This window comes from Luteimonas viscosa (assembly GCF_008244685.1).
GTDB classification, from domain to species: Bacteria; Pseudomonadota; Gammaproteobacteria; order Xanthomonadales; family Xanthomonadaceae; genus Luteimonas; species Luteimonas viscosa.
Map to the genome: position 1 here is coordinate 1,423,032 of NZ_VTFT01000001.1, position 115,343 is coordinate 1,538,374.

Sequence of the window (115,343 nt, forward strand, 5' to 3'; positions counted from 1 at the left end):
TGCAGGCGGTAGCGGAAGCGGTGCTCGCGCCCTGCCGCGAGCGGCGCCCGCGGCCGCCAGAAGGCGACGATGTTGTCGGCGAATTCGTTGCCGGTCGGCAGTTCGACCAGGTGCACCTCGCCCGCACCCCAGTCGCCCAGTGGTTCGACCCAGGCGTCCGGCCGGCGCTCGTACGAGCCTTCCGCGTCCTGGAACTGCTCGAAATCGCGCTTGCGCTGCATCAGGCCGAAGCCGCGCGGATGCTCGTCCTGGAAACCGCTGTGCGAAACCCCCGGCGGATTGCGCAGTGGCCGCCAGGCCTGTTCACCGGCGCCGTTGAACAGCGCCAGGCCATCGGAGTCGTGCACCGCGGGGCGGAAGTCGTCGACCCCGACCCGGTCGCCGGGGTCGAACTCGAACATGCTCGTCAGCGGCGCGATCCCGGCATTGCGCAGTTCCACCCGCGGATAGAGCCGCGCGTCCACGTCGATCAGGGTTTCCTCGCCCGCTGGGCGGATCGCGAAGCGGTAGGCACCGGCCACGCTCGGGCTGTCGAGCAGCGCGTGCACGACCATGCTGTCGGCGCCCACCGCAGGCACTTCCAGCCAGAACGCGCGGAACAGCGGGAACTCCTCCGGTCCCGGGTCGCCGCTGCCCAGCGCCAGCCCGCGCGCGGACAGGCCATACACCAGGCCGCGCGCCACCGCGCGGAAATAGCTGGCGCCGAGGAACACGCACAGCTCGTCGAAGTACTCGTCGCTGTTGACGGGCGCATGCAGGCGGAAGCCGGCATGGCCGAGCGCGGGATCGTCGGGCGGCTGCACCTGCGGCCCGAAGTCGAAGCGGTCGCGGCGATACGGAAGCGGGGTCGCGCGGCCATCCCCGACCAGATGCAGGTCGACCCGGTCCTTGAACAGGAACCCGCGATGGAACAGCTGCGCCTGGAACGGCGCGCCGGTGTCGCGCCACAGCGCGCGTTCGGGCCGGAAGCGGTAGTCGCGGAACTGGTCGTAGTCGATCGTGTCCAGCGGCGGCGGCAGCGTGCGCACGGGCGGCGCGTAGGCCCGCGCGGCCGATGCGCGTGCCAGCGAGGGCACGGTGTCGTCGTCGAAAAGGCCGCCGCCCGCGGCGCCGCGCGCGGCGGCGGACAGGCCAGGCAGGGCCAGCAGCAGCGGCATCGATGCACCGGCCGCGATCAGTTGTCGGCGTCGCAAGGCAACCTCTTGGGGGGCGATAACCCGCCATCATTAGACGGGCCGACGCTTAACGGAACGTCAAGGCGACGTCAGCATACCCTCAGCCGGCCATTCCGGAATGCCGCAGCAGGGCATCGATCCGCGGCGCGCGTCCGCGGAACGCATGGAAGTTCTCGGCGGCGCTGCGCACGCCGCCGCGCGCGAGCACTTCGTGGCGGAAGCGCGCGCCGGTTTCGGCGATCCTGTCGGGCGCTTCCTCGAACGCGGCGTAGGCGTCCGCACTCAGCACCTCGGCCCACTTGTAGCTGTAGTAGCCGGCGGCGTAGCCGCCGGAGAAGACATGACCGAACTGGTGCTGGAACCGGTTCCACGCCGGCGGCACGTTGACCGCCACCTCGCGGCGCACCGCGTCGACCAGTTGCTGCACCGAATCGCGCGCCGGATCGAAGCCTTCGTGCAGCGCCATGTCGAACAGCGCGAATTCCAGCTGGCGCACGGTGGCCATGCCGCTCTGGAAGTTCTTCGCCGCCACCATGCGGTCGAACAGCGCGCGTGGCAGCGGCTCGCCGGTCTCGACGTGCGCGGTCATCGCCTCGACGCGCTCCCACTCCCAGCAGAAGTTCTCCATGAACTGGCTGGGCAGCTCCACCGCGTCCCATTCCACGCCGTTGATGCCGGCCACGCCCAGCTCGCCCACGCGGGTGAGCAGCTGGTGCATGCCATGGCCCATCTCGTGGAACAGCGTGGTCACGTCGGCATGACTGAAGGTCGCGGGCCTGCCGTCGGCGCCGCGGCCGAAGTTGCAGACCAGGTGCACGATCGGCGTCTGCACGGCAACTGCCTGCGCCTGCGTGCCGCGGTCGCGCCGGTTGCGGCAGTCGTCCATCCAGGCGCCACCGCGCTTGCCCTCGCGCGCGTACAGGTCGAGGTAGAACTGGCCGACGAGCGCGCCGTCGGCATCGACCAGCCGGTAGAAGCGCACGTCCTCGTGCCAGACCGGCGCGCTGTCCGGCTCCACGCGCAAGCCGTAGAGGTCGTGGACCAGACCGAACAGGCCGTCCAGCACCTTCGGCTCGGTGAAGTACTGCTTCACCTCCTGCGCGGAGAAGCTGTAGCGCGACTGCTTGAGCTTCTCGCTGGCGTACGCGAGGTCCCAGGCCTCGAGCGAGCCGAGATCCAGCTCCGCCTTCGCGAACGCTTCCAGTTCGGCGCGGTCGCGCTGCGCATGGGGCCTGGCGCGCGCGGCGAGATCGCGCAGGAAGCCCAGCACCTCGCCCGGCGTGTCGGCCATCTTGGTGGCGAGCGAGTACCCGGCATAGCTGCCGAAGCCCAGCAGTGCGGCAAGTTCGGCGCGCAGCGCTAGGATCTGGTCGATCAGGGCGCTGTTGTCGAGCGCGGGATCGTCGCCGAGCTCCGAGGCGCGCACCGCATTGGCGCGGTACAGGGTGGCGCGCAGCTCGCGATCGTCGGCGTAGGCCAGCACCGGCAGGTAGACCGGCATCTGCAGCCCCAGCTTCCAGCCCGGCTTGCCGTCCTTCTCCGCCGCCGCGCGGCAGGTGGCGACCACGTCGGCCGGGAGGCCGGACAGGCGCGATGCGTCCTCGATGTACAGCGCCCAGGCGTCGGTGGCATCGAGCACGTTCTGCGAGAACTTCGCCGATGCCGCCGACAGCGCTTCGCGGATCTCGCCGTAGCGCGCCTTCTGCGCATCGGGCAGCTCCGCGCCGCCGAGGCGGAAGTCGCGCAGCGCGTTCTCCACCACCTTGCGCCGCGCCTCGTCGCAGCCTGCGAATCCAGGCGCGTCGGCCAGCCTGCGGTACTGCGCGAACAACGCGAGGTTCTGGCCCAGCGAGCTCCAGAAGCGCGTGACCGCCGGCAGTGTCTCGTTGTAGACCGCGCGCAGTTCCGGCGTGTTGACCACCGCCTCGAGGTGTCCCACCTGGCCCCAGGCCCGGGCCAAGCGCTCGGTGGCGTCGTCCAGCGGCACCACGAAGCTGTCCCAGGTGACCGGCGAGACAGTCTCGGCCTCGCGCACGGCAGTCTCCGCACGGGACAGCAGCTCCGCGATCGCGGGCGCGACGTGTTCGGGACGGATCGCGTCGAAGCGCGGCGGGCCGGAGAAGTCGAGCAGCGGGTTCGGCGACATGGAATGGGGTCCGGGTTCGGCAGGGGTGGAAGGGAAGTGGGTGCCCGCGCGGTTCGGATCAAGCATGCCATGCGTTGCAGCCGCGCCGCGTCGCGGGCCGCGCATGCCACCGCGGCCGGGACGCGCATCGACCGCCGGTCGTCTTCCCGCGTCTGCGCCCCCGCGGGTGCGTCCGCGCGGGTGCGCTGCGGTACCGTAGCGCCACCGCCCGCACCGGAGCACAGGCATGGCCCGACTCACCGCGAAGGATTTCCATCCCGAGCTGCTGGAGCTGTACGACTTCTACGTGCACGGCCGTATCTCGCGCCGGGATTTCCTCGACCGCGCGACGAAGTTCGCCGTGGGCGGCCTGACCGCGGCCACGATCCTGGCCTCGCTCAGCCCCGACTACGCGCTGGCGCAGCAGGTGCAGTTCACGGATCCGGACATCCTGGCCGAATACATCCGCTATCCCTCGCCCAACGGCCACGGCGAGGTACGCGGCTACCTGGTGCGCCCGGCCAAGGCCGAAGGCAAGCTGCCGGGCGTGGTGGTGGTGCACGAGAACCGCGGCCTCAACCCCTACATCGAGGACGTGGCGCGGCGGGTGGCCAAGGCCGGGTTCCTGGCGCTGGCGCCGGACGGGCTCAGTTCGGTCGGCGGTTACCCGGGCAACGACGTTCGGGGGCGCGAGCTGCAGCAGCAGGTCGATCCGGAAAAGCTGATGAACGATTTCTTCGCCGCGATCGAGTTCCTGATGCAGGACGAACGCGGCACCGGCAAGGTCGGCATCACCGGCTTCTGCTATGGCGGCGGCGTCTCGCATGCGGCGGCGGTCGCCTATCCCGAGCTGGCGGCGGCGGTGCCGTTCTACGGTCGCCAGGCGAAGCCCGAGGACGTACCGAAGATCAAGGCGCCCTTGCTGATCCACTTCGCCGAGACCGACGACAACGTCAACGCCACCTGGCCCGCGTACCAGGCGGCGCTCGAGGCCGCGGGTACGCGTTACGAGGCCCACTTCTATCCCGGCACCTATCACGGCTTCCACAACGATTCGACGCCGCGCTACGACGAAGCGGCGGCGGCGCTGGCCTGGGAACGGACGCTCGACTGGTTCCGGCGCCACCTCGTCGAAGCGTGATCCCGCGCGGTTGAGCCGCCGGGAGCGCCACGGGCGGCACTATTCCTCCGCCTGCGGTACGAACAGCAGATCGTGGTAGTCGTAGCTGAAGTCGGCCAGCGGCGAGACCGCCTTCATCGTGATCCGCGACACCCCGCCTTCCGCATCCAGCGCGAAGCTGACGTAGGCCGGTTCGATGGAGCTGTCGTCCCAGCGGGTGCGGAAGGTGTCGTACTGCCAGTGCTCCAGGGTGCCGGCCATGCCCGGCGTCTGCAGGAAGTCGATGCGCAACCTGCGGGCGTCCCCGGTGATCGCGATCGGGCCGTACCAGGCATCGACGTAGCGGCCGGCATATCCGGCCAGGGGCAACGAGGGCCTCGAGGCCTTGCGCGCCTGCGCGCCGGTGGACGCCAGCGCGGCAAGCCCGCCTTCAAGGCGCGCCTGGTTCCACTGCCCGAACGCCGCCACCCAGTCGCGCGGCTCGAAGCCCAGGTAATGGTCGAGCAGTTCCTGCCCCAGGCCGCGCAGCACGTCCACGTCCTCGGCATTGATCTGCAGGGCGATGCCGAGGTTGCGCTCGGGCACCAGCACCACGAAGGCGAGCACGCCGAACACGGCACCGCCGTGCTGCAGCACCTTCACGCCGCGATAGTCCTGTACGTTCCAGCCCAGCGCGTAGCCGGAGAACTGCGGCGTGATGGCGGCGATCGGCTCTGGATAAGGACGGATCGGCACGTGCACCTGCGGCGTCCACATCTCGCGCGCGGCGGCTTCGCTCCACAGGCGTCCGTCGCCGTCCGGGCGCGCGCCGAGCGCGAGCTGCACCTGCAGCCAGCGCGCGAAATCGTTCGCGCTCCACGACAGCCCGCCGGCCGGCGCGCCCACCTGCCCCAGCCCTTCGCGTTCCGGCAACAGCTGCTGTTCGCCCAGGCCACGCAGGCGCGGGTCGAGGCGTGCATGCGGCTGCGCGCGGTTGCGCGTCGCGAAGCGGTCGGCCTCGTCGCTGACGGCGGTGGCCATGCCCAGCGGCCGGAAGATGCGGTCGCGTACGAAACTCTCCCAGCTCTGCCCGCTCACCGCGGCCACCACCTCGCCGGCGACGATGTAGAGGATGTTGTCGTAGGCGTAGCCGCTGCGGAAACTCGTCGCCGGTTCGATGTGGCGCAGCGCGCGGACGATGTCGGCGCGGCTGCGCGAACTGCGCGGGATGAACAGCAGGTCGCCCGCGCCCAGGCCCAGGCCGCTGCGATGCACCAGCAGGTCGCGCACCGTCATTTCGCGCGTCACCCACGGATCGTGCATGCGGAACTCCGGCAGGTGGTCGATGACCCTGTCGTCCCAGCCCAGCCTGCCCTCGTCGGCCAGGATCGCCAGTGCCGCCGCGGTCACCGCCTTGCCGGTGGAGCCGGTGGGAAAGAGGGTGTCGGCGTCCACCGGCTCGGACGCGCCGAGCTGGCGCACGCCGTAGCCCTTCGCGTGCACGATCTGCCCATCCTCGACGATCGCGATCGCCATCCCGGGCACGTCGCGCGCGCGCATGGCCGCCTCGACCCGCGCATCGAAGCCGGCGGGCGGCGCGGCGACCGCGGGAGCGACGATGCACGCCAGCACCAGCAGGAGAGTGTGGAACAGGGTCACGCGCATGCTTGCGTCTCCTCGGAAGTGGTTCATGCCCGCGCGCCCGGTTGCGCGCGCATCCGCCACAGGTGCCAGCTGCCGAGCGTCAGCAGCGGCAGTACGTACACGAACAGGAACAGCCAGGCCAGCGCGCGGTAGCCGTGCGCGATCAGCGCGACCAGGCCGTAGCGCTCGGCGATGAAGATCGAGCCGACCAGCAGCACCGCCGCGATGCCGAGACGCGCGCCACGCGGGAAGTCGCCGCGCGCCCGCTTCCGCCACGCCCCCGCGATGCGCTCGTTGACCGCATGCACGGCGCCGACGCCGCTTTCGAGCAGGGCCAGGAAGATCATCGCCTGGAAGCCGATGTGCAGCAGTGGCTGCTGCATGCGCCGCAGCATGTAGTCGGACGGCAGCGCTTCGCCGGCGATCTGCGGCATCCACGCCAGCATGCAGGCGAAGAACGCGATCGCCGGCGCGATCGCCAGCGGGCCGGCCAGCAACCCGGCGGCCACCGCATCGCGGCGCCGGGTGAAATGCCGCAGCATCGGCAGGATCGCGACCGCGCCGACGATGTTGTAGCAGGCGTAGGTCAGACCGCCCTGCGCCCAGCCGTCGAGGGGCTGCGGCGTGGACAGGCCCTGCAGGATGCGGTCGCCGAAGCTGGTGAACGCGAACGCGACGAACAGCACGTACATCGCGTACAGGAACACCGACGCCCAGCCGAACAGGCGCTCGACCGCGCGATTGCCGAAGGCCACGACCGCGCCGATGGCCGCCATCAACACCAGCGTGCCCGCCAGCGGCGGCCAGCCGGTCAGCGCGGCGACCACCGCGCCCGCGGCCGCGCCGAACACCGCCAGGATCAGCACCATGAACACGATGTAGGCCAGTTCGAATACCACCCAGCCCGGCCCGACGAGACGGCCGAAGAAACTGCGGTAGTCGTAGCTGCCGGTGGCGAAGGCGAACAAGAAGGTCAGCGCGCAGACCACGCTCCACACCATCATCGCCAGCGTCAGACCCAGCAGGCCGCCCTGCGCGCCGCCGGGCAGGAAGTATTCGGCCAGTTCACGGCCCGTGGCGTAGCCGCCGCCGATCACGAAGCCCTTGAACGCGAGGCCGGGCAGGATGAAGCGCTGGAACCGCGTCGGCACGGGGTTCATCGCCGCGTGCCCGTCAGCTCATGCCAGGCAGGCATCGACCAGCCGGTCGAACGCGGGCCCACCGCGCATCGGATCGGCGACCGGCAGGCCCAGGCGCGCAGCGGTGGCCTCGATCGCCCGCTGGGCGGTCGCGGCGTCCAGCGCGCCGGTGTTGAGGCTCACGCCGGCGCAACGGATCGCGGGATTGGTGCGCGCGCCGAGCCGCAGCGCGAGATCGATCGTGTCTTCCACCGACGGCAACGCGAAGTGCGGATGGCCGAGCATGCGCTCGCGGCCGTGCTCGTGGCAAACGACGATGACGTCGGGCTGGCTGCCGTGCAGCAGCGCCAGCGAGACCCCGGCGTAGGCCGGATGCGACAGCGAGCCCTGGCCCTCGATCACGTCCCAGTGCCCGGCATCGGCGTCGGGCGACAGCGTCTCCGCCGCGCCCGCGGCGAAATCCGCCACCACTGCGTCCATCGGCACACCGCCGCCCGCGATCAGGATCCCGGTCTGCCCGCTGGCGCGGAAATCCGCATCGATACCGCGCGATGCGAAGGCACGCGACAGCGACAGCGCGGTGTACTTCTTGCCCAGCGCGCAGTCGGTGCCGACCGTGAGCAGGCGCCGGCCCGAGCGCTTGCGACCGCTCGCGACCGGCAGGCCCACAGGCGGTTCGCGCACGTCGATCAGCCGCCTGCCATGCACCACCGCGGCATTGCGCAGCGGCTCGATCTCGGCCAGCCGCGCATGCATGCCGCCGATCAGGTCCAGGCCGGCGTGCAGCGCATCCAGCAGCAGCGGGATCCAGTTCGCGGGGATCCGCCCGCCGGGATTGGCGACGCCGATCACCATCGACCGCGCCCCGAGCATGCGCGCCTGCGGCGGCGACAGGAACGGCAGGCCGGTGGTGACCGTCGCCCCCTTGCAGGCGTACTCGCCGACGCAGCGCTCGCCGGCCCAGTCGCGCAGCCCGAACGCGGTCTTGGCGTAGCCCGGTTCGGTGACGTCGCCGAGGAACAGCAGGTACGGTTGCGGCAGCGGCTCGGCCTCGCGCAACGCGGGAACGGCATTGGGCATGCGGACTCGTCCGTGGCCTTGCGGTGGAGGCATGCCGTCCCGGCGGCGGGGCGGCACGCGGATCAGAAGCGGAAGTCGAGTTCGACGCCGAAGGTGCGTGGCTGCAACGGCACGGCAGACAGGTGCGAGCGGGCGCCGGTCAGCGCCCCGTCCATCGGCGCCATCGTCAGGTACGCCTCCTCGCCGGTGGCGTTGTTGACGTAGGCGCGCAGCTCCCAGTTGCCCTTGCCGATGCCTGCGTACAGGTCGAGCGAGCGGTAGCTGTCGAGTTCCAGCGGCGCGGTGACGGTTTCCTGCAGCACCGTGGAGGGATCGCCCGGGGCGGTCACGCGTTGCCGTTCGGTGGTGTCGTTGAGGCGGTCGCCGTTCCAGCGCAACACGCCGCCGACCTGGCCGTTGAAGCCGGTCGCGGTGGAGAACGCGTACTCGGCGGTCGCGGTCCACGACAGCTTCGGCGAATAGGGCATGCGGTCGCCGGCCAGGCCGGTCCACAGGATCACGTCGAAGTCGCCCTGCGGGATCACGGTCGGGTCGAAGTCGTTCTCGATGCTCGCGTCGGTGTACGCGGCATTGAACCCGAGCTGGAGCGCATCGGTGGCGCGGAACAGCGCCGACAGTTCGAGGCCTTCGCTGGTCGCCTCGCCCCCGTTCACCAGGCCGCCGACGCCGTTGAACGAGGACGCGACCTGGATGTCCTCCCAGTCGATGCGGAACGCGGACAGGTCGAGGGTCACGCGACGGTCCGCGAACTGCGACTTCAGGCCGATCTCGTAGCTGTCGAGCATCGACGAATCGACCTGCGGCGGCATTCCGGCCAGCGCCACGTTGGGACCGCCCGGCTGGTAGCCGGTGGCGAGGCGCGCATAGAGCATGACGTCTTCGGCGAGCTTGAACTGCGGGCTCAGGCTCCAGGTGAACACATCCTCGGTCGATTCGCCGGGCGACTCGCCGATCGGCGCGAGGATGCCTTCGGGCACGTTCTGGCTGAACCACTGGTCGTTGCGCGCCTGGCGCAGCCCCGCGTCGAGCTTGAAGCGCTCGCCGAAGCGCCACGAGGCGTTGGCGAACAGCGCCACCTCCTCGTAGGTGCTGGGCAGGTTGATGATCGCGAGCGTGCCGAATGCCGCGTCCAGGGGCGCCGGCAGCGGCGAGCCGTCGCGCAGTCCCAGCCATGCCACCTGGCTCTGCAGCGCGTCTTCCTTCGTGTAGAAGGCGCCGACCATCCACTCGAACGTGCCGCCGGTCTTTGACGTCAGGCGGAACTCCTGGGTCACCTTGTCCATGTCGTAGTCGTAGCGTACGAACGAACTGCCGGGCTCCGGCAGGCCCAGCAACTGGTCGGCCACTTCACCGAACTGGATGGTCGAGTCGATCTGGTCCATCGTCGAGGTCTCGGACCAGCCGGTCGCGGACACGACGTTGCCCCAGCCCAGGTCCCAGTCGAGGCTGAGCGAGAACAGCGTGAGGTCCTTCGCGAACGGCCGCGGCTGCCACGTCAGGTCGTCGTCCTCGCCGTACAGCGGCGCCTGCGTGTCGGGATCGAGTGCGACCCCGGCGCGATCGTCGCTGCGGATGCGCTGGTGCAGCATCGACAGGTCGGCGTCGAAGGCATCGCCGTCCCACGACAGCGCGGTGCGCGCGCCGACCTGTTCCCCGCCATTGATGTCCTCGCGCCCGTCGACGGCGTTGTCGGTGAAGCCCGGAAGGCCGTTGCGCGCGAAGCTCACTCGAAGCCCGAGTCGCTCCTCCTGCAACGGCAGGCTGGCGCCGAAACGCGCGTTCCAGTCCCGTTCGCCGCCACTGACCGAGCGCAGGCCGAAGCCGAGGCGGGTCTCCCCGACCAGCGTGTCCGGCGCGCGGGTGACGTACTTGAGCAGCCCACCGATGGCACCGGCACCGTACAGCGTGCCCTGCGGCCCGCGCAGCACTTCGATCCGGCTGATGTCGTAGGGCAGCAGGTCGAGCATCAGCGTGCTCGCGCCCTGGTAGATGCCGCTGGAACCGACCGGCACTTCGTCGATGTAGGTCGCCACCGTCGCGCCGGAAGACAGGGCGGCGATGCCGCGCAGAGACACCCGGGTCAGGCCGGGGCTGCCGTCGTTCTGCACCTGCAGGCCGGGGATGAAGGCGGCGTAGTCCGACAGCGACACCGCGCCGATGTTCTCCAGCTGCCGCTCGCCGATCACGCTGATCGAGGCGCCGACCTCGCGCACGTTCTCGACGCGCTTGTTGGCGGTGACCACCACCGTGTCCAGGTCGGTCGCGCTGCGGGCGGTCCCGGCCACCGGCGCGGGGTCGGCATCGCCGTCCTGGGCCAGCACCGGGGTCGCGGCGATGCACGCCAGCGTGCTGGCGATGGCCAGCGACAACGGGGAGCGGTACCAGGGGCGTACGGGCGGGAACGCGTTCATGACTGGTCTCCGGGGCGACGGATCGCCGGCATCGGTGTTGGAATTCATCCGGGCAGCCGGCCGAGACGTGGCGGCAGCCGAAAGTCCTGATCAGGGATCATGATCCTAATCAGAAAATTGTCAACACGTTCGGAGAATCAATCTCCTCCGGAGCCGCCGGTGTCGGCCGCCGTTTCCCGCGCCGCACCGGCCCATCCGGGCCCGCGCACCACCCTGCCGGGCTTCGCGCCGGTATGCTCGCCGCCGCGCAGCACCTGCACGCCGTTGACGAAGACCTCGTCGACGCCGCTCGCGTACTGCTGCGGCTTGTCGTAGCTGGCGTGGTCTTCGATCGCGGCGGCATCGAAGACCACGATATCGGCGAAACAGCCGGGACGCAGGCAACCGCGATCCTGCAGCTTCCAGTTCGCTGCCGGCAGGCCGGTCAGGCGGTGGATGCCCTCCTCCAGCGGCATCAGCCTGCGCTCGCGCACGTAGTGGCCGAGGAATCGCGCGACGTTGCCGTACGCGCGCGGATGCGTGCTCGACCTGAGGAACACCCCTTCGGGCGCCGACGATTCCGCGTCCGAGCCGAGGCTCACCCACGGCTGCTTCAGGCCCAGCTCGACGTTCTCCTCGCTCATCAGGAAATACGCCGCGCCGACGCGCGAATCGTCCTCGACGATCAGGTCGAGCACGGTCTCCTCCCCGGTCGTGCCGCGCTCGCGCGCCACCTCGGCCAGGGTGCGGCCGGTGAGCGGCTTGAGCGCGGGATTGCGGAAGTCGATCAGGATCAGGCGTTCGTCGGATCCCGCCAGCAGCCGCAGGTTCTCCCACTCGACATCCGGATCGCGCATTTCGGCCAGCACGCGCGTGCGGATCGCCGGATCACGCAACCGCGCCACCATCGCCTCGTGGCCGCCGGCCTGCACCCAGGGCGGCAGGGCGGCGGTGAGCCCGGTCGCGCCGGCGGTGTAGGCGTACATGTTGGCGCTCACCTGCAGGCCCTGCGCGCGCGCCGCCTCGATCCTCGCGATCGCCTGCGCCATCTTCGGCCAGTTCTTCTCGCCCGCCGCCTTCAGGTGGTAGGCCTCGGCGCGCTGGCCGGTGGCGCGCGCGATGGCGATGGTCTCGTCGAGCGCCTCGAGGAAGCGGTCGGCCTCGCTGCGCATGTGCGCGACGTAGCCGCCGCCGCTCTCGGCCGCCGCCTGCGCCAGCGCGACCAGCTCGTCGGTCCCGGCGAAGGCCGCCGGCGGATAGATCAGGGAACTGCCGACGCCGAGCGCGCCCTCGCGCATCGCCTGGCGCACGAGCTCCTGCATGCCGGCCAGCTGCACGGCATCCGGCTGCACGTCGTCCTCGCCCAGCACGTGGATGCGGACCGTGGTCGCGCCGACGAAGGAGGCGACGTTCGGGGTCACGCCGCGTCGTTCCAGGAATTCGAGGTAGTCGCCGAGCGAGGTCCATTCGATGTCGTAGCGGATGTCGCCCTGCCGCTCGAGCGCATCGGCCCGCATGCGGGCGTTGACCGGGCCCATCGACCAGCCCTCGCCGAAAATCTCGAGCGTCACGCCCTGCCTGGTGTCGCTGACGCCGCGGCCGTCCTCGATCAGCGATTCGGTCGCCCAGCTCAGCACGTTGATGAAGCCCGGGGCCACGGCCCGGCCCTGGGCATCGAGCACGGTATCGGCCTGCGCATCGCTGCCCGCGGGCAGCAGCGCGGCGATGCGGTCGTCGCGCACGGCCACGTCGACACGCCGTGGCGCGGCGCCGCTGCCGTCGTAGACCACGCCGTTGCGGACCAGCAGGTCGTATCGCTGCTTGGAGGCGCCGGTGGCCGGGGTGCCGGCACATGCGGCGAGCAGGGGCAGCAGCGAGGCCGCCAACAGACGAATGACCGGTCGATGCATCAGGGTGCTCCTGTCGCGGGTGGAGGGTGGAGGGTCGTGGCGACGCCTTCGCGCCGCCGCATGCGTGCCGGATCCGGGGGATCCCGGGCGACCGGGATCGCTGGCGGGGCGCGGCCACCGGCCACTCACGGAGCCACAACCTCGTAGACGCCGATCCCGACGAAGTTGCCGAGCACGTAGCCCAGTACCCCGGTGGCGACCGCGGCCACGGCCAGCCTCCGCCAGCCGAACAGCACCGCGAACGCGATCGCGATCGGCGGCCCGCCGATGCACGCGGTGGATGCGATGACGATTTCGGCATGGTTGAGCCGGCAGATCCGCGCACCGACCAGGAGGAAGACGATGTGGACCGCAAAGATCACCAGCACGTAGACGAACAGCGCCGGGGCCGCGCCCCACATCGCACCCAGGTCGGCGCCCGCGCCCAGCATCGCGAAGAACAGGTACATGAACAGCGTGGCCGCGAGTTCCGGCCCGGCGATCGACTTCAGCCAGCGACTCCCCAGCGTCGCGATCGCGACCATCGCCAGGGTGATGTACAGGATCGCGTACGCGGGCTGGCCCAGACGCGCCGCCAGCTCGATGCCTGCGGCGCAGGCGAGCGTGGCCAGGCCCAGCGCCAGCGCCAGGTCGATGACGGTCGGCACGCGCGCTGCGTCGTCGGCATCGCCGACGGCGCCTGTCAGCAGTTCGGCCCGCCAGGCGAACCGGCTGCGGAACACCGACCAGGTCGCGGCTGCGCCCGCCAGCAGCAGGTAGCCGAGCCCGAGCACGTTGTCGATCGCCACGCCGGTGGCCAGTGCCGTGGGGTCGCGGAAGCCGACCGCCTCGGCGACCGCCGCGAAGTTCAGCGAACCGCCCACGTAGGTGGCGCTGAACACGGCCGCGTATTCGGCTTCGAACGGCCCCAGGTCGAGCAGTCTTGCGCCGAGCCACGCGCCGGCGACGACGCCGACGGCACCGAACAGGAAGGCCACCAGCGTGCGCCCGCCGTCGACCACGATGCTCACCAGGTCCGCACGCAGCAGGAACAGGGCGATCGCCAGCGGCACCAGGTACGTCCAGATGACGTCGTAGACCGGCGCCGAGGAAGGGATGATGTCGAACTGCGCCAGCGCGATCGCGATCGCGATCACCAGCATCACGCCGGAGACGCGCTTGCCGATCCCGGTCTTCTCCAGGGCGGCGCCGACCGCCGTCAGCAGGAACAACACCGCCAGCAATGCGAAGGCATTGTCGGCGGGAACCAGCGAAGTGGCGGACGTCGGCGTCATCCAGGGGCCCGGGCGCCCCAGACCGCCGCCGGGCAATCGATGTGGCCGTCGCGGTAGAGCACGCCGGGCGTACGGTCCTGGCGGAGGAAGCTGGGTCCGTCGAGGTCGACGACATCGCACAGCTGCCCCAGCACGAATGCGGGCGCGGCCGCGAGGCTGGTCCCGCACATGTTGCCGACCATCACCCGCTTGCCGAGTTCGCGCGCACGCCGGGCCATCATCAGCCCTTCGGTCAGGCCGCCGCACTTGTCGAGCTTGATGTTGATCACGTCGAACCGGTGGTGACGCGCTTCGAGTTCGGCGAGGTCGAGGATGCTCTCGTCCGCGGCGAACGGCAGCACGCGCTCGATGCCGTCGAGTTCGTGCTCGCGTCCGCGCACGCAGGGTTGCTCCAGCAGCGCCACGCGCACTTCCAGCAGGGCCGGCAGCAGCGACGGCAGCGTGTCGCCGTCGTAACCCTGGTTGGCATCCACGCCGATCCACGACCCGGGGCAGCGTGCACGCACTGCGCGCAGCCGCGCGACGTCGAGGTCCGGTTCGCCGGTCAGCTTCAGCTTCAGCGCGCGCGCCTGCATCGTGCCCTGCACGTAGGCGGCCGCGCGCTCGGCCATGACCGCGGGATCGTCCGCCCCGACGGTGAACGTGGTCAGCAACGGACGCGCGGCATCGAGCCCGGCGAGCATCCATACCGGCATGCCGGCACGCTGCGATTCGAGTTCCCACAGGCCGCAATCGAGCGCGTTGCGCGCACCGCCGGCCGGCAGCAGGGCACGCAGCGTTTCGCGGTCGAGGCCGGCCTCGATCCGCGGCCGCAGCGCCTCCAGCGTGGCCAGCATCGCCTCGGGATGGTCGTTGTTGTAGTAGACCCCGGCCGCCTCGCCGCGGCCGAGGTGGACGCCGTCGCGCAGCGTCACCACGGTCGCGGGCATCGCTTCGAACACGTGCCCGGCGATGCGGAACGGTGCGGCCAGCGGCAGCGGTTCGTTGTGCAGTTCGAGTGCGAGCGGCACGGTGCGGGCGCTCCCGGGAAGCGTGGGGTCGATACGCCGGCGGCGCGCGGCCGCCGGCGAGGCGATCTTCAGTAGTTGGCGCCGAAGCCGATCAGGTGCTGGGCGATGCCGATCCACAGCACGAACACGCAGGCCAGCGCCAGCAGCACGGCCCACAGCTTCGCCAGCCACCGCCGACGGCCACGCAGCACGTGCCAGGCATTCCACAGCGCCACCGCGGCGCCCAGCGGCAGGACGAGGGTCGCGAACAGGCGCAGCACGATGATGATGCCGTCGGTGTCCGGGCTGGTGAGCTCCAGCCTGCTCAGCATGGCCACCACCAGCCCCAGCGCGCCGCCCATCGCCAGCAGCACCAGCAGCGCCGCGATCCTGACCAGCCGGTGCGCGCGCGCATCCAGCCCGGTGAGCTTGTAAGGCGCACGGTAGTAGCGGCGCACCAGCGCCGACACCGGCCATGCCAGCACCGTCAGCAGCAGCACTACCAGGCTCGCCATCAGCAGCGGCATCGCCAGCGACTGCCAGCCCGACAGGCGCTGGAACACCATGATCGGCGCGTAGGGTTCCATGCTGAAGCGCGTGACTTCGCCGTCGACCACGTCGGCCGCGAGCCGGTCGGTGCTCGCCGTGTCCTGCCACACGTACGGCGCCACTTCGCGCCACTTCTTCGGTGCGCCGCCCGGGCCGAGCGCCAGGGTCACGCTGATCGTGCCGTCCTCGTTGGCCACCACCTTCACCGGGCCCAGCAGGTTGGCCAGCGACAGGAAGTTGCTGTCCGGGCGGCGGCTGCTGGTGTAGGTGCCGGCGATCTGCTGCGCGTGCAGCTGCGCGTCGGCTTCGGACACGCCCGCCAGCGGTTGCGGGTCGCCCGGGAGGTAGCGGTCGGCGAAGCCGCGCGAGAGCGCGTAGCGGATGTGGCCGGTGGCGCCATCGCGGCCGGAACTGTTCATCGACACGAACAGGCCGATGCCGTCGTCCGGGAACAGCTGCAGGTCGCTGTGGAACCACTGCGTGTCGCCGCCGTGCGAGATCGCGCGATGGCCGTTCACCGAGGTCTCGTAGAAGCCGAGCATCATCCGGTTGAGCGGCCCTACCGAGGCCTGGCCGGTGGTGTGCATCGTGCGCACGGTGTCGGCTTCGAGGATGCGCGCATCGCCGTAGGCGCCACCTTCCAGGTGCGCGATCATGAAGCGCGCCATGTCGCTGCCGGTCGCGGCGAGGCTGCCGGCGGGCGCGAGGCTGATGAACTCGTAGTCCTGCGGCTTGCCGTCGGACGCCCGCGAATACCCCTTCGACATCTGCGCCAGCAGCGCCGGCGGCAACGGCTGCCGGAAGCTGGAGTGCGCCATGCCCAGCGGCTGGAAGATGTGGCGGTCGAGGTAATCGTCGAAGCTTTCGCCCGACACCCGCTCGACGATGTAGCCGGCCAGGGCCGTGGCGTAGTTGGAGTACGCCGGCGTGGTGCCGGGCGCGTGGATGCGTTCGGGCACCCAGTGCTTGAGCGCCTCGCCGAGCGGGGTGATCTCGTCCTCGCTCGCGGTGATCAGTGCGCGGATCTGTTCCTCGAACCCGGTGGTGTGGGTCATGATCTGGCGCAGCGTCACCGGCGTGCCGTCATGCGCGGGCAGCTCGAAGTCCAGGTACTGGTTGACGTCGGCGTCGAGGTCGAGCCTGCCCTGCTCCACCAGCTGCATCACCGCCGTCCAGGTGAACAGCTTGGACACCGAGCCGGGCCGGAACAGGGTGGCCTCCGGGTCGACCGGTGCGCGGGTCGCCAGGTCCGAATGGCCGTAGCCCTTCTGCACCAGCACCTGGCCGTCCTTGACCACCACGACCACCGCGCCGGCGATGTCGCCCGCGGCCAGTGCGTAGGGCATGAACCCGTCCAGCCAGGCCTCGACGTCGCCGCGTTCCAGGACCGGCGTGCCGTCCACCGGGGCTGGGACCGGCACTGCCGGAGCGTCGGCCGGCCCCGGCAGCGCCGGCGACGGCACCGCATCGGGCGTCACCGCCGCTTCCTGCGCAGTCGCGGTGGCCATGCCGGCGGCAAGCAGCCAGGCGCCCAGGATCGTGGGAATCGTGCGCATCGAACAGTCTCCGGTCGGGGACGGGGTCTTGCGTGGTGGAGGCAGTGTGGACGCGCGCCGCCAGGCGACGGCGGCGGCCGGATCATCCTGATTCGGCGATAATGATCCCAATCAGAGAATTGTCAACCAGTGCCGGAAGTCCTCCGGACTCCTGTCTCCACCGCCGGCTCGACGCCCGCCCTTTCCACCGATCGCCTGCGAAGGCGATGATGATCCTCCTCAGGACACACCGGCCTGTCGCGGACGCACCCCCAGGAGATCCTCCAAGGATGACTGCGCAACACCCCACCATCGGCGGACTGCTGCGCTCGCTGCGCGCGCGCAAGGGCTGGACGCTCAAGCAGATGAGCGAGCATTCCGGCATCCCGCTCTCGACCCTGTCCAAGGTCGAGCACGACCGCCTGACCCTGACCTACGACAAGCTGCTGCAACTCAGCCAGCGGCTCAACCTGCGCATGTCCGAACTGTTCGCCGAGCAGGCCGAGGCGCCGGAGCAGCCGGTGACGGCGCGCCGCAGCATCGGCCGCATCGAGGACGCGATCCGGGTCAACACGCCGAACTACGACTACTACTACCTGTGCCCGGAGCTGCGCCGCAAGCGCATGATCCCGGTCCTCACCCGGGTGCGCGCCAAGACCATCGAGGAGTTCGGCGAACTGGTGCGTCACTCGGGCGAGGAATACATCCACGTGCTCGAGGGCCGCATGGAGGTGCATACCGAGTTCTACGACCCGATGGTGCTGGAAACCGGCGAGTCGGTGTACATCGACTCCAACATGGGCCACGCCTACATCGCCGCGGAAGGTTGCGACGAAGTGCTGCTGCTCGGCGTGTGCTCGAGCGCCGACGAGCAGCTGATGGAATCGCTGCTCACCCTGCACGGGGAGGAAGGCGCGGCGCGAGAGGCCGGAGTCAAGCGGCCGCGGCCTGCGCCCGCGAACGCCGTCGCCAGGGAACGGTCCCCACCCCGCAAGCGGACCGCAGCGAAGTAGGAAGGCCAACCACGTCGCGTCAGAATGGCCTGCCGATCTCGAGGAAGATCAGGCCCTCGCCGCCCTGGCGCCACCCGTAGCCGGCCGTCATCGGCCCCAGCCACGAGTCGAAGCCGGCGTACAGGCTGGCGTTGAGGATGCCATCGCCGACGCGCATGTCCTCGCGGCGTTCCCATGCATTGCCGTATTCGAGGGTGGCGCCGATCAGCGCCGAACGACTGAAGAACTCGGCCAGCTGGTAGCTGTATCCCACGTAGGCGAGCGCATAGTGCTGGCCGGTCAGTTCGTTGATCCGGAACCCCGCCAGACGGCTGCGCCCGCCCAGGCGGTAGCGCGCCTGGATCGGTGCCTGCCCCGAGGTCGTCGCGTGGTATCGCACACCGGACTGCAGCGTATGTCTGCCGAGGCTGCCAGCCATCAATGCGTCGAGATCGAGCTGGTCGAACGCGCTGTCGCTGCCCAGCCAGTCGCGCGAGACCGTGTAGCCCAGCGATGCGTAGTAGCCGGAGCGCGGGAAGAACAGGCTGTCCAGGCGGTCGATGTTGAGGAACGCGAACAGACTGCCCTGCTGGAAGTCGAAGGCGGCCAGGCCCGGGTCGCCGACCTCCACCTCGGCCCGGCCCTTCCGGAACTGCGTGCCGACCGCGGCAGCGCCGTGGTTGCCGAACTCGCGGGTCGCCTGCAACCGCAGGCCGAACATGCGCACGTCGTAGGTCGCGATGTTGTTCCCTGAGGCGTCGAACGCATGGATGTTCGGATTGTCGTAGGCGGCGCGCGCGTAGAGCAGGTTGCGGTTGGCGACATCCAGCGGGTGGAAGTACTCGCCGGCCAGGCCCGGCTCGCTGCCGATCGCCAGGGTGACTCGGCCCTCGGCGCCGTAGGCCGACAGCGGTGAGAACAGAATCGCCGCACGCAGCGTGCTCTCGAACGCACCCTCGAAGTCCGAGCTGTGTACCAGTCCCAGTTGCAGGTAGTTGGGACCCTGCGGCTTCGGCCGCGCGCGGACCAGCACGCCATTTCGGCCGTCCTCGCGCAGCATCTCGTAGCTGATGCTGGCGATCGTGCCCAGGCTGTAGGCGCGCAGCATCCTGTCCTCCACCGCATCGGGATCGAGTGGTTCGCCGACCGGGATGCGCAGCTGCGTCAGCAACAACTCGTCGGCGTAGTCCGTCCGGTTGTCGATACGCACGAACTCGACCACCGGCGCGGACGTCGCGGCGACGTCGCGCACGCGCGCAGGCTCGGATGCTGGCGTCGCCGTGCGCAGCGCCGCCAGCGCGTCGTGCGCCGCGGCGGCGGCTTCCTCGCCGATCCGCAACGCCTCCCGCGCCTTCTCGAAGTCAGCGGTGGCGACCGTTTCGCCCAGCCGCGGTGCCACGAGCACGTCGCGGCTGGTGAGGGTCGCCAACTGCCGCCGGGTATTGCCGGTCGTCATCATGCCGCTGATCTGGGAAACGACCGCGAGCACACTGGCGTTGCGATCCAGCGTCGAAAGCGGCGTGCCCACGTCGACTGCGATCACTACGTCGGCGCCCATGCCACGCACGACGTCCACCGGTACCTGGTTGGCCAGCCCGCCGTCCAGCAGCACGCGTCCATCGATCTCCACGGGCTGGAACACGCCTGGCAGCGACATGCTCGCGCGCATCGCCATGGACAGGCTGCCCCGGTCCAGGACCACCGCCTCGCCGGTGTTGAGGTCGGTGGCGACCGCGCGGAACGGAATCGGCAGCGCGTCGAAACGCTCGATCGCACTCACGCCGAGCGTTGCGCGTTCGAACATAGAGAGGATGCGTTCGCCCTGGAGCACCCCGGGAGACAGACGGAGGCCGTCGCGGCCAACCCCGACGCCCACCGTGGTCAGGGCGTCGCGGTCGTCCTGCTTGCGGCGATACGATCGTTCCGACCTTGGCAGCGTGTCGTCGAACAGGCGCTTCCAGTCGGTGGACACGACCAGTCGTTCCATCTCGTCGACCGGCATGCCCGATGCGTAAAGCCCGCCGACCAGCGCCCCCATGCTCGTGCCGGCGACGCAGTCGACGGTGATCCCCAACTGCTCGATCCTGCGCAACACGCTGACATGCGCGATGCCGCGCGCGCCTCCGCCACCGAGCGCCAGGCCGATGCGCGGACGCGTATCGTCGGGGCCGCGCACGCCGCAGGCGGAGATCGCAGGCGCGTCTGGTGCGGGTCCGGGCTGGGCCATGGCATTGGCGGCGGCCAACATGCAACCGACCAGCAGCATCGCCGGGCGCATCGACGACGCCGGGTCCGGCCAGTGCCGGCGTGCTCCAGGATGTCTGGCGAACAGGCGCCCCCCTGCTGCGCATCGCACGGGCGCCTCGTGCGACGGTCCGCTGGAAGTGCAGCTGCAACAGGGCTCCGGTGGCGTCCGGCCCGTCGTCGACTCCGGCATGCTTGCTGTCCGCGTGAACTTGCTGGGGCTCTCGCCCCTGCACCAGGGGACCCGTCCGCACCGGCTTCCCGGGCCGCCGCGCGCCTTCCGGCCAGCGCGTCCGTGCCCCAGGTCCGATCCGAACGGGAAAGATCAATGTCCGTCGTTGTCCTCGAGGGGCGCGACCAGCCGACTCATTCCAGCACCACTCTCGCCCCGACTGGCTGCAGCGGGCGGTTGTTGGGCTGGCCGATCGCCTCGCCCACCTTGCGCAACTGCTCGCCGGAAGCCCTGGCAGGCTGCTTGAGTACCAGCCAACGCACGCCTTCCGAACACGGTGGAGTGGTCAGGGAGCCCTCGTAGCGGTAGTAGTCGCGGTCGGCGGGCAGCAGATCGTCTGCCGAGGCCCCGGGCTCGAGTGGTGCCCTGCCGTCGACCGCCAGCGGGACCTGGGGCCAGACCCTGTCGAGCAGGGGATTGCCGGCGCCCTCCTCGAACATCAGCGCCACGACGGCCAGGTTGCCCTTGTCATCGACATGCACGAAGTGCGCTTCCATCGGGTACGACCTGCCTGCGATGGTGTTCTCGCTCGGCGAATGGAAGTGGAACTGCTTCAGTTCGAACACCGTGTCGTCCACGGTGATCGAGCTTCCGGTCCTGTGGTCGACCTGGACGGCGTGGCCGTTGTTGACGACCTGGTAGCCGCCACCCGGCCTGTAGTCGAACCTGATCGGGGCAAGCTCGGCCTGGATGAAGTTGGCCAGGTCGATCGGCGACTGGTTCCTGCCGCTGCTGCATGTGCCGAAGTCGGATTCGAACTCCGACCAGTGCTCCGGGCCCACTTCGCCCGCATAGCCCCAGTGGGGCGGGTGCGCCCCTTCCTGCGCCACGGCTGGCGGCACGGGGACGGCGACGAGCAGACTGACAACAAGCGATCGCATTTTCATGGCGGGTTCCTCGCTGTGACGGATGGATCGGCCGCCTGGACGGCGGCCGTTTGCAGCCTTCGCTGCAGGTCGGCCAGCGGCTGCTGGTCCACGGTGATGAGCCCCCCCTGTGGCCGGTTAAGGTCGACGATGAGGGTGACGAGCAGGGCGAAAGTGAGTGCGATCGGGACGATGCCAACCAGCCTGCGCTTGCCCGTCAACCCGACCTGCAGCCCCAGGGTGCCCATCGTGAGTGCGGCGATCGCCGCCAGGCCGAGCCAGATGCCGTGCGGGATCCGCGCACGCACGCCGTCCGCGAAGCGTCGCTCATGAATCGCGATCAGCTCGATCACCGATTCCACCATGCGGCCCGCGCCCTGGCCCGGGCTGTCGCGGGCCGACGACGACGCCTGCGCCCACAGCTGGGCGTGGATCTGCAGCGAACGTTCCAGCCCCGCCTGCAGATCGCCGCCGGGCCGTACCGCATCCAGGCGGACATCCACATACTCGCGCAGGAGACGTTTGATCTCGCGGCCGCGTTCGTCGCCGAGGAGGTCGGCGCGCAGGTGTGTCGCGCCTATGCGGGTCGCTTCGGTCAGTACATCCTGCTTTCGTGCCCCATGGTGCGTGGAGGCCATCGAGAACGTGAAGGCCAGCAGGAACGCGAGCATACCGAGCAATCCTCCAACGACAGGCCCGACCGACGTCTGGGCACCTTCGTCCTGGCGGATGCGCAGGTGGTGCCGACCGAACAGGATGCCGGTCTCGCATGCCGCAAGAATGAGCAGCACGATGCAGACGTACACACCCGCGATCGGCATCGCTTCGAGCAGATAGCGGGTCATCCCGTCCCCTGCACTACTTCCGGGGGAAACGGCAGGATGACGGTGAAGCGCGGACCCGAACCGGGCGAGGTGCCGGGCGCCGTCGCGTAGCCGCGCAGCCCGTCCCGGCAACCCGCCAGTCGCGTGCCGATGCCACGCTCGCGGTCATCGTCGGTGCCGGCACCATGGGCATCGCTGAATCGCATCGGCACGCCTGCAAGGCCGACGATGGGCATGGAAGGCGGCTCGGCGAGATCGTCCGCATCCTGCGCCCGCGCCGGCAGGGCCGCGCCCACCGGCAACACGCGCAGGCGGGAGATGGAACCGCAGGTCGGAGGCATGGATGGTTCCTCGCCAGATCGGATGCCGGCTAGCGGATGATGTAACCGCGGCCCTGCATGCAGGCGCCATAGGCGCGGTAGTAGGTGTCGAGCCCCTGCTGCTTCTGTGCCTGCGCCTGTTGCGCCTGTCCGGCCTGGTGCAGGCGTGCGCGGCGCCCACCTGCCAGCGCACCGAGCGCGGCGCCTTCGCCGGGCTTGTCGTCGACGATTTCGCCGACGATCGCGCCACGCGCGGCGCCGCGCAGCCGCTCCCCCTGCGGCTGTGGCGGCGGCGTTGCCGTCGCCGGGACCGCGGCGGGATCGATGCCGGTGTCCTGCCTGGCCCAGGCGAGGCATTGCGCGTCGTCCTCGGTCTTCTGCTCCGCGCTCTGGCCCTTGGCCGGATAGACGCTGGGCTTCTGCGCCCACGCCGGTGCCGACAGGGCGAATGCGAGAAGGATGATGGTGGCTGGTGTCGGTTGGCGCATTGCGATGCTCCTGTGCCGGGAACCCGGATCGAAACGAAGCTCAGAACCTGAAGCCGTAGCCGACGGTCAACCCGCTCAGGATCAACTCGGCGCGGGTATCGCGAGGCTCCAGCGCGATGTCCATGTGGCGGTAGCCGAACGCCCATTGGCCGTGCCTGGTGCGATAGAGCGCTGTCGCGGCAGCGTTCCAGGTGCCGTCGGTACCGCCGAACGAGCCATCGCCGCGCACGGTCAAGGCCCAGCGCTCGCCGAGTTGCCAGGTGTAGCGGGCGCCGATCATGAAATCCGAGTAGGACTTGCTCGCGTCGATCTTCGCTGTATTGAACGACGGGTTGACCGGATCCACTTCGATGGTCAGGTCGACATCGATGTAGCGCAGCCCCATGAACAGGTCGACGCCGTTGAAGCGGTCTTCGCCGGGGCTCCAGAGCAAGGCGGCCTCGAACAACCGCGCATCCAGGTCGCTCTCGGTGCGATAGCGCGGATGGTCCTTGTCGTCGCCCAGCCCGAGGTACACGATATCGCCGAACACACCGAAGGCGTCACCCTGCCCCTCGGCGTGGAGGAGGAACGCGCCTTCGATCTTGTCGATGATGTCGGAGAAGTCGGTGTCCGTCCCGGTTGGCGGCACCGCCGTGTTCACGTCGGCGCTGATGCCGGGCGCCCAGACGTACGGCGCGACGACCCAGTCCCAGCCCTCTCCCTCGGCGGCACCGGCCTCGGGCGAACAGCACGCAATCGCGGCGACGGAAGAAGCAGCGATGGGAAGGAACCGCTTGCAGAGGGTCATTGCGAATCTCCTGTTCTAACGGAAGGAAAGAACGTCGCTCGCGGGGTTCACAGCACCATCCCCACCACGCGCCGCAGCAGTTCGGCCAGCGGAATCTCGGTCAGCACCAGCGGCAGGAAGGGGGCCGCGGAGATGGCCACCAGTTGCAGCAGCACCCGCAGGTCGAACGGGACGGGACGCATCGCACGCACGACATCGTGGCTGCTGGCCAGGTCGGACAACGAGGACACATCCGCATTGCCGAGAAGCCGATCTCCCGCCGGCGCAGGGGCTCTGATCCACTTGCTTTCGAACTCGCGGCCGTGTGCGGCGGCCAGTGCTCCATATCTGCGCAGGCCTTCCCGTCTCGCGGCCACCAGGCGCGGTACGAAGAACAGCATCGGGACGAGCACCTGCGCAACCAGCAACACGACAAGCATTGCGATCTCGCCCCGGAACTCGGCGGCCGTGCGTGCCCCGATCAACACGCGGCTGGCAACGAGGCCGGAGACCACCGCTGCCTGCGCGAACAGCAGCGGCATGAAGCCGTACACGCCCTCGCCCAGGAACCCCAGGCCGCCCGAGCGATCCGGATGCACGGCCCGGACTTCCAGCGGAAGGCGCGACACCTGCCACAGGAACCGCCACCAGATCGCCAACCGGAACCACCAGCGCAGCAGCAGGAACTGGAAAACCGGGACGCTCACGTGGACCAGCCACCAGCCTGCCCGGGTCAGCTGGATGCGGCCACCGTCGACGCTCGCATACCACGTGTCGGCATACAGCGTCATGTGTCGCCACATCCACGGGGCGAGCACGAAGACGGAAGCGATCAGGGCGACCTCCACGGAAATCGAGTTGCGCCATCTCGTCGCCGATTCGACCGCCGCCTGAAGTCCTGGCGTCGAACGGTGTGGCACGACTCCCCGTTCGTCGAACTGGTGGACGATGTCGCGCGTCCACGAGTGCACGACCGGCTCGGCGAGGATCAGCAGCGGCATCGCGACGAGGAACCTCGCGTAGGCCTCGATGTCGTGCAGGAATGGAAGTCCGCTGCCGGCCAGTGCATTGCCTTCGAGCGTCGCCAACGCGAGCAGCGGCAACCAGGCCAGCGCCGGGATGAACAGCATCCGCCGATGCAGCAATTGCAGGGGAGGTCTGATGAGCCGCGTTCTGATGAACAGCTGGTACAGCGGACCGCCCAGCACCAGCGAGAAGTCCTCGTCGGCGCGCGAGGCGGGAGCGGGGTTCGTGACGACCCGGCGCCGGCTCATCTGCCCGTCCCACCGGCATATTCGCTGGTACAACGCACACCGTGGCGACATGCCGCACGCGGACGGGTACCAGCGATCCGCCCCGGCCTGGCCGGATCCGGAACAGAGGCAGCGGCGCGCTTGCGGACACCTTCATGCACTTCGACGGTGCCCGAGCCGAAGGCGCGCGCCCAGGTGCTCACGTCCGCCCTTTTCTCCCGACCGCGCCCGCGTGGGAGCGGCCGGGGAAACGCCCCGACCGCTCCCATGCAACTTCCGGACGTCGACCTGGCGGAACCGGCTAGACATATTTGACATGCACCTGCTCGATGCTGCCGTTGAACCTGAAGGGCGCCTTGTCGTAGTAGTCGAGCGACACCGGCGATCCGAGCGCGATGCCGATATCGAGACAATCGTTGGCGGTGAAAAGCAACGGCGCGCTGACCGGCACCGTGCCTTGCGCCCAGACGTCCCCGTTGACCTTGAGCGTCACCGTCAGCGGACCCGCCGGACGGGGCTCGGCGTAGGCCGTTTCCACTTCGATCCTCACCTTGCCGGTTGGCAACGTCTCCGTGGCGCGGATCTTGGTGCGCTGGATGATGAACAGGTTGTACTCGTAGCAGAGGATTCCGTCCTCGACGAAGCAGGTGAGGCCGCCGGAATTCGACCCGAGCTTGTAGAGCACGCCGTTGGCATCGGCAGGGATGTCGGCATCGATGGTGACGATGTTCGGCTTGTTGCCGAGCGCTGGCGCGCAGAACTCCGGCATGCGCGTCATGTGCCCGGAGAACGTCCACTCCTTGTAGGGAGGTGCGATGCGCATCTCCGGATGCAGCGCTACGACCCACAGCCCGCCGCCGACCGGCAGCACCTGGTTGCGCGTGGCCTCGACCAGGAAGATTTCCTTCAGCTGGGCGAGCTTTTCAGGATGCTCCTCCGCGAGATCGTTGGCCTGGGTCCAGTCCTCGGCGAGGTTGTAGAGCTCCCATGTATCGTGGTCCGGCGTCCACTCGTGGATGCCCGGCGGCAGGCCCGGCAGCCAAGGCGTGCGCGGGCCGAAGGCGGAAGCCATCCAGCCGTCGTGGTAGATCGAACGGCTGCCCATGATCTCGAAGTACTGCGTGCGCAACCTGCCCTCGGCCGCCGGATCATTGAACGAGTACGCGAAGCTCGTTCCATCGATCGGATCCTGGGGGATCCCGTTCACCACCCGTGGCGGCGTGATGCCGACGACCTCGTAGATGGTCGGGACCAGGTCATTGCAGTGATGGAACTGGGTGCGGGGCGCCGGGTCGGGCTTGATCTTCGCCGGCCAGCGCACGGCCATCGGGTTGCGCGTGCCGCCGAAGTGCGACGCCAGCAGCTTGGTGCCCTTGTACGGCGTGCTCCCCGCCCAGGCCCATGCTGCGTGGTACTGGTTGTCGGTCTTCGGCGATCCGAGCGCATCGAGCCCCCCGATCTCCTCCAGCGCGGCGATGTGCTGGTCCACCTCCGTGGGGATGCCGTTCTGCGCCAACAGCTCGCTGATGGTTCCGTTCTGGCCCTCCGCGGACGAGCCGTTGTCGCCCCAGATGTAGAACACCAGGGTGTTGTCGGCATAGCCGAGCCTGTCGATCTCGTCCAGCAGACGACCGATCTGCACATCCACGTGCTCGGCGTATCCGGCGGCCACTTCCATCAGTCGCCGCTGGAACGGTCGCTGGTGCTCGGGAATGCTGTCCCACGCGGCCATCGTGGGATGGCGCGGGGTCAACTGTGCGTTTTCCGGAATCCAGCCCTTCTCCTTCGCGCGCTTGAAAACGCGTTCGCGGTAGGCGTCCCAACCATCGTCGAACTTGCCCTTGTAGCGATCCGCCCATTCCTTCATGACATGGTGCGGCCCGTGGATCGCGCCGCTGGCCCAGTACATGTAGAACGGCTTGTCGGGCTGCATCGCCCGGTGCTTCTGCAACCAGTCGATCGCGTCGTCGGCGAGGTCCTCGCTGAGGTGGTAGCCTTCCTCGGGCGTCCTGGGCGGAAGCACCACGGTGGTGTTGCGCACGAGATTGGGCTCGTACTGCGAGGCCTCGCCCGCCAGGAATCCGTAGAAGTACTCGAAGCCCAAGCCCGTCGGCCAGCTGTCGAACGGGCCGGCGACAGTGGTTTCCTCGGCTGGTGTGTTGTGCCACTTGCCCCAGGCAGCGGTCGAATACCCGTAGTGCCGCAGGACCTCGGCTGCCAGCGCGCTGCTCCTGGGGATGTGGCCGGAGTAGCCGTCCCAGTCGTTGGCCAGTTCCGCTATCTGGCCGTTGCCGACCCTGTGGTGGTTGCGACCGGACAGCAGGGAGGCGCGCGTCGGCGAGCACATCGCCGTGGTGTGGAACCGGTTGTAGGCGATGCCCTCGTCGACGATGCGGTCGAGCGACCTGGTGGTGACTTCACCGCCGAAGGTCGACGGCAGTCCGGGTCCGGCGTCGTCGACCAGGATGATCAGGATGTTCGGCGCATCCTCCGGAAGGTGCCGCTCGGCGGGGGACGGTTTGTAGACGGACTCCTGCATGGTGCGGCCCGGGGTGCTGCCCGATGTCTTTCGCGGGAACGGCAGCGAATCCTGCGCGGCGAGTTTTGTCTTCATGGCGATCTCCGTGGGTTTCGGCGGCGGGTGCAAAGGTTTGCGAGCGGCTCACCGGTGGCGCGAGGTGGCGATGCGGGTGACCAGTCCGCGCACGACCAGGTACGGCACGATCGCCAGCAGGAACGCGACGACGATCGCCTCGCCCGGGTAGACGAAGCGCAGCACGACAACCTGGTAGATGACGTCGAGGACGATGGCCAGAACGAACACCTTGCCGACGCTCTTCCATCCGTCACGGATCATGTCCTTGCGGTGCGCGGGATCGGTGAGCAACGACCAGAAATACGGCGGCCTGCGGGTCCTGGCGTCGTTGAGTCCGGATGCCACTGCGAAAGCCACCGCCATGGCCGGCTGCAGCAGCAACCGGAATTTCATCGGGCCCGTGACCCGGTCGGTCAGGTGCTCGGCGAAGCGTAGCCAGACTTCTTCCATCCGATACCTCGCTCAGGATGAATACGCGTGCGAGCGCGGCTATTGCAGGAACAACCAGGCGGCTGTGAATCCGCCCGCCGCCAACAGCAGTACCGTCAGGGCGATCACCGCCCGGTGCAGCGGCCTGAAGCGCGCCTGCTCGATGTCCCGGTTGACATGCCAGTAGCGATAGACAGACCACGCAGTCAGGGCCAGCCCGATGACGACCATGCCCGCGCCCGCGTGCTCCGAGCTGCGAAGCATCGGCCCGGTCTGGTCGACCGCAAGCCTCCCCTTCTCCTGCAGGAACACGCTGAAGCGGTTGATGGTGATGCCGAAGCCGATCAGCGAGATCGCGGTACGCAGGTAGGCCAGGTGCGTGCGCTCGTTGGCCAGGTGCGAGCGCAGGTCGGCAAGTCCGGTGCGCTTGATCGACAGCTGGGTGCGGTGCGTCGACAACAGGGTCGACGTCGTGCCGCTGTCCTTGCCGGCGATCGACCGGGCGAGTTCCTCTGGCAGCCCGGGATCAGAGGGGGGCGGGTTGTTCATGGGTGTCCCTCGCCTGCTCGGCGGCATCGAGGTCGCGCTCGAGGAAGTAATTGAGGAAGGTGCGGATCAGGGCCGTCGCCGCGAGCTGGCCCAGTTCTTCCCAGGTGGGATCGATCACCGTGCGGACGATGTCGGCGGCGAGCATGAATTCCAGCGCCAGCACCAGCCAGCGCGCCAGGCCCAGCCAGGCAGCCCGGCGCAGGCCATGCGTCACCTTCCGACGCAGAAGCGGCAGCGCCAGGCGTAAAAACGCCTCCACGCCGCCAATCAGGATGACCAGGATGGAGACCGCCTCCAGCGAGAGCGCGACCTGCATGGCGATGCCCTGGAAAAGGTCTTCCATTCGCTATGCTCCGGACCGGCGACCGCGGACCACGCAGCGGAACCCAAGGTGCGACGTGGACGTGTCCACCGGCTGTGACATGCGGGCGGAGGGGCGATAGCGCCGGCAATAGTTCGGCGCACACAGGTGCGAGCCGCCCTTCATCACCTTGCGCGGGATAAGGAGATGGGGCTGAGCGGGGTCGAAGCTGGCATCGCGCGCGGCCCCGCGCGGGTTGCCGGGTATGCAGCAGGCCTTCGTCGCCGGCTCGGCCTGGCGCGTGCCGTACCAGTCCTGGGTCCACTCCCAGACATTGCCGATCATGTCGACCAGGCCGAAGGCGTTCGCCGGATACGTACCGACGGGCGACGTGCCGACGTGTCCGTCCTCGGCAAGGTTCTGCCACGGGAACTCGCCCTGCCACGTATTGGCCTGATGCCGCCCACCCGGCACGAGCTCGTCTCCCCAGGCGTACTCGCCGTCGCGGTTGCCCCCGCGCGCAGCCCATTCCCACTCGGCCTCGGTCGGCAACTGTTTACCCGCCCATCGGGCGTAGGCTTCGACATCGGCGTAAGCAACGTGCACGACAGGATGGTCCTCGAGTCCGTCGATGGAACTGGCCGGGCCCTGCGGGTGCCGCCAGTCGGCGCCCGCCATCAGCGTCCACCACTGGTGGATGTCGCGCAGGTCGACCGCCCGCGCCGGTGGCGCGAATACAACCGAAGCCGCTACCAGCAGCGCCGGGGCGGCGTCGGGATAGTCGTTCGCGCTGGGTGCGCTCTCGCAGAAGGTGACGTACTTCGTTTCGTCCACGAAGCGCGCGAACTGTGCGTTGGTCACCGGCGTGGCGTCGATCCAGAAGCCGTCCACCTTCACGGCATGAGCAGGCGCTTCCTCGGGATAATGGCCGTCGGAGCCCATGCGGAACGTCGCGCCGGGGATCCACGCCATCCCTGGAAACGGGGCCGTACCCGGCGCTGTCGTGTCGGTGGCAGGAGCTTCACTGACGGCGCTCATGCTGGTTCCTGATGCTGTGGGCGGGTGTGAGCCGTCACGCGCCGTGGCGCTAGCGGATGAAGGGGACCTGCGCCGCCTGTTCGAACCGCACGATGGCGCGCAGCTTGCTCTCCACCTGCAGGTACTGCACCGCCTTGGCCACCGGCACCGCCCTCCTGAGCTTGTGGAAGGTATGCTCCATCTGCCTGGCTTCGTCCCTCTCGAGATCCAGTGCTTCCTCGGCGATCGCGGTGGCGGTCGCGTCATCCAGCGCATCGGCGTTGTAGGCGCGGGCGTACTTCATGATGTTGTCGAGCCGGCGCTGGTTGAATGCCAGCAACGCTTCCTGGTGCGCGTCGTAGATCGGCCAGAACCTGGCGTCTTCCTGCAAGGTCAGACCCAGTTGTTCCTCGATGAATGCGCGTTTGTCTGCGCCGATCTCCGCTTCCAGTGCATGCATTTCCGCGACACTCGCCGCTTCGTCCGGGCTGTAACCCGGATCCCTGGCTTCCTTCGACCAGGCGGGAGCTGCGAGGAGCGTTGCGACGATGGCCAGGCGTGCGAGTGCGGACATGGATGACTCCTGAGATGAATGGACGGGTGCCGGGCAGGTTCTGCTCAGCCTCCGGCCCGGAACGGATACTTGGCGAACACCTCGGTCACCGCCGAGCGGAGCGCCGCCTGGCGATCTTGCGAGGTCTTGTTGCCGACGCGGCCCACGGCGACGCCCTCCCACACCAGCTGTTTGCGCCGTGCATCGACGATGTCGATGTTGAGCGTGCCTTCCACGTACTGGTCGACGCGGGTTTCGTACGCGTAGCCTCCCCACCCACCGTAGATGCCGCGCCGGTAGCCGTAGTACGGCAGCGCCGCCGGTGTCTGGCTGACGTCGGTCCGTCGCGCGAGACGCCCGTTGAAATTGACCAGCAGGTCGGCACCGGCCTCGGCATAGGTATAGCCGCGCGATTCCATTTGCTGACGCACGGCGTCCTTCAGCGTTTGCGTAACCAGTGATTCGTAACCGGCCTGGTCGGTCCCCAGCCGCTCGGGGAACCCGAAACTGCGGTACGAGGTGAAATCTGCGCTCCGATCGTAGTCGGCCGTGATCCTGGGCCCGCTGGCGCACGCCGCGGCCAAGAACAGCAAGCAAGCCGTCGGCAAGCCGAATTTCGATACTTTCATGGCCTCCTCCGCAACCCACGCATCGATACGCCCGTCTTCATCGACCTTTCCGCGCCGTGCAACATGGATATCCGACTCAGTCCAGCGCCTTGTTCCGGTAGTACCTGGTGCCTTTGACGGTGAGCTCTGCGGCGACACCGTCGTCCGTCAGCTGGTAGATCCAGACACCGGGCGCGACCGAAACCGCCCCGGTCACGTCGGCGCCGGCTCCGCCCGCTCTTGCGGACAGCGCGGCCTGGCCTCCAAACTGGTAGCCACTGTCGACGAAGCTGTCAAAGGCGTCTTTCGTCTGGAACACCCAGACCAGGCGGAACTTCTTGACGCCGAAACCCAGGCCCGCCTGGAGTTCTGCCATGCGCATGAACACTTCGCGCCGCGTGGCGTGTTCGACCGCGAGGCCCTCGCCAGTACCGCCGCCCGCGACCAGGATCTTCATTCCGAAGTTGCTGAAGACCGCGTATCCGGTCGCACCTTCCACTACGCTGCGCGCCTGCGGTCGGCGGGCATAGAGATCCCGCAAGGCGGCGTTCGCCATGTCGCGCACTTCGTCGCGCGCTTCTTCCCGCCCGGCCGACCCGTCTCCGGCCGGCGCTTGACCGCGGATGTTGCCGGCGCACCCGCCAAGCAGGATCAACCAGAACGCGACAAGTGCCGCATCGCGGAACTGCAGTCGATTCATCGTTCGCACCCCTGGTCTCCGGATCGCGGAGGCGGCGCATGCGCAACCTTCGTCAACAGGCTATTCGGGGCACGCCTTTCAGGTAATTGGACCTTGATCCCATATCGCCTGCTCGCCATCCACCGGCAGGCAGAAGCTGAGCGTTGCGCCGCGCCCGTCATTGTTGGTCGCCCACAATTCACCGCGGTGCGCGGTGATGATGGTGCGGCACACCGCGAGGCCCAACCCGAGCCCGTCGCGCTTGGTGGAAACGAACGGAGCGAAAATACGCTCCAGATCCTGCTCCGGAATGCCATGTCCGGCGTCGCAGACCGACACCAGAACCTGATGCTGCGAGGATCGGCCGGTCCGCAGGGTGATCTCACGGGGGACGACACCGGCCATTGCGTCGCTGGCATTGACGATCAGGTTGAGTAGTACCTGCTGCAGCTGCACCACGTCGCCGCAGACCGTGGGCAGGTCGTCTTCCAGTTCCAGCACCGTCTCGATGTTGCGGTTGAGAAGATCGCTGCGGACGATCTTGAGCACGCCCCGGACCACGTCGTTGACGTCGGTCCGCCTGAACTCGGCGCGATCCTTGCGCAGCAGCGCGCGCAGCCTGCGGATGACCTCACCGGCGCGCTTGTCGCTTTCCACGATACCCGCGAGGCTGTCGCGCACCTCCTCGAGGTCCGGTGGATCGCGCGACAGGAAGCGCAACGCGGCCTGGGCATTCGAAAGGATCGCCGTCAGCGGCTGGTTCAACTCGTGCGCCAGCGAGCCCGAGAGCTCGGCGAGGAGCGCCACGCGCGAGAGGTGCGCCAGTTCGTCGCGCTGGACCGCCAGTTCGTGTTCGAAGCGCCGCATCTCGCTCAGGTCGGTGATCGCCGCCAGGGTAAACAGGATCGACTCCATCGGGACCGGGTTGAGCACCATCTGGATCGGGAACCCGGAGCCGTCCTTGCGCCGGCCGGACAGCTCGTGACCGCTGCCCATCGCCGTGTCCACGGACCCAAGGCCTGGGGACTGCCCCGGCTGCAGCCCGCGCTCGACGGTTGATGAATCCGGGAGGATCTGCCGCATGCGCATGCCCACCAGTTCCAGCGACGTGAATCCGAACAAGACCTCGGCCCGGCTGTTCGCCAGCACGATGGTACCGTCGGGGTCGAACATGAGCATCGCCGTGGGCGCGGTCTGCACGACCACGCGGAAGCGGTCCTCCGCCTCCTTGCGCGGCGTGATGTCGACGATGGCGCCGTCCACGCGCAGCAGCGAACCGTCGGCGCCGAACTCGACCTGCCCGCGCGCCGAGATCCAGCGTGGCTTGCCGTGGGAGTGGGCGATCCGGAACTCGCCTCCGAAGGCACCGCCACGGTCGCGCGCATCCTCCAGCACCGCGTCGAACTGCTTGCGATCCGCCGACAGGATCCGGGCCCGGAAGCCGGTCATGTCCATGGCCTCGCCCGACCGGTAGCCAAGAATCGGTGCACAGGCATCGGAGAACCATGCCTCGCCGGCAAGGACGTTCCAGTTCCACAGGCCGACACCGGCTGCCCGGACCGCCATGTCGACCTGTCGCTGGGTGTCGGCCAGACGGACCTGCGCGGCGGACAGGCCGCGGGCGAGTTGCCCTGCCCGCAGCAGGTCGGTGCCCAGCTCGTGGCCCATGAAAACCAGGACGACCAGAAAGGCCGGGCTGAACATCAACGGGCCCTGCAGCTTGCCGTTGATCACCGCCCAGTTCCATCCGCCAGCGAACAGGATGAAGAAGATGATCGCGGCGCAGACCAGCAAACCGCGGCGCCTGCCCGGCGCAGGACCCGTGCTGCGGATGTCCCGCATTGCGCTGGCGACGAACGCCATCAGCAGCAACACGTTCACGGTGCCCAGGTGCATCCAGGGGTTGACCACGACGTCGCCCGGTATCGAAACCCCTTGCCCGCCCTCAAGCACGAAGCGGGACAGTCTGCCGACCTCATTGAAGTTCAGGCTGCTGCCGGTGGTGAAGTTGGCAACCAGACAGGCAAGGCGCGTACCCGCTGCCGCTGCCGCGAGCCAGAGGCTGCCCGCGCGGAACTGGAGCAGTACGAAAGCGATGATGCCGAGCACGATCGCGGCGATCGACACATGCGACCAGCGCAGGATGTCCTCGTAGCGCGCGGGATCCTGGGCACGCATCAGTGCGAGCTCGAATCCCGACAACGCCGCCACGCTGGCCGCGGTCAGCGCAAACGCGAGGTTGGCATGCTGGTCCTTCTGCTTGAACCAGATCACCAGGTGAATCGCCGCCAGGGTGGCGCATGCCGCGCCGAACATCGGCCACGCCCAGTCGATCCAGTTCATGTCGGGAACGAACCCGAAGCGCCGGAGCCGCTTATTCCGGAGCGGGCGGCGAGGTGACCCAGCTGATCGCGTCGAGCAGCGCCTGGTCGTCGACAGGCTTGCGCAGGAACATCCGCGCACCGAGGCTTCGCGCCCACCGCCGCGTGTCCTCGTCGTCGCGCGCGGACACCGTGATCACCGGCAAGCTGATACAGCGCCGCCTGAGTTCCGCCTGCACCTGTAGCCCCGTCATCCGCGGCATGGTGATATCCAGGAGAATACAGGCACCCGGCAGGTTGGCGACGTCGGCAAGAAAATCCACGGTGCAGCCGTATGGCCGCGGCTGGAGCCCGGCGGACTGGAGCAGCTTCGACAGGCCGCTCCGCACCGCGTCGTCGTCGTCCACGATATAGACGATTGCGGCACGCGGGGGCACATTCTTGTTGGCCACCGTTGACGGTTCCTGGTCGATTGGTCGGACCCGGCCCGCGGCGGGCGCGCAGCGTGGCCGCCGATCCGAGACACTCGTGCTGCCGTTGCGTCGGACCATAGCCCGGCGCGGCCCGCACGAGAATGGGACCTTGATCCCATGACATCGCGACCCGCCTGCGGCGCACGCTGCGCCGGCGCTCAGTGCCGCGCGGACGCGGCAAGCTCGTCGCACAGGTGCACGAGTTGCGCGACCGAACGCACTTCCATCTTGGCCATCACGCGGCCACGGTGGACCTTCACCGTCTTCTCGGCGATGCCGAGGTCGCTGGCGATCTGCTTGTTCAACCGGCCCGCGACGACATGGTCCATCACCTCCCGTTCCCGCGGAGACAGTCTGGCCAAGCGCCCGCGAATCCCGTCGAGGCGGGCAGCGGACGTCAGGCGGTCGGCATCCCGGGTGATGGCGAGTTCCACCACACGCAGCAGTTCGACTTCGTCGAACGGCTTCTCCAGCAGATCAAGTGCCCCGGCCTTCATCGCGCGCACACCCGTCGACAACGTGCAGTTGCCGGTCAGGTAGACCACCGGGTAGGCGATTCCCCGCTCGAGGATGCGCTCATGGAGTTCGGGACCGGACATGCCGGGCAGGTTGACGTCCAGCAGGACGCAGCCCCGTCCTCCACGCGGCGGGCCGTCAAGGAACTCGCCAGCCGACGCATAGGCCTTGACCTGCCAGCCGGACGCGCGCAGCAGCCGGTCGAGCGCAACGCGGACGTCGGGATCGTCGTCGACCACGAACACCGTCGCCGCTCCAGGATCTGCAGTCATCATCAGGCACCCCTCCCCGAGGCCCGTTCCCCTGCCCGCGGGAGTAGGCACCGAAACGAGCGCTCTTGCAAGCCGGGTCGGCGAGCCCGCCCTGGCCGCAATGCCAAGCGACCGCCATGCCGACATCGGACGTCTGGTGGTCGCTTCCGCGCAATATGCGTGCCAGATGGTTGCAGATCGTGCGCGTTGCCTGCGCCTGCAACGAGCGTTCGAGCGCCGAAACCCTGTTGATCGTCGGCGGCAAGGATCACCAGACCGGCCGGAGCGACGCCCGGAGGCGCACGCGCGTCGGCTGGCGTGGACGCACGAGCGCTGGTTGCAACTGCCCCGCCGCAAGTTCCTGCCCGCGGCGACGACCGTGAGCGATCAAGGGGCATACCCGCAAGACGGCGGCGCGGTCCCGCGCCACGGAGTGCGCGTCGCGGGGGAACCGCATGGACACGGCAGCATGCACTCGATTTCGTCAATCTGCCGAACTGACCGGTCATGGACTTCGCGGTTCGCTTGAGCGCAAGTCTCGGGCTGCACGACTGTTCTCCGTTCGCCCTGGGGCGCAGCGGCGAGACCACTCCGAACAGCCATGCGTTCAGGGATGGCAGGTCGGCCGCGACCCCGATATATACGCGGCCGGCGCGGACCGGCGCGCTGCCATTCATTCCCATGAACCGGGCTCACGGCGCCGTGATCGGCGCTGCGTCAGTCTCTGACACCCCCGCCTGCAGCGAGCGTGCCATGAAGGCATTGACCTACCAGGGATCGAAGGACGTCCGCGTCGAAACGGTGCCCGATCCCATCCTCGTCGAGTCGGACGACATCATCCTGCGCGTCACCGCCACCGCGATCTGCGGCTCGGACCTGCACATCTACCGCGGCAAGATCCCCGGCATGGAGGATGGCGACATCCTCGGCCACGAGTTCATGGGCATCGTCGAGGAGGCGGGCCGGGACGTGAGCAAGGTCAAGGTGGGCGATCGGGTGGTGATCCCGTTCGTGATCGCCTGCGGGCGCTGCTTCCATTGCCTGCTCGACGAGTACGCCGCCTGCGAGTCCACCAACACCGGCCCGGGCGCGTCGCTCAACAAGAAGTCGATCAGGCCGCCGGCAGCGCTGTTCGGCTACAGCGCGCTGTACGGCGGCGTGCCCGGCGGGCAGGCGGAACTGGTGCGGGTGCCGAAGGCGAACGTCGGGCCGTTGCCGGTGCCCGATGCCCTGGGCGACGAGCAGGTGCTGTTCCTCTCGGACATCCTGCCGACGGGCTACCAGGCCGCGGTCAACGCCGGCGTCGAGCCGGGTTCGAGCGTCGCGATCTTCGGCGCCGGGCCGGTCGGCTACATGTCGGCGGCGTGCGCGCGCATGCTCGGCGCGGAAACCATCTTCATGGTCGACCACAACCCCTACCGCCTGGAATTCGCGCGCGAGGCCTACGGCGTGATCCCGATCAACTTCGACGAGGACGACGATCCGGCCGACACCATCCTCCAGGCGACCGCGGGCCGTGGCGTCGATGCCACGATCGAGGCGGTCGGCTTCGAAGCCAAGGGCAGCGCCACCGAGACCGTGCTCACCACGCTGAAACTGGAAGGCTCCAGCGGCAAGGCGCTGCGCCAGTGCATCGCCGCCACCCGCCGCGGCGGCACGGTCAGCGTACCCGGCGTGTACACCGGCTTCATCCACGGCTTCCTGTTCGGCGATGCGTTCGACAAGGGGCTGACCTTCAAGATGGGGCAAACCCACGTGCAGGGGCTGATGCCGGAGCTGCTCGAGGCGATCGGCGAAGGCAGGCTCGCGCCGGAGATCATCATCTCCCACCGCATGTCGCTCGCCGACGCGGCGAAGGGCTACCAGGTCTTCAACGATCGCGAGGACGAATGCCGCAAGGTCGTGCTGACGCCGTGAGCGCGGGGCGCGGATCGCCACGCGCGATCGCGCGTGCGCGTCGACGCCGGATCGCGATGCCGGGCCCGCATGCGGGAGCCGGTTTCGCGTCCGGGCCGGGCCGGTAACCCGGACGACATCGCGTGCGCCGGGTGCGGGTGGGCTGCGCGGGCTGGTCGATTCCGGGCCGTCATCGCGCGCTGTTCGGCGAGGGGGACAGCATGCTCGCGCGCTATGCCACGCGCTTCGACGTGGTCGAAATCAATTCCTCGTTCTACCGACCGCATCGTCGGGAGACGTACGAGCGCTGGGCTGCGTCGGTACCGCGCGGCTTCCGCTTCTCGGTCAAGCTGCCACGCACCATCTCCCACGAACTGCGGCTGCGTGGCGCGGGACCGGCGCTGGACCGGTTCCTCGGCGAGGTCGAAGGCCTCGGCGGCAAGCTCGGCGGGTTGCTGCTGCAACTGCCGCCGAGCTTCGCCGCCGACCTGCGCGATGCGTCGAACTTCCTGCGCATGCTCCGCCGCCGCAGCGATGTTCCGCTGGCCTGCGAGCCGCGGCACCCGAGCTGGTTCGATGCACGGGTCGACGCGCTGTTCCAGCGCCACGCGGTGAGCCGCGTCGCCGCCGATCCGGCGCGCCTTCCCGCCGCCGCGCGGCCCGGCGAAGGCGCGGGCTGGCCGTACTGGCGCTGGCACGGCGCGCCACGCACGTACTACAGCGCCTACACCGACGATGCGCTGGCGCAGCTGGCTGCGGGCGTCGCCGCCGTGCGCGGCACGCAGGCGCCGTGGGTGATCTTCGACAACACCGCGCATGGTCATGCCGTCGACGACGCCGCGCGGTTCCAGTCCCTTGTCGAGAGCGGGCGTCCGGCGCGCGGCAGGGAACGTCCGCGTGCCTGAAGGTCCGTCCATCGTCATCCTCCGAGAGGAAGCTGCGAAGTTCCGCCGCCAGACCGTGCGCAAGGTGTCGGGCAACAGCTCGATCGACCTGGAGCGCATGCAGGGCCGGCGCGTGGTCTCGCTGCGCAGCTGGGGCAAGCACTTCCTGGTCGAGTTCAGCGGCTTCAGCCTGCGCGTGCACCTGCTGATGTTCGGCACGTACCACATCGACGAACCGAAACCGAAACCACCGCGGCTGGCGCTGGAGTTCGACAACGGCACGCTGTACTTCTACACCGCCTCGCTGAAGTACGTCGAAGGCCCGCTCGACGACAGCTACGACTGGCGCGCCGACGTGATGTCGCCAGACTGGGATCCCGCGCTGGCGCGGCGGAAGCTGCGCAGGCAGCCGGACACCCTCGCCTGCGACGCGCTGCTCGACCAGGACGTGTTCGCAGGGGTCGGCAACATCATCAAGAACGAAGTGCTGTTCCGCATCGGCGTGCACCCGGAATCCCCCATCGGCGCGCTGCCGCCGCGAACGCTGACGCGGCTCGTCGCGCAGGCGCGCGAGTACAGCTTCGACTTCCTCGAATGGAAGAAGCGCTACGTACTGCGCCAGCACTGGCTGGTACACCGAAAGCGCGATTGCCCGACCTGCGGGGCGAAGCTCGCCAAGGCGAAGCTGGGCATGCGCGAGCGATGGGCGTACTTCTGCGTGCGATGCCAGCAACTGTACTGACGTGCGCTTCGGGGGCGTGGCTTCGCGGCTGGCCTCCGGCCCCGATCAGCGTCCACGCCCACGCCCACGCCGTGACACGGCGTGGACGTGCGGATCACTACCCTCGCTCCGGCACCTGGGATGACGGTCCTCGCGACCAGCGAACGCACACCGGCCACGCACCCTGCTCCGGTGCACCACAGCCTCGGATCGGCGCTGGCGTCACCGTGAATGCAGCCCGATCACCGGCATGAACAACCGCCCACCCTGTCGAGCATGGAGATCCCGATGTCCGAGCAGAACAAGACCACCCTGCAGACCGCGAACGCGGCGATCCGCCGAGGCGACAACGAGGGCTTCCTGGCGTTCTGCACCGAGGATATCCAGTGGACGACGGTGGGCGGCGAAACGCTCGATGGAAAGCAGGCCGTCCGCCAATGGATGCGCGCGAACTACACGAAGCCGCCGCGGTTCACCGTCACCGACCTCGTCGCCGAAGGCGAGCTGGTCGTCGCGATCGGGGAGATCACCATGGGCGACGAGGCCGGAAATGAAGTCACCAGTGCGTACTCCGACATCTGGCGCTTCCGCGACGGCCGGATGGCGGAACTGCGGGCATTCGTCATCGAGCGATAGCCGTTTTCCCAGGCATGCTTGCGGCGTGCCACGGGCATGACCGCGAGCACGCCGTGTGCGGTGCGGTACCGGAACCACAGTCCGCGGCGCCGGCACCTTCCTTCGGGGAATCCACGAACGCCCGGGCCGCCTGCGGGTGCCGGCGGTCGCGGCCGTAGAGACAGGGACCCGTCGAACACCTGCCACCAGAGCTCCGGTAGCAGGCGCAGGTCGCCCTCATCGAGGAGCGCTTGGTGGGCCCACCAGGACTCGAACCTGGAACCAAGGGATTATGAGTCCCCTGCTCTGACCATTGAGCTATAGGCCCGCACGCCGGCCATTATCACCGCAGCGCCGCGGATGCGCATTCGGGCAGCTTTGCCTGGCGAAGGGCCAGCCGGGGCGCGCGGCGCCCGCTACGCCGCATGTCGCCGCCAGGACGGTTCCCGATCCCGCGTCGACGACGCTTTGCGCACCGTCCCCACCGGGCGTAGAGTCCCGTGACCGCCCGCGGGGTGCAGTGGCGTTTGCTTGCGCATGTCCAGCGAAATCACCCGGTTGCTGCAGGAGCACCATCGCGGCGACCGCGAGGCGTTCGACCGGGTGGTGCCGCTGGTATTCGAGCGCCTTCGCGCGATCGCGCGCGGCCAGCTGGCGCGCGGCGGCGGCCGCGGCGCCACCATGGACACCGGCGTGCTGGTGCAGGAAACCTACCTGCAGCTGGCCGACGAACAGGGCGTGGACTGGAACGACCGCGGGCACTTCTTCGCGATCTGCGCGCGGGCGATGCGTCGCATCCTGGTGGACCACGCGCGCATGCGGCATGCGGCCAAGCGCGGCGGCGGGCTGCAGGCGGTCACGCTCACCGCGGACATCGCCGCGGTCGACGACCGGCTCGAACTCGTGGCCGGCGTGGACCGCGCGCTGGACGAGCTGGCGGCGTTCAACCCGCGCCTGGCGCAGGTGGTGGAATGCCGCTTCTTCGCCGGCATGAGCGAGGAGGAAACCGCGATCGCGCTCGACAGTTCGCTGCGCACGGTGCAACGCGACTGGATGCGCGCACGGGCGTGGCTGCTCAAGGCGCTGGGATGAACGCCGGCGGCGATCCGCGCGCCGAACTCGACCGCTTGTTCGACGAGGCGCTGCAGCGCGAGGGCGTCGAGCGCGCCGCATTCCTCGACGCGGCCACCGCAGGAAGGCCGCAACTGCGCGCCGAGCTGGAAGAACTGCTGGCGCTGTGCGGATCGCAGGCGCCCGCGCTCGAACCCGGCGCGCTGCACGACGAGGGCCTGTGGCGCTCGCTCACCGACGATGACGAAACCGGCGCGAACGCCACCACCGACGCGCAGGCCGGGCGCCGCATCGGCACCTGGACCCTGCGCCATGAACTCGGCCACGGCGGCATGGGCACGGTGTTTCTCGCCGAACGCAGCGGCGACGGGTTCGCGCAGCTCGGCGCGCTCAAGCTGATCCGCGCGGGCGTGGATACCTCTGCGTTCCTGGCGCGCTTCTCGCAGGAGCGCCGGATCCTCGCCGGCTTCAACCATCCCGGCATCGCCCGGCTGCTCGATGGCGGGCAGGATGCGGACGGTCGGCCGTGGCTGGTGATGGAATACATCGAGGGCGAACCACTCGACCGCTACTGCGACCGGCATCGCCTCGACGTGGCGCAGCGCATGGCGCTGTTCCTGCAGGTCGCGCGCGCGGTGGCGCACGCGCACCGGCACCTGGTGGTGCATCGCGACCTCAAGCCCTCGAACATCCTGGTCGACGCCGATGGCCAGGCCAAGCTGCTGGATTTCGGGATCGCCAAGATCCTCGCGCCGGAGGGCGTCGACCCGCCCGACCCGCCGGACGCGCAGACCGCCGTCGCCACCCGCATCTTCACCCCGGAATACGCGGCCCCCGAACAGGTCCTGGGCCGGTCGGCGACCACCGCGGTCGACGTCTACCAGCTCGGGCTGCTGTTGTACGAACTGCTTGCCGGGCGGCGCGCCTTCGATCGCGCCGACGACGCCGTACGCCGCGCGCACGAGGGCATCGAGCCGCCGGCGCCCGGCAGCCTGGCGTTCGACGCCGCGGCCTGCGAAACGCGGCGGACCACGCCGCGCGCGCTGCGTCGCGCCTTGCGCGGCGACCTCGACACCATCGTGCTCAAGGCGTTGCGTGCATCGCCCGAACGCCGCTATGCGACCGCCCAGGCGCTGGCCGACGACATCGTGCGCTGGCAGGAGGGCCTTCCGATCCAGGCGCGGCCCGAGAGCGTGCGCTACCGCGCGACGAAATTCGTGCGCCGCCACCCGGTCGGCGTGGCGGGCGCGGTGGCTTCGTTGCTGCTGCTGGTGGCGTACGCCGCCACGGTGACGATGCAGGCCGAAACCATCGCCCGCGAACGCGACCGCGCCCGCGCCGAGGCGGCCAAGGCCCAGCAGGTGAAGGCGCTGGTGCTGCGGCTGTTCGAGAACGCGGACCCGCAGTCGGGCAGCGCGCAACTGAGCGCACGCGAGCTGCTCGATCGCGGCTGGGCCGGCATCGAGGCCGAACTGGGCGATCAGCCCGAGGTCCGGATCGAGCTGCTCGACACCGTGGCCGAAGCCTACCGCCAGCTCGGCCTCTACGATCATGCGCAGCCGCTGCTCGATGCGGCGGTGGAAGCGGCCACGACGCAGGCCGCCGCGCACCCGGCGCTGCTGCCGCGCGCGTTGCGCAGCAAGGGCCGCCTGCGCAGCGACCAGGGCGACTACGCAGAAGCGGGCGTATTGTTCGACCAGGCGCTCCAGGGCTACCGCGCGCTGCATGCCGGCGCCCATGCCGACATCGCCGATACGCTCGGCGACCTCGGCCTGCTCGCGTTGCGCGAGGGCCAGTGGCCGGACGCCGAAGGGCGTTACCGCGAGTCGCTGGCGATGCGCCGGCAGCTGTTCGGCGACGAACATGTCGACGTTGCCGACAGCCTCGACCAGCTCGGCGTGGTGATCCGCCACCAGGGCGACTATGCCGGCGCCGAACCGCTGCTGGCCGAAGCGCTGGCGCTGCGCCGGAGGCTGTTGCCGCCGCACCACCCGATGCTCGCGCGCAGCCTGTCCAACCTGGCGCTGGCGCACAACGACCTCGGCCGCTACGACGAAGCCGAAGCGCTGTACCGCGAGGCGATCGTGGTGATGGCGCACAGCCACGACGACCGCCACCACCGCGTCGCCGCGATCAAGAACAACCTGGCACGCGTGCTGCAGGTGCGGCGCGACTATCCCGCCGCCATCGCCCTGTTGCGCGAAACGCTCGATATCCGCCGCGAGGCCTTCGGCGAACGGCATCCGAACGTCGCCCTCAACCTCAACGACCTGGGACGGCTGCTGGCCGAATCCGGCGATGCGGACGCCGCCGCGATCCATTACCGCCAGGCGCTGGACGCCTATCCGGCCGACCATCCCTGGCGCTCGGCCACGGTGTTCAACCTCGGCCTGCTGGCGGAGGAACAGGGGGATCTCGCCGCCGCCGAGCGGCACTACCGCGAGGCGCTCGAGACCCAGCGGCGCGACTACGGCGAGGACCACGACCGCGTCGGCACCGACCTCAACCGGCTGGGCGTGGTGTTGCAGCGGCAGGGTCGCCTCGACGAGGCCGAAACCAGCCTGCGCCAGGCGCTGGCGATCTACCGCAAGCGCCTGCCAGAAGCGCACCCGCGGCTCGCCGCGGTGCTGCTGCCGCTGGGCGAGCTGTTGCTGGAACGCGGACGGCGCGCGGAGGCCGAACCGCTGCTGCGCGAAGCGCTGGGTGCCCTGCAGGGTGCGTTCGGCGACGAGGATCCGCGCACGCTCGAAGCCGCGCAGGCGCTGGCACGCGCCGAACGCGGCTGAGATCGGGATCGGCGCGACCGGGAGCCCCTGGCGCCCCGGCCGCGTCGATGCCGGGTCCGCTCAGCCGCAGTTGCCTTCCACCGTCACGCGCACGCGCCGCAGGTTGTTGGCCTCGTCGCTCTCGGCGACGTTGCCGGGCGCATCGGCATGCACGTAGAGCATCCAGGTTCCCGGCGCGAGCGAGAGATGGCCGTCGGAGAGGCCGGCCTCACCCGCCGCCAGCGCCGGCAGCGCCTTGGTCGCGAGCACCTCGCCGTCCTGGGTGTCGCGCATGATCCGGTTCGCGGTCGCGCCCGAGGCCAGCTGGCCGTCGTTGCGGGTGCGATAGAGATAGCGGAAGCCGCAGCGGCCGAGCCTGCGGAACGCTGCCGACGCCGCCGACACCGTCGCTTCGGTGCCCCAGGGAATCGACTGGTCGCCGAGGCGGAAGTTCGCGACCAGGGCCAGATCGGCCGGACCCACGGCTGCCTTCAGCTGGATCGGGCCGCCCTGGTCGCGGTCGGCCTGCGGGTTCGGCTTCAACCCGACCTGCCCGGGCAGGCATCCCAGTACCGGGTTCACGCCAGGCGACACCGGCTTCCAGCCACTGGGGCAACCGGCGGGCGGCGCGGCACTGCCGGGACGCGGCGTGAGCACCAGGTTGGCGGGCACGCAGCGCAGCGCCGGGTTCAGGCCCTGCGGCGCGGGCTTCCAGCCCGAGGGGCAGCCCGGCTGCGGCCCGGCCGCGCGGCGGGTGGGCGCCGCGAGGTTCGAGGGCTGGCAGCGCAGGATCGGGTTCACTCCGGGGGCCACCGGCTGCCAGCCGGTGGGGCAGCCCGGTGGCGGCGCCTCGATGCCGGGGCCCAGGGTGGCGGTGTAGTTGTCGGGAAGGCAGCGCAGTGCCGAGTTGAGGTTCTGCGGCACCGGGCGCCAGCCTTCCGGGCAACCGGGCGGCGGCGCGGCACGTTGCGGCGCGGCGGTGCGGGTCTGCGCGTTCGCCCCCAGGGTGGCGAGCGAGAGCGCGAGGGCGAGGGTCGCCAGCGCGGCTCGCGGCGGCAGGACCGGACGCAGTGTCGGGGCGATCTGGCGGGAAATCGTGGTCATGACAAGCTCCTGTGGAAGGGGTGACGGTGTGGAACCGGTTCGAATCCGCGCCGGCCATGACCGGGGGTTCGGTCTGTCAGTCGTACCGGGCGGGGAAAACCCGCCACCTCTCATCGCCAGGCGCCCTGCCGCGGTTCATGGCGCGGTCGGCGGTTCGGCCTTTCCCCCGGGAAAACGCGGGTGCGCAGCGGAACAGGCCGCCCCGTGGTGCGCCGCCAACCCGCGGTGGCGGGTTCTTGCGGAAGACCGCGACTAGGGAACTGCGGACCGCGACGCGCCGCGTCCAGCAGCGGCCGCAGCCACCCATCACCGGAGCACGACCATGAACCGCACGTTCCTCCCTCTCACCGGCCTGTGCCTGGGCGCCTGCGTACTGCTGGCGCCGGGCCACGCCCGCGCAGAAGACGACGCCCCCGCAACGGCCACGGCCAACCTCGCCATCGCGCCGATGGAAAAGACCGCCGGCCTCTACCGGATCCCCTACGCCGACGGCACCGCGGTCCGGATCGGCCGCGACCACAACACGCATACGCCCAAGGGCCGCTACGACATGAACGGCAGCGGCGGCGGCACCTACCGGATCGTGGCCGCGGCCGACGGCCGCATCACCCACATCGAGGACCGCTACAGCGCGCGCCTGTCCTGCAAGGGCCTGCCGGACAGCGAGAAGAAGAACAACTACGTCTGGATCCGGCACGCCAACGGCGAATCGACCAAGTACAGCCACATGACCAAGGGCTCGAGCAGCGGCAAGGCGAAGCTCAAGGTCGGCCAGTTCGTCAGCGCCGGCACCTACCTCGGCGACCAGGGCGAGGTCGGCTGCGCCGGCGGCCCGCACCTGCACCTGGAAGCCGCGGTGCTGCGCGCCACCGACCCGATCACCGAAGTCGGCGGATTCGTGCGCGACAACGCCGGCAGCAAGCGCAACCGCGTGATGCGCGTGTGCGGCGCGCCGGGAGGCGTGTTCGCCGCCGGCCAGACGCTCACCGCGCGCAAGGTGCCCGGCGCGATCAAGCCCGGCGCCGCCGAAGTCGCGCGCCACGGGGTGCCGGCAGGCGACTACCAGTGCCTGTTCGACCAGGCGGTGGCCTCGGGTTACATGCCCGAGTGGATCGACGGCTTCGAGGTCGGCGGCAAGGCCTACTACAACGTGGTGTTCCGGCCGAAGGCCGGCACATGGGCGGCGTTCCACGGGCTGACCGGCAGCCAGTACCAGCAGCGGTTCGACCAGTACAGGCGCCAGGGCTATCGCCCGCACCAGGTCGAGAGCTACCCGGCCGGCCGCGGCGTGCGCTACGCGGTGATCTTCCGCAAGCAGGCGGGTCCGCAATACTCGGCCTATCACGGGCTGACCGCGGCCCAGCACCAGCAGCGCCTGGACACGCTCACCGGCGACGGCTACCGGCCGCGCAACGTCTCGGTCGTCTCCAGCGGCGGCCAGCGCCGCTACACCGCGCTGTACGACAAGTCCGACCTCGGCAGCTGGCAGTCGAAATCGCAGCTCAGCGCGGCCGAGTACCAGCAGGCGTTCAACGACAACGCGAAGCAGAAGCGCCAGCTGGTCTACCTCAACGGCTACACCCACGGCGGCCAGCCGTACTTCAGCGCGATCTGGAGTTCCAGACCCACCGGCGCCCAGCGCGCGCGCCACGGCCTGACCTCGGCGCAATACCAGGCGGAATGGCAGGGCGCGACCGGCAGCGGCCTGCGCACGCGCGCCGTCACCGGCTACGGCGTCGGCAACACGGCCCGCTACGCAGCGTACTGGAGCAGGTGAGCGCTCGCGAACGGGTCGCCTGAAAGCAGGAACCCGCCGATCGGCGGGTTCCTGTCGTCACGCATCACCGCACCGGCGGCATCAATCGATGTCGAGGAAGCTGCGCAACTGCTCCGAGCGCGAGGGGTGGCGCAGCTTGCGCAGCGCCTTGGCCTCGATCTGGCGGATCCGCTCGCGGGTGACGTCGAACTGCTTGCCGACTTCCTCGAGGGTGTGGTCGGTGTTCATGTCGATGCCGAAGCGCATGCGCAGCACCTTGGCCTCGCGCGGGGTCAGGCCGGCGAGCACGTCGCGCACGGTTTCCGACAAGTTGATGTTGGTCGTGGCTTCGATCGGGGAATCGACGTTGGTGTCCTCGATGAAATCGCCCAGGTGCGAGTCCTCGTCGTCGCCGATCGGGGTCTCCATCGAGATCGGCTCCTTGGCGATCTTCATGACCTTGCGGATCTTGTCCTCGGGCATGTCCATTTCCTTGGCCAGCTCCTCGGGCGTGGCCTCGCGGCCGTACTGCTGGAGCATCTGCCTGGAAATGCGGTTGAGCTTGTTGATCGTCTCGATCATGTGCACCGGGATGCGGATGGTGCGCGCCTGGTCGGCGATCGAGCGGGTGATCGCCTGGCGGATCCACCAGGTGGCATAGGTCGAGAACTTGTAGCCGCGGCGGTATTCGAACTTGTCCACGGCCTTCATCAGGCCGATGTTGCCTTCCTGGATCAGGTCGAGGAACTGCAGGCCACGGTTGGTGTACTTCTTGGCGATCGAGATCACCAGGCGCAGGTTGGCCTCGACCATTTCCTTCTTGGCCTTGCGCGCCTTGGCTTCGCCATAGGCCATCGCCCGGTTGATCTCCTTGAGATCGCCGAGCGTGACCATCATCGCCTTCTCGACCGAGAGCGTGGCTTCCTGCTCGGCCACGATCTGGTCCTTGACCTCGCGCATGCCCGACGACCACTTCTGCTTGCGCTTGAGCACGTCGTCCACCCAGCCCAGGTTGGTCTGGTTGCCTTCCCAGGCGCGGATGAAGTCCTTGCGCGGCATCTTCGCCACGCGGGTCGACAGGTCGAGGATGCGGCGCTCGTGGTCCTTGATCTCGCCGACCACGTCGCGCAGCTTGCGCACCAGCACGTCGGTCAGCGGCAGCGGCAGCTTCAGGGTGACGAAGATCTCGGCCATCTCCTCGCGCAGCTTGAGCACCGGCTTGGCTTCGGCGCCATTCTTGGCGTAGGACTTCTGGAACTTCGCGTAGAGCGCGGCCAGCGCCTCCATGCGGCGCGCGACCTCGGCCGGATCCGGGCCGGTGGGACCGGCGTCCTCGGAATCGCTGTCGTCGGAATCGTCGTCGTCGCTGTCGGAATCGTCCGTGGTGGCGGCGTCGTCGGCGACGGCGGCGACCGGGACCTCCTCGGGCTCCTCGAGGTCGTTGAAGCCGACCACGATCTCGGCCAGGCGCTTCTTGCCGGCCTTGTGCAGTTCGTAGTCCTCCAGCAGCAGCTGCACCGACCACGGGAAGCTGGCCAGCGAGGACAGCATCTGGTTGAGGCCTTCCTCGATGCGCTTGGCGATCGCGATCTCGCCCTCGCGGGTGAGCAGCTCGACCGTGCCCATCTCGCGCATGTACATGCGCACCGGGTCGGTGGTGCGGCCGCCTTCGCTGTCGAGCGCGGTCAGGGTGGCGGCGGCTTCCTCGGCGGCGGTGTCGTCGACGTCGCGGTTGCCGGTGGAGTCGCCGGTGAGCAGCAGCGATTCGACGTCGGGCGCGATCTCGTGCACCTCGATGCCCATGCCGTTGATCATGCCGATGATGTCCTCGATCTGCTCCGGATCGACCAGGTCGTCGGGCAGGTGGTCGTTGACTTCGGCATAGGTCAGGTAGCCCTGCTCGAGCCCCTTGGAGATCAGGAGCTTGATGTCGGACTGTTCGGCTGGACGTTCGTTCGCCATGAGGCGCGCACCGTGGAGAAAAGTGAACCCGTAATTATACCATCGCCCCCGGCCGGATCCTGCCCGGAGGCCTGCAACCCGGGCGCTCATCGGCCGGGCTGACGATCATATGGGGATCCGGGCTGGCGGTTTCCAGCCGGGCCTCGTCGCGAAGCCCGGCCGGCCTGCGATCGGGCGCTCACGCCCGCAGGAGGAAGGTCACCGGGCCGTCGTTGAGCAGGCGCACGGCCATGTGGGCGCCGAAACGGCCGGTCCCGACCGGGGCCGGATGCCGCGCGCGGCATTCAGCCAGCAGTCGGGCGAACACGGCCTCCGCCTCGGCCGGCGCGGCCGCCGTGCTGAATCCCGGGCGCATGCCCGAGCGGGTATCGGCCGCCAGGGTGAACTGGCTGACCAGCAGCAACCCGCCGCCGGTGTCGGCCAGCGACCGGTTCATGCGCCCCTCGTCGTCGGCGAACACCCGGTAGCCGAGCAGGCGGGTCGCCATCCGCGCCACCTGCGGCTCGCCGTCGCCGGGTTCCACCCCGACCAGGGCCAGCAGGCCGGGGCCGATGCAGCCGACGACCTCGTCCTCGACGCTCACGCTGGCTTCGGTCACGCGCTGGATCAGGGCGAGCATCGGGAATGGGGAATGGGGAATGGGGAATGAGGCAGAGGATGCCAGAGCGGAAGCCTAGGGCTTTGTGGAGGTGGCGGGTTTGAACCCTTCTCCCTGCGGGAGAAGGTGGCGCGAAGCGCCGGATGAGGGAGCGGCGGAGCGGTACAGGTTCAATCACCGCGCAAGGCGCTAGGCGATGGCTCGCGCTGCAGCGCCCATCCCCGTCGCTACACTGGCGCGATGACGGATCTCGTCGCCCGCCTGCTGTATGCCCTCGCCGCCGCGATCGGACGCCTGCCGTGGCCGGTGGTGCGCCGGCTGGGCGATGCGCTGGCCTGGGTGTGGCTGCGCACCGGCGCGCGCGAGAGCACGGTGGCGCTGCGCAACCTCGAACTGGCCTATCCGGAGCTGCTGCCGTCCCAGCGCGAGGCGCGGCGGCGCGAAATCCTGCGCAGCACCGGCCTGCAGACGCTGGAAACCGTGCGCCTGTGGACCCGTCCGCACGCACGCAACCTGCAACTGATCCGCGAAACCCATGGCGAGGCGCTGTTCGACGCGGCGTTGGCCGCGGGCCGCGGACTGATCGTCGCCGCGCCGCACTTCGGCAACTGGGAACTGCTCAACCAGTGGCTGGCGGCGAAGACCCCGCTGGCGATCCTCTACAAGCCGCCGGAGTCCGCCATCGGAGAAGCCTTCCTGCGGCGCGTCCGCGCCGATGCCGACGCCGGACGCGTGACCCAGGTGCGCGCCGAAGGCGCCGGCGTGCGCCAGCTGTACAAGCGGCTGCAGGGTGGCGGCGTGGTCGGCATCCTGCCCGACCAGCAGCCCAAGGGCGGCGACGGCGAGTTCGCGCCGTTCTTCGGCGTGCAGGCCTCGACCATGACCCTGCTCGGCCGGCTGGCGGGGCGCAGCGGCGCGACCGTACTGTTCGCCTGGTGCGAGCGCATCGGCCACGGACCGGCTTACGCCTTGCGGATCGAAGCGGCCTCGCCGGGCATCGCCGATCCGGACCCGGCGGTGGCCACCGCCGCGCTCAACGCCGATGTCGAGCGCATCGCCCGCCGCGATCCGGCGCAATACCAGTGGACCTACAAGCGCTTCAAGGCGCGGCCGCCCGGCAGCGGCGAGACCCACCCCTACGCCGACCTGGAGCGTCGATGACCGTGTCCGAAGCCCCCGAAACCGGAAGAGACGCCGCGAGACCCGCCGCATCGCCGGACGGCTGGCAGCCGATGCCACGCGCCGCACGACGCCTGTTCGTGCTCGGCAACCTGCTCGGTTTCGGACTGCTGGCGCTGGCGCTGCTGGTGCCGATCGGGCTGCTGCTGCGCGACACGCCGCTGGCGCTGCCGCTGGCACTGGCGGTGCTGGTCGTGCTGCCGGCCTGGGGCGTGTGGCTGGCGTACCGGCAGTACGCATGCACGCGCTGGCGGCTGGACGCACATGGCTACACGCTGCGCCGCGGCCGGCTCTGGCAACGCGAGACCTTCGTGCCGAGGAGCCGGGTGCAGCACCTCGACCTGCAACGCGGCCCGATCGAACGCCGCTTCGGCCTGTCGACCTTGGTCCTCCACACCGCCGGCACGCGCCACAACGCCGTGGCCACCGCCGGCCTGGCGGCGGACGATGCGGAATGGCTGCGCGACCAGCTCGCGCGCTGGATCGAAGCCGATGACGACGACGCCTGATCCTCCGCCGCTCGCGGCGGAACGCGAACGGCGGCTGCACCCGTGGTCCTGGCTGTTCGTGCTGATCGGCTCGGTGCGCCAGTTCCTGGTGCCGCTGGCGGTGCTGGTGATCTTCGGCGGCCGCCGCGAGGAAGGTGTGCAACTGCTGGTGGCGGGCGCCGTCGTGCTGGTGCTGGCACTGGTGTCGGTGTGGCGCTACTTCACCTACCGCTACCGCATCGACGGCGACAGCCTGATCGTGCGCAGCGGCCTGCTCGAGCGCAGCCTGCGCCAGGTGCCGTTCTCGCGCATCCACAACGTGGAACTGCGCCAGACCCTGCTGCACCGGCTGTTCGGGGTGGCCGAGGTGAAGCTCGAATCGGCCGGCGGTACCAGGCCGGAGGCGCAGATGCGGGTGCTCAAGCTCGACGACGCGCTGGCGCTGGAGCGGTTGATCCGGCACCGCGGGCGCGATGTCGCCGGCCCGGCGCAGGGCGAGGCGGGTGGCGCGGCGGAAGGCGACACCCTGCTGGCGCTGTCCAGCGCCGAGATCGTGCGCCTGGGACTGATCTCCAACCGCGGCATGATCGTCGTCGGCGCCGCACTGGCGCTGAGCTGGCAGGTATTGCCGGAGAACATGGTCAAGCGCGCGTTCGACCTGGTCTGGCGGGAGGCGTTCGGCTATGTCGAGCATCTCGATGGGGGCTCGTGGGCGACCGCGCTGGCGATCGCCGGCGTGGTGGCGCTGGCGCTGGTGCTGGTGCGGCTGTTCTCGGTGCTGCTGGCGCTGGTGCGCTACCACGGTTTCCGTCTGCAGGCGCACGGGCGCCGGCTCACGGTCGAGCGCGGCCTGCTGGCGCGGGTGCGCAGCAGCGTGTCGCGGCGGCGGATCCAGGCCTGGACCCTGCGCGAGGGCGTGCTGCACCGGTGGTTCAGCCGCCGCTCGCTGGGGATCGACACCGCGGGCGCGCAGGCGGAGGGCAGCGAGGCGCAGTCGCGCGATCCGCCGGAGCTCGCGCCCATCGCCACGCCCGAAGCCTGCGACGGCCTGCTGCGCGAACTGCTCGGCGACGCTGCCTGGCCCCCGGAGGGCTGGCAGCCGCTGCATCCGCGCGCATGGCAGCGCCTGCTGGTCGGCGATGCGGTGTTCGCCGCGCTGCTCGTCGCCGGCCTGTGCTGGTACCTCGGTCCCTGGGGCCTGCTCGGCCTGCTGTGGCTGCCGTGGGGCTGGCTGCTGGCGACCCGGCACGCGCGCTTCGCCGGCTACCACGCCGACGCGCGCCTGGTGGCGGTACGCGAAGGCTGGTGGTCGCGGCACTGGCGCTTCGCCGAGATCGACAAGCTGCAGGCGCTGCAGTTGCGGCAATCGCCGCTCGACCGCCGCTTCGGCATGGCGTCGCTGTGGCTCGACACCGCCGGCGCCGGCGCGGCCTCGCAACCGCTGCGGATGCGTTACCTGCCCGAGGCGCAGGCGCGGGAACTGTATGCCGGACTCGGGCGCGACGTCGCGCGCAGGCAATTGCGCTGGTAGGCCGACGCTTCGACCCGGCTCGATTGACCATCACCCTGCGATCGTGCACCCGCGCGCGGGCTCAGCCCGGCACGAACCTGCGGTAGAACGCCTCGAGCTCCCGCGCCTTGTCCTCGACCCGCAATCGCTCCAGCGGATAAACCTGCCGCTGCGGACGGGTCCGGGCTGCTTCGGCCAGCGCCTGCGCCAGCGCATCGACGTCGCCGGGCGCGACCAGCGGCGTGCCGAACAGCGGCGCAAGATGCCGCCCGCCGCCGGTGGCGGTCGCGATCACGGGCAGCCCCGCCTGCATCGCCTCCAGCAGCACCAGGCCGAACGGTTCCTCACGCGACGGGCTGACGAAGCAGTCGAATGCCGCCAGCCAGTCCTCCGGCGCCTCGACGAATCCCGGCAGCGCCACGTCCGGGCCGGCGCGTGCGCGCAGCGATTCGAGCTCGCGACCGCCACCTGCCATCGCCAGCCGCGCGCCGGCAGGTGCTGCACGGCGAAACGCGTCCAGCAGCACGTCCATGCCCTTGCTTGGTTCCATCCGGCCCAGTGCGCCGAACAGGAATTCGTCCGGGCCGACGCCCATCGCGGCGCGGATCCGTTCGCGTGCGCCCTCGCCCGGCGCGCGCGGCAGGACCCAGTTGTCGATCTGCGTCGAATGGGCACGCAGCAGCTCCGGGATGCGGGGCAGTTGCCACGGCGCGATCGCGACCAGTCCGTCCAGGTGCGCGTGCTGATCGGGGACGTAGTCGATATGCAGTGTCGCCAGCCGCGGGAAGCCCGCGACGCCACGCAACGCGCGCGAGGCCGATCCGAGGTGGGCGTGGGCGATATCCGGCCGCAGTCCGCGCACCAGCGCCCGTGCATGCTGGACCGCAGGCCAGCGGGCCAGGAAATCGTGCACCAGCAGCACCTGCACGCCCGGGTCGACCCGGTGCGCGATGGCGTCGGCGCGGGCCCTCGCCGCTTTCCGCCGCAGGATCAGCGTGACCCGGTGCCCCATCGCCGCCTGCATCGCGGTCAGTTCCAGCACATGCCGCTCGGTGCCGGCGAAACGTTTTGTCAGCAGCAGGTGGACGATGTGCATGCGGCGGCGGCGCGCGGAGGGGCGCCCATTCTCCCGCATCATCGTGCCGCGGTCCGCGTGAAGCCCGACGCGCGTTCAACCGCCGCTGGGGTACGCTGGCGCCCCACCGGACGCGATTCCGATGTCGCATTCCCGCCGCTGCCCCCAACCGGACTCGAAGACCCGTACATGACCGCCCGACCCCTGATCGTCCGCTGCGGCGCGTTCGGCGACATGGTGATGCTGACCACGCTGATGCGGGTGGTGTCGGCGCGCTACGGCAGCCCGGTCGACGTGGTGAGTTCCGGCGGCTGGACGCCGCCGCTGCTGATGCGCGAGCCCACGCTCGGCCACCTGCAGATGGTGACCAGCCGCAAGACGCCGTACCTGCTGTGTCCGAGCCAGTGGGCGCTGGTGCGCTGGCTGCGCGGGCGTGGACGCGGGCCGGTCTACCTCGGCGACATCGACCCCGAGATGCGCGCCCTGCTCGAGCGCGGCGGTGTGCATCCCGACGACATCGTCGCGCGCGATCCCGCCGGCGAGGATGCGCCGGTGCTGTGGCCCGACCGCTGGCTCGAACTCGGGCAGCGCGATCCCGTGCGCGGGTACCCGACGGTCGACGTCGACGTGGCGCCGCTGCGCTTTCCCCGGCTCATCGTCACCGACGACGAGCGCGCCGACCTGTCGCGGTGGCTGGCGGACACAGGCCTGCACGGGCCAGTGGTGCTGCTGCAGCCCGGCAACAAGCGCACCCACAAGCGCGGCCGGCTGATGACCGCCGACCATCCCAAGCACTGGGACGCGGCGCACTGGGCGACGGTGGCCCGTGCCGTCCTGGACTCGCTGCCGGAGGCGCATGTGGTGCTGTGCGGCTCACCGCCGGAACATCCGCTGCTCGAGGACATCCGCGCCGCCGCCGGCCAACATCCGCGCGTGTTCAACGGCGCCAATGCGCTGCCGATCCCGCGCCTGCTGGCGCTGATCGAGCGCGCGCACAGCATGGTCTCGGTGGACACCGGCCCGGCGCATGCCGCGGCCGCGCTCGGCTGCCCGCTGGTGGTGCTGTTCGGCGCCGCCCCGCCCGGGAAGTGGCGGCCGATCGGCCCCGGCAGGATCGTGGCGCTGGGCGGCGAACGTGGCGCGGCGAGCCGCGTGTCCGATCTCGCACCCGTGCAGGTCGTCGACGCCTGGCGGCAGCTGCACGCGGGCTAGCTGCCCCGGGCGCGCAATCCCATCTGCAGCCGCAGCGCGCGCAGGTGCCAGCCGCGGGCGCGGCAAGCGGCGAGCGTGGGGGCCATGCCCGATGGAAACAGCTCCGCGATCGCCGGCGCGATCACGGCGTCGGCGATGCCGGAACGCCGCGACAGCCGCGCCGACAGCCGTCCCAGCGTCCTGAGGCAGTAGTAGTCGACGGCGAACGCCGCCTCGTCGTCCAGTTCGCCCAGAGCGGCCATGCCGCGTTTCAGCTCGCGCAGCGAGTCCACCGCTTCGCACAGCCTCGCCTCGCCCGGCGCCGACCACGCGCTGGCCGCATGCCGGCGGTAGCCGACCCAGGGCTGGTCGACGTGCACGAAACTGCGCGTCGCCGCCACCAGCGACGGCATCACCGCCACGTCCTGCATCAGCCGCCGGCCGTGCGGGAACATCGCCTGCCGCCACACCTCGCGGCGCGCGATCTTGCTCCAGGCCTGCAGGCAGCGCATGCGCATCAGTCCGGCGACCAGCCGCGAACGATCGGTGCCGACGATGCGCGCGCCGCCGTCGAAGCTGCAGCGATGGCGCTCGCCGCGCAGGCGGTGCTTGAGCCCGGAGCGCGCGCGCAGCACGCTGAAGTCGCACAGCACCAGGTCGGGGGACGAGCACTCCACCACGCCGCGCAACCCGTCGATCGCGCCCGGCAGCATGATGTCGTCCGCGTCGAGGTGCCAGACGTACTCGCCGGCGGCATGCGCAAGCAGGGAGTTGCGTGCCGCGGACAGGCCGGCGTTCGACGCATGCGACACCAGCCGCACGCGGCCGGGATGGTCGCGGCACAGGCCTGCGGCGATCCCGCCGGAGGCGTCGGGCGACGCATCGTCGAGCAGCACCACCTCGACGCCGTCGTCGCCCTGCCCCAGCACCGAGGCCACGCACTCGAGAAGGTACTTCTCGGCCCGGTAGACCGGAACGAGCACGCTCAGCCAGCGTGCATGGACCGCGTGGGACGAGCCGTCTGACATGGGTCGGGGGGATGCGGCGTCCCCTGCATCCTATGCCCCGCGGCTGAACAGCGCATAGAAGAAGCCGTCCGCGCCCCGCTCTCCCGGCAGGCACTGGCGGCCGTGGCCGGTATCGCGTCCGAACGCGTCGGGCAGGTCCTCGATCGCGGCGCCGGGCGTGCGTGCCACGAAGGCCTGGACCTGGTCCCGGTTCTCCTGCGCCAGGATCGAACAGGTGGCGTAGAGCAGGCGCCCGCCCGGCGCCAGCAGCGGCCACAGGGCGTCGAGCAGGCGCCCCTGCAGCGCGGCGAGCGCGGCGAGGTCCGAAGGCCGCCGATGCAACAGCAGGTCCGGCTGGCGGCGGACGATGCCGGTCGCCGAGCAGGGCGCATCCAGCAGGATCGCCTCGAACGGCTCGCCGTCCCACCACGCCGCGGTGTCGGTCGCGTCGGCGGCCAGCAGGCGCGCGTCCGCGCCGACACCGAGGCGCTCGAAGGTGCCGCGCACCTGGCGCAGGCGGCGCGCATCGACGTCGAGCGCGGTCAGGCGCAGGGCCGGATCGCGCTCGAGCAGGTGCGCCGACTTGCCGCCGGGCGCGGCGCAGGCATCGAGCACGCGCGCGCCGCGCGGCGGCGACAACGCGTCGGCCACGCGCTGCGCGGCCGCGTCCTGCACCGAAACGTCGCCGTCCGCGAATCCGGGCAATGCGGTCGGCGACACCGGCACGTCGATGCGCAGGGCGTCGGGCAGGTCGGCGACGGCCTGCGACTCGAGACCGGCTTCGCGCAGGCGCGCCGCGTAGCGTTCGGCCGTACCGCGCATGCGGTTGACCCGCAGCCAGGTGGGCGCGGGGGATGCGCTCGCGGTGAAGATGGCGTCGGCGTCCGCGGGCCAGTCGGTGCGCACCCGGTCGCGCAGCCAGTCCGGCCACACGGCGTCGGCATGCCCCGCCGGCAGGCCGTCGCGCTGCGCGCGGCGCAGCAGCGCATTGACCAGGCCGGCCTGGTGCGCGTGACCGAGGCTGCGGGCTGCGTCCACGGTCGCGGCGAGGGCGGCATGCGCCGACAGCGCCAGCGGATCGAGCTGCGCGAAACCGGCATGCAGCAGCGCGCGCAATGGCGCATCCCGGCGCGGCAGCGGCCTCGGCATCCACGCGGCGAGCGCGGCGTCGTAGCGTGCGCGGTTGCGCAACGCGGCGAAACAGATGGCCTCGACCAGGGCGCGGTCGCGCGGGTCGGCCACCGACGGCAGGGCGGACGCCAGTTCGGCCTTGAGCGAACGGCCGCGATGCAGCACCGCATCGAGGATCCCGGCCGCGATGACGCGCGCGGTGACGCCGGGGGCTGCCGACGGCTCCGTCGCCACTACAGCCTCCGCGCGGGCGTGCGCGGGCAGCGGAAGGCTGGATTGCGCGCGGGACTGTCGCGGCCGGCCATCAGCCGGCGCCCGCCGGCTGCGCTGCGGACGTGTCGCGCAGCTCGCGCCGCGCGTTGAGATAGTCGGCGGCGGTGATCACCTTGCCGCCCGCACGCTGCAGGGCACGGATCCGCAGCGCGCCCTCGCCGCAGGCGACATCGATCCCGTCCCGTCCGGCGAACAGCAGCGTGCCCGGCGCGGCCGAGTGCGCCAGCGGCAGCGCGATCGCGCCATGGATGCGCAGGCGCTCGCCCGCGACATCGGCCTCGGCGACCGGCCAGGGATCGAACGCACGCACCTTGCGTGCCAGAAGTTCGGCCGGTTGCGTCCAGTCGAGCCGGGCCTCGGTCTTGTCCAGCTTGTGCGCATACGTGACCCCCTGCTCCGGCTGCGGCCGGGGCGCGGGTCGCATGCCCGCCCGCAGCAATGCGAGGCCGTCGCCCAGCACCTGCGCGCCGAGTTCGGCGAGCCGGGCGTGGAGCTGCCCACCGGTTTCGCGCTCGCCGATCGGCGTGGCCAGCGACAGCAGCACCGGGCCGGTGTCGAGCCCCTTCTCCATCTGCATCAGGCACACCCCTGTTTCGGCGTCGCCGGCCTCGATTGCACGCTGGATCGGCGCCGCGCCGCGCCAGCGCGGCAGCAGCGAAGCGTGCACGTTCCAGCAGCCGAAGGCCGGGATGTCGAGGATCCTCGAAGGCAGCAGCAGGCCATAGGCCACGACCACCAGCAGGTCGGGCTGCAGCGCGCGCAGCGCGTCGCGCGCATCGGCGCCGCGCAGTCTGTCGGGCTGCCGCACGGGGAGTCCCAGCCGCATCGCCTCCTGCTTGACCGGCGACGCCGCCAGGCCGCGACCACGGCCTGCGGGCCGGTCGGGCTGGGTGTACACCGCCACCACCTCGCCACGCGCCGCGGCGACGCGCAGCGAGGGCACGGCGAAATCGGGAGTCCCGGCGAAGACGAGGCGCATGGTGGTTGGTGATTCGTGATTGGTGATTGGAAAGAGCAGTGAGCCGCGGCAACGGGTGCCGTCACGAACTACGAATCACCAATCCCCTAATCACGGCCCTTCCGCAACTTCTCGAGCTTCTTGATCGCGCGGTCGCGCTTGAGCACGGAGAGATGGTCGATGAACAGTCTGCCGTCGAGATGGTCGACCTCGTGCTGCACGCAGGTCGCCAGCAGGCCGTCGACGCGCAGTTCGAACGGCTTGCCATGGCGATCCAGCGCCTCGACCACGATGCCGTCGGGGCGGGTCACATCGGCGTACACGCCGGGGAGCGACAGGCAGCCTTCCTGGTGCAGGCGCAGGTCGGCCGACCGTTCGCGGATCACCGGGTTGATGAAGGTCAGCGGCTGCTCGCGCCCCTCGGTGACGTCGATCACCATGAAGCGCTGGTGGGTGTCGACCTGGGTCGCGGCCAGGCCGATGCCGGGCGCCTCGTACATGGTTTCGAACATGTCGTCGAGCAGGCGCTGGAATGCGGGATCGTGCAGCTGGTCGACCTCCACGGGCCGGGCCACGGTGCGCAGCCGGGGGTGGGGGTATTCGAGGATCGGGACTAGGGCCATGGGGAAAAGGGTGGCGGCGGTCACAACCGCGCGGAACGGCCCGCCATTGTAGCGCCCAGCGGCTTGCAACCGGCCGCCGGTTGTACGCTATAGTGCCTTCGCTGCACGGGGAAATCTTCAAGGGGAGCAATTAGATGGCCCGCATGCTTGAGCGCCTTTCTCAGGGGCTTCGTACGACGTGCGTCGTTGCATTGATGACGGTGGCCACCTACGCCACCGCCCAGACCATGCGTGGCGACCATCCCGACACCTATGTCGTCCAGCGTGGGGATACGCTGTGGGACATCGCGGGCAAGTTCCTGGAGCGCCCCTGGCTGTGGCCGGAAATCTGGCAGGCGAATCCCCAGATCAGCAATCCGCACCTGATCTATCCGGGCGACGTCATCAGCCTCGCATACCTCAACCGGGTGACCGCCACGCCGGGTCCGCGCGAGGAAGCGCAGCCGATCAATGCGATCCCGCTGTCGGACATCGAGGCCTTCCTCAAGGACCTGCGCGTGGTCGACGAGTTCGAGCAGCTGCCCTACGTGGTCGGCCTCGAGGAAGACCGCCTGCGCACCACCCAGGGACAGGTCGCCTACATCCGCGGCCTGCCCGGCGCCAGCGCCGGCCAGCGCTACGCCGTGGTCCGACCGACCGTGCGCTACACGCATCTGGATCGCAGCGGCCTGTGCTGCGACCTGTTCCACAAGGACGACCTCGACTTCCGCGGCAAGCGCATCGCCGACTTCCAGCAGTACTGGACCAACGTGGTCACCCCCGACAAGGGCCAGGAACTGCTCGGCTACGAGTTGCAGCGCGTGAACGTCGGCACCATCACCCGCGGCGAGGTCGGCGGCATCCAGGCCAGCACCCTGCTGCTGGACGAGACCGGCCGCGAGGTCCGCGTCGGCGACCGCCTGATCCCGGTCGACGCCCAGCCCTACGACCTGCAGTTCTTCCCGCACCCGCCGGCGCAGGAGCTCGAGTACGGCCGCGCCCGCGTGCTCGCCGTGGCCGACACGCTGGCCTACGGCGGCCCGCGCGACGTGGTGGTGTTGTCGGTCGGCGCCCGCGAGGGCGTGGACAACGGCACCGTGTTCTCGATCTGGCGCGAGGGCACCAACACCATCGACCGCGTCGAGAAGGGCCCCGACCGCGATGCCGACACCGTGTTCTACGAGAACAAGGTGCGCCTGCCCGACGAGTTCGCCGGCCATGTGATGGTGTTCCGCACCTTCGACAAGGTCAGCTACGGCCTGGTGATGAGCAGCGTCAAGCCGACCCGCATCGGCCACCACCTCAAGCATCCCGACGCGCCCTACTGAGGGCGCCGCCCCGGCACGGGGTTTTCCTACAGCAAACGCCAGCGGCGCCTTCGGGCGCCGTTGCCGTTTGCGGGCGATGCTGGCCGGCATGGACGAAGACACCCACGCCCTGCTGCGGCTGCTCGACGCCGGCGGCCCGTCAGCGCCCCGCCGTCGACTGCTCGATCGCTGCGGTACGCCGCCGCTGGCGCTGGCAGCGGGCGAGCGCACCTGGCGCGAGGCCGGACTGGTGGCGGCCCAGATCCACGCGCTGGCGGCCGGCCCGGGCCCGAGCGCATGCGTCCGCGACTGGCTGGCCAGGCCGGGCCACCGCCTGATCGGCTGGCACGACCCCGACTATCCGGAACTGTTGCGTCGCATCCAGAGCCCGCCGCTGGCATTGTTCGCGGCCGGCGATGCCGACCTGCTCTGGCATCCGGCGGTGGCGGTGGTGGGCAGCCGCGCCTCGACCGCCGCCGGCCGCGACCACGCCCGCGAGTTCGCACGCGCCTTCGCCCGGGCCGGGTTGGCCGTATGCAGCGGCCTGGCCGCGGGCATCGACACCATCGCGCACCAGGCCGCGCTCGCCGCCGAGGGCGCCACCATCGCCGTGCTCGGCAGCGGCCCGGACGTGCCCTATCCGCGCGCCAATGCCGGCCTGCTCCGCGACATCGCGGCGCACGGACTGGTGGTCAGCGAACACCCGCCCGGTACCGCCGCGCGGCGCGAGCATTTCCCGGCCCGCAACCGGATCATCGCCGGGCTGGGGCTGGGGACGGTGGTGATCGAGGCGGCGCAGCGCTCCGGCGCGCTGATCACCGCGCGCCTGGCCGCCGACGCCGGGCGCGAGGTGTTCGCCGTGCCGGGATCGATCCGCAACCCGCAGGCCCGCGGCTGCCACCGCCTGATCCGCGACGGCGCGACCCTGGTGGAGGCCGCGGACGAGGTCATTGTCGCGCTCGCGCCGATGGCCCGGTCGCTGGCCGACGCCTTGCGCACCCGCCTCCACGGCCCCATCTGTGCTCCCGAAGACACCTCCGCGGCGCCCGCCGGCGCGAGTGCGCATGACGATCCTGACTACCAGCGCTTGTGGTCGGCCATCGGCCACGACCCAAGCCCTATGGATCAGTTGCTCGAACGCACCGGATTGACGACCGCGGAACTGTCGTCCATGCTGCTGGTCATGGAGCTGGATGGCCGGATCGTGCTCGAGCACGGCCGGTATTACCGCAAGTCCTGACTTCACCGCGCCCCCGGGCGCAGGCCGGGGGAAATGAAAGAGAGCATCCTGGACGTCCTGCTCTATCTGTTCGAACACTATTTCACCGAAGACGCGGACCTGGTCCGCGACCGCGACTCGCTCCAGAACGGCCTGCTCCAGGCCGGATTCAGCCCGGCGGAAATCAGCAAGGCGTTCGACTGGCTCGATGCCCTCGCCGAGCAGCGCCCGGTCGCGGGCGCGACCCGCGTCGACGGGCCGACCCGGGTCTACTTCGGGCCCGAACTGGACAAGCTCGACGTCGAATGCCGCGGCTTCCTGCTGTTCCTGGAGCAGCACGGGATCCTCGACGCCGACCACCGCGAACTGGTGCTCGACCGGGCCATGGCGCTCGACCAGGAGGAACTCGACCTGGACGACCTCAAGTGGGTGGTGCTGATGGTGCTGTTCAACCAGCCCGGCAGCGAGGCCGCCTACGCCTGGATGGAGACCCAGATGTTCGCCGACGAACCCGAGCCGGTGCACTAGCCGCGCCCGCTCCGGTCGCCGTCGCGCTCCCGCGTCGGGCCTCGACCGGTTTCCGGTACTCCCGCCCGAATCCGGGCCTGCCTCTCGACCCACCCGCCCCCGCAACGGACCTGCACGCTTGTCACAGCCCATCCCCGGCGCCGGCCCGCCGCCGCTGCCGTCCAGGCCCTTGCGCCCCGCCCCGCCGCCGCGCAAGGGGCTGCACGGCTGCCTGATCGCCCTGATCGTCGCCGCCTGCCTCGCGATCCCCGTGGTCGCGATCCTCGCCGCGATCGCGATTCCCGCCTACAACGACTACCTCGCGCGCTCGAAAGTGGGCCAGGCCCTGGCCGATATCCACCCGATGAAGGGGGCGGTGGCCGCGTTCGCCACCGGACACCGCCGTTGCCCGGTCAACGGCGATCCCGGGTTCCAGCCGGCCGATGCCTACCGCGGCGACAGCCACGCCTCGGTCGTGTTCGGCGAGAGCGACGAGGGCGTGTGCGCGATCGAGGTGCTGCTGCAGGACGATCGCCACGAGACGGTGGACGGCTATCGCCTGTGGCTCGAATACGATACGCAGAGCGGCGCCTGGCACTGCAGTTCCGAGGCCGAGGACCGTTACCTGCCCGCGCACTGCCGCGGCTGAATCAGCGCCACCGGGGAGCGGCGCGGGAACCTGGAACGAGGGGGAATGACGATGTCCATGTGGTACTACGCCGATGCCGACCACGCGCGGCAGGGCCCGGTCGATGCGGCCGAACTGGTGCGCCTGCGCCTGCAGGGCCGGCTGGCCTGGGAGACGCTGGTCTGGCGCGAGGGCATGACGGACTGGCAGCCGATGCGCGATTTCGCCGCCGAACTGGCCCAGGCCGACGACCGCGGCGCGGCCGCCGAGGCGCCCGCGGTCGCGGCGCCGCAGGACGAGTCCGACATTCCGTGGGCGGCCGCGGACACCCCGGCCTCGCCCTACGCGCCCCCGATCGCCCCGGTCTCGGCCGATCCGTCGGTGGTGGCGGGCGGCGAAGTGGTGCATGCCGGGTTCTGGAAGCGGTTCGCGGCGATGGTGATCGACGGACTGGTCACCGCGGCCGCCTCGTGGGTGATCCAGATCCCGCTGTTCGTGCTCGCCGGCGCAGCCGGTGCGATGGGCGGGGACCTGCTGTCGACGGGCGGCTCGGTGGGCCTGGTCCTGCTGTCCTATGCGATCGGCATCGTGATCCCGCTGTTCTACTTCGCGTGGATGCACTCGTCCGCCAGCCAGGCCTCGCTGGGCAAGCTGGCGGTGGGGATCAAGGTCACGCGCGGTTCCGGCGAGCGGATCAGCTTCTGGCGCGCATTCGGGCGCTACGCCGCCTACTTCCTGACCGTGCTGTTCAGCTTCGGCATCGGCGCCGTGGTGTCCGCCTTCACCACCGCACTGTCGGAGCGCCGGCAGGCCCTGCACGACATGATCTGCGACACCCTGGTGGTCGACAAATGGGCCTTCACCGACCGCCCGGACCTGCAGCGCCGGGAGCTGGGCGTGGTGACCTGGGTGGTCCTGGTGGTGGGCCTGGGCCTGCTGGGCCTGGCCGTGCTGGGAATCGTGGCCGCGATCGCAATTCCGGCCATGACCGGCTGACCGGAGGCCGGCCGCCGGTCGGTTCTTCGCTTGACACGGCCGCACGGGCCGTGATTCCACTATAAATAGCGCCGCCCCGAGCGGCACCGACCGAACGCCCGGGTCCCCCCGGGCGTCGTAGTCTTCCGATTCCCCCGAGCGGCGTGGCCGGAAGCCGCGCCCGGACACCCAATCCCCGATGCCCAAGAACCTGCTCATCGTCGAATCGCCGGCCAAGGCCAAGACGATCAACAAGTACCTCGGCAAGGACTTCCAGGTCCTCGCCTCGTACGGCCACGTCCGCGACCTCGTGCCCAAGGAGGGCGCGGTCGACCCGGACAACGGCTTCGCCATGCGCTACGAACTGATCGAGAAGAACGAGAAGCACGTCGAGGCGATCGCCAAGGCGGCGAAGTCGGCCGAAGGCATCTGGCTGGCGACCGACCCGGACCGCGAGGGCGAGGCGATCAGCTGGCACATCGCCGAGATCCTGCGCGAGCGCGGCCTGCTGCAGGACCGCACCCTGCAGCGGGTAGTGTTCACCGAGATCACCCCGCGGGCGATCCGCGAGGCCATGGCCCGCCCGCGCCAGATCGCCGACGAACTGGTCGACGCTCAGCAGGCGCGGCGCGCGCTGGACTACCTGGTCGGCTTCAACCTCTCGCCGGTGCTGTGGCGCAAGATCAAGGCCGGGCTCTCCGCCGGCCGCGTGCAGTCGCCGGCCTTGCGCATGATCGTCGAGCGCGAGGAGGAGATCGAGGCGTTCAAGGCGCGCGAGTACTGGACGGTCGAGGCCGAGTGCGTGCATCCCTCGCAGCCGTTCACCGCCAAGCTGTTCAAGCTCGACGGAAAGAAGTTCGAGCAGTTCACGATCACCGACGGCGAGACCGCCGAGGACGCGCGCACGCGCATCGCCGCGGCCGCGAACGGCGCGCTGCACGTCACCGACGTCGCCAGCAAGGAGCGCAAGCGGCGTCCGTCGCCGCCGTTCACCACCTCGACCCTGCAGCAGGAGGCCTCGCGCAAGCTGGGCTTCACCACCCGCCGCACGATGCAGGTGGCGCAGAAGCTGTACGAGGGCGTGAACATCGGCGACGAGGGCACGGTCGGCCTGATCAGCTACATGCGTACCGACTCGGTCAGCCTGTCTGCCGAGGCGCTGTCGGAGATCCGCGACGTGATCGCGCGCGATTTCGGCACCGCGTCGGTGCCCGACAAGCCCAACACCTACCAGACCAAGTCCAAGAACGCGCAGGAAGCGCACGAGGCGGTGCGCCCGACCTCGGCGCTGCGCACGCCGGCGCAGGTGGCGCGCTTCCTGAGCGACGACGAGCGCAGGCTGTACGAGCTGGTGTGGAAGCGCGCGGTGGCCTCGCAGATGATCCCGGCCACGCTCAACACCGTCACCGTCGACCTCGCCGCCGGCGCCGACCACGGCTTCCGCGCGTCCGGGACCACGGTCACCGTGGCCGGCTTCCTCGCCGTGTACGAGGAAGGCCGCGACAGCAAGGGCAAGGAAGACGAGGACGAGGGCCGCAAGCTGCCTGCGATGAAACTCGGCGACCGCATCCCGCTCGACCGCATCCATGCCGACCAGCACTTCACCCAGCCGCCGCCGCGCTTCACCGAAGCCTCGCTGGTCAAGGCGCTCGAGGAATACGGCATCGGCCGGCCCTCGACCTACGCCTCGATCATCCAGACCCTGCTCGGCAAGCAGTACACGGTGCTCGACGGCCGCGCGTTCAAGCCGACCGATGTCGGCCGCGCGGTGTCGAAGTTCCTCAGCAACCATTTCGGCAAGTACGTCGACTACGACTTCACCGCCAACCTCGAGGACGAGCTCGACGCCGTCAGCCGCGGCGAGGAAGCGTGGATCCCGCTGATGGAAAAGTTCTGGGGCCCGTTCAAGGAGCAGGTCGACGACAAGAAGGCGACGCTCGACAAGGCCGACGCCGGCAGCGTGCGCGTGCTCGGCGCGGATCCGGAGAGCGGGCGCCAGGTCAGCGCGCGGATCGGCAAGTTCGGGCCGCTGGTGCAGATCGGCACGGTCGAGGACGAGGACAAGCCGAGGTTCGCCTCGCTGCGCCCGGGCCAGAGCATCTACAGCATCTCGCTGGAGGAGGCGCTGGAACTGTTCCTGCTGCCGCGCGTGCTCGGCCAGGACAAGGGCGAGGACGTGAGCGTCGGTATCGGCCGCTTCGGCCCGTTCGCCCGGCGCGGCGACAGCTACGCCTCGCTCAAGAAGGAGGACGATCCGTACAAGATCGACCTCGCGCACGCGGTGGCCCTGATCGAGGAGAAGGAAGAGATCGCGCGCAACCGCGTGATCAAGGAATTCCCCGGCAGCGACATCCAGGTGCTCAACGGCCGCTTCGGCCCCTACATCAGCGACGGCCGCCTCAACGGCAAGATCCCGAAGGACCGGGAACCGGCCTCGCTGACGCAGGAGGAAGTGACGAAGCTGCTCGAGGAGACCGGCAAGCCGGCCCGCCGCGGCTTCGCCGCGAAGAAGGCCGCGGCGAAGAAGGAAGCGGCGGCGAAGAAGGCAGCGAAGAAGACCGCCGCGAAGAAGGCGCCGGCGAAGAAGGCTGCGGGCAAGACCGCCACGAAGAAGTCGGCAGCCAAGACCGCGCGGCCGCTGTCGGCCGACCTGGAGCCGGCGAAGTCGCTGGTGACGGCGGCGAAGTTCGAGCCGGGCAAGAAACGCGTGGTGAAGAAGGCGGACACCGCCCCGTTCTGACCGGCGACCATATCGACGACGCGCGCCCGGCGCCAACGCGGCGAAACGGCGGGAAGCGATCGCGACCGGGCTGAACTGCGCCGCCGATCCGTGCAAGCCGGACACTGCCGGGGACCTGCCCTGCGTCTGCGTACGCCCGCTCATCCGGCCCGCGCGCGCGGTGGCGCTCCCGTTTTCGCTAAGCTGCCGCGATGACGCCTGTTCCCGACCTCGATGCGGCGGTTGCCGCCCTGCGCCGCGGCGGCCTGATCGCCTATCCCACCGAAGGCGTCTGGGGTCTGGGCTGCGATCCGTTCGACGAGGCGGCGGTGCTGCGCCTGCTGGCGCTCAAGCAGCGCCCGGTCGACAAGGGACTGATCCTGGTGGCCGGCGCGCCGGTCCAGCTCGACGACCTCGTCGACTGGTCCTCGCTGCCGCCCGCCCGGCGCGACGAGGTGCAGGCCGCCTGGCCCGGCCCCCATACCTGGGTCGTGCCCGCGTCGGCGGCGGTTCCCCGGTGGATCCGCGGCGACCACGACGGTGTCGCCGTGCGGGTCAGCGCGCACCCGGTGGTGGCGGCGCTGTGCAAGGCGTTCGCGGGCCCACTGGTGTCGACCAGCGCCAACATCGCGGGCGATCCGGCGCCCCGCTCGCGCGCCGACCTCGCCCCCGGCATCCGCGATGGCGTCGAGCTGATCGTTGCCGGCGAAACTTCCGGACTGAGCCAGCCGACCGCCATCCGCGACGCCCGCAACGGTCGCCAACTCCGCTGAAATAGGCGGCTTTTTCCGCGATTCCGGTTTCACCGGCAACCAACTTCGCGCGCGCGTTGCCGCGTCGCACAATTTGTGATCTATTCGGGTTCGTGGATGCGCCGCCGGGTGATGTTCGACCGCGCCCGGCTCCGATTCCCACGCGACCCTCACACCAACGACGACGACGACGATGCGGGCACTCCCGGGTCGGGGGCTCCATGACCCCCGCGATGAACACGACAGCTGCGGATTCGGCCTGATCGCGAAGATCGAGGGCACGCCGGAGCGTGCGATCGTGGATATCGCGCTCGAAGCGCTGGCGCGGATGGCGCATCGTGGCGGCGTCGCCGCCGACGGCCTCTCGGGCGACGGCTGCGGCGTGCTGATCCACGGCGCGGAAGGCTTCGTGCGCACGCTCGCACGCGAGGCCGGCTTCCCCCTGCACGACGGGCCGGTCGCGGCCGGCATGGTCTTCCTGCCACACGACGGCGACGCCGCCGCGCGCTGCCGCGCGCAACTGGCCGCACAGTTGCAACGCGTCGGCGTGCGCGTCGCCGGCTGGCGCGCGGTGCCGCTCGACCTGGCCGCCTGCGGCAAGCTCGCGCGCTCTTCGGTGCCGCGCATCGAGCAGGCGTTCGTGGAAAGCGACGAGGCCGATGCCGATGCGCTCGAGCGCGTGCTGTTCCTCGCCCGCCGCCGCTGCGAGGAAGCGCTGCGCGACGAGGCCGACTTCTACGTCGTCGGCCTGTCGCCGCGCCTGCTCGGCTACAAGGGCATGGTGCTGCCCAGCCACCTGCGGCAGCTGTTCCCCGACCTGTCGCATCCGGAGCTCGCGGCGCGTGCGGTGGTCTTCCACCAGCGCTTCTCCACCAACACCCTGCCACGCTGGCCGCTGGCGCACCCGTTCCGGCGCCTGGCGCACAACGGCGAGATCAACAGCATCGAGGGCAACCGGCGCTGGGCGCAGGCGCGCAAGCAGGTGTGGCGTTCGCCGCTGCTGGACGTGTCCGAATTCGAGTCGACCGTGACCATGCACGGCTCGGATTCGCAGTCGCTCGACAACATGCTCGAATGGCTGCTGCTCGGCGGCATGGACCTGCCCCAGGCGATGCGCATCCTGATCCCGCCGGCGACGCAGTCGCTGGAATACAAGGACACCGACCTCGCGGCGTTCTACGAGTACTACTCGATCAATTCCGAGCCCTGGGACGGACCGGCCGGCGTGGTGATGTGCGACGGCCGCTTCGCCGCCTGCACCCTCGACCGCAACGGCCTGCGCCCGGCGCGCTGGACGCTGTCGAAGGACGGCGTGTTCGTGATCGCCTCCGAGGCCGGCGTATGGGAGCTGCCGCCGGAGGACGTGGTGGCCAAGGGCAAGCTCGGCCCCGGCGAGATGATCGCGGTCGACCTCGAGGCAGGGCGCCTGCTCGACAACGACGCGATCGACGACCTCAACCGCGCGCGCGCGCCGTACAAGCAATGGCTCAAGCGCGGCATGAGCTGGCTGCATACCGAGCTGATCGACCCGGCGCTGACCGACGCGCCGTTCACCCCGGAAACGCTGCTCGCCTTCCAGAAGCTGTTCCAGCTCTCGCGCGAGGAGCAGGAAGCGGTGCTGCGCCCGCTCGCAGAAACCGAGCAGGAAGGCATCGGCTCGATGGGCGACGACGTGCCGATGGCGGCGATCAGCCAGCGCGTGCGTCCGCTCTACGATTGCTTCCGCGAGGCGTTCGCGCAGGTCACCAACCCGCCGATCGACCCGCTGCGCGAGGAGTGCGTGATGACGCTCTCCACCCAGATCGGGCGCGAGGGCAACCTGTTCCTGGACCAGGCCGAGAACGTCCACCACGTGATGCTCAACTCACCGGTGCTGTCGCAGCGCAAGCTGCACCAGCTGCTGGCGCTGCCGCGGTTCGAATCGGCGCACCGCTACATCGACCTGTACTTCGACCAGCGCACCTCGCTGCGCGACGCGCTGCTTCGCATCTGCGCCGAGGCCGAGGCGGCGGTGCGCGAGGGCGTCGAACTGCTGATCCTCAGCGATCGCCGCCCGCGTCGCGGCCACGCCGCCGTGCACGCACTGCTCGCCACCGGCGCGGTGCACCTGCACCTGGTGCGCAAGGGCCTGCGCTGCGACGCCAACCTGATCGTCGAGACCGGCACCGCGCGCGATCCGCACCATTTCGCCTGCCTGATCGGCTTCGGCGCGACCGCGGTCTACCCGTTCCTCGCCTACCAGACCCTGGCCGCGCTCGCGCGCCGCGGCCTGCTGGGCGGCAAGACCAGCAACGAGCCGCTGCAGGTCGGGCGCAGCTATCGTCGCGGGATCAAGAAGGGCCTGCTCAAGATCCTGTCGAAGATGGGCATCGGCAGCATCGCCAGCTACCGCGGCGCGCAGCTGTTCGAGATCGTCGGCCTCGACGAGGACGTGGTCTCGCTGTGCTTCGAGGGCACGCCCTCGCGCATCCGCGGCGCCGGTTTCGCGCGGCTGGAGAACGATGCCTGGGCGCTGGCCGAGCACGGCTGGGACGACAACGCCCTGCCCGAGCCGGGCGGACTCATGCGTTACGTGCACGGCGGCGAGTACCACCAGTACAACCCGGACGTGGTGACCAGCCTGCAGCGCGCGGTGCTCACCGGCGAGCGCGAGGACTGGAAGGTCTATTCCGGGCACGTGGACGGCCGTCCTCCCGCGGCGCTGCGCGACCTGCTGCGGCTCAAGCCGCTCGGCGCGCCGCTGGCGCTCGACGAGGTCGAACCGGTGTCGTCGATCGTCAAGCGCTTCGATTCCGCGGCCATGAGCCTGGGCGCGCTGTCGCCCGAGGCGCACGAGGCGCTCGCCATCGCCATGAACCGCCTCGGCGGCCGCAGCAACTCCGGCGAAGGCGGGGAAGATCCCGCGCGCTACGGCACCGAGAAGCGGAGCAAGATCAAGCAGATCGCGTCGGGCCGCTTCGGCGTCACGCCCGAGTACCTGATCAATGCCGAGGTGCTGCAGATCAAGGTCGCGCAGGGCGCCAAGCCCGGCGAGGGCGGTCAGTTGCCCGGCAGCAAGGTCAACCCGCTGATCGCGCGCCTGCGCTATGCCAAGCCCGGCATCGGCCTGATCTCGCCGCCGCCGCACCACGACATCTATTCCATCGAGGATCTCGCGCAGCTGATCTTCGACCTGCGCCAGGTCAACCCGACGGCGCTGATCTCGGTCAAGCTCGTCGCGCACGCGGGCGTGGGCACGATCGCGGCCGGCGTGGTCAAGGCCGGCGCCGACCTGATCACCATCTCCGGCCACGACGGCGGCACCGGCGCCAGCCCGCTCGGTTCGATCCGCTACGCCGGCGTGCCCTGGGAACTGGGCCTGTCGGAGGCGCGCCAGGCGCTGCAGGCCAACGAGCTGCGCGAACGGGTGCTGCTGCAGACCGACGGCGGTCTCAAGACCGGGCTCGACGTGGTCAAGGCGGCGATGCTCGGCGCCGACAGCTTCGGCTTCGGTACCGCGCCGATGATCGCGCTGGGCTGCAAGTACCTGCGCATCTGCCACCTCAACAACTGCGCCACCGGCGTGGCCACCCAGGACGAGCGCCTGCGCTCGGCGCACTTCACCGGGCTGCCCGAGCGCGTCGAGAACTTCTTCCGCAACATCGCCGAGGACGTGCGCGAACTGCTGGCATCGCTCGGCGCGCGCTCGCTGGAGGAGATCGTCGGCCGCACCGACCTGCTCGAACAGCACCTGCGCCAGACCCGCGAAGAGGTCGACATCGACCTGTCGCGCTTGCTCGCGAGCGATCCCTCGCAGCCCGCGGCGTATTGCGGCGCGCCGGCGCTGCAGACGCCACCCGACGGCCTCGCGGCGAGGCTCGATGCCGAACTGACCGGCGTGATCGAGCGCGGTGAAGGCGGCGAGTACGCGTATGCCGTGCGCAACACCGACCGCAGCATCGGCACCCGCCTGTCGGGGCTGATCGCGCAGCATCACGGCAATACCGGCATGGCCGATCGCCCGCTCACGCTGCGCCTGGCCGGCAGCGCCGGGCAGAGCTTCGGCGCGCTCAACGCCGGCGGCCTTCACCTGCACCTCGAGGGCGAGGCCAACGACTACGTCGGCAAGGGCATGGCCGGCGGCTGCATCGTGCTGTCGCCGCCACGCGCCAGCGTGTTCGAATCGCGGCATGCGCCGATCCTCGGCAACACCTGCCTGTACGGTGCCACCGGCGGCGAACTGTACGCGGCCGGCCGCGCAGGCGAGCGCTTCGCGGTGCGCAACTCCGGCGCGGTCGCGGTGGTGGAAGGCGCCGGCGATCATTGCTGCGAGTACATGACCGGCGGCACCGTGGTCGTGCTCGGTCGCACCGGTCTGAACTTCGGCGCCGGCTTCACCGGCGGCCTGGCCTACGTGCTCGACCTCGACCGCGACTTCGTCGACCGCTACAACCACGAGCTGATCGACATCGTGCGCATCTCGCCCGAAGGCTTCGACAACTACCGCCAGCACCTGACCGACCTGCTGGAAGCGCACGCCTCGCTCACCGGCAGCGCCTGGAGCGCGCGCATCATCGACGAGTTCCGCGACTTCGTCGGCAAGTTCTGGCTGGTCAAACCCAAGGCCGCGAGCCTCGAGGCGCTGGCGAACGAGCTGCGGAGGGCGGCATGAGAGCCGGGATTGGGGATTCGGGATTCGGGATTCGAAAACGCGGATCCAGAATTCCTGCGGTGGCGCACAGGCGTTGCCGCCACGCCGTTCCGAATCCCCAATCCCGAATCCCGAATCCCCTCGCATGAGCAAGAAAAAAGTCTTCCAGTTCCTCGACATCCCGCGCGAGATGCCGCGCAAGGTGCCGTTGCAGCTGCGCACCGAGGGCGACTGGAACGAGCTGTACGGCAAGTTCGGGCAGCCCGAGGCCGCGTACCAGTCCGGGCGCTGCCTGGACTGCGGCAACCCGTACTGCGAGGCCAAGTGCCCGGTGCACAACTACATCCCCAACTGGCTGCAGCTGGTGGAGGAAGGCCGCATCCTCGAGGCGGCGGCGCTGTGCCACGAGACCAATCCGCTGCCGGAGATGTGCGGCCGGGTGTGCCCGCAGGACCGCCTGTGCGAAGGCGCGTGCACCCTCGACGCCGGCTTCGGCGCGGTGACCATCGGCGCGGTCGAGAAGTACATCGTCGACACCGCGTTCGAGCAGGGCTGGCGGCCTGATCTGTCCAAGGTCGTGGCCACCGGCCGCCGCGTCGCCGTGGTCGGCGCCGGCCCCGCGGGGCTCGCCTGCGCCGACCGCCTCGCGCGCGCGGGCATCGCCGCCACGGTGTTCGACCGCTACGAGCAGATCGGCGGCCTGATGCAGTTCGGCATCCCCAGCTTCAAGCTCGACAAGTCGGTGATCGCGACCCGGCGCGACGTGCTGGAGGAAATGGGCGTGCGCTTCAGGCTCGGGGTCGAGATCGGCCGCGACGTGTCGCTGGGCACCCTGCTGTCGGATTACGACGCCGTGTTCCTCGGGCTTGGTGCGTATCGCTATACGGATGGCGGCCTGTCGGGGCAGGACCTCGCCGGCGTGCTGCCGGCGTTGCCGTTCCTGGTGCAGAACGGACGGATCGTCACCGGACGCGAACCGCAGGGCCGGCCGATCGCGGGCTGGGAAGACCGGCTGGTGCTGCCCGACCTGGCCGGCAAGCGCGTGGTGGTGCTCGGCGGCGGCGATACCGGCATGGACTGCGTGCGTTCGGCGATCCGCCTCGGCGCGACCAGCGTCACCTGCGCCTACCGCCGCGACGAGGCCAACATGCCGGGCTCGGCGCGCGAGGTGGCGAACGCGCGCGAGGAAGGCGTGCGCTTCCTGTTCAACCGCCAGCCGCTGGCGATCGAGGCGGCGGACGGCAAGCAGGCCTCCGGCGTGCGCATGGTCGAGACACGGCTGGGCGAGCCGGATGCGAACGGCCGCCGCAGCGCGGTGGCCATCCCGGGCAGCGAATCGGTGATCGACGCGGACGTGGTGATCATCGCCTTCGGCTTCTCGCCCCGGCTCCCCGACTGGCTTGCGAACTCGGGGGTGCAGGCGCGGGAGAACGGCCGCATCATCGCCGGTGGCGGCGACCGCCTGCCCTACCAGACCGCGCACCCGCGCCTGTTCGCCGGCGGCGACTGCGTGCGCGGCGCCGACCTGGTGGTGACCGCGGTGCAGGAAGGCCGCGACGCCGCGGCCGCGATCGCGCGGATGCTGCGCGACACCCAGGGCATGGCTTCGGCGCTCGACGCCGCCTGAGCGTCGACGCAACGTGGCCGACCTGCGCGGGGGATTGAACCGGCCCTGACCGGAGGTCCCCGCGGTTTGCCCCATCGCGCCCGCGGCGGCAAGATGAGGCATGCGTCCGCGTCTTCCCGCCGTCTTGCTGACCTCGCTGCTCGCTGCCGTGAGCGTACGCGCGGCGGAGCCTGTGACCGTTTACCGGTGCACCGACACGCAGGGCCACGTCACCCTGGGCGACGTTCCGTGCCCGCGGGGTTCGTCGGAGCAGGTGATGACGTTGCAGCGGCCGGCCGACAGGCCTACGCCACCTCCGCGTGCCGAAGAGCAGCTTCCTGCCGACGACCCGCCGCCCCGCCCGCAGGTGGTGGTCGTACGTACGCCACAGCCGATGTACGAGTGCACCACGCCCGATGGTGAGCGGTACACCAGCGACGATGGCCACGGCAACCCGCGCTGGGTGCCCCTGTGGACGCTCGGCTACCGCAGTGGCCACGGGCCCGGCCGTCCACCTGAGGCGGAGAGCGGCGCGCTGTCCCGGTACTACGCCGACCGTCCCCTCGGCGGGCGCGTCGGCGCGCCCACGCCGCGCCCGGATCCACCGACGGCCGGCCCCGGTCGGCCCGGTCGGCCCGACCGTCCAGGTTACGGCGGCCTCGGCGGGCCGGGCACCTGGGTCCGCGACACCTGCCATGCCCTGCCGCAGGGCGAGGTCTGCGCGCGCCTGGTCGATCGCCGGGAAGAGATCCGCCGGCGCTTCTTCAACGCGCAGGAGACCGAACGCAACCGCCTGCGCACCGAGGAACGCGGCATCAACGCGCGCCTCGCTGCAGACTGCGGGACAGGCTGATGCGCCCGGGGCGGATGGCGGCCTGCCTCCTGCTGCTCCTCGGCGCGACGCTGGCGTTGGCACAGGACGACGCCGGCACCATCTACCGCTGCACGGCGGCCAGCGGCGAGGTCACGATCCAGAACGGCACGCCCTGTCCCGCCGGCAGCCGGCAGGAGATCCGCAAGGTCGACGCACTGCCCTCTCGACCGCCGCCGGCAGGCATCCCCGGAGGCCTGACGGTGGTCGAGGAACCGGCCTACACGCCGCCGCCGCTGTCGAACTTCATCCAGGTCGCCGGACCGCAGGACGAACCGATCACCGGTCCCGAGCGCCCCGATCTCCCGGAACCGGCGCAACTCGCGGACAGCGAACGCCTGCCGCCGCCACCGATCTACCAGTGTGAAACCTGGGACAACGACAGCTACGTGAGCGAGGACTGGTCGCCCAAGCCGCGTTGCGTGCGCCTGGACACCGCCGGCGTCGGCGCCGCCTGCGAGAACAAGTACGACGTCTGCGCGCGTATCGGCGACCGCGACGCCTGCGACGGCTGGAAACGCCGCCAGCGCGAGATCGAATCCGGCTGGCGGCATGCCCGCGGCGCGGACAAACCCGCGCTGCAGGAAGAGTTCGCGCGGGTGACGAGGATCCTGGTCGATTCCACCTGCGCACTGCCGCCCTGAGGGCGGCTCACGCGTCGAAACGGATGTGCACCGAGTCCGCGCTGCGCTGGGCGGGGCCGTGGAAGACCGCCTCGATGTTGTTGCCGTCGGGATCGAGCACGAACGCGGCGTAATAGCCCGGGTGGTAGGGCCGCTCGCCGGGCGCGCCGTTGTCGCGACCGCCATGGGCGAGCGCGGCGGCATGGAAGGCATCCACCGCCGCCCGGTCGCGGGCCTGCAGGGCGAAATGGTGGCGCCCGGTCAGGTCGCCCTGCGCCGCCTCGCTGTCGGCGGTCGACACGAACAGTTCGTCGGCCCAGAACCAGCCCTCGCCGCTGCCGCCCATCGGGATGTCCAGTGCGCCGAGCACGGCCTCGTAGAAGCGGCGGCTGGCGTCGAGGTCGCGGACCACCAGTTGCAGGTGGTCGATCAGCCGGCCGCGGTGGAGTTCGTTCGTTTCCATGTCCCGGTTCCTGCGGATGAAGTGCCGCCGATGGTAGCCGGCGACCTCCGGCGCGCCAATCGCGGCGCAGGCCGCAGGGCCGGGTGCGCCGCAGCGCTGCGGAACGTCCCTTTGCCCGACCCGGCCGCGGCCATCCCGTCGACGACGCGGCGGCCAGAGGCGGCTTGACCGCGGAACGCGCTGCGAAGCCGCGCGCGAGCCTGGTCAGAAGCCGTAGCGCAGGAACCCGCCATCGACCGCGATGCACTCGCCGGTGATGTAGCCCGCCGCCGGCAGGCACAGGAAGGCGACCGCGGCGGCCACTTCCTCCGGTTCGCCGACGCGGCCCATCGGCGTGCGCAGCAGCACTTCGTCGAGATAGTCGGGATCGGACAGCTTGTCCGAGGTGCGGCGCGTGCGGATGTACCAGGGCGCCACCGAGTTCACCCGCACCCCGTCCTCGGCCCACTCGACGGCGAGGTTGCGCGTCATCTGGTGCATCGCCGCCTTGCTCATGCCGTAAGGCGCGCCGCTGCGCACGTGGGTGAATCCCGACACGCTGCCGACGTTGACGATGCTGGACGCGGCGTGCCTGGTCAGCAGCGGATGCGCGTAGCGTGAAAGCTCGAACGCACTGAAGGTGTTGACCTCGAAGATCTCGCGCCACTCGTCCTCGGCGTAGTCGGTGGCGGCGCGGGTGAGGTTGCCGCCGGCGTTGTTGACCAGGATGTTCAGTCCGTCGCCCTGATCCTCGACCCAGTCCAGCACCTCGCGCCGCTGCTCGTCGTCGGACACGTCGCCGATGAAGGCGCGGATGTCGCCGTCCTGGAACTCCTCGGCAAGTTCGTCGCGCGCGACCTCCAGCGCGTCGCCGTTGCGCGCGACGATCAGCACGGTGGCGCCGAAGCCGAGCAGCTCGCGTGCGATCGCGCGGCCGATGCCGGCGCTGCCACCGGTGACCAGTGCGAGTTGTCCATCCAGGCGCCAGCGATGCGGGTCCATCTTCGCGCGTCCAAAACCGGGTCCGGCCTAGGATAGCGCCCTACCGCCCCGCAGAACCCCACGCACCGGATCGCCAGACCCGCCGCGCTCGCCGCCGCCCTGCTCTGCGCCGCCTGTTCGCCACCGCGGGAGCCGCCGGACCAACAGCCGCCGGAGCCGCAGGCCGCTCAGGGGGTGCGCGACGCCTCGTCGAATACGATGAAGATCACCAGATCCTCGTCGCCGAGCTGGCGCAACGCGTGGCTGTCGCCGTTGCGGGTGAGGATCGCGTCGCCCGGGCCGACCTCGCGCGCGTCGCCGTTGAGGACGAGTTCGCCGCGGCCGGAGATCACGTAGTAGATCTCGTCCTTGTCGTTGACATGGGCGCCGATGGTCGCGCCGGGATGCAGCGCGCGCTTGCGGAACACGAGGTTGAACCCGGTGGCGTCGGAGAAGAACGGATAGGCGGTCGTGGTGCCTTCGCCTGCGTGCGGGCCCGGCTGGATCACCGCGATGTCCCGCTCCTGGACCACGATCGAAGGCGATACCGCCACGGGCGCGGGCGCGGCGATCATGGGGCACGTGCCTGCCGTGACCGGCCTGACGGGCGCGTCCGTATCGGCCGCATGCCAGCCCGCGGCCACAAGGCAGGCGACCACCTGCGCGCCCGCCGCGCTGAAGTGGGTGTCGTCGGCCTGGCGCTGCGCCGGCACGTGCAGGAAATAGGGCTTGGACGCCGCATCGCCCAGCCCGCGCAGCCAGTCCATGCTCAGCGCGTTGAGATCGACCAGGGCCACCCCCTCGCGTCCAGCGAGCTCCCGCATCGCCTGCGGATAGGGGCCGTGGGTGTCGAGCAGCTGGCCGCCGTCGAACTTGCGCCGCGCCACCGGCGTCACCAGCACCGGCGTTGCGCCGCGTTCCCGCGCCAGCGCCACGTAGCGCTGCAGCCAGGCCGGGTAGGCGACGGCAGGATCGGTGTAGCGCGCGGGATCCTCGACCTTGGCGTCGTTGTGCCCGAACTGGACCAGCAGCACGTCGCCGCGGCGCAGGTCCTTCGCGATCGCATCGAGCCAGCCCTGCTCGATGAAGCTGCGCGCGCTGCGGCCGCTCTGCGCGTGGTTGCGCACTTCCCAGCCGTCGGCCAGCAGCGGCTGCAGGCGCATTCCCCAGCCTTCGCGCGGCGCGCGCTCTGCGGGATAGACGCTGGCGGTGGAGTCCCCGGCGATGAAGACGCGCCTGGGCTCCCCGGCGGTTGCCGTCGCGACGGCGAGACACAGGCCCGACGCGAGGGCGATGATCGGTTCAATGATGCTCATCGCGGACCCTCCGCGGGCGATGGCGGCGGCGCCACCCGCGGCAGTCGCCGCGCCCGGCTCGGGCGGCCGGAAGGCGGCGGTCCGCTCGCGGCGACCCGGCTGCCGTGAAAAAAAGGAGCGGGCGGAGAGGATCCCGTCGGGGAGGACACCGACCCTCCCGCCCGTTCCGGAGAGGACCTCAGCGCGCGAGCCAGCCGCCGTCGACCGGGATCACCGCGCCATTGACGTAGTCCGAGGCGCGACTGGCGAGGAACACCGCGGTACCACCGAGGTCGGAAGGCTCGCCCCAGCGCCCCGCCGGGATACGGTCGAGGATCGCCTTGTTGCGGTCGGCATCGGCCCGCAGCTGCGCGGTGTTGTCGGTCGCCATGTATCCCGGCGCGATCGCATTGATGTTGATGCCCCTGCTGCCCCACTCGTTCGCGAGCAGCCGGGTGATGCCGGCGATGCCGCTCTTGGAGGCGGTGTACGAGGGCACGCGGATTCCGCCCTGGAACGACAGCATCGAGGCGATGTTGATGATCTTGCCGCTGCCCTGGGCGATGAAGTGCCTGCCGGCCGCCTGCGACATGAAGAACGCGGACTTGATGTTGACGTTCATCACGTCGTCCCAGTCCTTCTCGCTGAAATCCACCGCGTCGGCGCGGCGGATCAGGCCGGCGTTGTTGACCAGGATGTCCAACCCGCCGAGCCCGTCGACGGTCTCCCTGACCAGCCGTTCGACCGGCTCGATCGAAATCAGGTTGGCGTCGAGGTTGAGGAAGCGGCGCCCCAGCGCGCGCACCCCGTCGCCCGTCTCTGCCGCTTCCACGATGCCCGCCGCGGCGATGTCGGCGCCGGCTTCGGCGAGCGCCAGGGCGATGCCCTGGCCGAGCCCGGTGTTGGCGCCGGTGACCAGCGCGACCTTGCCTTCGAGACTGAAAGGATTGCCTGCCATCGTGTTCGGTTCCTTGCGTGGGTTGCGCGGCGGATGGGGTTACTTGAGCTGGCAGATGTCCAGCACGTGCATGTCGGTGTAGTCGAGGTTCTCGCCGCCCATGGCCCAGATGAAGGCGTAGTTGGACGTCCCCGACCCCATGTGGATCGACCACGGCGGCGAGATCACCGCCTCGTCGGTGGCCACCACGATGTGGCGCTGCGCGTCGGGCTGGCCCATGAAGTGGTAGACGCGGTCGTCGTCGCCGAGGTCGAAATAGAAGTAGACCTCGCTGCGACGGTCGTGCAGGTGCGGCGGCATGGTGTTCCAGACGCTGCCGGGCTTGAGCACGGTCAGGCCCAGCAGCAACTGCGAGGACCGGCAGGTGGCCGGCACGATGAACTGGTAGATCGTGCGTTCGTTGCTTGTTTCCAGCGCCCCGCGCTCGAGCGCCACGGCGTCCTTGATCGAGAGCTGTTTCGTCTCGAAGCGCGCATGCGCAGGTGTGGAAGCCAGGTAGAACTTCGCCGGGTTGGCCGCGTCGTCGGAAGAAAAGGACACGTCCTGGCTGCCCATCGCCACGTACAGGCCGTCCTTGGGACCCAGCGCGTACGCGGTGCCGTCGACGGTCACCTTGCCGGCGCCGCCACCGACGTTGATCACGCCCAGTTCGCGCCGCTCGAGGAAGGGGTGGCCCTTCGCCGATTCTGGCTCGGTCTGTCGCGGCAGCTCGACCGTTTTCGACACCGGCGCGGCGCCGCCGAGCACGAAGCGTTCGTTGTGCGAATAGTTGAGCTGCACCGTGTCCGCGACGAACAGGTCGCCGACCAGGTAGCGGTCGCGCAGCTGGTCGTTGCTGGCGCCGTCCATCATGTCCGGATGGGTGGCGTGGTAGGTCTTGCAGAACATGGGCGGGAACTCCGTGATTCGGAGGCCGGCGCAGCCGGCCGGTGGATCGGACGGAGGCCAGTCTATCGATTCTGGTAACCGGTGTCATACTGCGCTGCGGCAAGCCGAAACAGCGTAGCCCGGGTAAGCGCAGCGCACCCGGGGCCGCGTCGCCCTCGCCGGACTGCCCATCCGCAAACGCCACCCCGGTGCGGCCGTCCCATGATCGTTCGGGTCCACACCGCCGGATACGCACCACGGACACGGCCCGTCCTTGCCGGAACGCGCGGGAGTCGAGGTCCCGGATGCGCTGCGCTTATCCGGGCTACGCGGGGGGCTGGCAGGAGTCGCGGATGACCAGGTGCGGCCGGACGCTCGACAGCGGGCGCGGGGCACCGTCGGTCTGCAGCAGCATCGCCGCGGCCATGCGCCCGGTATCGCGCGTGTCGCGGCGCACCGAGGTGAGCGGCGGCCACAGGCGCGAGGCCAGCGGGCTGTCGTCGTAGCCCACCACCGACAGCTGTTTCGGGATCTGGATGCCGGTGCGCAGCGCCACGCGGTAGACGCCCGCGGCCATTTCGTCGTTGCCGCAGAAGATCGCGGTCGGGCGCTTCTTCGCGCCGAGCAGCTTCTCGGCCGCGGCCACGCCCGACTCGAAGGTATACCCGGCTTCGACCAGGCGCGACGGCGGCAGCTCGATGCCGCGCCGCTGCAGCGCGCCGACGAAACCGTGGGTGCGCTCGATCGCGGAGCGGTAGGCGGCAGGACCGGTGATCATCGCCACCTCGCGGTGGCCCAGCGACTGCAGGTAGTCGGCCACTTCCGCGGCGCCGTCGCGGTCGTGGGTCACGACGATACGGTCGGGCGCATCGAGCGCCACCGCCGCGATACGCGCGTACCGGCAGCCGACGTCGTCCAGCATGTCGGCCAGGGCCTGGTCCTCGGAGACGCGCGGCACCAGCATCACCCCGTGCAGCTTCTGCTGCTGGACGAAGCGCCGCACGCCGTCGACATAGTTCGGACTGCGGCTGTCGCAGGGATGGACCACGAGCTCGAAACCCGAGTCGCGCAGCGCGTCCAGCGCGCCGTACTGGATGTCGACGATGTACTGCGCGGTCGGGTTGTCGTAGATCATGCCGATCAGGAAGGAACGGCGGAACGCGAGGCCACGCGCCATCGGGTCGGGCACGTAGCCCACCTCGCGCATCAGCGTCTCGACCTTGTCGCGCGTGTCCGCACGCACCAGCGGCGAACGGTTGATGATCCGCGACACGGTCTTCTTGGACACCCCGGCGAGCCGGGCGATGTCGTTGATGGTCGCCGCCTTGCCCCGCACGGGCCTGGCGTCGTCTTCCTTGGTTCGCGGCATGTCGTGTCCCGCCGGCTGATACCGGTGTCGGGATCAGTCTAGCGCGCGATACCGGAAATTGCGGAAATGCACCGTGCCGCTGCCGGCCGCATACAGCGACGGCTTCACCGCCAGGAAGCCCCCGGCCACGTTGTGGTGATAGCCGGAGATCTCCATCTGCACCGGGTACTTGGTCCAGCTGCTTCCGTCGCGGCTGGTATGGATGGTCACGATATGGCGGTCGTTGCGGACCCGGATCCACAGCCGGCCGCCGGTGGCGCCGGGCGCCAGCCGCGCCGGCCGTTCCAGGCCGTAGCGGTGCATGACGAACTGTTCGCCGTTGCTGCCCAGGCCCGCGTACAGCCGGTCGCTGTAGAACAGCAATGCGCCTCCCTGCGCCCCCGGCTCGATGTCCATCTCGACCTCGAACTCGTAGGCCAGGTCGCCCGCGATCACGCCCAGCGGGGAACTGTCGCGTGGCGAGTCGCCCTTGCCGCGCAACCCCAGGCCGCGTTCGCCGAAGGCGATCCGCGCATACTCGTCCGGCGCCGGGTCGTAGAACGCCCATTGCTTGCCCAGCCTGCCGCCGGCGAAGCTGTCCGACAGCGCGATGCCGTGCGGCTGCAGCGCCTCGCCTGCGGGCTTGCGTATCGGCTGGCCCAGGTCGCCGCCACGGGCCACGAACCAGCCGTCATCGGTCCACTCCACCGGATCGAGCAGCGCCTGGCGGCCGAGGGTCCAGAAGTCGCGCTCGTAGCCGTGGTAGATCATCCACCACTGGCCGGCCACGTCCTCGACCAGCGTGGCATGGCCGCGCGACCACCAGTATTCGTCGCGACTCCGCGTGCGCACCACCGGGTTGTGGGGGGAGTTCTCCCAGGGCCCATGGATGGAACGCGAGCGGGCCACGATCACCATGTGCCCGGTCGGCGGGCCGGCGGTGCCGCCGACGGCGGTGACCATGTAGTACCAGCCGTCGCGGCGGGTGATCTTCGGGCCTTCCTGCGCGTACGCCTCGACCACCCAGTCCTCGGGGTAGCGCCAGCCATCGTAGACGTGCTTCACCTCGCCGACGGTGGACAGGCCGTCGTCGGCCAGTTGCACGTAGTCGCCGCCGCTGAGGAACAGGTAGCGCCTGCCGTCCTCGCCCACGGCATGGCCCGGATCGATGTGGCCAGGCAGGCCGATGTCGACCGGATCGCTCCACGGTCCGCGGATGTCGTCGGCCCAGACCACGTAGTTGCTGCGCTCGCTGCCCTCGGTGCCGCCATGGCGCGCCGGGAAGTAGATGTAGTAGCGCCCATCGTGCTTCACCAGGTCGGGCGCCCAGACAGAGCCCACGTTGGTGGAGATCGCGTTGCCGACGGGCTGCCAGTTCACCAGGTCCCGCGAGTGCCACAGCGGCAGTCCCGGGTAGGCCGTGAACGAGGACAGGGTGAGGTAGAAATCCTCGCCGTCGCGCAGCACCGAGGGATCGGGATGGTCGCCGGCCAGCACCGGGTTGAGGAAGGTGCCGTCGCCGAGGTCCGGCTGGCGCTGGTGCTCGATCCCGCGCTGCCATTGCGGCAGCGCGTCCTGCGCAGGCGCGGGCGGAGCCAAGGCGATGGACAGGAGGAGCCAGAGCCAGCGCGACGTCTTCGACATGGAATTCCTCATGGGAAACGGGCCGCCATGTACCGGTTCACGCGCGCAGCAGCGCCGGCAACCACAGCGACAGTTGCGGGAACAGCACCACCGCCAGCAGCACGGCCAGGCCCGCAAGCCAGAACGGCCAGATCGAGCGCAGGCTCTCGGCGATCGTGATCTTGCCGATCGCGGTGCCCACGAACAGCACCGAACCCACCGGCGGCGTCACCAGGCCCAGTCCGCCGGTCAGCACCAGCACCATGCCGAAATGCACCGGGTGGATGCCGTACGCCTTGGCCACCGGCAGGAAGATCGGGGTGCAGATCAGGATCAACGGCGCCAGGTCCATGAAGGTCCCCAGCAGCAGCAGGATCAGCACGATCAGCAGCAGCACCGCGTACCTGTTCCCGGCGATCGATTGCAATGCCTCGACCGCCGCCACCGGCACCTGCAGATAGGCCAGCATCCATCCGAAGGCGGCCGCGCAGGCGATCACGAACAGGATCACGCCGGTGGTCCTGGCCGCATGCACGATGGTCTCGAGGAACATCCGCCAGCGCAGTTGCCGGTACAGCACCACGGTCACCAGCAACGCGTATACCACCGCCACCGCCGCGCTCTCGACCGCGGTGAACACGCCGGCGCGGATGCCGATGAAGATCAGCGCCACCAGGCCCAGGCCGGGCAGTGCCGACACCAGCCGCAGCAGCACCGTGCGCAGGCCCGGGAACGGCTCGGTGCCGTAGCCCCGGCGCCGCGCCACCACGTAGCCGGTCAGCATCATCGCCGCCGTCATCAGCAGCGCCGGCAGGATCCCGCCGGCGAACAGGTCGGCGATCGAGATGCCGCCGCCGGCCGCCGCCGAGTACAGGATCAGGTTGTGCGAAGGCGGCACCAGCAGCGCCACCAGCGCGGCGGTGATGCAGACGTTCACGGCGAAATCGCGGTCGTAGCCGCGCTTGACCATCTGCGGGATCATGGTGCCGCCGACCGCGGAGACGTCGGCGATCGCCGAACCCGACACGCCGCCGAAGAACAGCGACGACAGCACCGACACCTGTCCAAGGCCGCCGCGCACGCGCCCCACAAGGCCCGCGGCCAGCGCGATCAGGCGTTCGGAGATGCCCCCGCGCATCATGATTTCGCCGGCGAAGATGAACAGCGGGATCGCGATCAGCGATGCGGTGCCGATGCCCGCGCCGACCTGCTGCGCCAGCACCACCGACGGCAGGTCGAGGTACAGCAGCGTCAGCAGCGAGGCGGCAGCAAGCGCATAGGCGACCGGCACGCCGATCACCAGCAGCACGATGAAGGAGATGAACAGGATGGCGATGCCCATGGCTCAGCCCTCCCCGCCGGCGCGCAGCACGCCGGGCAGGCGCGCCAGCGCGAACACCACCATCAGCGCGCCGCCGAGCGACAACGGCAGGAAGCCGATGCTCTGCGGCATCGGCGCGCCGGCGATGCGCACGTCCAGCGCGTCGAACAGCAGCACCGCGCCCCAGCCCGCCAGCACGGCGCCTATCGCGGCCACGACCAGCACGTTGAGCGCATCGACCACGCGTCGCACGCGAGGCTGCATCGCGTCGGCCAGCAGGCTGAAGCTGAAGTGGCGTTGGGTGTGGACACCCGCCGCCGCGCCGAAGCTCATCGCGGTGCCGAGCAGCAGCAGCGTGACCGGCTCCGTCCAGCTCGGCGAATCGTTCAGCACGTAGCGTGCGACCACCTGCCAGCCCTGCACCAGCACCAGCCCGGCCAGCGCCGTCGCGGCGATGGCGATGGCGATGCCGGCGAGCCGGTCGAGCGCACCCGGCGGTCCTGCGGGGGGCGTCTGGTCCGTACCGGCGTCGGTGCCGGTGTCGAGTGGGGTCTCCGATCGTCCCGTCATCTGGGTCCTCATGCGGTTGCGCGGATCTGCGCGTACAGCGCTTCGATGCGCGGATCGCGGCGATACCCGGCCAGCAGCGGCGCGGCCGCCGCGCGGAAGGCGTCGATGTCGACCTCGTTCGCCTCGATGCCCGCGGCCAGCACCTCCTCGCGCGCCGCGGCTTCGGAGGCGTCCCAGGCCTCGCGCATCACCGCCACCGAGCGCCGCGCGGCGTCGCGCAGCAGTTCGCGGTCTCCGGCATCGAGGGCATCCCAGGTGCGCCGCGACAGCAGCAGCACGTCCGGCGCGTAGGAATGCTCGCTCTGCGACCAGTAGCGGGCCGCCTCGAAATGGCGGCTCGAGTGGAAGCTGCGGATGTTGTTCTCGGCCCCGTCGATCATCCGCGTCTCCATGCCCGAGTACACCTCGCCCAGCGACAGCGGGGTGGCGTTGGCGCCGAACTGGCGCAGCAGGCGGATGAAGATGTCCGAGACCGGCACGCGGATCTTCATCCCGTGCAGGTCGGCGGGCGTGCGAATCGGACGCCGCGCGTTGTAGAAGCACCGAGCGCCGGAGTCGTAGATCGCCAGCCCGACCAGGCCGCGTCCGGAGAAGCCGTCCAGCACCGCCCGGCCGACCTCTCCGTCCATCGACCGGCGCATGTGCGCGACCGAGTCGAACGCGTACGGCAGGCACAACGCCCGGGTCAGCGGGAAGGCGTTGTTGAGCGCGCCGCTGTAGACGCGCGCGAAGTCGATCGCGCCGAAGCGGGCCATGTCGATCGCCTCGGCCTCGCGGCCGAGTTGCCCGGAATGGTAGAGGCGGATGCGCAGCCTGCCGCGTGTCTCGCGCTCCAGCGTCTGGCCGATCCAGCGCATGGCCTCGACCGTGGGATAGTCGCTCACGTGCACGTCGGTGGCGGTCAGCAGGCCGTTGCGGCCCGCGGCCAGCGCCGGCATCGCGCCCGCGCCTGCCGCGCAGGCGACGCCGAGGCCGGCGGCGATGAAGCGGCGCCGCCTCATGCGCTGCTGCCGGCGGCGAACGCGGTGGCGGCGACGACACGCCCGTGGATCGTGCCGTGCGTGCCGAAGCCCACGCGTACGCGCTGGCCCACGCGCACCTCGTGGATGCCGGTGGCGTTGCCGGTCGCGATCAGGTCGCCGGCCCGCAGCGGACGGCCGCGCCGGGCCGAACGCGACAGCGCGAACGCATAGGCGGCCAGCAGCCCGCCGGGCAGGAGCGTGGCGCCGCCCGTGCCGACGCGCTCGTCGTCGATCCAGCACTCCGCGACCAGTTCCGGCTCCGGGATGTCGCGCCAGTGCGGGATTTCCGGGCCCACCACCAGGCCGTTGTTGTTCCCGAAATCCGAGACCACCACCCGCGGCCCGAGCGCGTTGATCGTCGCCAGCGGGCTGCTGGCGATCTCCAGGCCGATCGCCAGCGCAGCCGGCAATGCGGCAGCCTCGGCAGGCGTCCAGTCCAGCTTGCCGGCAGGCGCGTCGGCCTCCAGGCGCAGCACGTACTCGGCCTCGATCGCGCCGAAGCCGCCGACGAACACCGGCAGCACCGCATCGTCCACCCGGGTCGACAGCTGTCGTTGGTAGATCGGGCCGAGCAGGCGGTCGTCGCCCGATCCGTCCCGGCGCTCGGCGCCGATGTAGCCGACCTTCCAGCCGGCCACCCGATCCGGCCAGCGCGCGATCGCGAGGTCCTGCACCCTGTACGCCGCGACCAGGTCTTCGGGAATGACGCCGGGGAAGTCCGGCACGCTGCGACCCTGCAGCCTTGCCTCCACGAACGTGTCGGCGATGGCCACCGCGGCGGCATGCTCGGTCGAGTCCTTCGATGTTTCGGTTTCGCTGCTCAAGCCCCCTCCGGATGATGTTGCGGTGCAGATCGCCGCAGGCCGGATGTCCTTGTAAGGTAAACCGGTGTCATCTTCAATGTGCAGTGCGGCAAACCGGTGGACATCCTCCGCCCGGCCGCCCGATCCGACCCGCGATGGAGCCTTCCGCATGTCCCCGATCCGCCGATCCCCCGCCTGGTACGCCCTGCTCGCCTGCCTGCTCTGCCTTGCGCTTCCCGTGTCGGCCGCCGCCGACCGCGTCCCCGCCTTTCCCGGGGCCCAGGGCTGGGCCGCGCACACGCCGGGCGGCCGCGGCGGGCAGATCCTGCGGGTGACGACGCTGGCCGCCGATGGCCCCGGCTCCCTGCGTGCCGCGGTCGAGACCAGGGGTCCGCGGGTGGTCGTGTTCGAGGTCGGCGGCGTGATCGACCTGGGCATGAAGGAGCTGCGGATCAGCGAGCCCTACCTGACGATTGCCGGCCAGACCGCGCCGCATCCCGGGATCACGATCATCAAGGGCGGCCTGACCATCGCCGCCCACGACGTGGTGGTCCGCCACCTCCGCATCCGCCCCGGGGACGGCCACCGGCCCAAGGGCTCGGGCGACATCGACGCGATCACGACCCTGCGCGGCGCGCGCAACGTGATCGTCGACCACTGTTCGCTCACCTGGGCCACCGACGAGGGGCTGTCGGCCTCCAGCACGCGATTCCTCGGCGAGGACGAGTCGCAGTGGATGCGCAACGCTTCGCACGACATCACTTTCAGCAACAACATCATCGCCGAAGGCCTGGCCCATGCCACCCACCCCAAGGGCGAGCATTCCAAGGGCACGCTGGTGCACGACCACGTCAGTCGCATCCTGATCGTCGGCAACCTGTACGCGCACAACTACGAGCGCAGCCCGCTGTTCAAGGGCGGCGCGCGCGGGCAGGTCGTCAACAACCTGATCTACAACCCCGGCCAGCGCGCGATCCACTACAACCTGATCGCCGAGGAATGGATCGGACACCCCTACTCCCGCGGCGAGATGGTCCTGCGCGGCAACGTGCTGCGGGCGGGGATCTCGACCGAGCCTCTGGCACTGTTCATGGTCGGCGGCTCCGGCGACGTCGACGTGCATGCGGAGGACAACCTGGCGGTCGATCGCCTCGGCAGGCCGGTGATCGAAGCGACCGGTCGCTACACCACCGCGCCGGTCCGGATCAACGAACCTGCAGCCGCGCCCGCGCTGCCGTTCGGCGTACGGCTCCTGCCGTCGGCGCAGGTGCAGGATGCCGTGATCGAAACCGTTGGGGCCACGCCCTGGGACCGCGACCCGGTCGATCGTCGCATCGTCGCCGACGTGATCGAAGGCCGCGGCACGATCATCGACAGCCAGGACGAGGTGGGCGGCTATCCGCAGTACGCGCCCACGCGCAAACCCTTCGTCGAGGCGGACTGGAACCTCGGGACGATGGAGCCGCGTTCGGGCACGTACCCGCGCGGCGAACCACTGCGTTGACCGCGATGCGACCCAGGCGCGCGTTCCTGCAGGTTTCGCTGGCGCTGTGCGGTGGCGCCATGGCGCCCGGCCTGGTGGCCGCCGCTCCCTCGCCCGCGACCAGTCTCGCACGCGTGCGTGGCGGCCGCGTCGCCGGCACCCGCGAGCACGGCGTGCACGTGTTCCGCGGCATCCGCTACGGCGCCGACACCGCGCCGCGCCGCTTCCTGCCTGCATTGCGGGAAGCCTCCTGGCGTGGCGTGCGCGATGCGCTCGCCTACGGCGCGGCGACCGCGCAACGTGGCGGCGAAGGCCCGGGCAGCGAGGACTGCCTGTTCCTCAACGTCTGGACGCCGGGGCTGCGCGACGGCGCGAGGCGACCGGTCCTGGTCTACCTCCATGGCGGCGGTTTCAACAACGGTTCTGGCAGCGATCCGCTCTACGACGGCGCCCGTCTGTGCCTGCGCGGCGACGTCGTCGTGGTCACCCTCAACCATCGGCTCAACGCCTTCGGCTACCTGTATCTCGGGGGCCTGCTCGGCCCGGACTACGCCGGGTCCGGCAACGTCGGCCAGCTCGACCTGGTACAGGCACTGCACTGGGTACGCGAACACGCGGCGGAGTTCGGCGGCGATGCCGGCAACGTCACCCTGTTCGGCCAGTCGGGCGGTGGCGCGAAGATCGCCACGCTGATGGCGATGCCGGCCGCGCGCGGCCTGTTCCATCGCGCGTGGACCATGAGCGGGCAGCAGGTGACGGCGGCCGGGCCGCGCGCGGCGGATGGTCGAGCGCGGATCTATCTCGACGCCCTCGGCCTGTCCCCGGCCGATGCCGGACGCCTGCGCATGCTGCCGGCGGAGACGCTGCTGGCGGCACAGTCGGTGCGCGACCCCTCGCGCATCGAGGACAGTGCACTCTACTTCGGCCCCGTGATGGATGGCGCTGCGCTGCCGCGCCACCCGTTCTGGCCCGATGCGCCGCCGCAGTCGGCGGCGATCCCGATGGTCGTCGGCAACACCCGCGACGAGACGCGCGCCTTCCTCGGCAGCGATCCCGACAACTTCACGCTCGACTGGGAGCAGCTCCCGGCCAGGCTGCGCACGCAGCAGTATCTGGACATCGACCCCGACCTGGTGGTGGCCGGATACCGCAGGCTGTATCCGCACTACACGCCATCGGAGGTGTTCTTCGCGGCGACCACGGCCGGGCGCTCCTGGCGCGGCGCGGTGGAGGAACTCGAAGCGCGCGCACGCGATGGCGGAGGCAATACCTGGGCCTACCAGCTCGACTGGTATCCACGCGACGTGGAAGGCGGCGAGCGCAGGCGCGCCTTCCATACGCTCGACATCCCGCTGGTGTTCGACAACATCGCCCGGGCGGGCTCGCGCACCGGGGTCGCGCCGCAGGCGCAGCGCGTGGCGGATGCGATGAGCGAGGCGCTGCTCGCGTTCGCCCGCTGCGGCGATCCGCGCACCGGCGCGACCGCGGACTGGCGGCCGTACTCGCTGCCGCGGCGCGAGACGATGGTTTTCGATGCCGAACCCCGGATGGCCGACGATCCGCGTGGCGGCGAGCGGCGTCTCTACCGGATCGCACCCTTCGTGCAACGCGGCACCCTGTAGGAACGCGGCATGCGTGTCCGCATCCTGCTGGCGGGCATGCTGGCGTCCATGGCCACGGCGTCGGCGGAGCCGCCCGCGGGCCCGGCGTCCGCCGAGGACGCCGGCGTGGTCCGGATCGAGATCTGGCCCGCCGGCCACGCCCCCGATCATGCAGGCACGCTCCCTCCGCAGCGCATCGTGGACCGCGGCCGGCTTGCCGACGGTTCGCGCGACCGCGTGATCACCGGCGTCCGTCGTCCCTACTTCGTGGTACACCGCCCGCCGCACCCCGATGGCACCGCGCTGCTGGTGGCGCCCGGCGGCGGATACGAGCGCGTCGTGCTCGACAAGGAAGGCACCACGCTCGTCCCGGCCTTCGCGGGATCCGGGATCACCCTGTTCGTCCTGCGGTACCGCCTGCCGGGGGACGGTCATGCGGAAGGTGCCGATGTGGCGCTGGCCGATGCGCAGCGTTCGTTGCGGATGATCCGCGCCTGCGCACCTGCCTGGGGACTCGATCCCGCCCGGGTGGGCATGCTCGGCTTCTCCGCCGGGGGCCACCTCGCCGCCAGCCTGGGCACGCGCTTCGACGAATCGCTGCAGCCGCCGATCGACGCCTACGACGCGACGAGCGCCCGGCCCGACTTCCTGCTCCTGGGCTATCCGGTGATCGACATGGCCGGCCGCGATGCCCACGCGGGATCGCGACGCCGACTGCTCGGCCCCGCGCCGTCGCCCGATTCGTTGCGGCGCTACTCGCCGCAGCACGCGGTCGACGGCCGCACACCGCCGACCTTCCTGCTCCATGCCAGCGACGACACTTCGGTGCCGGTGCGCAACAGCCTGGTCTTCCACGCCGCCCTGCGCGCCGCAGGCGTGCCCGCGGAACTGCATGTGTATGCGGCGGGCGGGCACGGATTCGGCACTCACGCCATCGCCGACAACCGGCTTGCCGGGTGGCCGCGTCTGGCGATCGACTGGATCCACTCGCTGCCACCGCGCGCGGACGCGGTCCCCGCACCCGTCACCGGTTGTCCCCGCATCGCGCCCGAGTCCTGAGGCCGGCAACGTCGCTGCCCTCGCCCAGCGTCGCCCGGGCGCGCACGAAGCGGCTCGCCGCGAAGGCCGACTCCGCGGGGTGTCCGCACCGGTGGCCAAGCCGGACCGTCTTCAAGCCGCGCAGCGCGTGCGCGACAGATCCTCGAAACGGGGAGCCGGCGAATGCCGGCGGCGCCAGTGAGGGGCCCGCCACCGCGATGCGGCCCCGCCGCGCGCAATGAAAGGCCCACCGGGCGCACGACGGCGCCCGGTGGGCCGCGGATGGATCAGAAGCGGTAGCGGAAACCGAGCTTGTACACCCGGCCGGTGTGGTCCCACTCGTAGCGGCGGCGGGCGTCGATGTCGGTCCAGCGATCCTGGTAGTCGTCGGTGAGGTTCAGCGCCTCGAGGGTGATCGAGAAGTTGTCGTTGACCTTGTAGCCCATCGAGGCATCCAGGTTGAACGTGTCGCCGTACCCCTCGAAACGGTTGCCCGTGCCGCTGGTCCCGGTCAGGTAGTCGCTGCGATAGGCGCCGGACAGGCGTGCGTCGAAGCGCTCGTTCTCGTAGAACACGGTGAAGTTGTAGGAGTTCTTCGACAGGCCGAACAGGCGTTCGGTCACCACCTCGCCGCTGATCGTGTAGTCGGCATCCGAATCGACATAGGTGTAGTTGCCGATCAGCCCCATGTTGCGCACCACCGGCATGTCCGGCGCGATCAGCGCCAGCGGCATCTGGAAGGCGAGCTCGAGTCCATGCAGCTTGCCGCCCGGCCCGTTGATGACAGAGTTGATCTCCCACAGGCGGGCTTCCGGATTCTCCGCGGCCGGCGAGGTGGGCACCAGCAGCGACAACGGCAGCCCGGTCGAGGCGTAGGTGCCCTCGCGCTGGCTGGAAATGGGCCGCGAATCGATGTCCTTGTAGAAGAACGCGGCCGACAGGATCGCCTCCGGCGCGAAATACCACTCCAGCGACGTGTCGAAGGCCTTCGCCCGGGTCGGGTCGAGGTAGGGGTTCTGGAAGGTCACGCGGTAGTTGAAGCTGTCCACGCTGCCGCCCGGCGTGAGGCTGCCGATGCCCGGACGGGTCATCACCTTGGCCGCCGACGCGCGCCACACCAGTTCCGGGGTCAGGTCCCAGGCCACGTTGAACGAGGGCAGCACGTCGCTGTAGGCCGGCCGCTCGACAGTGACGAATACTCCCGAGTTGTAGCCGCTTGATTCCTGCTCGGTGCGGACGTAGCGCACGCCGGCATTGAAGCGGAAGTCGCGGTCGGCCAGCAGCGTGGAGCCGTTGAGCTGCACGAACACACCGGTGTCGCGCTCCTCGACCGAGCGCACGTTGCCGGTGTCCTCGCGCATGGGGCGGTTGCGCAGGTCGATCTGGTCCGCCCAGCCCCACAGGTCGGGGATCACCCAGCTCGTGGTCGAGCCGTCGCCGACGCGGTCGCCGAAGTGGTAGACCGTGGACGGACCGTCCGTCGCCGGAACGCCGTACACGCCTTCCGTGCACTCCACCAGGCCCGCGGCGCACGCGGTGGAATCGCGGATCCCGCCCCAGGTCTCGAAGTTGAACTTGCGGTAGCTCACGCCGGCATCCATCCAGTAATCGGCGCTGAAGTTCCAGGTCACGTCCGCCGCGAGGTTGTCGAAGGTGTGCCTGGTGTTGCTCGGCCGGTCGCGGAACTCCGCCATCTGGAAGTTCGCCGGGTCGGTGACGTCCGCGCCGTTGAAGGCGATCAGCGGATACTCATCGTTCGTGTAGTCGTAGACGAAACCGTCGTAGTCGCGGTCGTCGTACATGAAGGTGATCTCGTACGGGAAGTCGAGTTCCGACGAGGCGGTGCCGGCCAGGAGGTGGCCGCTGAAGGCATCGTTGAAGGTGTGTGACAGGTCGAACGTATACTGCTTGAACTCGGTGGTCCAGGCCTTCTCGAACGATTCGTTGCGCACCCATGCGTTGTCGACCTCGAGCCGGTCGATGGTGCCGGTTTCGGCGTCCACCACGTAGTCGGTCACGTCCATGAGGTGTTCGTTGCCGCGGAACAGGACTTCGCCCCAGATCTCCCCGCGCGCGGCATCGAGCTTCGAGTACAGCGCGTCGAGCTTGATCTTCGTGTCCACGCTGGGACGGAACTCCAGGCTGCCGGTGAGCCCGATGCGCTCGCGCTCGACCTTGATCTCGCCGTAGCGCGGGATGCGCGCGCCGAAGTTGTTGACCATGTCCTGGCAGCCCGGGTCGGCCTGGTTGTCGAAGCAGTTCACCCCACGCACCGAGCGGAAGCCGAAGCGCTCCTGCGCCTGGTTGACCGGCGGTCGCTGCCAGCGGACCGTGTTCTGGCCCATCTCGTAGCTGGTGTCGTCGGAGAACGCGGCCGAGAACGACACGCCCCACCTGTCGCCGGGATCCTTGTAGGCGAACAGCGCCGCGCCGCGCGGCGCGAATTCGTCCGAGATGTCGCTGTACTGGCCCTGCCCGGACAGCAGGAGGGTCGTTCCATGCTCGTAGCCGAAGGGGGCGCCGGTGTTGAGGTCGACCAGCGCGCCGAGCGAACCTTCGTCGAACTTGGCCTGCGCGGTCTTCTGGACCACCACCGAGTTGAACAGTTCCGAGGCGAATACGTTGTAGTCGAAATCGCGGCCGCGGTTCGGCCCGCCTTCGCCGCCGGTACTGGCGATCGCCTCCATGCCGTTGATGCGTACCCGGGTGAACTCGCCGGACAGGCCACGCACGGAGATGTTGCGGCCTTCGCCGGACTCGCGGGTGATGGCGATGCCGGGGATGCGCTGCAGCGATTCGGCGATGTTCTGATCGGGGAATTCCGCGATGTCCTCGGCCACGATCGCGTCGACGCTGCCGACGGCATCGCGCTTGAGATCCAGGGCCTTGACCAGGCTTGCGCGGTAGCCGGTCACGGTGATCACGTCGAGTTCGGTGGCGTCTGCCGGCGTGTCCGCGGTGGCTGTCGGCGCGGCAACCGGCGGTTCGGGCACGTCCTGGGCCAGCGCCACCATCGCCTGCGCCTGCAGTGCCAGACCGATGGAAACCGCCAGCAAGGTAACCGGTGTCTTTTTTCTCTGTGCGACAGCTTGCATAATTCCCCTCCCGTGATGTCAGGCGTTGGCCGTTGCGGCAGCTGACAGTTGTAAGTGCTTATGAGATGACGCCCGGCGGGCCGAATGACACCGCTGGCCAAAACCCTAACAAAACCTTGCCCGGCAAGCATGCTGCGGCGCAAAACGCGCTGTCGCCGGCACTCGCCGATGATGCAGGGAACCAGCGGGAGCCCCCATGTCCGGTCGCATCGTCTGTTTTGGTGAACTGCTGCTCCGCCTCGCCGCCCCGGGGCGGGAACTGCTGCTGCAGTCGCCCGCGCTCGAGGTCCGGATCGGCGGGGCCGAAGCCAACGTCGGGGTGTCGCTGGCCCGGTTCGGCCACGATGTGGGCATGCTCGGCACCGTCGCCGACAACGCGCTCGGCCGCGCCGCGCTGGGCGAACTGCGCCGGCACGGCGTGGATACCCGCGCCGTGCGCATGGCCGGCGGCCGCATGGGCCTGTACTTCCTGGCCACCGGCGCCGGGCACCGTCCGAGCGAGGTGCTGTACGACCGCGCCGCCTCGGCTTTCGCATCGGCGCCCGCTTCGGGCTACGACTGGGACGCGCTGCTGCGCGGTGCCGCATGGCTGCATCTGTCGGGGGTGACTCCGGCGCTGGGGGCGGCCACCGCCGCCGCCGCCGCGGACGCGGTGCGGGCCGCGGTCGCCTCCGGGGTCCGGGTCTCGTTCGACGGCAATTTCCGTCCCAAGCTGTGGGCCGCGTGGGATGGCGATCCGGCCACGATCCTGCGGCCGCTGCTGGAAGGCGCGGAAATCGCCTTCGCCGACCACCGCGACATCGACGTGGTGCTCGGCGCGGAGGCCGGCGACCCGCCCGACACCCACGAGCAGCGCTTCGCACGCGCCGCGCGCCGCGCCTTCGAGGCGTTCCCGCGGCTGCAGCGCATCGCCTGCACCACGCGCGTCCAGTCCAGCGTCGAGCACCATGCGCTGGGCGCGCTGATGGCCACACGCGGCGGCGGGCTGCACCGGGTCGAGCCGCGCGAACTGCCCGCGATCGTCGACCGGATCGGCGGGGGCGACGCCTTCGCCGCCGGCGTCCTGCATGGCCTGGTGCTGGGCTGGGACGACGCCGACAGCCTGCGCTTCGGCCATGCCGCCGGCTGCCTGAAGCACGCCGTTCCGGGCGACTTCAACCTGTGCGATGCCGACGACGTGATGGCGCTCGTGCGCGGCGAGCGGCTGGACGTCAAGCGCTGAGTCGGGCGCGAGCCGGCGCGGGAAGGATCCGCGCGCCGCGACACCTCACGCGGGAAGGCGCGTTCCCACGATCAGGCGGCGGGGCGTCCCGGCCGCCATGCCGGCGAATGCGCGTCAGAGTCCGCAGAAGCAATGCGCCAGCGTCTTCACCGGCGCGGCGTCGGCCTTGAGCACCTGCTCGAGCATGCGCAGGTCGCGTTCGGCCTGCGGTGCCGCGCGCGCGAGCAGGCTGCGTGCGAGATCGGAATCCTGCAACCAGGCCCGCGCGAGGCGGCCCTCGACGAACCCGGCGAACCAGCGCTCGAACGGCGTCGCCGCGCGCTCGACGTAGCGCACCCGCCAGGCGTCGGCCTTGCCGAGCCGGGCTCGCTCCGCGGCGTCGGCGATCGCCGCGCGCAGGCCGCCGAACTCGTCGACCAGACCCCGCGCTTTCGCCTGGTCGCCGGTCCAGACGCGGCCTCGCGCCACCTCGTCGATCTGCTCCGGGGTGCGGCCGCGGCCCTGCGCGACCCGGGTGATGAAATCGCGATAGCCCTTGTCGATCAGCGACTGGATCAGCTGCCCGGCCTCCGGCGACAGCGGGCGGCTGAGGTCGAACGCATCCGCCATGCGCGTGGTGGCGACGCCGTCGGTATGCACGCCGATCTTCTCCAGCGCGCGCGGGAAGGTGGGGATCAGCCCGAAGATGCCGATCGAACCGGTGATCGTCGACGGATCGGCATAGATCCGGTCGGCGTCCATGCTGATCCAGTAGCCGCCCGACGCGGCGACATCGCCGAAGGAGACCACCACCGGCTTGTCGGCCTTCTTCAGGCCCAGGACCTCGCGGCGGATGACTTCGGACGCGAACGCCGAGCCACCGCCCGAGTTCACGCGTAGCACCACGGCCTTCACGTCGTCGTCGTCACGCGCCTCGCGCAGCAGCGCGGCGGTGGACTCGCCGCCGATCGTGCCCGGCGGCTGGCGACCCTCGAGGATGTTGCCCTCGGCCACCACCACCGCGACCTGGGGGCGCGGATCCGCCGCCCGCGACGGACCGTCGGCATGGCGCAGGTAATCGAAGAACCCGACCTGGCGGAAGCCGCCTTCCGCGTCCTCGTCGGCCGCGCCGCGCTCGGCGAGCAGCACTTCCACTTCTTCCTGCGTCTTCAGGCCGTCGACCAGCTTCTGCGTCATCGCGTAGCGCGCGGCGTCGCCCTCTACGGCGGCCACGCCTTCGGGCAGGGCGTCGATGCCGGCGGCGAGCGCCTGCGGGGTGGTCTTGCGCAGGCGCGCGATGTCGGCCAGGTAACGCTGCCAGACGTCGTTGCGCCAGAACAGGTCGGCCTGCTTGGCTTCGGGCGAGGCGTCGTCGCGGATGAACGGTTCGGCGGCGGACTTGTATTCGCCCACCTTGAACAGATGCATGTCGATGCCGAGCTTGTCCTCCAGCCCCTCGCGGTAGAACTGGCGGTAGCCGCTCAGGCCCAGCAGCAGGATCTCGCCCTGCGGGTCGAGGTAGACCTCGTCGGCCTGCGCGGCCAGCAGGTACTGGCCCTGGGTGAAGCGCTCGCCGAACGCGACCACCTGCTTGCCCGATTCGCGCAGCGCCTGGATCGCCGCGCCGATCTCGCGGATCGCGGCGAAACCCGAAAAGCCCATGCGATCCACGCGCAGCAGCACGCGTTCGACGTTGGCGTCGTCCTTCGCCGATTCCAGCACCTGCAGCACGTCGCGCAGCTGCACTTCCGCCGGCCCCTGGCCGAAACTGGCCTGGAACGAACGGCTGACCGGGTCGGAGGTGTACTGCTCCACCAGCAGCGCTTCGGGCGCGATCACCAGCGTGGTGCGCGCCTCCAGCGGAGCGACCCCACCCCTGCCGCCGGCGAGCACGACCAGCACCAGCAGCAACAGGAAGAAGAACAGCAGGTTGAAGACCAGCCGCCGGACGAAGTTCATGCCGTCCCAGACGCCGACGATGGCGCGCAGCAGCGGGCCGCGCTGTGGGGTTTGACTCATTTGGGCGAAAGCTCCCTGTTCCGGAGGGCCAGAGTACCCGGCAATCCCCGCGTTTTCATGCGTCGTTGGTCACCTGCACCGGCGGCACGGCCGGCAACGCGGCCGGCCGGCTGCTGCGCGCGAAGCGCAGCGCCATCAGCACCGCCGCGACCGTCAGCCCGGCGATCAGCCCCAGCCACATCCCGCGCGGCCCCCAGCCCAGGCCCAGCCCGAGCCCGGCGCCCAGCGGCATGCCCACGCCCCAGTAGGCGAAGGCGGCGATGAACATCGGCACCCGCGTGTCCTTGAGCCCGCGCAGCGCGCCGGCCGACAGCACCTGGACGCCGTCGGGAAACTGGAACGCCGCCGCCAGCAACAGCAGCGAGCCGGCCAGCGAGGCCACCGCCAGGTCGCGGGTGTAGATGCCGGCGATCGCCTCGTGCCAGCCCAGCAGCACCGTCGCCGACAGCGCCTGGGTGGACAGCACCAGCACCAGGCCGGCGAGCGCGGCGCGACGCACCCCGTGCGAGCCGCGCCCGGCGCCGACCGCGTGCCCGACCCGTACCGTGGTCGCCTCGGCCACCCCGAACGGGATCATGAAGCACAGGCTGGCGACATTGATCGCGATCTGGTGCGCCGCCACTTCGAGCTCGCCAAGCCGGCCGATCAGCAGCGCGGTCGCGATGAACAGCCCGCCCTCCATCGCCACGGTGACCCCGATCGGCAGGCCGGTGCGGAGCAGGGCCGAGATCTCGCGCCAGCGCGGCGGATCGAACCGGTCGAACAGGCGCATCGCCTCGAACCTGCGCGCGCGCGCCAGGTAGGCGAGGAAGCCGAGCACCTGCAGCCACAGCATGATCGAGGACGCCAGGCCCAGCCCGCCGGCCCCGCCTTCCGGCAGCCCGAATGCGCCGAACGTGAGCGCGTAGCCCAGCGGCAGCAGCACCAGCAGGCCGCCGAAGCCGAAGGCCATCGTCGGCAGCGTCCAGTGCAGGCCGTCGCACAGGTAGCGCATGCAGAAGTACAGCGTCATCGCCGGGATGCCCCAGCGGATCCCGAGCAGGAACGCGCTCGCGGCCGGGCGCACCTCGGGCGCGATGCCCATCGGCGCGAGCGCGTGCACCGACAGGCTCAGGAACGCGAACAGCAGCGCGCCCAGCCCCAGAGACAGCCACAACGCCTGCCGGAACAGCGGCCCGACCTCGGCCCGGCGCCCGGCGCCGTCGAGCTGCGAGACCGAGGGCGGCAACGCCATCAGCGTGCCCATGGGCACCATCATCGGCAGCCAGAACATGGCCGTGCCCACCGCCACCCCGGCCAGGGTATTGGTGCCGTGGCGCCCGGCGATCACGTTGTCGACGAAGCCGATCAGCCCGGTGGCGAGGTGCCCGGCGACGAGCGGCGCGGCAAGCACGGCGGTGGTCCGCACTTCCTTGCGGAAGCGCGGCGGCGGAGTGGACGGAGACATGGCGGCGGCTCGGGACGACTGCGGCCGGCAGCGAATCGGATGTCGCGCGCTGGCGCCGGGTCGACGGCGACCGGTATTTTAGGCGATACGATGCGCCGCGACGCGCGCCAGTCCCCGCGCGTGTCGCGATGCGCCAATCCCCGACGCTGCCGGACCGCCGATGACGACCCCGACCGACCTGCCGGCGCCCTCACCGCCCCCACTGCCCGCCGGCGACGCGCCGCGCGGCGACTGCGCCAACTGCGGCACCCCGCTGCTGGGCGAGCACTGCTACGCCTGCGGCCAGCCGGTGAAGGGGCTGGTGCGGCATTTCTCCAGCCTGGTCGGCGACGTGCTCGACAGCGTGTTCGAGTGGGATTCGCGCACGCCGCGCACGCTCTGGCCGCTGTTCGCACGTCCGGGCTACCTCTCGCTGGAGTACTTCGCCGGCCGCCGCATCCGCTACGTCAGCCCGTTCCGGCTGTTCTTCTTCATCGCCATCGTCACCTTCTTCATCGGCAGGCTGGTGGTCAGCTTCGGCGACCAGAACCCGGTGCAGCTCGGCGGCGACAGCGGGATCGAGACCGCCCGCGACATCGCCGAGGTGGAGCAGGCGCGCGACCGGGCGCTGGCCGAGCTTGCCGATGAACGCGCGGAACTGGCGCCGCAGATCGAGGCCGCGGAGGGCCACGCGTCGCCTCCCCGGGTCGGCACCATCACCGGGCTGCGCACCGCGGATGCCGCCCTGCAGGCCGCCGAAACCGCGATCCGCGCCCAGGCCGACGAACGCATCGCCGCGTTCCGCGAGGCGGAGCAGACCGGTGGGCCGCCGCCGGTGCCGCGGCTGAACCGGCTCTCCTTCAATTCCCGGGACTGGGATCCGGTGAGCAACCCGGTCAAGGTGGACTGGCTGCCCGGCTTCGCCAACGACTGGCTCAACCGCCAGGTGGGCCGCGCAGAGAAGAACGTGCAGCGGCTGCAGGAAGATCCGGATCTGCTCAAGGATTCGCTGCTCGGCGCGGTGCCCTCGACGCTGTTCGTGCTGCTGCCGCTGTTCGCGCTGATGCTCAAGTTCGCCTACGTGTTCAAGCGGCGGCTGTACATGGAGCACCTGATCGTGGCGCTGCACAGCCACGCCTTCGTATGCCTGGCGCTGCTGCTGGTGTTCATGGCGATGGCGATGGAACGCTGGCTGGCGCCGCACGGCGGCGGACTGGGCGTCGCGTTCAGGCTGGTCGAAGCGGCGCTGTGGACCTGGATGCCGATCTACCTGCTGCTGATGCAGAAGCGCGTATATCGGCAGGGCTGGATCATGACGCTGGTCAAGTACAGCGTGATCGGACTGCTGTATTCGATATTGCTCAGTCTCGGCGCGGCGTTCACCACCGTCGCCAGCGTGGTGTGGTTGTGATCCACGGAGGTGGCCGATGGTGCTGTACGAAGTGAGCGCGCGGGTCGAACGCGGGATCGCGGGGGACTTTCTCGCATGGCTGCCCGGCCACGTGGAAAGGCTCCTCGCGCTGCCGGGCTTCGAGGCCGCCGAAGTGTTCGAAGTGGTGGAAACGCCGCCGGACGCCGGCCACCTGCTGCTGTGCGCGCACTACCGCCTGCGCGACGCCGCGGCGCTCGATGCGTACCTGCAGGAGCATGCGGCCAGGATGCGCGCCGAGAGCGCCGAACGCTTCGGCGACCGGGTGCGCGCCTCGCGCCGGGTGCTGCGGCCGGTCGGCTGACGCGCGCAGCGGCCTACCGCGCGCCCGCAGCGCCCGGAAAGGGGCCGATCGGGTAGCGGCCATGCTTGCGCGGCGACCTCGCGCGCATGCGCGACGCCAGCAGCGGGAACCGGGTCAGGGCTCGACCCGGCGTCGCAGCCATGCGGCGCGCTGCGACGGCGGCTGCGCCATCAGGTCCGCGCGCAGGCGGTCGCGTTCCTGCGGCGGCGTGCGCTGCGCCAGCACGCCGAGGTCGGCGCGTGCCTGCGCCGGCAATGCGCGCAACGCATCGACCAGCCCATCGCGCTCGCCCGGCGCGACCTGGGCGAACAACGCGTGCAGTTGCGGCCAGTCGGCGCCCACTACCGGGCCCAGCAGCCAGCCGCGGCGGAGACCGGCATCGAGCGCGTCGAAACGCGCCCGCAGCGCCTGCTGCTCCGCGACCGGCAGCGCCTCGTAGGTCTCGCGCGCCGCGCGCATCCGCGCCCGCTCGTCCTCCGGCAGAGCGCGCCAGGCCGTCCAGGCTTCCCGGCGCTCGCGACGCAGCGGCGCCGGCAACGCATCCCAGGCCTCGGCCCGGCGCTGCAGCGCCGCGCGCTGGTCGGGCGTGAGCGCCGCGATGGCGCGTGCGCCCTCGCCGGCGGGTTGCGCGAGGGCGCCGCCGGCCAGCCACAGCGCCAGGCAGGCGCAAGCGACGCGGATGCGCTCACCGCGGCGCATCGGGCGCTCCCGCGGAGTCGTCGGCCGCGACCCCGTCCGCAGGCCGCGCCGTCGCGCCGTCCGCTTCGCCCAGCGCGCCCACCAGCCAGGCTTCGAATGCCGGATCGGCATCGTCGTCGAACGCACCGGTCGCCTGCGCGATCAGCAGCTCGAGGTCGCGATGGCTCTCCAGCGCCGTGGCGGGATCGAAGCGTGCGGCCGGCGTCGCGGCGGGCGGCAGTTCCTCCGTCTGGATGCGCGCGCCGCCAGCGGCAGGCGGGGGCGCGATCCACGGCCCCCACCAGGTGGCCGCCAGCGCCGCGGCGGTGAGCACCAGGACGGCGATCGTGGCCGGCCAGACCCAGCCGGCACGCGTCCCGGCCGGGGTGGAAGGCTTTGCGGGCGGCGGACGGATCCCGTCGCGCAGCATCGCGATCCGCTCCAGGCGCTCCGGCGGCAGGGCGCGCACCGCCTGCTGCGCCGCCGTCGACAGCGCGCGCCACGCGTCCGGATCGGCAACGCCGTCGTCGCGGTGCGGCAAGGCCCGCTGCAGGGCAAGGCGGTAGGTCGGACGGGCGATGCCCAGCACCGCCGCGGCTTCGGATTCGGCCAGTCCCGCGACCAGCCGCAGCAACAGGGCAGCGCGGGGACCGCTCCCGAGCGCGGCGACATGCGCGGGGGCGGCGTCGGGGGCGACGCGCACGGTGGCACGCAGCTGCGGCGCGGCCAGCAGCATCGCCCAGAAGCGGCGCGGCCATTCGGCGAAGGCGATGCCGGCGGCCACCTCGCGGAATCCGCGCAGGGTGGAGGCCAGGGCCATGTCCCCCGCCTCCCCGTTTCCGCCCTGCCACTCCGCGAACACCACCCCCCGGCGCTCGACGCCGCGCAGGAAGGCAGTCAGGGCGGCATGGGCCGCGGCGGGATCGTTCAAGGGGAAGACGCCATCGTTTCCGGGCCCCGGGGCGGCCCGACGCGCGCCATGATACGTGCGTCGCCACGGCCATCGGGGACTTGACGGGCGTCTCACTCGATGATCCAGAAGCGCTTTTGCGGGCAAACGTTGTGCACATGCGTCGCGAAACCGTCATTTCGGGGGGCCGTGAAGCGCTGTTGACCATTGTGAAGGCTTTGTTTCACGCCTAACTGTTTGATTTTTCAGATAAATGGTCGATTGGCGCTTTTTTCGCCAACCCGGGCTTTCACGCACAGGGCGAGGCCAAAAACACGCTGTGGATGCGCTCGTGCACAGGGTTATCCACACAAATTGTGGATAAGGGGAAAATCCTTTGCCGCCATCCACTTGCAGCCGGAACGTCCACCGCAGGACAACTCTGGCGCGCAAGTCCGGCTGCGGCGCGGGCGGGGCGCGACCTGCGGGCGGCAGGCCCTAGACTTCTTCGGTGTCCGATGCCCACGCTCCCGTGTTCCAGGTCGCCCTGCCGCTGCCGCTGCCGCGGCTGTTCGATTACGCCGCGCCCGCGGGCCGGGCGCCGGGCACCGACGACATCGGCCGCCGCGTGCGGGTGCCGTTCGGACCGCGCGAGCTGGTCGGTGTGGTCGCGGCAGTCGGCGCAGCGGCACCCGGTTCGCCCGAGCTGCGCGCCGTCCTCGCCCGGCTCGACGAGCAGCCGCTGCTGCACGGCGAACTGCTCGACTCGCTGCACTGGCTGGCGCGCTATACCCACGCTCCGCTCGGCGAGGTGCTGGCCACCGCCCTGCCTGCGGCGCTGCGCCGGGGCGAACCGCTGCCGGACACCCACGCCTGGGCCTGGCGCCTGACCGAAGCCGGGGCCACCGCGCTGAGCGGGCTGCGCCAGGGCACGCGCCCGCGGCGGCTGGCCGAACTGCTGCACGACGCCGGGCGCGACGAGGACGCGCTCGACGCCGCGCTGGAAGACTGGCGCGGCGCCGCGCGTTCACTGGCCAGACGCGGCTACGCCGAGCGCGTCGCGATGCCCGCTTCGCAGCTCGCGCCGATGCCGGCCCCCGGCCCGACACCCCACCCCGAGCAGCAGGCGGCGATCGAGGCCGTGCGCGATGCCGGCGGGTTCGCACCGCTGCTGCTCGACGGCGTCACCGGCAGCGGCAAGACCGAGGTCTACCTGCACGCGATCGCCGACTGCCTCGCGCGCGGCCGCCAGGCGCTGGTGCTGGTGCCGGAGATCGGGCTTACCCCGCAGTTGCTGGCGCGCTTCCGCGCGCGCCTGGGCGTACCGGTGCACGCCACCCATTCCGGGCTCAACGACGGCGAACGCGCGCGCACCTGGGCCGCGGCCTGGCGCGGCGAGGCGCGGGTGGTGGTCGGCACGCGCTCGGCGGTGTTCACGCCGCTGCCCGACGCCGGCCTGATCGTGGTCGACGAGGAACACGACGGCAGCTACAAGCAGCAGGACGGCATCCGCTACCACGCCCGCGACTTCGCCCTGGTGCGCGGCAAGGCGCTGGGCGTGCCGGTGCTGCTGGGCAGCGCGACGCCCTCGCTGGAAACCCTGCACAACGCCACCACCGGCGGGCGCTACGGCTACCTGCGCCTGTCGCAGCGCGCCGGCGACGCCAAGCCGCCGGCAGTGCGGGTGATGGACGTGCGCAAGCGTCCGCTGGAGGCCGGGCTGTCGGCGCAGATGCTCGAGGCCATCCGCACCGCACTTGCCGACGGAGGCCAGGTGCTGGTGTTCCGCAACCGCCGCGGCTACGCCCCGGTGCTGTTGTGCCACGACTGCGGCTGGAGCGCGCAGTGCCCGCGCTGCGGCACGCCCGAGGTCGGCCGGCCGATGACCGTGCACGCGCACGGCCGGCGCCTGCAATGCCATCACTGCGGCCATCGCAGGGCGGCGCCGCCGGCATGCCCGGACTGCGCCGGCCTCGCGCTGCAGCCGCAGGGCGTGGGCACCGAGCGCATCGAGGAGGTCCTCGCGGCGAAGTTCGAAGGGGTACCGGTGCTGCGCATCGACCGCGGCAGCACCCAGCGCAGGGACGGGCTGGCGACGCTGCTGGGGGGGATCGGCGAGCGGCCCGGCATCCTGATCGGCACCCAGATGCTGGCCAAGGGCCACGACCTGCCGAACCTCACCCTGGTGTGCGTGGTCGGCATCGACGAGGGGCTGTTCTCGGCGGATTTCCGCTCGCACGAGAAGCTGGCGCAGCTGCTGATCCAGGTCGCCGGACGCGCCGGACGCGCGCAGCGCGCGGGACAGGTGCTGCTGCAGACCCACCATCCCGACCACCCCCTGCTGGCGACGCTGATCGACGGCGGCTACCACGCCTTCGCCGCGGAGGAGCTGGCGCAGCGCGAGGCCGCCGGCTTCCCGCCGTTCGCGCACCTGGCGTTGCTGCGCGCCGAGGCCAAGCACGCGGGACCGCCGCTGGCGTTCCTGCAGGCGGCGAAGCAGTGCCTGGCGCCGGCCCGCGCAGGCGAGACCCGCCCGGCCCAGGACGCGCCGGCGCTCAGCGGTCCGATGCCGGCGCCGATGCCGCGCCGCGCCGGCATGCATCGCGCGCAGCTGCTGCTGTCCGCGCCGTCGCGCCGCAGCCTGCATGCCGCACTCGAGGCGGCGTTGCCGCCGATCCATGCCCTGCCCGAGGCGCGCAAGGTGCGCTGGTCGCTGGATGTCGACCCGGTGGACCTGTACTGAGGCGCGCGCAGGTCAGCCGGCGGCCTTGCCCCGCGGCTTGTCGCGCACGAACACCATCTGTCCCTGCCGGCGCACCTCGAACAGGCCGATCGCCTCGACCAGGTCGCTGAGCTTGCGGTAGCCGTAGTTGCGCGGATCGAACGAGGCCTGGTTGCCGATCTGCTGGCCGACCTGGCCCAGGTGCGACCAGCCGTCGTCGTCGGCGGCCGATTCCACCGCGCTGCGCAGCAATTGCAGCAGGCGGCCGTCGCCGCGCAGCTGTTTCAGGGTGCGTGGCTTGCTGGCCGAAGGCGCCGCGTCCGCTGCCACGCCCGGCGCGCCCAGCGCCTCGACGTAGGTGAACTTCGAGCAGGCGTTGACGAAGGGCTTGGGCGTCTTCTGCTCGCCGAAGCCGTAGACCTTCACGCCTTCGGTCAGCAGCCGCATCACCAGCGGGGTGAAATCGGCATCGCTGGAGACGATGGCGAAGGCGTCGAGCTTGCCGGCGTAGAGCAGGTCCATCGCGTCGATCACCATCGCCATGTCCGAGGCGTTCTTGCCGGTCGAGTAGTCGAACTGCTGGATCGGCCGGATCGCGTACTCGTGCAGCACCGCCTCCCAGGCCTTGATGTGCGGGTTCTTCCAGTTGCCGTAGGCGCGGCGCACGTTGGCGACGCCGTGGCGCGCGACCTCGTTGAGGATCGCGTCGATCTTGGCCGCGGGCGCGTTGTCGGCGTCGACCAGCAGCGCGATGCGTCGTTCGATGTCCATCCGTTCGTCCCGTGGTCGATGTCGCACGGATTATCGAGCGCGGCCGGGCGACAATACAAATGCGGCCCGTCGCTACGGCCCTGCTCTCGCGCCCTGGTTTCCCTCGGTCTTCGGTCCCTCTTTTCGTTCCTGTCATCCCGAGTGCAGCGAAGGATCCGCTTCGATGCGCCGGACACCGTATCCCTCGCTGCGCCCGGGATGACAGGAGCCCGTGGGCAGATGATCCAGCCGCCGGAACAGGCCAGAATGCCGCGGTCCCGGCCCCAGTGAGCACCGCATGCAGACCGAACCACGCGCCGCCATGACGCCCGCGCAGCGCCTTCGCAGCATCTTCAGCGGCTCGGTCGGCAACCTCGTCGAGTGGTACGACTGGTACGTCTACGCGGCGTTCTCGCTGTACTTCGCCGAGGTCTTCTTCCCGGACGGCGACCGCACCAGCCAGTTGCTCAGGACCGCGGCGATCTTCGCGGTCGGCTTCCTGATGCGTCCGCTCGGCGCCTGGATGCTCGGGCGCTACGCCGACCGCCACGGCCGCAAGCGGGCGCTGATGCTGTCGGTGGTGATGATGTGCGGCGGCTCCCTGCTCATCGCCTGCACACCCGGCTACGAGACCATCGGCATCGCCGCGCCGGTGCTGCTGGTACTGGCACGGCTGCTGCAGGGCCTGAGCGTGGGTGGCGAATACGGGACCTCCGCGACCTACCTGAGCGAGGTCGCCACGCGCGAACACCGCGGCTTCTGGTCGAGCTTCCAGTACGTGACCCTGGTGATGGGCCACCTGGTCGCGCTGGGCGTGCTGATCTCGCTGCAGCGCGTATTCCTGACCGAAGAGCAATTGCGCGACTGGGGTTGGCGGATCCCGTTCGTGATCGGCGCGGTCGCGGCCGTCGTGGCCCTGTGGCTGCGGCGGACGATGGTCGAAAGCGAATCGTTCCAGCGCGCCGAGGCGCAAGCCTCCAACGCCACCGATGCGCGCCAGGGCACGCTGCGCGAACTCGCGCGACATCCGCGCGCGGTGCTGACCGTCATCGGCCTGACCATGGGCGGCACGCTGGCGTTCTACACGTACACCACCTACGTGCACAAGTTCATGGTCAACAGCGCCGGCATCGCCAACGAGACCGCGAGCCTGATCAACGCCGCGACGCTGTTCGTGTACATGCTGCTGCAGCCGCTGGTCGGCGCGCTGTCGGACCGGATCGGGCGGCGGCCGATCCTGATCGGCTTCGGCGTGCTCGGCGTGCTGTGCACCTGGCCGATCCTGAGCAGCCTGCAGGACGCCAGCCCGCTGCAGGCGTTCTGGCTGATCCTGGCCGCGCTGGTGATCGTCAGCGGCTACACCGCGATCAACGCGGTGGTGAAGGCCGAACTGTTCCCGGTCGAGGTGCGCGCGCTCGGCGTCGGCCTGCCCTACGCGCTGACCGTGGCGCTGTTCGGCGGTACCGCCGAGTACGTGGCGCTGTGGTTCAAGGGCATCGGCATGGAACGCGGCTTCTTCTGGTACGTCACCGCCTGCATCGGCGTGTCGCTGCTGGTCTACCTGCGCATGCCGGACACGCGCGCGGCCTCGCAGATCGACCGCGACGGTACGTGCTGAAACCGTTACGGCAGCGCAACGGCGGATGCGCGACAATACGCGCATCCCTCATCGAACCGACCGCACGCCCACATGCCGACCCAGCTCGAACAGCTCCGCGCCCTGTCCACCGTCGTCGCCGACACCGGCGACATCGAGGCCATCGCCCGTTTCAAGCCGATGGACGCCACCACCAATCCCTCGCTGCTGCTCAAGGCCGCCTCGCTGCCGGCCTATGCCGCGCACCTGGACGCGGCCGTGTCCGGCGCGGGCGGCAGCGGCGAGGCCCGCGTGGCCGACGCCGGCGACCGCCTCTCGGTGGCGATCGGCGGCGAGATCCTCAAGCTGATCCCCGGGCGCGTCTCCACCGAGGTCGACGCACGCCTGAGCTTCGACACCGAAGCCACCATCGCCAAGGCGCACCGGCTGGTCGAGCTCTACAGCCAGGCCGGCATCGGCACCGATCGCCTGCTGATCAAGATCGCCTCGACCTGGGAAGGCATCCGCGCCGCCGAACGGCTCGAGCGCGAGGGCATCCACTGCAACCTCACCCTGCTGTTCTCGTTCGCGCAGGCGGTGGCCTGCGCCGAGGCCGGCGTGTTCCTGATCTCGCCCTTCGTCGGCCGCATCCTCGACTGGCACCTGGCCAACGGCATGGCCAGGCCGGCCACGCCGCAGGACGATCCGGGCGTGGAGTCGGTGACCAGCATCTGGAACTACTACAAGCGCCACGGCTACGACACCGTGGTGATGGGCGCGAGCTTCCGCAACACCGGCGAAGTGCTGGCGCTGGCCGGCTGCGACCGCCTGACGATCTCGCCCGACCTGCTCGGCGCGCTGGAAGAGTCCGACGCGACCGTCGAGCGCGCGCTGGTCGACGCGGGCGAACGTGGCGACAAGCCCGCCGCGCTCGACGAAGCCGCGTTCCGCTGGCAGCACAACGAGGACGCGATGGCGACCGAGAAGCTGGCCCAGGGCATCCGCAATTTCGCCGCCGACCAGCGCAAGCTCGAGGCGCAGCTGGCGGCGAAGCTCGGCTGATCCCGGACCAGTGCACCAGCGCGCGGCAGCTGCAGTGCGCCATCGCCGCCACGCCGCTTCCTTGCGAGTCATGATACGGCGAGGCGTCGACCCACGAAGACCCGCCTGCTCCCTCTCCCGCTTGCGGGAGAGGGTCGGGGTGAGGGCCGGGACGCAGCGCGTTGCCTCCGCGTCTCCGGCACGCCTCCTCCGCCTGCGGCATCCGTCGACCGCAAGCGCTGGAACCGCCAAGCGCAACCCTTCGCCGCAGGAGTGCGAACAGCCCGCGACCGTATCGTGGCACCCGCTCGGCCGGGTCCACAGGATCTTGCGGCGTCCGTGCCTAGAATCGACCGCATGACGCAACCGCTTCCCCACGTGGTCATCGTCGGCGGCGGCTTCGCGGGCCTCTGGGCCGCGCGCGCGCTGCGCACCGCTCCGGTCCGCATCACCCTGCTCGATCGCGGCAACCACCACCTGTTCCAGCCCCTGCTCTACCAGGTGGCGACCGCGGGCCTGTCCGCGCCCGACATCGCCGCGCCGCTGCGCCAGATCCTGCGCCGGCAGGAGAACGTGGAGGTGCGGATGGCGACCGTGTCGCGCATCGATGCGGACGCGCGCCAGGTGGAAATCGAGGATGCCACCGGCGGACAGCGCCTGGATTTCGACTACCTGATGCTCGCCAGCGGCGTCACCCACGATTATTTCGGCAACGAGCAGTGGGCCGCGCACGCGCCGGGCCTGAAGACGCTCGACGACGCGCTCGACCTGCGCCGCAAGCTGCTGCTCGCCTTCGAGCGCGCGGAGGCCGAGACCGATCCCGACGAACGCGACGCCTGGCTGAGTTTCGCCATCATCGGCGGTGGTCCTACCGGGGTCGAACTGGCGGGCACGCTGTCGGAGATCGCGCGGCACACGCTCAGCGGCGAGTTCCGCAACATCGATCCGGCGCGGGCGCGGGTGCGGCTGGTGGAAGCCGGACCGCGCGTGCTGTCCTCGTTCCCGGACGACCTGTCGCGCAAGGCGCGCGCGCAACTCGAGAAGCTCGGCGTCGAGGTCCACACCGGCGTGCCGGTGGAGGAGATCACCGCCGAGGGCTACCGCCGTGGCGAGGAGTTCGTGCGCGCGCGGACCGTGGTCTGGGCCGCCGGCGTCGCGGCCTCGCCGCTGGCGCAATGCCTGGGCGTGCCGCTCGATCGCGCCGGGCGCGTGAAGGTGCAACCGGATCTCTCGGTGCCGGGGCATCCCTGCATCTTCGTGGCCGGCGACCTGGCCGCGATCGACCGCGCCGACGGCAGGCCGGTGCCGGGCGTGGCGCCGGCCGCCAAGCAGATGGGCCGCCACGTCGCGCGCACGATCCTCGCCCGCCTGGACGGCCGCGAGGGCACGCATTTCCGCTACCGCGACTACGGCAACCTCGCCACCATCGGCCGCATGGCCGCCGTGGTCGACCTCGGCGCGTGGCGGTTCTCGGGGATGCTGGCCTGGTGGTTCTGGCTGCTGGCGCACCTGTTCTTCCTGGTCGGTTTCCGCAACCGCATCGTGGTGCTGCTCAACTGGTCGGTGGCGTACTGGACCCACCAGCGCGCGGCCCGGATCATCCTCGGCGGCGACGATCGTTCCGATACAAAGTAACGATCCACACGCGTGAGCGTGCACGTCAGCGCGTGCCTTGCTTCGGCTAGGATGGCGCGTCCCCCGGAACGCCGCGCGCATGACCGAGATCCCGCTGCAGAACCTGCTGATCGCGCTCGCGGTGACCACCGGCGCAGGACTGGCGACGGGGCTCGGCAGCCTGCTGGTCTTCGCCTCGAAGAAGCCCAATGCGCGGCTGCTGGCGTTCGGCCTGGCCTTCGCCGGCGGGGCGATGGTGTACGTGTCGCTCGCCGAGATCCTCAACAAGTCGGTCGCGTCGTACACGCTGGCCTACGGCGACCGCCTGGGATTCACCTGGGGCACGCTGTCGTTCCTCGCCGGCGTACTGCTGATCGTCACCATCGACCGGCTGGTGCCGAACCCGCACGAACGGCTCGAGGTCGACGATCCCTACTTCCGCCAGCACAACCGCGACTACGTCAAGCGCGTCGGCCTGCTGACCGCGATCGCGATCACCGCGCACAATTTCCCGGAAGGCCTGGCGACGTTCTTCGCCACGCTCGAGAATCCGGGCGTGGGCATGCCGCTGGCGTTCGCGATCGCGATCCACAACATCCCCGAAGGCATCGCGATCGCGGTGCCGGTGTACTTCGCCACCCACAACAAGGCCTACGCCTTCATCGCCTGCCTGCTGTCCGGCCTGGCCGAGCCGATCGGCGCGATCATCGGTTACGTGCTGCTGCGGCCGTACCTGTCGGACGCGGTGTTCGGCGGGGTGTTCGGCTTCATCGCCGGGGTGATGGTGTTCCTGGCGCTGGACGAACTGCTGCCCGCGGCCAAGCGCTACGCCAAGGGCCACGAGACGGTCTACGGCCTGGTCACCGGCATGGCCGCGCTGGCGATCAGCCTGGTGCTGTTCAAGTGGTGACGGCCGCCGGGGCCCGCTCCCCGGCCTGACGCGCACGTGCGAACCCGCCGGATCGAACGTCGCGGACGTCCGGTCCGGCCGGCTGCGACGACCGCGGCGCGTGCGCTGCCGATGCTGCCTCCATCCCGACCCGATGGAGCAAGCGCATGCGGCTGCAAGCCACGACCCTGCTGGTGCGATCGACCCAGGCCCTGTTCTCGCTGGCGTGCGTGCTGGTGGCCGCCTACGCCTTCGTCTTCCTGCTCATGCCCGTGCGCGAGGGCGATCCGTTCGCGGCCCGCTTCGCCGTCGCCGGCTGGGACGTGCCCGCGCACTTCTTCGGCGCCGGGCTCGCGCTGCTGCTGGTGCCGGTCCAGCTGAGCCAGGGCATCCGCCGGCGGTGGCCGATGATCCACCGCGTCTGCGGCCGGGTGTCCGCGGTGGCGATCCTGGTCGGCGGCGTGTCCGGCCTGTCCATGGCCCAGGAGGCCCATGGCGGCTGGGTCAGCCGGGCGGGGTTTTCCGCGCTCGCGCTGCTGTGGCTCGGCATCACCGCGAACGGCATCCGGCTGGCGATCAGGCGCGACCTTCCCCGCCACCGCACCTGGATGGCCTACAGCATCGCCCTGACCACCGGTGCGATCACGTTCCGGGTGATGCTGGGCGTGGGCACGGGGGTGATGGAATGGCCGTTCACGCCCGTGTACGCGACGGTGTCCTGGGTGAGCTGGATGTTCAATCTGGCCGCGTGCTCGGGCTGGCTGGCCCTGTCGCGCCGTCGCCGTCCGGCGACTTGCCCCGCGCCGGTTCCGGTTCCGCATGCCGACGCCGGAAGGCGCTGGGCGTCTCGCCCACCAGCCGCTTGAACGCGGTGTTGAACGTGGACTTGGAGGTGAATCCCGCGTCGTAGGCGAGCTCGAGGATCGCGCGCGATTCGGCCGGATCCGACAGGCTGGCGCGGACCGCCTCGATGCGATGGCGGTTCACGTACTCCCAGAAATTGCCGCCCAGCCGGCGGTTGATCACGGCCGACACCAGGTACTCGGGATAACCGCTGCGCCGTGCGAGCTGGGCGATCGTCAGCGCGGGTTCGCGGTACAGGCGCTCGCGCGCCATCAGCTCCGACAGCCGCGCCTCGACATCGTCGACGCGCGCGTCGCCGGCAAGGCCATCGCCGCCCGGCGACGGGTCCGGCGACGGATCCGCAACGGGATCGGTCTCCGCCGTCGTCGCCACGGGCGGCTGCGACAGGCTGAACCAGCCGATCACGCAGACCCAGGCCGCGACCGCACCGTAGATCAGGTAGTAGTCCAGGTACGGCAGGCGCACCAGCCATTGCAGCAGCGCGATGCCCCAGATCACGAATTGCCCCGCCGCCAGGGCCGTGAGCCAGCGCAGCGACAGCCGGTCGGCGTCGGAGCGGTGCGCCTCCAGCCGACGGCGATACCGCGCGACGCAGCGCAGCGCCGCCGCCAGGTAGGCGAACGCCACCAGGTACAGCAGGGGATCGAACCACGGCGCATCCCACGACCCGGCCACCGGCAGCGGGGCGCCGCCGAGCCAGCGTCCGCCCGCCCACGCCAGCGCGAGGCCGAACCACGCGGCGTGGGCCAGGTCGCGCCAGCGCGGGGCCCGTCCCGTGGTCAGCACCCGCACATAGACGAAGAACATCGGCGCGTAGAACAGCGGCAGCAGCCGCGCGATCCGGTACGCATCGCCCAGGGCGGTGGTCGCGGACGCCATGTACCCGGCCTTGACGGCGAGATCCACCGCGATGACGCCCAGCCAGGCCGAAAGCACGCGGTTGGCGTGCGCGTTCGACCGGCTTCGCCAAAGCGCGGCTGCCAGCATCGCCGCCTGCGCGGCGCCGACCCAATACAGGATCACCCAGACTGTCATCGACCGCGGAGCCGGTGGCGGGGCCGTGCAGGATAATCGCGCGGACGCCGGAAACGGAAAAAGCCCGGCCGGAGCCGGGCTTTTCCTGTTCTTCGCAGCGAGACGATCAGGCCGCGAACAGCGCCTTCATCTTCTTCAGGGCGTTGGCCTCGACCTGGCGGATGCGCTCGGCCGACACGCCGTACTCGTCGGCCAGTTCCTGCAGCGTGAGCTTGCTGTCCGGATCGAGCCAGCGACGCTTGATGATGTCGCGCGAACGCTCGTCCAGGCGCGCCAGCCCGGCGCGCAGCAGCTCCAGGCGGTTGTCGGCGCTGTCGCCGCGCTCGTAGGCCTGCGCCGGATCCTCGTCGTGCGCGATCAGGTACGCCGACGGCGACGGCGGCGCGTGCTCGTCGTCCTCGTCGGACGGCGCGTCGAAGCCGATGTCGCGACCCGACAGGCGCGACTCCATCTCCAGCACCTCGCGCTCGGACACGTTGAGGTCCTTCGCCACCGCGCTCACTTCCGCCGCGTTGAGCCAGCCCAGGCGGGTCTTGCTCTTGCGCAGGTTGAAGAACAGCTTGCGCTGGGCCTTGGTGGTCGCGACCTTGACGATGCGCCAGTTCTTGAGGATGAACTCGTGCATCTCGGCGCGGATCCAGTGCACCGCGAAGCTCACCAGGCGCACGCCGATGTCGGGGTCGAAGCGCTTGACCGCCTTCATCAGGCCGATGTTGCCTTCCTGGATCAGGTCGCCGAGCTGCAGGCCGTAGCCGCTGTAGCCACGGGCGACGTGCACCACGAAGCGCAGGTGCGAATGCACCAGCTCGCGCGCGGCGTCGAGGTCCTCTTCGTCGCGGAAACGGCGCGCCAGCGCCTGCTCGTCGTCGACCGAGAGCACGGGAATCTGGTGGACCGCACCGATGTAGGCTTCCAGCGAACCGAGCGGAGTCAGCCCGGTGAAGGCGGGAACCGGCAGGTTGTTGGCAACGAGGGCTTGGGTCATGGGGGTCTTCATGGGAAAGGAGTCTAGCAGTCGGTACCTGTGACTGCTAAGGGCTCTGGAAGTTCCCAGCGTTGCATGAATGGAACAACGACAGGGGCGGCTGTCGATCGTTTCAGGAGCCGGCCTGGCGCTCCGGAGACATCTGGCCCCGCTCCTCGCCGTTGCCCGCCTGAATCCCGCTCGACCGCCTTATCGAACGTGCGACAGGCCGACCCGTTGACGCGAGCGACGCACGCCGGCGGCCAGCCTCCCCGGCCCGGCACGCCGGCCCCCTCGGCGTCGGCCGGCCTGCCTGGCGTCGCAGCGCGTCGCGGACGCCTCAGGGTTCCGGATCGGCCACCGTGCACTGGTATTCCAGCACCAGTTCGCCACCTTCGGGCAGTGCCGGGATCGTCAGCCCGGCGCCCTGGAGGTCCCCGACCGTGGCAGCGGCGGGGCACTGCGCACCGCCGCTGGCGCTGCAGGCCACGACCGAAGCCGGTGCGCAGTCGAGTCCGTCCACCGGCGGATCGGTGACGACCGCGCCATCGGCCGCGAACGGGCCAGCGTTGCCCACGGTCACGGTGTAGTCGACCACCTGCCCGACGCTGGCATTGGTCGGCGTCACCACCTTGTCCAGCGACACGTCCACCGCGAGTTCGAGCTCGACCGCGTGGTCCTCGGCTTCGCCGTCGGCCGCTTCGCCGGAGGGCGACTGCACCTCGGCGGCATCGGTCGCATAGCGCAGCCGCACGTAGCTGCTGCCGGGCGAGACGTCGGCGGGCACGATCCACGACAGGGCCGCGGCCCCGCCGCTGCACGCGGCCTGCGCGCGCTCGTCGGGGTCGAACGCGCCGTTGTGGTCGAAGTCGATCCAGCCCGCGACCGTGCCGGTGCCCACGCAGGCAATGCTGCGGTCGATCGGCTGCGCGGTCCCGGTGATGGCCAGCGTGTCCGACGTCCATGCGTCCTCTTCGGCGGAGCCTGCGCTGCCGCCGCTGTCGTCGCCATCGGCGTCGACGCCGGCCTGGGTGCCGGGCTCGCCGTCGGGACCGATGCTGCCGAGGAAGCCGCTGTCGGGCGGTGCGAGCTGTCCGAGCTGGAAACCCGGGGTGTTGATGTCGATGGCGCCGGCGCCGGGCGCCAGCCCGTCGGGCTCGGCCACCAGCCCGCGCAGCAGGTGCGCGGCGTCGCCGTAGCTGCCCGGGGCATCGCCGAAGTCGGCGGACGGCGCCAGCAGCCCGATCGCGATCGCGGTATTGCCGCCACCGAGGATCTCGAACGCCATGGTGATCGACTCGCCGGGGCCGTAGGCCGCTTCGTCGAAGGTCAGGAAGGTCACGCCCGCCGGACTGGTCGTGCCGTTCTGCTCGCCGCCCGGGTTGCCGAAGCGGATCGCCTGCAGGCCGCCGCCCACGTCGTCCTTGCGCGCGTCGTAGCGGTTGCCGTTGCCGGTGTAGACCTCGACCACGTTCCAGGTGCCCGCGGCGGTGCCCTCCAGGTACTCGGTGGTCGTGTTCATCGACTCCGCGTCCGCCATCACCAGACCGGGGATCCGGTACGGCAGGCCGCCCAGTGTCGCCTGGCACTCGACGGTGAAACCGTGGGTGCCTGTCCTGCCCATGATGCCGGTGATGAGCTGGTTGGCAGCGCCGGTGCCACCGATGTTGTACATGTCGTCGAGCGCGTCGCCGCTCCAGTCGCCGGGGCGATAGCTCTCGATGGTGCCGCTGATGCCGGACAGGCTGCACTCGAGGACCAGGTCCTGGTTCGCGGTCACCGGGATCGTGGCCGAGGTCGTGGCGCCGTCGGCCAGCGGGAGCCCCGCCGTGCCGTTTACGCCGCCGCCCCAGGTCAGCCACAGGACCTCGTTGCGGTACTGGCCACTGCCGCCGGTGGCATAGGCCGCGGCATGCGCCTGCGGCAGGTGCGCGGCGAACAGGCCGCCGGCCAGCAACAGCGTGCAGGCGTTGCGGAGGTTGCGAGTCTTCATCAGTAGCTGCCCACGAAATTGACGAACCAGCCCTGGTGGTCGTAATCGAACTCGGTCAGGTCGTCGCTGAAATCGGTGAAGTTGTAGCCCGCGCCGATGCGGAAGTTGCGGCCGATGTCGCGGTCCACGCCCGCCATCCAGCCCTGGCGCGTGCCGCCATCGTCCACGTCCAGCCAGCGGTACTCGGCCATCGCGTGCCAGCGGTACAGCAGCTCGTAGCGGACCTGCCCGGCGGCGAAGGTGGTCGCCGAGTCGAACCAGTCGCCGGTGCCGCGGCCGAAGCGCGCCTCGCCCTCGCGGCGCGCGAGCTTGCCCGCGAATTCCCAGCGCTGGTCGTGGCGGTACACGCCTTCCAGCGACAGCACCTGGGTCTTCTGGTCGTACTGCGCGCCGCCCATCTGGCCCAGCGTCGCCAGGTCGTAGAGGTAGGTATAGCGGCCGAACAGGCCCCAGCGCGTGCTGTTCCACGGGCGGAAGGCGAAGCCGAGGTTGCCCTCGATGAACTTCGCGCTGGCGGCCGGGTCGAGGTCGTCCTGGGTATCGGCGTAGTTGAAGCGCCCGGCGATCCGCCAGCTCTCGTTGAGCTTGTGGGTGAGGCGATGGGTGCTGACCCACTGGGTGACGCGTTCGGCGCCGCTGTCCTCGCGCCACTCCAGCTTGCTCTGCCAGCTGGTGTCGGTGGAGGTGCGGCCGCCGGCGACGCTGATCGCGCGGCGATCAACCTCGCCGCCGTTGACGTTGGTCAGCTCGCCGTCGCTCAGGGTGAAGCCGACGTTCCAGCCCTGGGCCGGATAGAAATCCAGGCCGAAGGTATGCGCCAGGCCGCTCTCGCGACGGTTCTTCAGGAACTGGCTCTCGTTGAACACGTTGACCTGGTTCGACAGCCGCCAGCGCTGGCCGAGCGTCCAGCCGTTGCGCGCGTTGGGATTGAAAAGCGGGTCGTAGTCGCTGCGATCGGTGGAGTACGTGTAGCTGCCGTAGAAGCTCTGCTGCGCCGAACGCCGCCACTCGCCGTTGATCTGCGCCGCGTCGCCGCGGTCGCCGGTGGTGAGCTCGCCGCCCAGGGTGGAGAGATTGGCGAAGTTGTAGCGACCGCCGAGGGTGAACGCGTCGTTGTCGGCGTAGGCGCCACTGTCGTCGTCCAGGGTCAACTGGGCGGTGCCGTAGACATCGAGCGCGGTGCCGAAGCGGCGGGTGTAGCGCGCGGCGCCGAGCAGGCCGGCCGCATCGAGCGTGCCGCGCGTTTCTTCGACCCGCCGCAGCTCGAACGCGAGCGCATCGACATCGCCGATCCGCCATTCGGCCCGGGCCTGCGCCTGGGTCAGCACGTCGCCGGCGCGCTCGGCGCGGCTGTAGCGTGCGTACACGCCCAGGTTCGGGGTGAACTCGCCCAGCACCTCGGCGCCGTATTCCTCGACCTCGGCGCCGGTATCGAAGCGCGAGATCGAGTAGCCGGCGTCGATCTGGCGCCACCACGCCCCCGCGCTCCACGGCTGCTGGCTCCAGCCCAGTTCCTGGAAGTTGGCGCGCGCCTCGACCGCGGTGGCCTCGCCTTCGCGTGGCCCGGCGGGATTGATGCGGGTGAAGCTCAGGCCGCCGTTGTCGGAGAAGAACACCGGCGCACTGGTGGACTCGGTGCGCGCGTGCTCGAGCTTCAGGTAGGTGCCTTTGCCGGCCTGCAGCGTGACG

The 115,343-nt window shown here is 70.3% G+C and carries 92 protein-coding genes, 1 tRNA gene and 1 pseudogene (2 of these 94 cut by a window edge); 36 read left to right on the forward strand and 58 right to left on the reverse strand.

The window, feature by feature from the left end; genetic code table 11:
* Window positions 1-1,193, reverse strand: the 5' portion of a protein-coding gene (locus FZO89_RS06465; protein WP_149102472.1) for an OpgD/OpgG family glucan biosynthesis protein. 343 nt of this gene lie to the left of the window's left edge; only the first 1,193 of its 1,536 coding nucleotides appear in the window; the start codon lies at window positions 1,191-1,193; its stop codon lies beyond the left edge, outside the window.
* 82 nt (window positions 1,194-1,275) lie between these two features.
* Window positions 1,276-3,321: a M3 family metallopeptidase gene (locus FZO89_RS06470; protein WP_149102473.1), complete on the reverse strand. Its 2,046-nt coding sequence runs from the start codon at window positions 3,319-3,321 to the stop codon at window positions 1,276-1,278.
* A 226-nt stretch (window positions 3,322-3,547) separates the two neighbouring features.
* On the opposite strand from FZO89_RS06470, the gene yghX reads away from it, so the two are divergent.
* Window positions 3,548-4,441, forward strand: a complete 894-nt coding sequence (gene yghX / locus FZO89_RS06475) for a YghX family hydrolase (protein WP_149102474.1) — start codon at window positions 3,548-3,550, stop codon at window positions 4,439-4,441.
* 39 nt (window positions 4,442-4,480) lie between these two features.
* Here yghX and FZO89_RS06480 read toward each other — a convergent pair whose 3' ends face one another.
* The 8 genes from FZO89_RS06480 to FZO89_RS06515 form a co-directional block, all read right to left on the reverse strand.
* Window positions 4,481-6,064 carry a serine hydrolase gene (locus FZO89_RS06480; protein ID WP_149102475.1) on the reverse strand — a complete coding sequence of 528 codons (1,584 nt, stop codon included), beginning with the start codon at window positions 6,062-6,064 and terminating at the stop codon, window positions 4,481-4,483.
* Window positions 6,065-6,087: 23 nt separating this feature from the next.
* Entirely contained in the window at window positions 6,088-7,203 is a 1,116-nt protein-coding gene (locus FZO89_RS06485) for a YkvI family membrane protein (RefSeq protein ID WP_149102476.1), read from the reverse strand.
* Between the two features lie 18 nt (window positions 7,204-7,221).
* Entirely contained in the window at window positions 7,222-8,262 is a 1,041-nt protein-coding gene (locus FZO89_RS06490) for an N-acetyltransferase DgcN family protein (protein ID WP_149102477.1), read from the reverse strand.
* 62 nt (window positions 8,263-8,324) lie between these two features.
* Window positions 8,325-10,673, reverse strand: a complete 2,349-nt coding sequence (locus FZO89_RS06495) for a TonB-dependent receptor (RefSeq protein ID WP_187471060.1) — start codon at window positions 10,671-10,673, stop codon at window positions 8,325-8,327.
* A 137-nt stretch (window positions 10,674-10,810) separates the two neighbouring features.
* Window positions 10,811-12,562: an N-acyl-D-amino-acid deacylase family protein gene (locus FZO89_RS06500; RefSeq protein ID WP_149102479.1), complete on the reverse strand. Its 1,752-nt coding sequence runs from the start codon at window positions 12,560-12,562 to the stop codon at window positions 10,811-10,813.
* Window positions 12,563-12,687: 125 nt separating this feature from the next.
* Window positions 12,688-13,836, reverse strand: a complete 1,149-nt coding sequence (locus FZO89_RS06505) for a DUF819 family protein (RefSeq protein ID WP_149102480.1) — start codon at window positions 13,834-13,836, stop codon at window positions 12,688-12,690.
* Complete coding sequence (locus FZO89_RS06510) at window positions 13,833-14,846, reverse strand: dipeptide epimerase (protein ID WP_149102481.1); 1,014 nt, start codon at window positions 14,844-14,846, stop codon at window positions 13,833-13,835. The genes FZO89_RS06505 and FZO89_RS06510 overlap by 4 nt, the downstream gene beginning before the upstream one ends.
* Before the next feature lie 68 nt (window positions 14,847-14,914).
* Window positions 14,915-16,930 carry a serine hydrolase domain-containing protein gene (locus FZO89_RS06515; RefSeq protein ID WP_149102482.1) on the reverse strand — a complete coding sequence of 672 codons (2,016 nt, stop codon included), beginning with the start codon at window positions 16,928-16,930 and terminating at the stop codon, window positions 14,915-14,917.
* A gap of 269 nt (window positions 16,931-17,199) precedes the next feature.
* On the opposite strand from FZO89_RS06515, the gene FZO89_RS06520 reads away from it, so the two are divergent.
* Complete coding sequence (locus FZO89_RS06520; RefSeq protein ID WP_149102483.1) at window positions 17,200-17,922, forward strand: helix-turn-helix domain-containing protein; 723 nt, start codon at window positions 17,200-17,202, stop codon at window positions 17,920-17,922.
* A 19-nt stretch (window positions 17,923-17,941) separates the two neighbouring features.
* Here the strand turns inward: FZO89_RS06520 and FZO89_RS06525 are convergent, their stop codons facing one another.
* The 18 genes from FZO89_RS06525 to FZO89_RS06610 form a co-directional block, all read right to left on the reverse strand.
* A complete protein-coding gene (locus FZO89_RS06525) occupies window positions 17,942-20,179 on the reverse strand; it encodes a patatin-like phospholipase family protein (RefSeq protein ID WP_187471061.1) in 2,238 nt (745 codons plus the stop codon).
* Between the two features lie 332 nt (window positions 20,180-20,511).
* Complete coding sequence (locus FZO89_RS06530) at window positions 20,512-21,264, reverse strand: carbonic anhydrase (protein WP_149102485.1); 753 nt, start codon at window positions 21,262-21,264, stop codon at window positions 20,512-20,514.
* Entirely contained in the window at window positions 21,261-22,088 is an 828-nt protein-coding gene (locus FZO89_RS06535; protein ID WP_149102486.1) for a bestrophin-like domain, read from the reverse strand. The genes FZO89_RS06530 and FZO89_RS06535 overlap by 4 nt, the downstream gene beginning before the upstream one ends.
* On the reverse strand, window positions 22,085-22,408 hold the full coding sequence (locus FZO89_RS06540; RefSeq protein WP_149102487.1) for a hypothetical protein: 324 nt from the start codon (window positions 22,406-22,408) through the stop codon (window positions 22,085-22,087). The genes FZO89_RS06535 and FZO89_RS06540 overlap by 4 nt, the downstream gene beginning before the upstream one ends.
* Before the next feature lie 29 nt (window positions 22,409-22,437).
* Window positions 22,438-22,875: a hypothetical protein gene (locus FZO89_RS06545; protein ID WP_149102488.1), complete on the reverse strand. Its 438-nt coding sequence runs from the start codon at window positions 22,873-22,875 to the stop codon at window positions 22,438-22,440.
* Window positions 22,876-22,915: 40 nt separating this feature from the next.
* Window positions 22,916-23,665, reverse strand: coding sequence for a hypothetical protein (locus tag FZO89_RS06550; protein ID WP_149102489.1), 750 nt, complete (start codon window positions 23,663-23,665; stop codon window positions 22,916-22,918).
* Window positions 23,666-23,712: 47 nt separating this feature from the next.
* Window positions 23,713-24,918: a hypothetical protein gene (locus FZO89_RS06555; RefSeq protein ID WP_149102490.1), complete on the reverse strand. Its 1,206-nt coding sequence runs from the start codon at window positions 24,916-24,918 to the stop codon at window positions 23,713-23,715.
* 280 nt (window positions 24,919-25,198) lie between these two features.
* Entirely contained in the window at window positions 25,199-27,511 is a 2,313-nt protein-coding gene (locus tag FZO89_RS06560) for an arylsulfatase (RefSeq protein WP_222928097.1), read from the reverse strand.
* 48 nt (window positions 27,512-27,559) lie between these two features.
* Window positions 27,560-27,943 (reverse strand): hypothetical protein, encoded by a 384-nt coding sequence (locus FZO89_RS06565; protein ID WP_149102491.1) that lies wholly within the window; start codon window positions 27,941-27,943, stop codon window positions 27,560-27,562.
* A gap of 39 nt (window positions 27,944-27,982) precedes the next feature.
* Window positions 27,983-28,471: a YidH family protein gene (locus FZO89_RS06570; protein WP_149102492.1), complete on the reverse strand. Its 489-nt coding sequence runs from the start codon at window positions 28,469-28,471 to the stop codon at window positions 27,983-27,985.
* The gene (locus tag FZO89_RS06575) at window positions 28,449-28,814 is read right to left on the reverse strand and encodes a DUF1622 domain-containing protein (RefSeq protein WP_149102493.1); all 366 of its coding nucleotides are present in this window, start codon (window positions 28,812-28,814) and stop codon (window positions 28,449-28,451) included. The genes FZO89_RS06570 and FZO89_RS06575 overlap by 23 nt, the downstream gene beginning before the upstream one ends.
* A gap of 3 nt (window positions 28,815-28,817) precedes the next feature.
* Window positions 28,818-29,810, reverse strand: coding sequence for a formylglycine-generating enzyme family protein (locus FZO89_RS06580; RefSeq protein ID WP_149102494.1), 993 nt, complete (start codon window positions 29,808-29,810; stop codon window positions 28,818-28,820).
* A 49-nt stretch (window positions 29,811-29,859) separates the two neighbouring features.
* Window positions 29,860-30,363 (reverse strand): hypothetical protein, encoded by a 504-nt coding sequence (locus tag FZO89_RS06585; RefSeq protein WP_149102495.1) that lies wholly within the window; start codon window positions 30,361-30,363, stop codon window positions 29,860-29,862.
* Window positions 30,364-30,407: 44 nt separating this feature from the next.
* Complete coding sequence (locus FZO89_RS06590; protein ID WP_149102496.1) at window positions 30,408-30,971, reverse strand: DUF4136 domain-containing protein; 564 nt, start codon at window positions 30,969-30,971, stop codon at window positions 30,408-30,410.
* 76 nt (window positions 30,972-31,047) lie between these two features.
* Window positions 31,048-31,650, reverse strand: coding sequence for a lipid-binding SYLF domain-containing protein (locus FZO89_RS06595; protein WP_149102497.1), 603 nt, complete (start codon window positions 31,648-31,650; stop codon window positions 31,048-31,050).
* Between the two features lie 78 nt (window positions 31,651-31,728).
* On the reverse strand, window positions 31,729-33,972 hold the full coding sequence (locus FZO89_RS06600) for a sensor histidine kinase (protein WP_149102498.1): 2,244 nt from the start codon (window positions 33,970-33,972) through the stop codon (window positions 31,729-31,731).
* A 31-nt stretch (window positions 33,973-34,003) separates the two neighbouring features.
* Window positions 34,004-34,402 (reverse strand): response regulator transcription factor, encoded by a 399-nt coding sequence (locus tag FZO89_RS06605; RefSeq protein ID WP_187471062.1) that lies wholly within the window; start codon window positions 34,400-34,402, stop codon window positions 34,004-34,006.
* Window positions 34,403-34,581: 179 nt separating this feature from the next.
* Window positions 34,582-35,184 carry a response regulator transcription factor gene (locus FZO89_RS06610; RefSeq protein WP_222928098.1) on the reverse strand — a complete coding sequence of 201 codons (603 nt, stop codon included), beginning with the start codon at window positions 35,182-35,184 and terminating at the stop codon, window positions 34,582-34,584.
* Window positions 35,185-35,943: 759 nt separating this feature from the next.
* On the opposite strand from FZO89_RS06610, the gene FZO89_RS06615 reads away from it, so the two are divergent.
* From FZO89_RS06615 to FZO89_RS06630, 4 genes are all read left to right on the forward strand, one after another.
* On the forward strand, window positions 35,944-37,107 hold the full coding sequence (locus tag FZO89_RS06615; RefSeq protein WP_149102500.1) for a zinc-dependent alcohol dehydrogenase: 1,164 nt from the start codon (window positions 35,944-35,946) through the stop codon (window positions 37,105-37,107).
* A gap of 122 nt (window positions 37,108-37,229) precedes the next feature.
* The gene (locus FZO89_RS06620; protein WP_262378552.1) at window positions 37,230-37,991 is read left to right on the forward strand and encodes a DUF72 domain-containing protein; all 762 of its coding nucleotides are present in this window, start codon (window positions 37,230-37,232) and stop codon (window positions 37,989-37,991) included.
* Window positions 37,984-38,712: a DNA-formamidopyrimidine glycosylase family protein gene (locus FZO89_RS06625; protein WP_149102501.1), complete on the forward strand. Its 729-nt coding sequence runs from the start codon at window positions 37,984-37,986 to the stop codon at window positions 38,710-38,712. The genes FZO89_RS06620 and FZO89_RS06625 overlap by 8 nt, the downstream gene beginning before the upstream one ends.
* 267 nt (window positions 38,713-38,979) lie before the next feature.
* On the forward strand, window positions 38,980-39,327 hold the full coding sequence (locus tag FZO89_RS06630) for a nuclear transport factor 2 family protein (protein WP_149102502.1): 348 nt from the start codon (window positions 38,980-38,982) through the stop codon (window positions 39,325-39,327).
* Between the two features lie 231 nt (window positions 39,328-39,558).
* Here the strand turns inward: FZO89_RS06630 and FZO89_RS06635 are convergent.
* Window positions 39,559-39,634: transfer RNA gene (locus FZO89_RS06635), tRNA-Ile, on the reverse strand.
* Window positions 39,635-39,843: 209 nt separating this feature from the next.
* Between FZO89_RS06635 and FZO89_RS06640 the strand changes: the two genes are divergently transcribed.
* Window positions 39,844-40,398, forward strand: a complete 555-nt coding sequence (locus tag FZO89_RS06640; RefSeq protein WP_149102503.1) for an ECF-type sigma factor — start codon at window positions 39,844-39,846, stop codon at window positions 40,396-40,398.
* Entirely contained in the window at window positions 40,395-43,163 is a 2,769-nt protein-coding gene (locus tag FZO89_RS06645; RefSeq protein ID WP_149102504.1) for a serine/threonine-protein kinase, read from the forward strand. Before FZO89_RS06640 ends, FZO89_RS06645 begins: the two co-directional genes overlap by 4 nt.
* A gap of 60 nt (window positions 43,164-43,223) precedes the next feature.
* Here FZO89_RS06645 and FZO89_RS06650 read toward each other — a convergent pair whose 3' ends face one another.
* Window positions 43,224-44,246 carry a hypothetical protein gene (locus FZO89_RS06650; protein WP_149102505.1) on the reverse strand — a complete coding sequence of 341 codons (1,023 nt, stop codon included), beginning with the start codon at window positions 44,244-44,246 and terminating at the stop codon, window positions 43,224-43,226.
* A gap of 322 nt (window positions 44,247-44,568) precedes the next feature.
* Here FZO89_RS06650 and FZO89_RS06655 point away from each other — a divergent pair, with 322 nt between their 5' ends.
* Entirely contained in the window at window positions 44,569-46,023 is a 1,455-nt protein-coding gene (locus FZO89_RS06655) for a peptidoglycan DD-metalloendopeptidase family protein (protein WP_149102506.1), read from the forward strand.
* Between the two features lie 81 nt (window positions 46,024-46,104).
* On the opposite strand, the gene rpoD is transcribed toward FZO89_RS06655, so the two are convergent.
* The gene (gene rpoD / locus FZO89_RS06660) at window positions 46,105-47,964 is read right to left on the reverse strand and encodes an RNA polymerase sigma factor RpoD (protein WP_149102507.1); all 1,860 of its coding nucleotides are present in this window, start codon (window positions 47,962-47,964) and stop codon (window positions 46,105-46,107) included.
* 178 nt (window positions 47,965-48,142) lie between these two features.
* Entirely contained in the window at window positions 48,143-48,583 is a 441-nt protein-coding gene (gene dtd / locus FZO89_RS06665) for a D-aminoacyl-tRNA deacylase (protein ID WP_149102508.1), read from the reverse strand.
* Between the two features lie 219 nt (window positions 48,584-48,802).
* Between dtd and FZO89_RS06670 the strand changes: the two genes are divergently transcribed.
* Genes FZO89_RS06670 through FZO89_RS06680 form a run of 3 tightly spaced genes read left to right on the forward strand, consistent with a single transcriptional unit; the run spans window position 48,803 to window position 51,760 of the window.
* Window positions 48,803-49,723 (forward strand): lauroyl acyltransferase, encoded by a 921-nt coding sequence (locus tag FZO89_RS06670; RefSeq protein WP_149102509.1) that lies wholly within the window; start codon window positions 48,803-48,805, stop codon window positions 49,721-49,723.
* Window positions 49,720-50,250 carry a PH domain-containing protein gene (locus FZO89_RS06675; RefSeq protein ID WP_149102510.1) on the forward strand — a complete coding sequence of 177 codons (531 nt, stop codon included), beginning with the start codon at window positions 49,720-49,722 and terminating at the stop codon, window positions 50,248-50,250. The genes FZO89_RS06670 and FZO89_RS06675 overlap by 4 nt, the downstream gene beginning before the upstream one ends.
* Window positions 50,234-51,760 (forward strand): PH domain-containing protein, encoded by a 1,527-nt coding sequence (locus FZO89_RS06680; RefSeq protein WP_149102511.1) that lies wholly within the window; start codon window positions 50,234-50,236, stop codon window positions 51,758-51,760. The genes FZO89_RS06675 and FZO89_RS06680 overlap by 17 nt, the downstream gene beginning before the upstream one ends.
* Window positions 51,761-51,821: 61 nt before the next feature.
* Here the strand turns inward: FZO89_RS06680 and FZO89_RS06685 are convergent, their stop codons facing one another.
* Window positions 51,822-52,835, reverse strand: coding sequence for a glycosyltransferase family 4 protein (locus tag FZO89_RS06685; protein ID WP_187471063.1), 1,014 nt, complete (start codon window positions 52,833-52,835; stop codon window positions 51,822-51,824).
* 168 nt (window positions 52,836-53,003) lie between these two features.
* Between FZO89_RS06685 and FZO89_RS06690 the strand changes: the two genes are divergently transcribed.
* A complete protein-coding gene (locus FZO89_RS06690; protein ID WP_187471064.1) occupies window positions 53,004-54,026 on the forward strand; it encodes a glycosyltransferase family 9 protein in 1,023 nt (340 codons plus the stop codon).
* Here FZO89_RS06690 and FZO89_RS06695 read toward each other — a convergent pair.
* The 4 genes from FZO89_RS06695 to def form a co-directional block, all read right to left on the reverse strand.
* Window positions 54,023-55,033 (reverse strand): glycosyltransferase family 2 protein, encoded by a 1,011-nt coding sequence (locus FZO89_RS06695; protein WP_149102514.1) that lies wholly within the window; start codon window positions 55,031-55,033, stop codon window positions 54,023-54,025. The two genes, FZO89_RS06690 and FZO89_RS06695, sit on opposite strands and share 4 nt — an antisense overlap.
* Before the next feature lie 30 nt (window positions 55,034-55,063).
* A complete protein-coding gene (gene rsmB / locus FZO89_RS06700; protein WP_149102515.1) occupies window positions 55,064-56,377 on the reverse strand; it encodes a 16S rRNA (cytosine(967)-C(5))-methyltransferase RsmB in 1,314 nt (437 codons plus the stop codon).
* A 70-nt stretch (window positions 56,378-56,447) separates the two neighbouring features.
* Complete coding sequence (gene fmt, locus FZO89_RS06705) at window positions 56,448-57,395, reverse strand: methionyl-tRNA formyltransferase (RefSeq protein WP_149102516.1); 948 nt, start codon at window positions 57,393-57,395, stop codon at window positions 56,448-56,450.
* An 86-nt stretch (window positions 57,396-57,481) separates the two neighbouring features.
* The gene (gene def / locus FZO89_RS06710) at window positions 57,482-57,997 is read right to left on the reverse strand and encodes a peptide deformylase (RefSeq protein WP_149102517.1); all 516 of its coding nucleotides are present in this window, start codon (window positions 57,995-57,997) and stop codon (window positions 57,482-57,484) included.
* 143 nt (window positions 57,998-58,140) lie between these two features.
* Between def and FZO89_RS06715 the strand changes: the two genes are divergently transcribed.
* From FZO89_RS06715 to FZO89_RS06765, 11 genes are all read left to right on the forward strand, one after another.
* Window positions 58,141-59,304 (forward strand): LysM peptidoglycan-binding domain-containing protein, encoded by a 1,164-nt coding sequence (locus tag FZO89_RS06715; RefSeq protein WP_149104075.1) that lies wholly within the window; start codon window positions 58,141-58,143, stop codon window positions 59,302-59,304.
* A gap of 79 nt (window positions 59,305-59,383) precedes the next feature.
* On the forward strand, window positions 59,384-60,523 hold the full coding sequence (gene dprA, locus FZO89_RS06720) for a DNA-processing protein DprA (RefSeq protein WP_425480460.1): 1,140 nt from the start codon (window positions 59,384-59,386) through the stop codon (window positions 60,521-60,523).
* A gap of 33 nt (window positions 60,524-60,556) precedes the next feature.
* The gene (locus FZO89_RS06725; RefSeq protein ID WP_149102519.1) at window positions 60,557-61,030 is read left to right on the forward strand and encodes a DUF494 family protein; all 474 of its coding nucleotides are present in this window, start codon (window positions 60,557-60,559) and stop codon (window positions 61,028-61,030) included.
* A gap of 118 nt (window positions 61,031-61,148) precedes the next feature.
* Complete coding sequence (locus tag FZO89_RS06730; RefSeq protein WP_149102520.1) at window positions 61,149-61,658, forward strand: pilin; 510 nt, start codon at window positions 61,149-61,151, stop codon at window positions 61,656-61,658.
* Window positions 61,659-61,703: 45 nt separating this feature from the next.
* A complete protein-coding gene (locus tag FZO89_RS06735) occupies window positions 61,704-62,633 on the forward strand; it encodes an RDD family protein (protein ID WP_149102521.1) in 930 nt (309 codons plus the stop codon).
* 178 nt (window positions 62,634-62,811) lie between these two features.
* Entirely contained in the window at window positions 62,812-65,352 is a 2,541-nt protein-coding gene (locus FZO89_RS06740; RefSeq protein WP_149102522.1) for a DNA topoisomerase I, read from the forward strand.
* 191 nt (window positions 65,353-65,543) lie between these two features.
* On the forward strand, window positions 65,544-66,104 hold the full coding sequence (gene tsaC / locus FZO89_RS06745; RefSeq protein ID WP_149102523.1) for an L-threonylcarbamoyladenylate synthase type 1 TsaC: 561 nt from the start codon (window positions 65,544-65,546) through the stop codon (window positions 66,102-66,104).
* Between the two features lie 172 nt (window positions 66,105-66,276).
* On the forward strand, window positions 66,277-70,734 hold the full coding sequence (gene gltB, locus FZO89_RS06750) for a glutamate synthase large subunit (RefSeq protein WP_149102524.1): 4,458 nt from the start codon (window positions 66,277-66,279) through the stop codon (window positions 70,732-70,734).
* A 124-nt stretch (window positions 70,735-70,858) separates the two neighbouring features.
* A complete protein-coding gene (locus FZO89_RS06755; protein WP_149102525.1) occupies window positions 70,859-72,340 on the forward strand; it encodes an FAD-dependent oxidoreductase in 1,482 nt (493 codons plus the stop codon).
* A 100-nt stretch (window positions 72,341-72,440) separates the two neighbouring features.
* Window positions 72,441-73,172, forward strand: coding sequence for a DUF4124 domain-containing protein (locus FZO89_RS06760; protein ID WP_149102526.1), 732 nt, complete (start codon window positions 72,441-72,443; stop codon window positions 73,170-73,172).
* Window positions 73,172-73,834, forward strand: a complete 663-nt coding sequence (locus tag FZO89_RS06765) for a DUF4124 domain-containing protein (RefSeq protein WP_149102527.1) — start codon at window positions 73,172-73,174, stop codon at window positions 73,832-73,834. The genes FZO89_RS06760 and FZO89_RS06765 overlap by 1 nt, the downstream gene beginning before the upstream one ends.
* A 7-nt stretch (window positions 73,835-73,841) precedes the next feature.
* Here FZO89_RS06765 and FZO89_RS06770 read toward each other — a convergent pair whose 3' ends face one another.
* The 11 genes from FZO89_RS06770 to FZO89_RS06820 form a co-directional block, all read right to left on the reverse strand.
* Window positions 73,842-74,276, reverse strand: coding sequence for a VOC family protein (locus FZO89_RS06770; RefSeq protein ID WP_149102528.1), 435 nt, complete (start codon window positions 74,274-74,276; stop codon window positions 73,842-73,844).
* Between the two features lie 204 nt (window positions 74,277-74,480).
* Complete coding sequence (locus tag FZO89_RS06775) at window positions 74,481-75,257, reverse strand: SDR family oxidoreductase (protein ID WP_149102529.1); 777 nt, start codon at window positions 75,255-75,257, stop codon at window positions 74,481-74,483.
* A 167-nt stretch (window positions 75,258-75,424) separates the two neighbouring features.
* The gene (locus FZO89_RS06780; protein ID WP_149102530.1) at window positions 75,425-76,552 is read right to left on the reverse strand and encodes a GDSL-type esterase/lipase family protein; all 1,128 of its coding nucleotides are present in this window, start codon (window positions 76,550-76,552) and stop codon (window positions 75,425-75,427) included.
* 178 nt (window positions 76,553-76,730) lie between these two features.
* Window positions 76,731-77,489, reverse strand: coding sequence for a 2-dehydro-3-deoxy-D-gluconate 5-dehydrogenase KduD (gene kduD / locus FZO89_RS06785; RefSeq protein WP_149102531.1), 759 nt, complete (start codon window positions 77,487-77,489; stop codon window positions 76,731-76,733).
* Between the two features lie 39 nt (window positions 77,490-77,528).
* On the reverse strand, window positions 77,529-78,377 hold the full coding sequence (gene kduI / locus FZO89_RS06790; RefSeq protein WP_149102532.1) for a 5-dehydro-4-deoxy-D-glucuronate isomerase: 849 nt from the start codon (window positions 78,375-78,377) through the stop codon (window positions 77,529-77,531).
* 304 nt (window positions 78,378-78,681) lie between these two features.
* Window positions 78,682-79,725 carry a LacI family DNA-binding transcriptional regulator gene (locus FZO89_RS06795; protein WP_149102533.1) on the reverse strand — a complete coding sequence of 348 codons (1,044 nt, stop codon included), beginning with the start codon at window positions 79,723-79,725 and terminating at the stop codon, window positions 78,682-78,684.
* Between the two features lie 33 nt (window positions 79,726-79,758).
* Complete coding sequence (locus FZO89_RS06800; RefSeq protein ID WP_425480424.1) at window positions 79,759-81,348, reverse strand: family 43 glycosylhydrolase; 1,590 nt, start codon at window positions 81,346-81,348, stop codon at window positions 79,759-79,761.
* 37 nt (window positions 81,349-81,385) lie between these two features.
* The gene (locus FZO89_RS06805; protein WP_149102535.1) at window positions 81,386-82,669 is read right to left on the reverse strand and encodes a TRAP transporter large permease; all 1,284 of its coding nucleotides are present in this window, start codon (window positions 82,667-82,669) and stop codon (window positions 81,386-81,388) included.
* Between the two features lie 3 nt (window positions 82,670-82,672).
* Window positions 82,673-83,218: a TRAP transporter small permease gene (locus FZO89_RS06810; RefSeq protein ID WP_149102536.1), complete on the reverse strand. Its 546-nt coding sequence runs from the start codon at window positions 83,216-83,218 to the stop codon at window positions 82,673-82,675.
* A gap of 8 nt (window positions 83,219-83,226) precedes the next feature.
* Window positions 83,227-84,219, reverse strand: coding sequence for a TRAP transporter substrate-binding protein (locus tag FZO89_RS06815; RefSeq protein ID WP_262378557.1), 993 nt, complete (start codon window positions 84,217-84,219; stop codon window positions 83,227-83,229).
* The gene (locus FZO89_RS06820; RefSeq protein ID WP_262378558.1) at window positions 84,216-85,064 is read right to left on the reverse strand and encodes a 2-keto-4-pentenoate hydratase; all 849 of its coding nucleotides are present in this window, start codon (window positions 85,062-85,064) and stop codon (window positions 84,216-84,218) included. Before FZO89_RS06820 ends, FZO89_RS06815 begins: the two co-directional genes overlap by 4 nt.
* Before the next feature lie 148 nt (window positions 85,065-85,212).
* On the opposite strand from FZO89_RS06820, the gene FZO89_RS06825 reads away from it, so the two are divergent.
* From FZO89_RS06825 to FZO89_RS06835, 3 genes are read left to right on the forward strand one after another with little or no spacing between them, the layout of a single operon-like run.
* Window positions 85,213-86,547 carry a pectate lyase family protein gene (locus tag FZO89_RS06825; RefSeq protein ID WP_149102537.1) on the forward strand — a complete coding sequence of 445 codons (1,335 nt, stop codon included), beginning with the start codon at window positions 85,213-85,215 and terminating at the stop codon, window positions 86,545-86,547.
* 5 nt (window positions 86,548-86,552) lie between these two features.
* The gene (locus FZO89_RS06830) at window positions 86,553-88,148 is read left to right on the forward strand and encodes a carboxylesterase/lipase family protein (RefSeq protein ID WP_149104078.1); all 1,596 of its coding nucleotides are present in this window, start codon (window positions 86,553-86,555) and stop codon (window positions 88,146-88,148) included.
* 9 nt (window positions 88,149-88,157) lie between these two features.
* Window positions 88,158-89,186 carry an alpha/beta hydrolase gene (locus FZO89_RS06835; RefSeq protein ID WP_149102538.1) on the forward strand — a complete coding sequence of 343 codons (1,029 nt, stop codon included), beginning with the start codon at window positions 88,158-88,160 and terminating at the stop codon, window positions 89,184-89,186.
* Between the two features lie 266 nt (window positions 89,187-89,452).
* On the opposite strand, the gene FZO89_RS06840 is transcribed toward FZO89_RS06835, so the two are convergent.
* On the reverse strand, window positions 89,453-92,221 hold the full coding sequence (locus FZO89_RS06840) for a TonB-dependent receptor (protein ID WP_187471065.1): 2,769 nt from the start codon (window positions 92,219-92,221) through the stop codon (window positions 89,453-89,455).
* 235 nt (window positions 92,222-92,456) lie between these two features.
* On the opposite strand from FZO89_RS06840, the gene FZO89_RS06845 reads away from it, so the two are divergent.
* A complete protein-coding gene (locus FZO89_RS06845; RefSeq protein ID WP_149102540.1) occupies window positions 92,457-93,482 on the forward strand; it encodes a sugar kinase in 1,026 nt (341 codons plus the stop codon).
* Window positions 93,483-93,596: 114 nt separating this feature from the next.
* Here FZO89_RS06845 and sppA read toward each other — a convergent pair whose 3' ends face one another.
* On the reverse strand, window positions 93,597-95,480 hold the full coding sequence (sppA, locus tag FZO89_RS06850; protein WP_149102541.1) for a signal peptide peptidase SppA: 1,884 nt from the start codon (window positions 95,478-95,480) through the stop codon (window positions 93,597-93,599).
* Between the two features lie 55 nt (window positions 95,481-95,535).
* Window positions 95,536-96,927, reverse strand: a complete 1,392-nt coding sequence (locus FZO89_RS06855; protein ID WP_149102542.1) for an MATE family efflux transporter — start codon at window positions 96,925-96,927, stop codon at window positions 95,536-95,538.
* 160 nt (window positions 96,928-97,087) lie between these two features.
* On the opposite strand from FZO89_RS06855, the gene FZO89_RS06860 reads away from it, so the two are divergent.
* Together FZO89_RS06860 and FZO89_RS06865 are read left to right on the forward strand one after the other, a co-directional pair.
* Entirely contained in the window at window positions 97,088-98,317 is a 1,230-nt protein-coding gene (locus FZO89_RS06860) for a DUF3667 domain-containing protein (RefSeq protein ID WP_149102543.1), read from the forward strand.
* Window positions 98,318-98,333: 16 nt separating this feature from the next.
* Window positions 98,334-98,639 carry a DUF4286 family protein gene (locus tag FZO89_RS06865; RefSeq protein WP_149102544.1) on the forward strand — a complete coding sequence of 102 codons (306 nt, stop codon included), beginning with the start codon at window positions 98,334-98,336 and terminating at the stop codon, window positions 98,637-98,639.
* Window positions 98,640-98,753: 114 nt separating this feature from the next.
* Here the strand turns inward: FZO89_RS06865 and FZO89_RS06870 are convergent, their stop codons facing one another.
* Both FZO89_RS06870 and FZO89_RS06875 read right to left on the reverse strand, forming a co-directional pair.
* Window positions 98,754-99,338, reverse strand: a complete 585-nt coding sequence (locus tag FZO89_RS06870) for a DUF3106 domain-containing protein (protein ID WP_149102545.1) — start codon at window positions 99,336-99,338, stop codon at window positions 98,754-98,756.
* Window positions 99,325-100,248, reverse strand: coding sequence for a serine/threonine-protein kinase (locus FZO89_RS06875; protein ID WP_149102546.1), 924 nt, complete (start codon window positions 100,246-100,248; stop codon window positions 99,325-99,327). Before FZO89_RS06875 ends, FZO89_RS06870 begins: the two co-directional genes overlap by 14 nt.
* A gap of 469 nt (window positions 100,249-100,717) precedes the next feature.
* On the opposite strand from FZO89_RS06875, the gene FZO89_RS06880 reads away from it, so the two are divergent.
* Window positions 100,718-102,949: a primosomal protein N' gene (locus tag FZO89_RS06880; RefSeq protein ID WP_149102547.1), complete on the forward strand. Its 2,232-nt coding sequence runs from the start codon at window positions 100,718-100,720 to the stop codon at window positions 102,947-102,949.
* A 12-nt stretch (window positions 102,950-102,961) separates the two neighbouring features.
* Here FZO89_RS06880 and FZO89_RS06885 read toward each other — a convergent pair whose 3' ends face one another.
* A complete protein-coding gene (locus tag FZO89_RS06885) occupies window positions 102,962-103,699 on the reverse strand; it encodes an NYN domain-containing protein (RefSeq protein ID WP_149102548.1) in 738 nt (245 codons plus the stop codon).
* Window positions 103,700-103,976: 277 nt separating this feature from the next.
* On the opposite strand from FZO89_RS06885, the gene FZO89_RS06890 reads away from it, so the two are divergent.
* The 5 genes and pseudogenes from FZO89_RS06890 to FZO89_RS18745 form a co-directional block, all read left to right on the forward strand.
* Window positions 103,977-105,296, forward strand: coding sequence for an MFS transporter (locus FZO89_RS06890; protein WP_149102549.1), 1,320 nt, complete (start codon window positions 103,977-103,979; stop codon window positions 105,294-105,296).
* Between the two features lie 72 nt (window positions 105,297-105,368).
* Window positions 105,369-106,316, forward strand: coding sequence for a transaldolase (tal, locus tag FZO89_RS06895; RefSeq protein ID WP_149102550.1), 948 nt, complete (start codon window positions 105,369-105,371; stop codon window positions 106,314-106,316).
* 336 nt (window positions 106,317-106,652) lie between these two features.
* The gene (locus FZO89_RS06900; RefSeq protein ID WP_149102551.1) at window positions 106,653-107,930 is read left to right on the forward strand and encodes an NAD(P)/FAD-dependent oxidoreductase; all 1,278 of its coding nucleotides are present in this window, start codon (window positions 106,653-106,655) and stop codon (window positions 107,928-107,930) included.
* A gap of 79 nt (window positions 107,931-108,009) precedes the next feature.
* Complete coding sequence (zupT, locus tag FZO89_RS06905; protein WP_149102552.1) at window positions 108,010-108,819, forward strand: zinc transporter ZupT; 810 nt, start codon at window positions 108,010-108,012, stop codon at window positions 108,817-108,819.
* A gap of 245 nt (window positions 108,820-109,064) precedes the next feature.
* Window positions 109,065-109,487: pseudogene (locus tag FZO89_RS18745) on the forward strand (DUF2306 domain-containing protein); the annotation flags it as partial.
* 46 nt (window positions 109,488-109,533) lie between these two features.
* On the opposite strand, the gene FZO89_RS06915 reads toward FZO89_RS18745, so the two are convergent.
* The 4 genes from FZO89_RS06915 to FZO89_RS06930 form a co-directional block, all read right to left on the reverse strand.
* Window positions 109,534-110,697, reverse strand: coding sequence for a helix-turn-helix domain-containing protein (locus tag FZO89_RS06915; protein WP_149102554.1), 1,164 nt, complete (start codon window positions 110,695-110,697; stop codon window positions 109,534-109,536).
* Between the two features lie 106 nt (window positions 110,698-110,803).
* Window positions 110,804-111,682 carry an RNA polymerase sigma factor RpoH gene (gene rpoH / locus FZO89_RS06920; protein WP_149102555.1) on the reverse strand — a complete coding sequence of 293 codons (879 nt, stop codon included), beginning with the start codon at window positions 111,680-111,682 and terminating at the stop codon, window positions 110,804-110,806.
* A 319-nt stretch (window positions 111,683-112,001) separates the two neighbouring features.
* The gene (locus FZO89_RS06925; protein ID WP_149102556.1) at window positions 112,002-113,654 is read right to left on the reverse strand and encodes a CshA/CshB family fibrillar adhesin-related protein; all 1,653 of its coding nucleotides are present in this window, start codon (window positions 113,652-113,654) and stop codon (window positions 112,002-112,004) included.
* Window positions 113,654-115,343, reverse strand: the 3' end of a protein-coding gene (locus FZO89_RS06930) for a TonB-dependent receptor (protein WP_149104079.1). The gene runs 1,970 nt beyond the window's last position; only the last 1,690 of its 3,660 coding nucleotides appear in the window; the start codon falls outside the window, past its right edge — the gene reads right to left on this strand; it ends in the stop codon at window positions 113,654-113,656. The genes FZO89_RS06925 and FZO89_RS06930 overlap by 1 nt, the downstream gene beginning before the upstream one ends.

What these genes read in the sequence shown, in the direction of transcription:
- FZO89_RS06470 (WP_149102473.1), bottom strand. Translation starts at nt 3,321, where the DNA reads ATGTCGCCGAACCCGCTGCTCGACTTCTCCGGCCCGCCGCGCTTCGAC.
- yghX (WP_149102474.1), top strand. Translation starts at nt 3,548, where the DNA reads ATGGCCCGACTCACCGCGAAGGATTTCCATCCCGAGCTGCTGGAGCTG.
- FZO89_RS06480 (WP_149102475.1), bottom strand. Translation starts at nt 6,064, where the DNA reads ATGCGCGTGACCCTGTTCCACACTCTCCTGCTGGTGCTGGCGTGCATC.
- FZO89_RS06485 (WP_149102476.1), bottom strand. Translation starts at nt 7,203, where the DNA reads ATGAACCCCGTGCCGACGCGGTTCCAGCGCTTCATCCTGCCCGGCCTC.
- FZO89_RS06490 (WP_149102477.1), bottom strand. Translation starts at nt 8,262, where the DNA reads ATGCCCAATGCCGTTCCCGCGTTGCGCGAGGCCGAGCCGCTGCCGCAA.
- FZO89_RS06495 (WP_187471060.1), bottom strand. Translation starts at nt 10,673, where the DNA reads ATGAACGCGTTCCCGCCCGTACGCCCCTGGTACCGCTCCCCGTTGTCG.
- FZO89_RS06500 (WP_149102479.1), bottom strand. Translation starts at nt 12,562, where the DNA reads ATGCATCGACCGGTCATTCGTCTGTTGGCGGCCTCGCTGCTGCCCCTG.
- FZO89_RS06505 (WP_149102480.1), bottom strand. Translation starts at nt 13,836, where the DNA reads ATGACGCCGACGTCCGCCACTTCGCTGGTTCCCGCCGACAATGCCTTC.
- FZO89_RS06515 (WP_149102482.1), bottom strand. Translation starts at nt 16,930, where the DNA reads ATGCGCACGATTCCCACGATCCTGGGCGCCTGGCTGCTTGCCGCCGGC.
- FZO89_RS06520 (WP_149102483.1), top strand. Translation starts at nt 17,200, where the DNA reads ATGACTGCGCAACACCCCACCATCGGCGGACTGCTGCGCTCGCTGCGC.
- FZO89_RS06525 (WP_187471061.1), bottom strand. Translation starts at nt 20,179, where the DNA reads ATGCGCCCGGCGATGCTGCTGGTCGGTTGCATGTTGGCCGCCGCCAAT.
- FZO89_RS06530 (WP_149102485.1), bottom strand. Translation starts at nt 21,264, where the DNA reads ATGAAAATGCGATCGCTTGTTGTCAGTCTGCTCGTCGCCGTCCCCGTG.
- FZO89_RS06535 (WP_149102486.1), bottom strand. Translation starts at nt 22,088, where the DNA reads ATGACCCGCTATCTGCTCGAAGCGATGCCGATCGCGGGTGTGTACGTC.
- FZO89_RS06540 (WP_149102487.1), bottom strand. Translation starts at nt 22,408, where the DNA reads ATGCCTCCGACCTGCGGTTCCATCTCCCGCCTGCGCGTGTTGCCGGTG.
- FZO89_RS06545 (WP_149102488.1), bottom strand. Translation starts at nt 22,875, where the DNA reads ATGCGCCAACCGACACCAGCCACCATCATCCTTCTCGCATTCGCCCTG.
- FZO89_RS06550 (WP_149102489.1), bottom strand. Translation starts at nt 23,665, where the DNA reads ATGACCCTCTGCAAGCGGTTCCTTCCCATCGCTGCTTCTTCCGTCGCC.
- FZO89_RS06555 (WP_149102490.1), bottom strand. Translation starts at nt 24,918, where the DNA reads ATGAGCCGGCGCCGGGTCGTCACGAACCCCGCTCCCGCCTCGCGCGCC.
- FZO89_RS06560 (WP_222928097.1), bottom strand. Translation starts at nt 27,511, where the DNA reads ATGAAGACAAAACTCGCCGCGCAGGATTCGCTGCCGTTCCCGCGAAAG.
- FZO89_RS06565 (WP_149102491.1), bottom strand. Translation starts at nt 27,943, where the DNA reads ATGGAAGAAGTCTGGCTACGCTTCGCCGAGCACCTGACCGACCGGGTC.
- FZO89_RS06570 (WP_149102492.1), bottom strand. Translation starts at nt 28,471, where the DNA reads ATGAACAACCCGCCCCCCTCTGATCCCGGGCTGCCAGAGGAACTCGCC.
- FZO89_RS06575 (WP_149102493.1), bottom strand. Translation starts at nt 28,814, where the DNA reads ATGGAAGACCTTTTCCAGGGCATCGCCATGCAGGTCGCGCTCTCGCTG.
- FZO89_RS06580 (WP_149102494.1), bottom strand. Translation starts at nt 29,810, where the DNA reads ATGAGCGCCGTCAGTGAAGCTCCTGCCACCGACACGACAGCGCCGGGT.
- FZO89_RS06585 (WP_149102495.1), bottom strand. Translation starts at nt 30,363, where the DNA reads ATGTCCGCACTCGCACGCCTGGCCATCGTCGCAACGCTCCTCGCAGCT.
- FZO89_RS06590 (WP_149102496.1), bottom strand. Translation starts at nt 30,971, where the DNA reads ATGAAAGTATCGAAATTCGGCTTGCCGACGGCTTGCTTGCTGTTCTTG.
- FZO89_RS06595 (WP_149102497.1), bottom strand. Translation starts at nt 31,650, where the DNA reads ATGAATCGACTGCAGTTCCGCGATGCGGCACTTGTCGCGTTCTGGTTG.
- FZO89_RS06600 (WP_149102498.1), bottom strand. Translation starts at nt 33,972, where the DNA reads ATGAACTGGATCGACTGGGCGTGGCCGATGTTCGGCGCGGCATGCGCC.
- FZO89_RS06615 (WP_149102500.1), top strand. Translation starts at nt 35,944, where the DNA reads ATGAAGGCATTGACCTACCAGGGATCGAAGGACGTCCGCGTCGAAACG.
- FZO89_RS06630 (WP_149102502.1), top strand. Translation starts at nt 38,980, where the DNA reads ATGTCCGAGCAGAACAAGACCACCCTGCAGACCGCGAACGCGGCGATC.
- FZO89_RS06640 (WP_149102503.1), top strand. Translation starts at nt 39,844, where the DNA reads ATGTCCAGCGAAATCACCCGGTTGCTGCAGGAGCACCATCGCGGCGAC.
- FZO89_RS06645 (WP_149102504.1), top strand. Translation starts at nt 40,395, where the DNA reads ATGAACGCCGGCGGCGATCCGCGCGCCGAACTCGACCGCTTGTTCGAC.
- FZO89_RS06650 (WP_149102505.1), bottom strand. Translation starts at nt 44,246, where the DNA reads ATGACCACGATTTCCCGCCAGATCGCCCCGACACTGCGTCCGGTCCTG.
- FZO89_RS06655 (WP_149102506.1), top strand. Translation starts at nt 44,569, where the DNA reads ATGAACCGCACGTTCCTCCCTCTCACCGGCCTGTGCCTGGGCGCCTGC.
- rpoD (WP_149102507.1), bottom strand. Translation starts at nt 47,964, where the DNA reads ATGGCGAACGAACGTCCAGCCGAACAGTCCGACATCAAGCTCCTGATC.
- dtd (WP_149102508.1), bottom strand. Translation starts at nt 48,583, where the DNA reads ATGCTCGCCCTGATCCAGCGCGTGACCGAAGCCAGCGTGAGCGTCGAG.
- FZO89_RS06670 (WP_149102509.1), top strand. Translation starts at nt 48,803, where the DNA reads ATGACGGATCTCGTCGCCCGCCTGCTGTATGCCCTCGCCGCCGCGATC.
- FZO89_RS06675 (WP_149102510.1), top strand. Translation starts at nt 49,720, where the DNA reads ATGACCGTGTCCGAAGCCCCCGAAACCGGAAGAGACGCCGCGAGACCC.
- FZO89_RS06680 (WP_149102511.1), top strand. Translation starts at nt 50,234, where the DNA reads ATGACGACGACGCCTGATCCTCCGCCGCTCGCGGCGGAACGCGAACGG.
- FZO89_RS06685 (WP_187471063.1), bottom strand. Translation starts at nt 52,835, where the DNA reads ATGCACATCGTCCACCTGCTGCTGACAAAACGTTTCGCCGGCACCGAG.
- FZO89_RS06690 (WP_187471064.1), top strand. Translation starts at nt 53,004, where the DNA reads ATGACCGCCCGACCCCTGATCGTCCGCTGCGGCGCGTTCGGCGACATG.
- FZO89_RS06695 (WP_149102514.1), bottom strand. Translation starts at nt 55,033, where the DNA reads ATGTCAGACGGCTCGTCCCACGCGGTCCATGCACGCTGGCTGAGCGTG.
- fmt (WP_149102516.1), bottom strand. Translation starts at nt 57,395, where the DNA reads ATGCGCCTCGTCTTCGCCGGGACTCCCGATTTCGCCGTGCCCTCGCTG.
- def (WP_149102517.1), bottom strand. Translation starts at nt 57,997, where the DNA reads ATGGCCCTAGTCCCGATCCTCGAATACCCCCACCCCCGGCTGCGCACC.
- FZO89_RS06715 (WP_149104075.1), top strand. Translation starts at nt 58,141, where the DNA reads ATGCTTGAGCGCCTTTCTCAGGGGCTTCGTACGACGTGCGTCGTTGCA.
- FZO89_RS06725 (WP_149102519.1), top strand. Translation starts at nt 60,557, where the DNA reads ATGAAAGAGAGCATCCTGGACGTCCTGCTCTATCTGTTCGAACACTAT.
- FZO89_RS06735 (WP_149102521.1), top strand. Translation starts at nt 61,704, where the DNA reads ATGACGATGTCCATGTGGTACTACGCCGATGCCGACCACGCGCGGCAG.
- FZO89_RS06740 (WP_149102522.1), top strand. Translation starts at nt 62,812, where the DNA reads ATGCCCAAGAACCTGCTCATCGTCGAATCGCCGGCCAAGGCCAAGACG.
- tsaC (WP_149102523.1), top strand. Translation starts at nt 65,544, where the DNA reads ATGACGCCTGTTCCCGACCTCGATGCGGCGGTTGCCGCCCTGCGCCGC.
- gltB (WP_149102524.1), top strand. Translation starts at nt 66,277, where the DNA reads ATGCGGGCACTCCCGGGTCGGGGGCTCCATGACCCCCGCGATGAACAC.
- FZO89_RS06755 (WP_149102525.1), top strand. Translation starts at nt 70,859, where the DNA reads ATGAGCAAGAAAAAAGTCTTCCAGTTCCTCGACATCCCGCGCGAGATG.
- FZO89_RS06760 (WP_149102526.1), top strand. Translation starts at nt 72,441, where the DNA reads ATGCGTCCGCGTCTTCCCGCCGTCTTGCTGACCTCGCTGCTCGCTGCC.
- FZO89_RS06765 (WP_149102527.1), top strand. Translation starts at nt 73,172, where the DNA reads ATGCGCCCGGGGCGGATGGCGGCCTGCCTCCTGCTGCTCCTCGGCGCG.
- FZO89_RS06770 (WP_149102528.1), bottom strand. Translation starts at nt 74,276, where the DNA reads ATGGAAACGAACGAACTCCACCGCGGCCGGCTGATCGACCACCTGCAA.
- FZO89_RS06775 (WP_149102529.1), bottom strand. Translation starts at nt 75,257, where the DNA reads ATGGACCCGCATCGCTGGCGCCTGGATGGACAACTCGCACTGGTCACC.
- FZO89_RS06780 (WP_149102530.1), bottom strand. Translation starts at nt 76,552, where the DNA reads ATGAGCATCATTGAACCGATCATCGCCCTCGCGTCGGGCCTGTGTCTC.
- kduD (WP_149102531.1), bottom strand. Translation starts at nt 77,489, where the DNA reads ATGGCAGGCAATCCTTTCAGTCTCGAAGGCAAGGTCGCGCTGGTCACC.
- kduI (WP_149102532.1), bottom strand. Translation starts at nt 78,377, where the DNA reads ATGTTCTGCAAGACCTACCACGCCACCCATCCGGACATGATGGACGGC.
- FZO89_RS06795 (WP_149102533.1), bottom strand. Translation starts at nt 79,725, where the DNA reads ATGCCGCGAACCAAGGAAGACGACGCCAGGCCCGTGCGGGGCAAGGCG.
- FZO89_RS06800 (WP_425480424.1), bottom strand. Translation starts at nt 81,348, where the DNA reads ATGTCGAAGACGTCGCGCTGGCTCTGGCTCCTCCTGTCCATCGCCTTG.
- FZO89_RS06805 (WP_149102535.1), bottom strand. Translation starts at nt 82,669, where the DNA reads ATGGGCATCGCCATCCTGTTCATCTCCTTCATCGTGCTGCTGGTGATC.
- FZO89_RS06810 (WP_149102536.1), bottom strand. Translation starts at nt 83,218, where the DNA reads ATGACGGGACGATCGGAGACCCCACTCGACACCGGCACCGACGCCGGT.
- FZO89_RS06815 (WP_262378557.1), bottom strand. Translation starts at nt 84,219, where the DNA reads ATGAGGCGGCGCCGCTTCATCGCCGCCGGCCTCGGCGTCGCCTGCGCG.
- FZO89_RS06825 (WP_149102537.1), top strand. Translation starts at nt 85,213, where the DNA reads ATGTCCCCGATCCGCCGATCCCCCGCCTGGTACGCCCTGCTCGCCTGC.
- FZO89_RS06830 (WP_149104078.1), top strand. Translation starts at nt 86,553, where the DNA reads ATGCGACCCAGGCGCGCGTTCCTGCAGGTTTCGCTGGCGCTGTGCGGT.
- FZO89_RS06835 (WP_149102538.1), top strand. Translation starts at nt 88,158, where the DNA reads ATGCGTGTCCGCATCCTGCTGGCGGGCATGCTGGCGTCCATGGCCACG.
- FZO89_RS06845 (WP_149102540.1), top strand. Translation starts at nt 92,457, where the DNA reads ATGTCCGGTCGCATCGTCTGTTTTGGTGAACTGCTGCTCCGCCTCGCC.
- sppA (WP_149102541.1), bottom strand. Translation starts at nt 95,480, where the DNA reads ATGAGTCAAACCCCACAGCGCGGCCCGCTGCTGCGCGCCATCGTCGGC.
- FZO89_RS06855 (WP_149102542.1), bottom strand. Translation starts at nt 96,927, where the DNA reads ATGTCTCCGTCCACTCCGCCGCCGCGCTTCCGCAAGGAAGTGCGGACC.
- FZO89_RS06860 (WP_149102543.1), top strand. Translation starts at nt 97,088, where the DNA reads ATGACGACCCCGACCGACCTGCCGGCGCCCTCACCGCCCCCACTGCCC.
- FZO89_RS06865 (WP_149102544.1), top strand. Translation starts at nt 98,334, where the DNA reads ATGGTGCTGTACGAAGTGAGCGCGCGGGTCGAACGCGGGATCGCGGGG.
- FZO89_RS06870 (WP_149102545.1), bottom strand. Translation starts at nt 99,338, where the DNA reads ATGCGCCGCGGTGAGCGCATCCGCGTCGCTTGCGCCTGCCTGGCGCTG.
- FZO89_RS06885 (WP_149102548.1), bottom strand. Translation starts at nt 103,699, where the DNA reads ATGGACATCGAACGACGCATCGCGCTGCTGGTCGACGCCGACAACGCG.
- FZO89_RS06890 (WP_149102549.1), top strand. Translation starts at nt 103,977, where the DNA reads ATGCAGACCGAACCACGCGCCGCCATGACGCCCGCGCAGCGCCTTCGC.
- tal (WP_149102550.1), top strand. Translation starts at nt 105,369, where the DNA reads ATGCCGACCCAGCTCGAACAGCTCCGCGCCCTGTCCACCGTCGTCGCC.
- FZO89_RS06900 (WP_149102551.1), top strand. Translation starts at nt 106,653, where the DNA reads ATGACGCAACCGCTTCCCCACGTGGTCATCGTCGGCGGCGGCTTCGCG.
- zupT (WP_149102552.1), top strand. Translation starts at nt 108,010, where the DNA reads ATGACCGAGATCCCGCTGCAGAACCTGCTGATCGCGCTCGCGGTGACC.
- FZO89_RS06915 (WP_149102554.1), bottom strand. Translation starts at nt 110,697, where the DNA reads ATGACAGTCTGGGTGATCCTGTATTGGGTCGGCGCCGCGCAGGCGGCG.
- rpoH (WP_149102555.1), bottom strand. Translation starts at nt 111,682, where the DNA reads ATGACCCAAGCCCTCGTTGCCAACAACCTGCCGGTTCCCGCCTTCACC.
- FZO89_RS06925 (WP_149102556.1), bottom strand. Translation starts at nt 113,654, where the DNA reads ATGAAGACTCGCAACCTCCGCAACGCCTGCACGCTGTTGCTGGCCGGC.